Consider the following 111236-nt stretch of genomic DNA (forward strand, 5'->3'; position numbering starts at 1 on the left):
GTTCTTGCTGTCAGATCAGCAGTTCGGCACGTTGACGGCCAACCCGCCCAAAGATGTTTCTTTGTATTTCTCGTGCATATCCTCGCCGGTCTGGCGCATCGTTTCAATGGCCGCGTCCAAAGGCATAAAGTGCTTGCCGTCGCCACGCAGGGCCAGCGAGGCCGCCGAGACGGCCTTAATCGCGCCCAATCCGTTACGCTCGATACACGGCACCTGCACAAGGCCCGCGACTGGATCGCAGGTCATGCCAAGGTGATGTTCCAACGCGATCTCGGCGGCATTTTCAACCTGCTCAGGCGTACCGCCCATCACGGCGCACATGCCTGCCGCAGCCATGGCTGACGCGCTGCCAACCTCGGCCTGACAGCCCGCTTCAGCGCCCGAGATCGAAGCGTTGAATTTGACCAGACCACCGATGGCGGCGGCGGTCAGCAGGAAATCCTCGATATGGCTTTCGGACGCGCCGGGCACGTGATCGAGGTAATAGCGCAGAACTGATGGCAGCACGCCTGCCGCGCCATTTGTGGGGGCGGTGACAACTTGCCCACCGGCTGCGTTTTCCTCGTTCACGGCCATGGCGTAGACGCTCATCCAGTCGTTGATCGTATGCGGGGCATTCAGGTTCATGCCGCGTTCCGCCAGCAGGGCATCGTGAATGCCTTTGGCGCGGCGGCGCACGCTGAGACCACCGGGCAGGATGCCATCCGTTTTTAGCCCACGCTCGATGCAGTCATTCATGACCTGCCAAAGACGCGCGGTGCCTTTGGCAAAGCTATCCGCGCAACCGCGCGCGATCTCATTTTCGCGCTTCATCTGAGCGATGCTTTTACCGTTGTCTTTGGCCATTTGCAGCATTTCGGCGGCGGATTTGAACGGGAAGGGCACAGGCGCACCTTCGTCAGTTGCCTTGCCTTCGGCCAATTCCTCTTCCGTAAGAACAAATCCTCCACCGATGGAGTAGTAGACCTGACGCAGGATGACATCGCCTTGTGCGTCAGTGGCCATCAGGATCATACCATTGGCATGACCGGGCAGATTGTTGTCGTAGTCGAAGATCAGATCGGCTTTGGGATCAAAGCTCAGCGTCGGCAGGCCTTCGGGTTTCACCGTATGGGATTCTGCGATAGCTGCCAGTGTGGCTTCGGCCTTGTCGTTGTCATAGGTGTCGGGCACAAACCCCGCGAGGCCCAGAATGGTTGCGCGGTCGGTGGCGTGGCCGACGCCGGTAAAGGCCAGCGAGCCGTGCAACGAGCCGCGCAGGCCCGAAAACTCGAACGGCGAGGCGCGCATCAGGTCAAGGAACCGTGCGGCGGCCACCATCGGACCCATGGTGTGGGAAGAAGATGGGCCGATGCCCACTTTGAACATATCGAAGACAGAGAGAAACATATCAGGTAGCTGAGCCTTCTGGAGGGTTGGCGTAGGTCGGCGAGGTGAAGGGAGTGACCCCCAGCCCCTCGGCGGCAATAGCTGCGCGGGTCGACGGGTTTGATTCTAGCTGCACCAGGATTTTTTGCAGATAAGGCGTGTCGGCGAGTTGATACCAGCTGCGGTCCGCCTTAGCGGGATAAAGCGCCATCCAGCGCATCATGCAGGCGACATATATCGTCAGGACTGAAGGGTGATCAGCACTGAACCAGTCGGGCGCTTTTTGGGCTTGAGCATCCAGCAGATTCAGGTGCTGCCGCAGCCGCGGGTGGATGCCGGAGCGTAGTGTATCGGCTTGATCTGCCGCGATGTATTTTTCGGCATAGAACAGGATTCGCAGATCGGCATGCAGGGTATTCGAGGCGAAGAACAGCCACTTCAGGAATGCCGCCCGATCAGGGCTGACCTGAGTCGGGGCTAATTGCCCATGCGTATCAGCCAGCCACAGCAGGATTGCGGCGGTCTCGAAGATCGGACCCTGGGGCGTCTCCAGCACCGGGATCAGCCCGTTCGGATTCATCGCCCGATACGCCGCACTATTCTGTGCATCACGGGCGCGATCGACCAGTATGGTCTCATAGGGCAGGCCCATCTCTTCCAGCGCCAGTCGGATCACCAGCGAGGCGTTGTCGGGGGCGTAGTGCAGGCGGTATGGCGATTCCATGGCGACTATCTAGGGGGTCTGGCGATCACAATAGAGGCTGATTGCGACGTTTCCTATCGGAAACGCGTATTTCAGCGACATGTTAGCACAGGTATGAAGTGTTTTGCCTCTCGCAGTTGCGCGGGGCATTCCGTATAAGTCTGGCAGTATTCTTGGGGGAAGCTGCCATGACCAGAGACTTGTCGCCCATCGACAAAGCGAAATACGTTGCTGCCTGTCGCGCCGCCGATCTTGTTCAGGACGGGATGCGTGTGGGATTGGGGACAGGCTCGACCGCCGCATGGTTGGTGCGCCGCCTGGGTGAACGGGTGCGCGATGAAGGGTTGAAAATCAAGGGCGTTCCGACCTCGACCGCGACGGCGCAATTGGCGCGGGAAGAAGGGATCGAGGTCGTCTCGCTGGATCAGGCCGGCTGGTTGGACCTGACGATCGACGGCGCGGATGAGTTCGATGGCGAGTTCAACCTGATCAAGGGCGGTGGTGCTGCGCTGTTGCAGGAAAAGATTGTGGCCACAGCCAGCGATCAGATGGTGGTGATCGCGGATGCAGGCAAAGAGGTCGAGACGCTGGGCGCATTCCCTTTGCCGGTCGAGGTGATCCCGTTCGGCTGGCAGACCACCCGCACCCTGATTGAAGAAGCGCTGGACACAATGGATGTGCTGGGCACCTCGGTCACTTTGCGCATGAACGGTGAGGCGCCCAAGGTTACAGATGAGGGCAATCACATTCTGGACCTGCATCTCAAGCGGATCGGCAATGCCCGCCAATTGGCACTGGTGATGAATCAGATCCCGGGTGTGGTCGAAAATGGGCTGTTCATTGATATCTGCGACAAGGTTGTCATTGGTTATGGCGATGGCCGGGTCGAATTGCGTGATATCAATGAGGGTACAGTCCTGACCGATATGCTGGGTGACGGTGGGGACAACCTGTTTTCCGATCTGGCGGACTAAAGATCAGGCAAGTAGCGCGATAAACTGCAGAAGAAAAATCACTATTTCCCGCGTCAGGGGTTGGCAGTTCAGGATTTGCGCCCAGATATCCAGTGAATTTTGGCCACGCAGAATAAAAGGAACTCGTACATGAGCTTTGACTATGATCTGTTCGTCATCGGAGGCGGCTCGGGCGGAGTTCGCGCGGCACGGGTGGCGGCGGGTGAAAACGGCGCCAAGGTGGCTCTGGCGGAAGAGGATCGTTACGGCGGAACCTGCGTGATCCGTGGCTGTGTACCCAAGAAGCTGATGGTTTTCGCTAGCGAGTTCGCGGATACGGTCGGGGACGCGCAGGCTTATGGCTGGGACATGCAGCCGGGTGCGTTCAACTGGAACACTTTCAAAGTTAAGCTGCACGCAGAGCTCGATCGGTTGGAAGGTATCTACCGCAATATCCTGAAGAACAATGGTGTCGAGAGTTTCGACCAGCGCGCCCATGTCGTTGATCCGCATACGGTGGAACTGGCTGATGGTACCCGCAAGACAGCCAAGCATATTCTTGTCGCAACCGGCGGTCGTCCGGTTGTACCCGAGTTCCCCGGATCTGATCTTGCGATCACCTCGAATGAGATTTTCCACCTGGAGGAACTGCCCGAATCCATGCTGATCGTTGGCGGTGGATATATCGCCTGTGAATTTGCCGGGATCATGAATGGGATGGGGGTCAAAACGACTCAGTTCTATCGCGGGGCGCAGATTCTGCGGGGCTTTGATGATGAGGCGCGCGGGCTGATCAGTGAAGAGATGTGCCAGAACGGCATCGATCTGCATCTGGGCACCAACGTGCTTGAGATGAAAAAGCAAGGCGACAAAATCTGGGTGAAGGCCACAAATGGCTCCGAGCAGCTGTTCGACGTTGTGATGTATGCCACGGGTCGCGCGCCGAATGCGGATGATCTGGGGCTTGAGGCTTTGGGCGTCGCGCGCGGTCGCAAGGGTGAGATCATCGTGGATGAGTACAGCCAGACAGGCGTTCCCTCGATATTTGCCATTGGTGATGTAACCGATCGGGTGAACCTGACCCCTGTGGCGATCCGCGAAGGCATGGCCTTTGTCGAAACCGTCTTCAAAGGCAACCCAACGCCCGTTGATCACGAACTGATCCCGACCGCGATCTTTACCCAGCCGGAAATGGGTACTGTGGGCCTCAGCGAGGAAGCGGCTGCGGAACAGGAACCGATTGAGGTTTATGCGACCTCATTCAAGCCCATGCAGAAGGCGTTTGCCGGAGGCACACAGCGCGTGCTGATGAAGCTGATCGTGTCGCAAGAGACGCGGAAAATCCTCGGCTGTCACATCGTTGCGCCAGGCGCGGGTGAGATGATCCAACTTGCCGGAATTGCCGTAAAGATGGGTGCCACCAAAGAAGATTTTGACCGTACGGTTGCAGTTCATCCGGTGATGGCCGAAGAACTGGTGACAATGCGGCAACCTGTGCGCACGGCTTGATTTGCAAGCGCGCGCACACACGTTACAAGGGAACCCGTGATCACACGGTCCAACACAAGGGAAAAGATACATATGGCGGGCAACAGCGGCGGCCCCTGGGGGGGCGGAGGCTCATCCGGAGGCGGAGGAAATCGGGGTAACAACGGGGATGGGCGCAAGCCCCCCGAAGGTGACGGCCCGCAGATCCCCGAGATCGATGAGCTGATGAAAAAGGGCCAGGAACAGCTACGCGTCCTGATGGGCGGTCGTGGCGGCGGTGGCCGTGGTACAAATGGTTCGGGCGGCGGCGGTGGACCCGCGTTTACTAAGGGAACCGTTGCGATCGGTCTGCTCGTCGCGGCTGGTCTTTGGGGTTTGGCGAGCTTCTATACCGTCAAACCGGAAGAACAATCCGTCGAACTGTTTCTGGGCGAATTCTCGGCTGTGGGAAATCCGGGCCTGAATTTTGCCCCGTGGCCGTTTGTAACCGCCGAGGTCATTCCGGTGACCCGCGAACAGAACGAAGACATGGGCGGTGCCCGTGGCAGCGACGATGGTCTGATGCTGACCGGCGACGAGAATGTGGTCGATATCGACTATCAGGTTGTCTGGAACATCAATGACCCGGCGAAATTCCTGTTCAACCTGCGTGATCCGCGCCAGACAATCCGCGCCGTGTCTGAATCGGCGATGCGTGAGATTATTGCGCAGAGCGAACTTGCGCCGATCCTGAACCGGGATCGCGGTATCATTGCTGATCGCCTGCAGGAGCTGATCCAAGAGACAATGGACAGCTACGATTCGGGTGTGAACATCGTTCGTGTGAACTTTGACAAGGCTGACCCACCGCAGGACGTGATTGCCGCGTTCCGCGACGTTCAGGCCGCCGCGCAGGAGCGTGACAGGTTGCAGAACGTCGCTGACGCCTATGCCAACCGCGTTCTCGCTGAGGCGCGTGGTGAAGCCGCGCAGGTACTGGAAGAGGCTGAAGCTTATCGTGCCCAGCAGATCAACGGTGCACAGGGTGAAGCCAGCCGCTTTAGCGCGGTTTTGGAGGAATATTCCAAAGCACCTGATGTGACCCGCAAACGTCTGTATCTGGAACGCATGGAGCAGGTGCTGGGTGATGTGGACAAGATCATTCTGGATGAAAACTCGACAGGATCGGGGCAGGGCGTTGTGCCTTATCTGCCGCTCAACGAGTTGCGCCGTAACCCTGCAGGGGAGAGCAACTGATGCGTAAGACAACGTTTATTCTGCCGATCATCTTTCTTGCGATAGTCGGTGTTCTGTCCTCGATCTTCATCGTGGACGAGCGTGAGCGCGCTCTGGTTCTGCAATTTGGTCGCGTTGTTGCGGTTAAGGAAGATCCGGGGCTGGCATTCAAAATCCCGCTGATTCAGGAAGTGGTACGGTATGACGACCGTATCCTGTCGATTGACGTTCAGCCGCTGGAAGTGACGCCTCTGGACGATCGTCGTCTGGTGGTCGATGCCTTCGCACGCTACCGGATTTCTGATCTGGAACAGTTCCGTCAGGCCGTTGGTGTCGGCGGTATCCCGGTTGCCGAGGATCGTCTGGACCGCATTCTGCGCGCCGAAACCCGCGAAGTACTGGGTTCGGTTTCGTCCCGTGACATCCTCAGCTCGGATCGTGCCGCACTGATGCTGCGTATCCGCAACAGCGCGATTGCACAGGCACGTGCGCTGGGCGTGAACGTAATCGACGTGCGTCTGAAGGCGACCGATCTGCCGCAGGCCAACCTTGAGGCGACGTTTGACCGGATGAAGGCAGAACGTGAACGTGAAGCGACCGACGAACGCGCCCGCGGTAACGAAGCCGCGCAGCGTGTGCGCGCGCAGGCCGACCGGACCGTGGTTGAACTGGTTTCCGACGCCAACCGTGAGGCCGAGATCATTCGCGGTGAGGCCGATGCCGAACGCAACGCGATCTTCGCCGAAGCCTATGGTGCCGATCCGGAGTTCTTTGAATTCTACCGTTCGCTGACCGCCTATGAGAATGCCCTGCAAGGCAGCAACAGCTCGTTGATCCTGAGCCCGGACTCGGAGTTCTTCAACTACCTTGCTTCTCCGACCGGGCGTCGGGCACCGGCAGCTGCGGCCGCTGAGTGATGGGCATGATCCTTCTGGCCTTCGGGCTGGTACTGATTGTCGAGGGGCTGGCCTATGCGCTGGCCCCTTCGCTTATAGAACGCATGCTTGAGGCGCTGCGCGCGTTGCCGGAACAGGCGCGGCGGCTGGTCGGGCTGCTTTGTGTGGTCAGTGGGCTGGTGCTGCTGTGGGGCGCATATCAGGTCGGTTTTTGATGCGATGGTTTCACGCACCGGTGATTTCCCCGCGATCCCGAGTTGCGGGCCGGGACAAACTGACTACATTGGTTGCAAAGAAGGGCATCCGGGTGATGCCAACAGAGAATTAGTCAACAAGGAGACCCCAAGTGCAGGCTAAGGCGCGCAGTGTGTCCGTCCGACGGGACGATTTTGTTATGAAGATGCGGCTGATGTGGCTGACCTTAGTGGGGGTGCTGCTGGTTTTGGCTCAATCGGTGTCCGCGCAGGCGCGGGGTGATAGCCTGGCGCCGCTGGCTGAACAGATTAGCCCTGCGGTGGTCAATATCACCACGTCGACGCTGATCGAAGGCCAGACTGGCCCGCAAGGGATCGTGCCTGAGGGCTCACCATTCGAAGACTTTTTCCGAGAGTTTCAGGATCGCAATGGCGGGGACAATGAAAATCGTCCACGTCGCAGCAATGCGCTGGGCTCGGGCTTCGTGATCTCGGAAGACGGCTATATCGTCACCAACAATCACGTGATTGCCGAAGCCGATGAGATATTGGTCGAGTTTTTTCCCGGTGATGGCCAGCCCGCGAAAGATTTGGTTGCCAAGGTAATCGGCCGGGACGAAAAGACCGACATCGCGCTGCTGAAAGTCGAGGCGGAAGGGCCGCTGAAATACGTGCAGTTCGGTGACAGCGACATTGCCCGCGTGGGCGATTGGGTGATCGCGATGGGGAACCCGCTGGGGCAGGGCTTTTCGGTGTCAGCAGGGATTATCTCGGCCCGGAATCGGGCGCTGAGCGGGTCATATGATGACTACATCCAGACAGATGCTGCGATCAACCGGGGCAACTCGGGTGGGCCGCTGTTCAACATGAATGGCGAGGTGATCGGCGTAAATACGGCGATCCTGTCGCCCAATGGCGGCTCGATCGGGATTGGTTTCTCGATGGCTTCGAACGTGGTGATCAAGGTCGTTGATCAACTGCGTGAGTTCGGGGAGACCCGTCGTGGTTGGCTGGGCGTGCGCATTCAGGACGTGACCGAGGATATGGCCGAGGCGATGGGGCTGGACAAACCCGGAGGTGCGTTGATCAGCGATGTACCGGACGGCCCGGCAAAAGAAGCGGGCCTGCTGGCCGGAGACGTGATCATCAGCTTTGATGGTGTCGAGGTCGAGGATACACGCGGTCTTGTGCGGCAGGTGGGAGAGACCACCGTTGGCAAATCTGTGCGTGTGGTCGTGCACCGTGATGGAGGCACCCAGACCGTGCTGGTGACGCTGGGCCGCCGCGAAGACGCCGAACGTGCCGAGAACGGCGAAGAGCCGGAAGCCGAAACGCCGACTGAGGAAGACAAGGATATTCTTGGCCTGACCATCGCTCCGCTGGGGGATAGCCAGCGCGAGGAATTGGGTCTGGATGCCGATGCCGAAGGATTGTTGGTGACCAATGTTGATGAATCCTCGGAAGCCTTTGAAAAGGGTCTGCGCGCCGGTGATCTTATCACTGAGGCGGGGCAGCAGAAGGTGACTTCGATCACTGATCTGGAGACGCGGATGGATGAGGCGCGTGAAGCAGGACGCAAATCTCTGTTGCTGCTGGTGCGGCGGGGCGGGGAACCCCGGTTCGTAGCGCTGAGCCTAGAATAATAAACTCAGCGAACAGATCCGAAATTAGAAGGTCGGGATATTTTCCCGGCCTTTTTCATACTTCGTTAAGAAAAAAGCCATATGCCGGGGAAGGCATATGGCTCTGTACAGGGAGAGGTCGGTGGACAGATATCGGGGATGATAAAACCGACCTCCTACGGTAACGGGATTGACCTTAGGGCAATCTTAAAGCTGCGTATGTGAAGCGGATCACATCTGTGCCGAAAATTTAGATTAAATCGGATTCGGCCAGTTGCCGCAGCGCGTCAAAGTCGTGGATCTGCAGCCCGCCGCGCGAAGCTTCGACGACATTGTCGCGTTTCCATGTCGAAATGGTCTTTGACACTGCCTCACGCGTCGCACCGACAAATTCGGCCAATTCGCTTTGCGAAAGCGTGATACGTGCCGTTGGGCTGTCCTGTTGTCCTGCCAGGTGCAAAAGCTTGCGCGCCAGTCGGATCGGCATCGGCAGGAATACCTGCTCGTTCAATTGAGCGCCCATATAACGCATGCGAAGACCGGCCAAGCGGATCAGATCCACCGCAAGGTCAGGATGTTCCCGGATCTGCGCCATCATGTCTTTCTGGCGAACGCGCAGGACTTTGGAGGGCTCAGCTGCTGTTACGGTTGCGGTGCGGGGACCGCTATCGAACAACGCGATTTCCCCGAACACCTCACCTGGGCGCATCATGCTGAGAGACAGCTTGCGCCCGCTCGACGCAAGAAATGACACTTCGAGCGCACCGGAAAGAATGGCATAGAGCGCATCGCCTTCATCGTCCTGCTCGAACAGGACATCGCCCCGATCTAATGTGACTTCGGTGGCCTGGGCTGCCAACATGGTGCGCAGCTCTTCAGAGGCTTCGGACAGGAATCCACTGTTGGGAAATGCCATCATTCGGGCGCTGATCTCCGAGGTTGAGTGGTGCGGGTGGTGACCCAACTTTTCACAGCTTCAAGCTTAAGCCAAGAAATTTTGTTAGCTTGTTACGCTTGGGCAAGAACAGTTATTGCTTGTCGGGATCATCCATATAGCTTTGCAGCAGGTGGAACTGCATCATCAGAAACGCCATCAAGGCAATGGGAAAGCCGAAGGTTTCGATCTTGACCCATAGGTCCGTTGACATCGTGCGCCAGACCAATTCATTGGCTGCGGCCAGTACAGCGAAACAGGCACACAGACGCCGGGTGAGGATCATCCAGCCCTCGTGCTGCATGGGTAGCATCTCGTCCAGAACATATGCCAGGTAGGATTTCCCCTGCAAAAGCCCGATCCCGAGGATGGCGGAAAAGAAGCCATAGACCAGCGTTGTTTTCATCTTGAAAAACCGCTCATCATTGAACCACGCGGTGAGGCCGCCGAAGAAAATCACCATGAATGCGGTGAAAATCTGCATACGGCTGAGTTTGCCCGTCAGGTACCAGAGGATGCCCATGGCAGCCAGCATCAGCGGCACGAACAGGATGGTGGCGACGATGAACCCAGAATACTCGGTGCCGCCGATCACGAAATTGTCATCACGCAGGCGCAGGTAGATGAAGAAGAAGGCCAGTGGGGGGCCAAGTTCCAGTACCTGTTTGAGGAATGGGTTGATGTCTTTTTTCTCTGCCATGATTCCAACCTGCTGCTTACCCGCCCATTTCAACTATTACTGCGCCGAGTGCAATCAATGCCATCAACGCAATGCGTCTGGGGCCGACAGTTTCTTTCAGCACCAGCCAGCCGATGAGTGCTGCGAAAACGGTGGAGGTTTCACGCAGGACCGCCGCCTCTCCGACCTTGTCCAGTCGCGTGGCGAGCATGATGGCACCGAAGGACATCGGCGCGATGATGCCGCCCGCGAACCCGCGAAGCATCAGAGGTCCGAACGCAGGGCGGTGGATCATTGCGCGGTATCTGAGCGCAGCATAGATCGGCATCGCGGCCCCGTCGATCATGAAGAACCACGCAAGGAAGGTGAACGGGTCGGCCGTAGCGCGGATACCGTAGGCATCATAGGTCGTATAGAGCGCCACGAAGAGGCCCGTGACGACCGCCAGCACAAGCGCGATTTGCAGCGTATCTCGATTAGTCTCAAGGTAGCGCAGGTTATAGGCGGCAAGGCCGAAGATACCCGCAAGAAGCGTCGCGACTCCAAGCCATTGGATGGCCGAGAAGGTTTCACCGAACAAAAGATAGGCTCCGATCACGGTGAAGAGCGGGCCAGTACCGCGCACGACCGGATAGACAACGGTATAGGAGCCTTTGGTGTAGGCCATCGCCTGCAGCACTTTATAGCCGATATGGATCAGCCAGACGACGCCAAAGATCGGCCACATGTAAGGTTCGGGCCATGGCACGATGAAGAAGGCGAATGGCATCGCCATAAGGCAGTAGCAGGCATCGATCGCCCCGCGCGACATCCACGGGTCGTGGCGGCCTTTTTGCAGTGCACCGAAAACCGCATGCAGGAAGGCCGCCATCAGCGCGAGCGCGAGGGCGAGTTGGTGGCCTGCTTCGGTGCCTTCGAGGGAGATCAGCCAGTCGCTCAAATCGGGGCTTTCGCTTGGGCGGAGAGAGTGGGGGGCTGTCTGCCCCCCACGCCCCCCGAAGGTATTTTCGGCCAGATGAAGGGGCGGATCAGGATTGTAAGCCCGTCAGGGCGGCGGCGAATTCTTCGGGATCAAACGGGGCGAGGTCGTCGATTTGCTCACCGACACCAATGGCGTGGATCGGAAGGCCGAACTTGTCGGCGAGGGCGACCAGCACGCCGCCTTTGGCTGTGCCGTCCAGTTTGGTCATCACGAGGCCCGAGACATCGGCCAGTTTGCGGAAGGTTTCGACCTGACTGAGGGCGTTTTGCCCGGTGGTGGCGTCCAGCACCAGCAGAGTGTTGTGCGGTGCGGTGTCGTCAACCTTGCGGATGACGCGGACGATTTTGGCCAGCTCTTCCATCAGGTCGGCGCGGTTTTGCAGGCGGCCTGCGGTGTCGATCATCAGAAGGTCAGCACCTTCGTTCTGGGCCTTGGTCAGTGCATCGAAGGCGAGCGAGGCAGGGTCGGACCCTTCGGGTGCCGTCAGTACGGGCACGCCTGCGCGGTCACCCCAGACCTGCAGCTGTTCGACGGCGGCGGCGCGGAATGTGTCTCCGGCGGCGATGACGACTTTCTTGCCGGCGGCTTTGAACTGGCTGGCTAGCTTACCGATTGTCGTAGTTTTGCCCGAACCGTTGACGCCAACAACCAGCACCACTTGCGGGCGTTTGGGGTAGATCGGCATTGGTTTGGCCACGGGTTCCATCACGCGGGCAACCTCCTGCGCCAGCAGCTGTTTGATTTCCTGGGTCGAGAGTTTGCGGCCAAAGCGGCCCTCGGCCATGTTGGACGTAACGCGCAAGGCGGTGTCGACGCCCATATCCGAGGCGATCAGAAGCTCTTCGAGTTGCTCCAGCATGTCGTCATCCAGCGTGCGGCGGACAACGGTCTTGGATTCATTTCGGCCGAACAGGCGACCCATCAAACCCTTGGATTCTGGAACCTCTGGGGGTGGAGGCGCCGGTGTGGGATCAGCCGGGATCGGAGCGGGAGGCTCGACCGGTTGGGGCGCGGGCGTGGGTTCCGGCACTTCGGGAACCGGTTGCGGTTCGGGCTCAGGTTCGGGGATCACCGGATCAGGATTTGGGGTTTCCTCGCCGCCATCCTCGACGATTGCATCCAGCCCCTCTTCGAGGCGCGATGAGGATTTGAACAGCTTGTCCTTGAGCTTTGAGAAAAACGCCATTTTTGATCTCCGCAGGTGTTCCCCTCACCTAATGTGGAATGAAGGCAGTTGCAAAGGGTCAGGTGAAGGCGATCAGAAACCCGGCTTGGGCCGCCCAGTAAAGCGGCCAGACCAGATAGGGCGTAAGCTTCAGGGCCGGGTGATTGTCAGGTAACAGGAACTTTTCAGTCGCAAGCGCCAGGTCCGAGGCGATGAAGGCCATTGCGGCGGGAAGGGCCCAGCGTAAGGCTCCAGTTTCGGGAAGGGCAAGAACGGTGATGCCCATGCCCAGGATGATTGGAATATAGGCGAGGACGGGGATCTTGAGGTCTCCGGCGCGGGGGGCGAGCAGCGTGGCCATAACGATGCCCAGGATGATCAGGGACCAGAAGATCGCGGGGTGGTCGAAGATCAGTTCAGGGTTGCTGCTGGGGCTCGTCAAAAACAAGGCGATATAGGCCAAATGCCCCGCAGCAAATGCACCGATGCCTGCCATGAATGTGCTGTCGGTTTCGCGTGACAAAAGGGCATCGCCTATCGCGCAGAAGGTAAGGGCGAGGATCAGGAGCCATGGCGCGCTTGCCAGTATGGCGACGCCTGCCAGCAGCACGACCGATGCTGTTTTCAGCATGCTACGCAGGGTGCCGGCCGGGCGCGCGGTAAGTGGCAGGTAGGCCAGCGCGCAGGCCGCCGCAATCCAGAAAAGAAGTGTCGTCATGGTGCGTCCCCGATGTTTTTGAGTCAATCATCGCCATGATCTCGGCGGTGCATCAAGGCGTGACGTGGAGTTATCTTGCCGATCGTCGCAATGTGGAAAGGTTGAATGGCACTTGTGGGCTGCTTCTGACACAGTGTGGCCATGATCCGAACTTGCTTGATTCTACTGACCCTTGCCTCACAGCCCGTTGCGGCGCAGTCGCCTCTGACAGGGCCTGAGTTTGATGCGTATACGCGTGGAAAAACCTTGTATTACGGGTTCGACGGGCAGGCCTACGGAGTCGAACGGTATCTGCCAGACCGCCGAGTCATCTGGTCATTTCTGGATGGCAATTGCATGAACGGAGTCTGGTACGAGCAGGAAGATCAGATCTGTTTCATCTATGAGGATCAACTGGCGCCGCAATGCTGGGTTTTCTGGCAATCCGGGGGCGGATTGATCGCGCAATTCGAGGGCGATCCGACAGCGACCGAGTTGTACGAGGCCGAGGATATTGGCGAAGAGATGTTGTGCTACGGACCGGATGTCGGGGTCTGAAATGGTCGCAGGTCTTCATAGTCCAGCATGACGTGATGTTGAAACGCGGGCCTTTCGGTTAGCCGTTCATAGTATCGACGCAAATGCGGTAACGGTGCGCGGACGATGTCGATATCGTAGTAGCGGTAAAGAACGTGGCCGAACTGTATATCCGCCAGTGTAAAATGCTCACCCGCAAGGAACGTGTTTTGGTCCAGCTCCTTGTCTGCGATTGCCAGTTTGATTTCCAAATCGCTGACAGCCCGACGGATCGCTGTTTGATCCTGCTGTTCAACGGGTGTTCGCACAATTTGCCAGAACACCGGAACGGTAAACGCCATCGCCACGTTGAGTTTCGCCCATTCGGCCCATTTGTCGATCGTGGCGCGCCGGGTAGGATCTGAAGGCCAGAATGCCTGATCGCCATATTGGGTGGCCAGATATCGCAGGATGGCGCCGGTTTCCCAAAGCGGTGGGTTGTCGCCATCTTGCAGGACGGGGATGGATTTGTTTGGGTTCAGTGCCCGAAACGCTGCAGAGTCCAGCTCGCCGAAGCGATGGCCAAGATCGTGACGCTGGTATTCTAGGCCAAGCTCACCCACGCACCACATTAGGGCCTGAACGTTTGAGGATGTTTTACGGCCCCAGATCGTCAACATCGGTCAGAACAACGATCCCTGATCAGGAGGTGCCTGTTTGGATTTCTTGGGTGGCGCCTTGCCCGCAGCCCCGGTGCTGAGGCGACCGTCAGCGAATTCGATCTCAAGAACAGCGTGACCGGAGGCTTGAGCTTTGGTTGTGATGACCTCTCCTTCGGCGCGCACCACGGCGTAGCCACGCCCAAGCGTCGCTTTGTAGCTCAGCGTTTCGCGCAGGCGGTCGGTGGCCTCCATCTGCTGGCGCAGGCGGTCCAGCCGGGTGGATTGTGCGGCATTCAAACGCTCGTACAGGCGATTCAGAGCGTCGCGGCGTGTTTCCAGCTCGCGCTGGATCGGGCGCAGTGACAGGCGTGAGGACAGGTTGCGCCAGCGATCGCGGCGGGTTTCGACAAAGCTGCGCAGGGTCGAGGGGCGCAGGCGGGCCGCACTGTCCAGCAGTTTGACGCGGCGGTTCTGAACACCCCGGATCAGCGCGTTGGGCAGGCGTTCCGAGATTTGGTCGAGCCTTTGGCGCGGGCTTTCCAGCAGTGTATCGGGGCGGGGCAGGGCTCGGGACAGGTCGCGCAGACGCTGGCTGCGGCGTTGCACGGCATCCGTGGAGGCGCGCGACAGGCGGGCCCCTTGTTCGTTGGTCCAAGCCAGCAGTTCCATGCGGACCGGTACGGCAAGTTCGGCAGCGGCGGTTGGCGTAGGCGCGCGGCGGTCCGAGACATAGTCGATCAGGGTGGTGTCCGTCTCGTGCCCGACGGCCGAGATCAGCGGGATTTCTGAGGCTGCAGTCGCGCGCGCGACGCTTTCTTCGTTGAAGCCCCAGAGGTCTTCTATGGACCCACCGCCGCGCGCGACGATAATCAGGTCGGGTCGCGGGAGGGCCCCGCCCGGTGTGAGTTGATTGAAGCCTTCGATGGCGCGGGTCACTTCGGGGGCACAGTTTGCCCCCTGAACCGCGACGGGCCAGATCAGTACTTTGCGCGGGAACCGATCACGCAGCCGATGCAAGATGTCTCGGATCACCGCACCGGAGGGCGAAGTGACAACGCCGATGATCTGCGGCAAGTAGGGCAGGGGTTTCTTGCGTTCAGCCGCAAACAAGCCTTCGGATTCGAGCTGCTTTTTGCGCTTTTCCAGCAATGCCATCAGCGCGCCTTGCCCGGCGACGGCGACTTCATCGACATTCAGGTTGTATTTCGACTGGGCCCCAAAAGCTGTCAGGCGCCCGGTGACGACAACCTCGAGGCCTTCTTCGGGAACAACTGAAAGACCAGAAATCTGCCCTTTCCAAGTTGTGCAGGCCAGCACGTTCCGGTCGTCCTTTATGTCGTAATACAGATGACCCGAACGGGCCTTGAACACGCGGCCCACTTCTCCACGCACACGGATTCGGCCAAAGGTGCCCTCGAGCGTGCGCTTCACCTCGCCTGAGATGTCCGAGACAGTGTATTCGGGGGTGTTCTGACCCGGAATCGGGTCATCTAGCAGGTCGGACATTTCAGCGCCTTGTGTCAAATCTCTGCGCAGCTTAGAACGCCGCGCAGGCAAGGCCAAGCAGATCGGAGCGTTTCATGAATATCCTCATTCTCGGCAGCGGTGGACGCGAGCACAGTCTGGCTTGGGCGGTGATGCAAAACCCCAAATGTGATCGCCTGATTGTGGCGCCGGGGAATGCCGGGATCGCCCAGATCGCAGAGTGCGCGGCGGTGGACATTGAGAATGGCGGTGCTGTGGTCAACTTTGCCGAGGAAAACGCGATTGATTTCGTGATCGTTGGCCCCGAAGCGCCTTTGGCCGCAGGGGTCGCTGACCGGCTGCGCGAAGCGGGTGTGCTGGTTTTCGGGCCCTCGGCAGAAGCGGCGCGGTTGGAGGCCTCAAAAAGTTTCACCAAGGAAATCTGTGACGCATCCGGCGCGCCGACGGCGGCTTATGCCCGGTTCGCCGAGGCTGAGCCCGCCAAGGAATACATCCGTGCGCAGGGTACCCCGATCGTGGTCAAGGCCGATGGGCTGGCTGCCGGGAAGGGCGTGATCGTTGCGATGGACGAGCAAACCGCCCTGGACGCGATTGACGATATGTTCGGCGGAGCCTTTGGTGGCGCGGGGGCCGAAGTGGTGATCGAGGAGTTCATGGAGGGCGAGGAGGCGTCTCTGTTCGTGCTCTGTGACGGAGAGGATATCCTGTCGATCGGCACAGCGCAGGATCACAAGCGCGTCGGCGAGGGCGATACCGGGCTGAACACAGGGGGTATGGGCGCCTATTCTCCGGCCCCGGTGCTGAGCGCCGAGATCGAGGCCCTTGCGATGGATCAGATCGTGCGCCCGACGGTGGCCGAGATGAAGCGGCGCGGGACACCGTTTCAGGGTGTGCTCTACGCCGGTTTGATGATCAAGGATGGTCAGCCCAGGTTGGTGGAGTACAACGTGCGGTTCGGAGATCCCGAATGTCAGGTACTGATGATGCGCCTTGGCGCTCAGGCCATGGACCTGATGCACGCGGCGGCCGAGGGTCGCTTGGCTGAGACGCGGGTGAACTGGGCCGACGATCACGCCATCACGGTCGTGATGGCGGCAAAGGGGTATCCTGGTTCTTATGAAAAAGGCACTGTGATCAACGGCCTGGGCGATCTGGTCGAGGATAGTAGCAACATGGTATTCCACGCGGGGACAAAAGCGGCTGATGGAAAGGTTCAGGCTTCGGGCGGACGCGTTCTGAATGTGACTGCGCGTGGGGAAACGCTGAAAGACGCACGCGACCGGGCGTATGACATGGTTGAAGGTGTTGATTGGCCTGAAGGGTTCTTCCGTCGCGACATCGGCTGGCGCGCGCTTTAACTCAGTAGTCGGGCTGCGCCCGTCTTGAATATTTGTGAGCGAGGGGCCAGCCCCTCGCGCTCCCCAAGAGATTTATGGCCAGATGAAGGGCGGATCAGCACTTTAGTGCGTTGGACAGATCTGTGAGACTGTTGAGTGGTCCGTGGTCTTTTTGTCGCCAGCCCTTGCTGTACGAGACGCCTATGATCCGCGACCAGTCGGCGCTGGCGAGGATCAGCTCTGGGTGCGTTTCGCATTGGCGCAGGCCGCCTGAAATGAAATCTTCTCCGATCCTGTGATTGGTAAGGCCAGGGATTGTGGCGATTTCAATGAGTTCACCGTCTTTGTAACGCCAGATGCGCAGAGTTTTGGCAAGGTGTGGGCGGTCGACATAGGCGATCTCCACATGTCCATCACCGTCCAGATCGGCGGCACCGATGGGGGCGAGCCAGCGGTTGCGCGTGCCGATATAGGGGGTGGCGGCGATTTTTTGACCATTGACGTCATAGATCGCCAGTTGAGCACCCGTATGCTGCTGGGTCTCTACAACGATGACTTCGGGCAACCCGTCCTGATCGATATCGGCCAGGCGTGGGGCAAGATCTTCGAATACGCGGTCTTCAGGCAGACGTATTGTAACGGTCGAGCGTTTGGAGCTATCGACTTTTCGCCGCACCGCCGAGGAAAGACTTGTACCGACGCCGATTTCCAAAGCACCGTATTCGATGGCGTCGCCAAGCACCCCATGGGCGTAGCGTGTTGTTGGTTCCGTGAAGCGAGCAGATACTTTGGTTTCGCCGCTGGCTGCGGGCATATTCCCCGTTAGCCAAATGCAAACCATCAGAACAGCGCCGCGCGCCCGATGGTGCCAAAGGCGGTTGGGCTGGCGCGGCGCATCAGAGTGCATCAGATCTGCTTTTCGGGCATCTGCACAACCAGACCATCAAGCGCGTCGGTGACCTTGATCTGGCAGGTCAGGCGCGAGCGGGCCGGGTCGGGTTCATAGGCGAAGTCAAGCATGTCTTCTTCCATGTCGTCCTTGGCGGGGATTCTCTCGACCCAGTCAGGATGAATATAGACGTGGCAGGTCGAGCAGGCGCAGGCGCCGCCGCAATCGGCCTCGATGCCGGGAATGTTGTTGTCACGGGCCCCTTCCATGACTGTCAGTCCGTTGGCGACCTCGACTGTATGTTCGGTACCGCCATGCTCGACATAGGTGATCTTTGCCATTGCGTGCGTCTTCCTTTTGCGATGTTCGAGAGCTTTCTTAGTGAAGGGAATTAGGTGATTCCAGTGGCAATTGCGACTCTGGATGCCGTGTTTGGAGTTTTGCGGCTTTGGTAAGGCTAAGTTTGCGTGCCTGGCGACGCGATTGCAGGGAAACACTGAGAAAACGAATTTGCCTGATGAGTGCTACCAGCGCCCGGACGCGCCCCCGCCACCAGATCGACCGCCGCCGAAACCGCCCCCGCCAGAGCTTTGGGAAACCTGAGGGATATAGTAGCTGGTTTCTTCAGCGTAATCGCATTTTAAGCATTCGATCCGGCGAATACCCGAACCGGCCCTCGTTGTACTTGCGGAGAGCGTGATGCGTCGCCTCTGGCGCAGACTGCGGTTCCCACATTTTGGGCAGGTTCGAAGTCGTACCAGACCATCACTTATGAAATTGCGGCCTTTGAGCATCATAATCATCATGGCAAAGAGGCCAAATATCCAGAGACCTAGATCATCATTTGTTTTCTTGGCGGGCGCGGCCTCGCCAGTGCGAAAAGGCTGTATGATCTGATCTATGATAGCCGTAGTGCCGGCCTTGATCCCGATTGCATAATTGTTTGCTTTGAAGGCCGGGAGGAATTGCGTGTCAACAATGCGTTCCGCGGCGTGATCCCAGTCGCGCCCATAGGCGGCGCCAAGCTCGACTCGCATAGCCCGGTCATCCCGTAAGACCATCACAAGCACACCATCGTTTCGAGAAGCGTCGCCGATCCCCCAGTGGTCAAAAAGCCCGGTGGCAAACTGTTCGAGCGTCAGACCGTCGGCATAGTCGCCTTGAGTGCGCAGTGTCAGGATGGTCATTTCGACCCCTGTCTCGCGTTTGAGCCCATCTAGTTGCTCAGCAAGTGCCTCCTCGTCCAACGGGCTGAGCAAATTGGCAAAGTCGTTGACGGTCGTGCTTTGATAGTCGGGATAAGTTTGCCCAAATGCAGTATTGGCCCAAATCATTAATAAGACGAAAACAATTCTCATGGCTACCCGCGTGTTTTTCGGAAGCGTATCACCGAGCGACACAATAGCAACCGGGATATGGCCCGACCCTGGAAGGTTGTGTGTCAAATGCCGATGATGGTTTTCGGTAACGATTACCGCCTGAACAATACCCCCTGCGACTGCCGGTCCCGATGATCCCCGCGCAGTTCTGCATGTAAGGCTCGGCCTGCCTGCACGCTGGGTCGGGCGCTCATCATGTCCAGCCAACGGGTGAAATGCGGTTTGTCCTCAAGCACCTGTTGCTGGCCTTCCCATAGGCTGGCCCAGCCCCAGATCGACATGTCGGCGATGGAGTAGAAATCGCCGGCGACGTATTCGTTTTCGGCCAGCCTGCGGTCGAGCACGCCGTAGAGACGCCCGACCTCACTGCGATAGCGGTCTTTCGGATAGGGATGGTCTTGTGGCGGGTCCAGATGTGGGGCGTATTTAAGGAAGTGATGCGCTTGGCCGGCCATCGGGCCTACGCCGCCCATTTGCCACATCAGCCATTCCTCGACTGCGATCCTGTCACGTTCGGTATTGCCGTAGAACCGCCCGGTCTTGCGGGCGAGGTACATCAGGATCGCGCCGCTTTCGAAGACCGAAACAGGCGCGCCGTCAGGGCCGTCCGGGTCGACGATGGCGGGCATACGGTTGTTAGGCGAGATCTTTAGAAACTCGGGATCGAACTGGTCGCCCTTGCCGATGTTGATCAGGTGGGTTTTGTAGGGCAGCTCCATCTCTTCCAGAGCGATGGACACTTTCCAGCCGTTGGGCGTGGGCCAGAAATAGAGTTCAATCATGGGGCCTCCTTGAGTTTGTGTGATCATGAAGCTTTCTGCACAAACGGCAAGAGCGCGCCCGGCCGTGTTACGAAAGCGTGACCGGTGATCAGTCGGGCTTGACGTGTTCCGGGGCGGGGCGTAAACGCATCTTCATTCATGTGGCGATTTGTTACCGGATTGCGGGCCACGTTAAACAACACCGCTAAAAGGTCAGGATGAAAGACCCCTTTCGCTTGGCCGCGTCTGGGGTTTTTTGTTTGCCTCCAATGCGGGGCTGAAAGGAATGAGATGAGCGAGAGCTGGAACAAACGCACCCAAGCCGTCCATGGCGGCATCCGTCGCAGTCAGTACAATGAGGTTTCTGAGTCGATCTTTCTGACGCAGGGGTTTGTCTACGATAACGCCGAGCAGGCCGAGGCCCGGTTTATCGAAAGCGGCCCGGATGAGTTCATCTATGCCCGTTATGGCAACCCCACCGTGTCGATGTTCGAGCAGCGTATCGCAGCTTTGGAAGGCGGCGAGGATGCGTTTGCCACCGCTTCAGGTATGGCCGCTGTGAACGGTGCGCTGACTTCGATGCTGCAGGCGGGCGACCATGTGGTTTCAGCCAAGGCGCTTTTTGGGTCCTGTCTGTATATCCTCGAAAACATCCTGACGCGTTATGGCGTTGAGGTGACCTTTGTAGACGGCACCGATCTGGACGCGTGGGAGGCCGCGATCCGGCCTGACACCAAGGCAGTGTTTTTTGAATCCATGTCGAACCCGACGCTTGAAGTGATCGACATCACGTCCGTGTCTAAGCTGGCCCATGCGGTGGGTGCGGTTGTAATCGTGGACAACGTGTTCTCGACACCCGTGTTCTCGCGCGCGATCGAACAGGGAGCCGACGTGGTGGTCTATTCGGCGACCAAGCATATTGACGGGCAGGGCCGGGCGCTGGGCGGCGTGATCATCGGCACCAAGGAATTCATCCGTGGCACGGTCGAGCCTTACATGAAGCACACCGGCGGTGCGCTTAGCCCGTTCAGCGCTTGGATCATGGTCAAAGGTCTTGAAACTATGGCCCTGCGTGTGAATGCGCAAGCTGACAGCGCACAGAAGATTGCAGAAGCTTTGGAAGGGCATTCGGCGCTGGAGCGGACGCTGTATCCCGGGCTGAGAACCCATGCGCAAAACGCGTTGGTGCAAGAGCAGCTGGGCGGCAAGGGCGGTACGGTTCTATCGCTGGACATCAAGGGCGGCAAAGCGGCGGCGTTTGCTTTCCTGAATGCGCTGACGATCCCTGTGATCTCGAATAATTTAGGCGATGCCAAGTCGATCGCAACCCACCCGGCCACCACAACGCACCAGCGTCTGAGCGACGAACAACGCGATGAGTTGGGTATCACGCCGGGCCTGATCCGCCTTTCGGTGGGGCTGGAAGATGCCGATGATCTGCTCGCGGATATCGAACGCGCTTTGGCCGCCTCGCAGAGCTAGGACAGCGCCTATGACCCATGATCAGGCGGGTGTGATCCGCCTGATCGGGCGCTTTTGGTTGAAAAGTGACGGTTTTTTCCATCTAATTTCGATCCGGGATGATATTTGGCGCGTATCGTTCCGGACTGGTAATTAAACCTCGGTGGTATATAACCGTCGGCCTAGCAAGGGATCCGTGCCAATGAACATTCATCCGCGCGACATCAACGAGACACCCGATCACGATCAGGTCGCAGCAGCGCTCAAGGTGCTGCGCGAATGGGCGAAATCAGCCTCGGCGGCCGAGATCAGTCAACTGGACCCGGCCATTGCGCAGCTTGTCCCGGGGCTGTTGCCGTCAAACTATCCAGCCCTGTCGCGCGAATATCCCCAAGGGTTCGAGGCGGATGCAGCCTACAAGGCCACATTGCCGGATCTGCAAAACGGTCCGTCCAGCCTGATCCGGGGTTCGATGCAGCAGATCCAGCATGTCGGCATCTCGAATTTCCGTCTGCCGATCCGGTTCCATCGCAAAAGTGGTGCCGAGCTGACACTTGAGACCTCGGTCACCGGGTCTGTCAGCCTTGAGGCCGAGAAGAAGGGCATCAACATGTCTCGGATCATGCGGTCCTTCTACAAGCACGCCGAGCGCACCTTTAGTTTTGAGGTGATGGAGGCAGCGCTGAACGACTATCTGACTGATCTGGATAGTTTGGATGCGCGCATACAGATGCGGTTTTCCTATCCCGATCGGATTGAGAGCCTGCGTTCGGGCTTGTCCGGATACCAGTATTACGACATCGCGCTGGAACTGGTTGATCAAGGCGGAGAACGTCTGAAGATTATGCATCTGGACTATGTCTATTCGTCCACATGCCCCTGTTCATTGGAACTGAGCGAACACGCGCGCGCAACCCGCGGGCAGTTGGCGACGCCGCATTCCCAGCGCTCGGTGGCGCGGATTTCGGTGGTTATCGATTGCAACGCCGATTGCCTGTGGTTCGAAGATCTGATCGCGCTGTGCCGCCGCGCGGTTCCAACCGAAACTCAGGTGATGGTCAAGCGCGAAGATGAACAGGCCTTTGCCGAACTGAACGCGGCCAATCCCATATTCGTGGAAGATGCCGCGCGTCTGTTCTGCGCCGAGCTGCAGGCCGATCATCATGTCGGCGATTTCCGTGTGATCGCCAGCCATCAGGAAAGCCTGCACAGCCATGATGCGGTCTCGATTCTGACCGAAGGTCCAACCTTCGAATCCGCGAGCCTGGACCCGCGTTTGTTCACGACGCTGTTTCATGTGGGCTGATTGACCCTGCGGAAGCTGCTGGAAAAACAGTCAAAAATCCTGCATGGGCGCTTTTTTGCCGCATTGCAGCAAGAAATGCTGCATCTGCACCTTGAATTGCGCTAGATTGTCCCCGAGTGCAGCTGCTGCGCATCCGTAAAAACCGGGACGCGCAGCCCGAAAGGAAACCGGGACGTGCAACGCCTTGGACCGCCAACCTGCAAATCCGCCCGGACGATTGGGGCGGGCGGGGTCCTTTACTCATCTACCCGCTGCCTCGGTTTTATCAGGAGAGACATGCAATGAATCCGATTACTCAACCGCTTGAGTTTCAGGCAGCGGCCATCCGGATGGCCGGTTACGCAATGGCCAGTCAGATGGAGATCATGCAGATCATGACGCGCGCGGCCTTTGATCTGCCGATGGTACCTCTGCACGGACTGAAGACAGCCGAGGCACCCGCACCGGTTGCCCGCAAAGCGGCGACCCTAGCAACGCGAAAGCCAGCAAGACCGGCTGCAAAAGCCAAGGTTGCAGCAAAGCCTAAAGCCGCGCCGAAACCCAAAGCGGCACCAAAGCCAAAGGCGGCGGCTAAGCCTGCGGCGGCACCAGCGCCGAAAACGGCGGCTCCTAAGGTTGCGGCCGCTGCACCCAAGGCGGCCCCGGACGCCAAAACGGCTGTGAAAGCAGCACCGGCGAAGGCCAACGTATCTGCGAAATCCGCCTCGAAAGCGGCCAAGCCAGTATCAACGGCGGCCAAGCCGGTTGCGGAGTTCAAATCTTCAGCACAAGCCAAGGCACAACCGGCAGCCGCAGCGCCGAAAGCATCAGCAAACACGGCAAAAGCGGCGCCCAAGGCACCTGCGGCAGCTAAGCCCGCTCCAGCCAAGCCCGCTCCGGCAAAAGCTGCGCCTCAGGCCAAAGCGGCTTCGAAACCTGCCGCTGCAAAACCTGCGACGAAGAAACCCGCAGCTGCGTCGGCTGAGCAGGCCAAACCAGCACCGCGTCGTGCACGCGCCCCGTCGAAGCCACCCGCGATGCCGGGCGTTGAGATAAAATCCGACAGTTAACACGGATCATCTGCTTGACACCGTCGGGCTGGCGCGCCAACGCTGCCCGTCATGATGGATCTTCGCCCGGTCGGATATGTGATTGGCCTGCTGGTCGCCATTCTAGGGGCGACCATGCTGCTGCCCATGCTTGTCGACATGATCGAGGGGCGGGGCGAGTGGCATGTTTTCTTTGAAAGCGCGGTCATCACACTGCTGACCGGCAGTGTTCTTGCGATGAGTTGTTCCAACGGGGTGGGCGAAGGTCTGACCATCCGTCAGACCTTTTTGCTGACCTCGGGTGTCTGGGTGGCGTTGCCGGTTTTTGGCGCAATTCCGTTTCTGTTCGGCGAAACTGAACTGCGTTTCGTCGATGCCTATTTCGAGGCGATGTCGGGGCTGACCACCACAGGTTCAACCGTGATCTCGGGGCTCGACGAATTGCCACAGGGCTTGTTGCTCTGGCGGGGCGTTTTGCAATGGTTGGGGGGCATCGGAATCATCGTCGTGGCGATGGTGTTCCTACCCGAGCTGCGCGTTGGTGGGATGCAGATCTTCCGCTCGGAAGGGTTTGAAACCATGGGGAAAATTCTGCCCCGCGCGCAAGAGATCGCCGGGCAGATTTCCTTGATCTACGTATTTCTGACGGTGGTCTGCGCATTGGTCTATGCCGGTTTCGGCATGAGCTTTTTTGACGCCGTCGTACATGCCATGACCACAATCGCGACGGGCGGGTTTTCAAACTATGACAGTTCTTTCGCCCGGTTTTCGGGACCTCTGGAATATGCCGCTGCCATCTTCATGATCCTCGCGGCGCTGCCATTTGTGCGGTATGTGCAATTGGCCAATGGTCACACAAGCTCGTTGTGGAAAGACAGCCAGATTCGGGCGTTTCTGGCAACCATCGTGGTTCTGGTTGTGATCATGTCGATCTTCCTGACTTCGGTCTTTCCGCACCATTGGGAGCGGGCATTCCGCGAGTCGCTGTTCAACATCACATCGATCATTTCGGGCACCGGGTACGCGAGTGTCGACTATATGGGCTGGGGCAGTTTCCCGGTCATGTTGTTCTTCCTGATCGGATTGATTGGCGGTTGCGCGGGGTCCACCGCGTGTTCGATCAAGGTGTTCCGCTATCAATTGCTGTTTGCGTCGATTAAAACCCAGCTCAGCCGAATTCGTTCGCCGCATGGTGTGTTCGTGCCGCGCTATGATGGACGACCGATCAGTCGCGACGTGCTGACCTCGGTCATGAGTTTCTTCATGTTCTTTGCACTATCGATGGGGGTTCTGTCGTGGGCGCTGGCCCTGACTGGGTTGGACTTTATCACCTCGGTATCGGGGGCCGCGACGGCACTGGCTAATGTGGGGCCGGGACTGGGGGAACAGATCGGGCCAGCAGGCAACTTTGCGGGGCTGAATGACGGTGCCAAGTGGCTGCTGACGATTGGGATGCTGGTCGGACGCCTTGAACTGCTGGCTGTCTACGCAATCTTTACCGTTCAATTCTGGAGAGGCTAATGAAACGACCCCTTGGGGCGCAAATCTCGCACATGCTTAAGGATCGTGGCGTTGACGTGATCTTTGGCATACCGGGCGTGCATAATCAGGAAATGTATCGCGGTATCGAAGAGGCCGGGATCACGCATGTTCTGGCCCGGCACGAGCAGGGGGCCGGTTTCATGGCCGATGGATATGCCCGCGCGTCTGGCAAGCCGGGGGTGGCCTATGTGATCACCGGACCGGGCCTGTGCAACATCATGACGCCGATGGGGCAGGCTTATTCGGATTCGGTGCCGATGCTGGTGTTGTCTTCTTGCCTCGAAGAGACACAAGCACTGCGTGGCCAATTGCATCAGATGAAGGATCAACGCGCTGCGGCCGAGACAGTTACAGACTGGTCCTGTCAGGCGAACGATGCCAAGGCTGCCTATGGTCTGATCGAGCGCGCCTTCGAAGAGTTTGAGCTGTCGCGCCCGCGACCGAAACACATTCAGGTACCCATCGCGCAATTGGAGGCCGAGGCAGCGCCTGCACCTTTTCCAAACCAAACTGCCTTGCGCAACCAGACTGTTCCACCGGATGTGGCACCGGTTCTGTCGCTGCTGAATATCGCGCAGCGGCCTTTGTTCATATTAGGCGGCGGGTGCCGGTCTAACCTTTGGCGACAGATCCTGACCCAGTTGGGGGCGGCGTGCTTCACGACGTATGCCGGTCGCGGGCTGGCCGGGTCCGATTATCCGCTGGATTTCGGATCGATGCTGCCACGACCGGGCAGCGCCAAAGTAATTGCCTCGGCTGATCTTGTCGTTGTTGTCGGTGCTGAACTGGGCGAGGTTGATCTGTGGCGCCATGATCTGGGCCACAACGCAACTATGGTGCGTGTTGATCTGGACCCGCAAGTGCTGTCAGACCACCATCGTGCGGCTGTCAAACTGCAGGCAGATGGTGAGAGTTTTGCGCATGCGCTGTGGGCAGTGTCCGATCAGGTAAAACCAGCCGCTGGTTGGTCTGCGGACGAGGTGCGCGAGGCGCGCGCGCGCTGGCGGGCCGAGGTAGATGCCGAGCGCCCGGGCATTGTCCCCGTGGTCGATGCACTCAGGGCGGCCATGCCCTTGGATACGATGATTTATTCGGACATGACCCAATTCGCGTATGTCGCGAAAGAAGTCTGGGACATGGGCTTTCCTTATCATTGGCACCACCCGACTGGATTTGGCACGCTGGGGTACGCCCTGCCAGCCGGGATCGGTGGTGCAGTAGCACGGCGGGGCAAACCCACAGCGGTCATCGCGGGTGACTATGGTTTTCACTACACAATGCAAGAGCTTGGGGTTGCTGTCGAACTCGGCCTGCCGCTACCCATCATTCTGTGGGACAATGGTAAACTCAAAGAGATTGAAGAGAGCATGGTGCGCGGACAGATCGCGCCTAATGCGGTGATCGCGCGAAACCCGGATTTCTGCAAACTGGCCGAGGCGTTCGGGGCGCTGTCAGCTGCACCGAAGACGCTGGATGAGATGCAGGCCGCAGTGCGCGCCGCCTTTCAGGCCGAGGTTCCCACATTGATACGGGTCACACCGGATATCCTGTAAACCTATGAAAAAAGGCGTGCACCTTCGTGCAGCGCCTTTTCCCTGAACCTGATTGTTCAGTCCCAGCAGTGCACCAGAACGGTCATTCCGTTGGCTCTGCGGCTCAGTTCGTTGGGTGAAATCTGGGCTGAGCCTTGCGCGGGCTGACCTGAGATGCCCGCCTTGGTCAGAACCTCGGTCAGACGTGCCACATTCGCCGCAAGGCTGACCGAGTCGGGCAGGGTACGCCCATCGGAAGGGGCAGGTAGCAACATGCCAACAACGCTGCCGCTATCGTCAAAAACAGGTCCTCCCGCGTCGCCGGGCTGGGCGGACAGTGCAAGGCGTTTGACGCCATCTTCTCCATTCAGGCCGCGGATATCAGCGATTTCGCCAAAGGTCAGAGTAGGGGCACCCAACGCGCCTTCGTAAGAAAAGCCCGAAACAGCGACCTGAGACTGAATACGCGGAACGCCCGCGCGGAACTCGGCAACACTGATCGGGGCAAGGGTCTGGCTAGGACGCAGCACAGCGACACCAAGGTCGGCATCCTGCCAAGCCAGCTGAACCTCTTGGTCACCGTCCAGCGTGATGCGGGTGCAGCTTTCAGCGGCCTCGGTGACCGTCAGAACCGTACCATCAGCGTCGGCGAAGAAGCCCGATCGCGATAGCCGCGGTTTGCGGATTTGCAGTCCTGACATCAAATCGATGCGCTGGTCAGCATCCGCTCCGGCACCGGCATCTAGTACGGCATCGGTCGTGGCAAAGCTTGCGCGCATCGCGGCTAGAACTCGGGCGCGGCGAGCCTCATCCCCGGCAGGCCAGACCAGCGTGAAACCTTTGATCTTGCCGTCTTTCAGAGCTGCTTGCGTGAACGAGGTCATGCCATTTCCGCGCCCTTCAATCGTGAAGCTGTTGCCGCGCAGACTGCGCTCACCGTCCAGAGGAACGATTTCAAGCGACTGCATCACTTGATAAAGCGCCCGCAGGGTTGCGGCAGAGCCTTCCTGCGAGATCAGCAGCGCCTTGGCGTCCAGATCAGAAGTGGGGTTGAAATGGGCAAAGGGTGCCTCGTAACGGTCAAAGCCCAAGACGCCCATTGGCATATCCAGTTCGATTCCGGCTTGCGGGTCGGAATAGCGTGCCATCCCGACGCTGATCAGTGGAGCGTTGTAGTCATCCATCAGGGTTTTGCGCTGCAACGTGGTCAGAACGCCAGTCGCGTCGAACCCGTTGGAACGTTGCCAATCGCCCATCGAGCGGCGGGTGCCCTGACCAAAGGCTCCGTCAATTGTTGAATTGTAGAACCCGGCTGCCTGCAACGCGGTTTGCAGGTCTCTGCGCTCTTGCGCGGTCAAAAGGCGTTCGCCCTGCAGAGCCTGCGAACGGGTTTCATCTGCGTCCTGCAGGGTAAGACCGGCCAAGGGCTGCTCTGGTTGCGGCTCGGGCTGGATCGGGGCGGTGACGACGCCGCGGTTCAGGATGTTGGCACCGATGGGCCAGAACTGTTGCCCCAGCGCGCTGGAGAAGGCGATGAAACTGTCCGATGGGATCTGACGCTCGGCCCTGTAAACGCGCAGCACCTGTTCGGCGTCGTCGCGTAAATAGGGCCCGATAACAATGGCATACCAGCCGGAATTCAGCCGAAACCCGTTCACATCGGGCAGCGCGTTCGCATAGACCTGCGCCCGTTCCTGCGCCTCGCGCAGCGATGGCTGCGCCTCGATCTGAACAAAGACGCCCGCATCTTGCTGGGCAAAAGCGGCGCGCAGGCCGAAGAGGATAAAGAATGTAATAACCGTAAATACGCGTGTCATTGTCTGCCCGTGTTCTGCAGTGTTTTCACTTTGGCGCAGATTACGCGGAATCGCGGTCCGATTGCCATGCCCGGAATACGGGGAATTCTGTGTGTGGCCGCTCAGCGACAGAGTGGCCGATTGGCCCGTTGACGCCCTTGGATGCCTTGCATAGGAAGGGCCGAACCCACCGGAACCGGGCGCTTGGGCGTCCAAGGGAATTGTCATGACCGAACCCAATAGCGCACCACGTTCATTTCAAGAGATTATCCTAAGGCTTCAGTCCTATTGGGCGTCGAAAGGTTGTGCGATCCTACAGCCCTATGACATGGAGGTCGGCGCAGGTACGTTCCATCCAGCAACCACGTTGCGGGCTTTGGGGTCCAAGGCTTGGGCAGCGGCCTACGTTCAGCCCTCGCGTCGCCCGACAGACGGACGTTATGGCGAAAACCCGAACCGGTTGCAGCATTACTATCAGTATCAGGTTCTGATCAAACCCAGCCCGCCTGATTTGCAGGAACTGTATCTGGGCAGCCTCGAGGCCATCGGCATCGACATGGATCTGCACGACATCCGCTTTGTCGAGGATGACTGGGAAAGCCCCACTCTGGGTGCGTGGGGTCTGGGATGGGAGGTCTGGTGTGACGGCATGGAAGTCAGCCAGTTCACCTATTTCCAGCAGGTCGGCGGCCATGACTGTGCGCCGGTTTCCGGTGAGCTGACCTATGGTCTGGAACGTCTGGCCATGTATGTGCTGGGCATCGACCATGTGATGGACATGCCCTTCAACGATCCTCAGTCGCCCAGCCCGCTGACCTATGGCGACATCTTCAAGCAGACCGAAGAGGAATACGCCCGCTGGAACTTCGATATTGCCAATACCGAGGTCCTGCTGCGTCATTTCGAAGAGGCTGAAACCGAATGCGCGACCATTCTGGCGCAGGAACATGACGACCCGAAGACGGGCAAGCGCATCATCATGGCGCATCCCGCATATGATCAGTGCATCAAGGCCAGCCACATCTTCAACTTGCTGGACGCCCGCGGGGTGATTTCGGTTACCGAAAGACAGGCCTATATCGGCCGCGTTCGCGCATTGGCCAAGCAATGCGCCGATGCGTTCGTGCAGACCGAGGCTGCCGGGTTCGAAGTTTGATGCAGCGCCTAGGCCAGTCCGGGCAACAACGCCTTCAGGCCGTCTGCGATCATGCTGATAGCGATAGCCGCAAGGATCATGCCCATGAAGCGGCTCATTATCACTCGGGCATTGTCCGACAGCCGCTTAGCCAACGCCGATGCGTTCCAGAACGTGATCAAAAGCAAGGCCACCACGAACAGAAATACACCTGCATAGACAACGGCTTCGACCGGGGTTTTGATGTGGTGCGCATAAAGGATCAGTGTTGTGATTGTTCCGGGGCCGACCAGAATGGGAAAAGCCAAGGGATAGAACGCAACGGTCTCGGGCGCGGGATAGGATTTCTTTTCTCCGTCGGTTCCGTGATGCGAGCTGCTCTCGTTCCCGTTCAGCATGTTCAGGCCGATCATCAGTACAACAAGGCCACCGGCGACGCGCAGGTCATCGACGCTGATGCCAAAGAGCCCAAGCGCTTGACTGCCGATCGCAGCGAAGGCGCCACCGAGGATCGTGCAATAAAGCGCAGTCTTCACAGCCACTTTGCGTTGATCCGAAATGGGCAGGTCTTGCGTAACACTCAGGAACACAGGCAAGTTGGTAATCGGATTCATGATTGCAAAAAGCGCGCCAAAGAATCCGACGGCAAGAGTGGTTTCCATGCGAGTAGCCTCGTTTCTGACCGTACTGCTTGGGAACCTGTCTTATTTTCTATGAACTTGAAAGAGGTGGCGTAAACGATGACTGGAAAATTGGTTGCGCTAATCCTTCTGATTTCTGGAGTTCTGGCCGGTGCTGGCATGTATTACCTGCAGGTTTATGGGTTCTATTATGAGGTAGAACCGCGCCCGGGCCAGGATGTGGTCCTGCTGGCGCAAGGGGCGGAAGCGCCCGAAGCCATCGCCTATACTGGGTTTAAGGCCATTGACGCCGACAGTTCTCCGATCCGGTATCGGGCCTGTTTCGAAACCGAGTTGAGGCCGGATCAAATGGTGGATTTTACCCCTGTCGAGAACCCCGAGCCATTGACCGCGCCAGGGTGGTTTGACTGCTACGACGCAGTTGCGCTGGCCGACGTATTGAAATCGGGTCAAGCACAGGCTTTCTTGGGCACCAAGAACATCCATTATGGTGTCGACCGGATCGTTGCCATTACACAGGATGGTAAAGGCTACGTCTGGCATGCGCTGAACAATTGCGGTGAAAAGGCCTATGACGGCACGGTTGTGGGCGAGGAGTGCCCACCCAGGCCCGAGGGCTGATGCAGATGGGGATGGTCGTTGAGATACCGGAGTTCCTGACAGCAACGCTGGGCTTTGCGGTCTATCTGCTGGGGGCAGAGATCAACGCCCGTGTCGCACAATTGCGCAGCTTCAACATCCCCGAGCCGGTAACCGGGGGCCTTCTTGCCTCGCTCGTGGTATTGGCGCTGTATCTTGGTTTCGGCATTGAGCTATCCTTTGGCTTGACCGCACGAGACTTTCTATTGGTTCTGTTCTTTGCCGGGATTGGTCTAAATGCCCGTCTGTCCGATTTGATTGCGGGCGGCAAGCCTTTGCTTTTGCTTCTGATTTTGACGCTTCTGACCATCGTTGCGCAAAACGTGATCGGCGCTGCGGGGGCCGCGATGTTCGGTTATCCGGCGCAAGCCGGGGTGCTGTTCGGGTCTGCTGCGCTGATCGGGGGGCACGGAACCGCGATCGCCTGGGCCCCCGAAGTTGCGGGCGCCACCGGTTTGAGTGGCGCAACCGAGTTGGGGGTGGCCGTGGCCACATTGGGTCTCGTGCTGGCCGCATTGGTCGGGGGGCCGATTGCGCGGCTGCTGATCGAGGGGCGCAATCTCAGCCCCGAACGCCCCGGGGAAGAGCATACGGTGGGCCTGCCCAATGAGGTCGACCAGAAATCCGAGATTGATCATCTGACAATCATGCGGGTGCTGCTGTATCTCAACCTCGCGATCATTTCAGGCGCGATCCTGAGCGAAGCAATCAGCGCCGCAGGGCTGAAACTGCCGTTGTTTGTGCCCTGCCTTATCATGGGGATCGTGATTGCCAATCTCCGCGCCATGTTCGCGCCGAATGCCAAGCCGGTCTCACGCACGCCCTCGCTGGCGCTGATCTCGGAATTCGCGCTTGGTGCATTTCTGGCGATGTCGCTGATGAGCCTTCAACTGTGGACCATCGCCGAACTGGGCCTTGCGATTGCGGTGATCATGACCGCCCAGACCCTGTTTGCCGTGGTGTTCGTGATCTGGGTTCTGTTTCCGTTGATGGGATCGAATTACCGCGCCGCCGTTCTGGCCGCCGGGTTCGGGGGGTTCGCTCTGGGTGCTACCCCCACAGCTATCGCAAATATGACCGCCGTAACCAAGCGATATGGCCCGTCGCCTATTGCCTTTATCGTACTGCCCCTTGTATCCGCATTCTTTGTGGACATCGCCAATGCCATCGTCATCCAGACGATTGTAAATTTCTAAGGACCGAAAATGCCCGACCTGCTGATCGAACTGTTTTCCGAGGAAATCCCCGCGCGCATGCAGACTCGCGCCGGTGAAGACCTGAAAAAGCGGATCACCGATGGTCTGGTCGAAGGCGGTCTGACCTATGCCTCTGCCGCTGCACTGACGACGCCGCGTCGCCTGACGCTGGCGGTTGAAGGCCTGCTGGCGGAAAGCCCGACAATCCGCGAAGAACGCAAAGGCCCAAAGGTCGGCGCGCCTGACAAAGCCATCGAAGGCTTTCTACGCGGCGCGGGACTGACCCGAGACCAGTTGGAAGAGCGCGACACGCCCAAAGGCGCAGTGTATTTCGCCACCATTGAAAAGGCGGGTCGTCCAGCAGCTGAAATCATCGCCGAGGTCTTAGAAGCTACCATTCGAAACTTCCCCTGGCCCAAATCCATGCGCTGGGGGGCTGGATCGATGCGGTGGGTACGGCCCTTGCACTCGATCCTGTGCATCCTGACCGATGAAGCAGGCGCGCAGGTCGTACCGCTTGCGATCGAAGGGATCACGTCCGGTGATACGACTGAGGGCCATCGTTTCATGGCCCCGAACCGGTTTACGGTGACCTCGTTCGAGGATTATGCCGCCAAGCTGAAACGCGCCTTCGTGGTGCTGTCGCCCGAAGAGCGCGCCGAACATATCTGGAACGATGCCCAGAACATGGCCTTCGCCGCCGGTCTGGAAGTCGTCGACGACAAGGGGCTGCTGGCCGAGGTTGCTGGTCTGGTTGAATGGCCCGTTGTGCTGATGGGGCAGATCGACGAGGAGTTTCTTGAGCTGCCGCCCGAGGTACTGCAGACCTCGATGAAAGAGCATCAGAAGTTCTTTTCTGTGAAGAACCCCAAGACGGGGTGGATCGAGCGCTTCATTACCGTCGCCAATCGCGAGACCGCCGATAACGGCGCGACCATTTTGGCGGGGAACCAGAAGGTTTTGTCTGCCCGTCTGGCCGATGCGAAATTCTTCTGGGAGAACGACCTGCGCGTTGCCAAGTCAGACATCGCCCAATGGACCCGTGCGTTGGAGAATGTGACTTTCCACAACAAGCTGGGCACTCAGGCGGAACGCATCGACCGCATTGCCGCGCTGGCCCGAGAACTGGCCCCTGTGGTCGGGGCGGATGCGGATCAGGCCGAGAAAGCCGCGCGTTTGGCCAAGGCTGATCTGAACTCCGAAATGGTCTATGAATTCCCTGAACTTCAAGGGCTTATGGGGCGGTATTACATCGAAGCGGCAGGCGAGGATGCCGCAGTGGCCGCCGTTGCGCAGGAACATTACTCGCCGTTGGGGCCGTCGGATGATGTTCCGACCGCACCGTTGTCTGTGACAGTGGCGCTAGCCGACAAGCTGGACACGCTGACCGGGTTCTGGGCGATCGATGAGAAACCCACGGGTTCGAAAGATCCGTTTGCTTTGCGTCGTGCGGCGTTAGGGGTAATTCGACTAATCGTGAATAATGATCTGCGTCTTCGGTTGGACCGTTTTTTCGATAGTCAACTGGTTCGATCAGAACGCGCTATCAATGAGGCTTTGCCCGAAGCGAATGTCCGCGATCTCCTGGAAGAAATCGCAAAACATGGTGTCTTTGGTGCTTCATTCCAGACTGTCAAAGAAAAGCTTGAAGGATCGCCCGCAGCAGCATTTCTTGAGCTTGAGAAAAAGGTTCCTGACGCGTCTGACGATCTTCTTTCTTTCTTCCACGACCGCCTCAAAGTCTTCCTCCGAGACGAGGGCATCCGCCATGATGTCATCGACGCTTGTATCGCGATGGAGGGGAATGACGACCTCAACCTGCTGGTCAAACGCGCCCGCGCTCTGAATGCGGTGATTGCGACCGAGGATGGAGAGAACCTCGTGCAGGGGTTCAAGCGTGCGAACAACATCCTGTCTCAGGCGGAAGAGAAGGATGGAGTCGAATACTCTTACGGCGCGGATGTGAAGTTTGCTGAAACTGACAGCGAAAAGGCACTGTTTGCAGCGCTTGACGCGGCAGAGGCCAAGATCGATCCCGCGCTGAAGGCCGAGGATTTCCCGACAGCGATGGCGGCAATGGCCGAACTGCGCGGGCCGGTGGATGCGTTCTTTGAGGACGTGCAGGTCAATACCGATAATGACATTCTGCGCCGCAACCGTCTGAACCTGCTGAGCCAGATCCGCAAGGTCTGCTCTAGCGTTGCTGATCTGACCCGTATCGAGGGATAACGCCCTTGCGCCAAGGGCGCAGGGGCTTATGCTGCGGTGAAACCAAAAGGTGCCGCAGTGCAGAATAATCCGCATACCACGCTTATCACTCCAAAAGCGCCCGTTGCCGCCAATACCCATGGTGGCCGGGCAAAGTGCCTGCAACGACTGGTCCGGCTGGACATGCCGGTGCCGCGGACCGTGGCCCTTTCTTTTGACGCGGTGCAGCGAATTGCCAAGGGCGACATTCCCGACATCGCGGCCATTCTGGAACAGTTCGACGCCGAGTCATTGCTGTGTGTACGGCCCAGTTCGGAAGATCCTGACTGGGGTGGACCGGGGGCGGTGCTGAATATCGGCATGAACGATGCCCGGTATCTGGACCGGTCTGCGGAAATGGGGGCGGATGCGGCGGCGGCGCTATATCTGCGGTTTGTGCAGAGCTATGCGCTCCATATTGCCCGTCTGGACCCTGACGTATTCGATACCATCGATGCGGATGGGCGCGAAGGGTTGAGCTTGTCCCTACGGGCGTATGAAGATGAAACCGACGAGGCCTTTCCGCAAGATCGAGGAGAGCAACTGATTGGTGTTCTGCGCTCGATGGCGCGTGCCTGGGATGGCACGTCGGCCCGGCTGCTGCGGCAGGCCAAGGGCGCGCCGGCGGATGCAGGTTTGGGGCTGGTGATCCAAGAGATGATCCCGGGTGTCGGGCAGGGCGAATGCGGCTCGGGCGTTTTGCAACTGATTGACCCGGCGACGGGTATGCCCCAGATCACAGGTCGCTATCTAAGCCAGAGTCAGGGGCGCGATGCTCTGGGCGAAGGTGTCGCTGCGTTATATCTGGAAAAGGACGAGCGTGGCCAATCGCTGGAGGATGTGGCGCCCGAGGCTTTTGCCGATCTCAAGGCCCACGCTGCGTTAATGCGCGAGAAGCTGCGCGAAGAGATGCAGGTCGAATTCGTGGTGCAGAACGGCAAAGTGCATATTCTTGACGGTGTACGGGTTCCGCGTGGTTCACGGGCCGGAATGCGGATCGCAGTGCGCTTGGCCGAAGACGGGATCATTCCGCCGCAAGAGGCCGTGATGCGGATCGACCCGCATTCGCTGAATGAACTTCTGCACCGGCAGGTCCATCCTGAGGCCGAGCGTGATGTGCTGACCACAGCCATCGCGGCCAGCCCCGGTGCAGCGACCGGTCGAATTGTCTTTACGGCTGCCGAAGCGCAGGCCAGCGCCGCGCGGGGGGAGCCCTGTATTCTTGTGCGCCGTGAAACCTCGCCCGAAGATGTGCGCGGAATGCATGCCGCAGTAGCTGTTCTGACCGAAAAGGGCGGGATCACCAGCCATGCGGCGGTGATTGGCCGTGGTCTGGGTCTGCCGTGTATTGTCGGCGCGTCCGAAATGCGGTTTCAGACCAAGAAAAAGCTGCTAAGCGCACCAGATGGGCGTGTGTTCAAGACAGGCGATATTCTGACCATCGATGGGACTTCGGGTCAGGTTCTGGCCGGACAACCCGAGATGCTTGAAGCGGCGCTGGATGATTGCTTTCAGACCCTGATGAGCTGGGCCGATGCCGAGAGGGACATCGCTATCCGCGCCAACGCTGATACACCCGCTGACGCGCAAACTGCGCGAAACTTCAAAGCAGAAGGGATCGGGTTGTGCCGAACGGAACACATGTTCTTCGATCCTGGCCGCCTGACCGTTATGCGCGAAATGATCTTTGCGCAGACCCCGTCGGGACGTGCCGCTGTGCTGGAACGGTTGCTGCCGATGCAACGGCAGGATTTTGTGCAGTTGTTCCGGATTATGGAGGGGCAGCCGGTCTGCATCCGCCTGTTCGATCCGCCCTTGCACGAGTTTCTACCCACTACGCGCACCGGTCAGCGCGAGCTGGCTGAGGCGCTGGATTTGCCGATCTCGGATGTCGAACGTCGGGTCGAGGCGATGAGCGAATACAACCCGATGCTGGGATTGCGCGGGGTTCGTCTGGGTGTCACCGTGCCGGAAATCTACGACATGCAGGCACGCGCGATCTTCGAGGCGACGGTTGAGGCCAGCAAAGAAGGTGCCCCTGTCGTACCCGAGGTCATGATCCCGCTGGTCTCGGCCAAGCGCGAGGTTGAACTGGTCAAAACACGCATCGATACTGTAGCGGCCGAGGTTGCCTCGGAGCAGGGGCAGGAATTCGACTATCGATTGGGAGTGATGGTGGAAACGCCTCGGGCCTGTCTGCGCGCGAATGAGATTGCGCCACATTCCGCTTTCCTAAGCTTTGGAACAAACGACCTGACCCAGATGACCTACGGATTGTCGCGCGATGATGCGGGGCGGTTCATGTCGGCATATGTCCGCCAAGGCGTGTTTGGCGAAGATCCATTTCACGTTCTGGATGCAGATGGGGTAGGTGAATTGCTGAAGCTGGGGGCCGAGCGCGGGCGCCAAGCCCAACCAGACGTTACGCTTTCTGTCTGTGGCGAACATGGTGGTAACCCCGAATCAATCGCAATCTGCAGGTCACTTGGATTCGACTATGTGTCCTGTTCTCCTTTCCGGGTTCCTGTCGCTCGGCTGTCTGCCGCTCAACTGGCGATTTCGTCCAAACTTGGGGGTTGACTAACTGTCTCCTACCTAGAAATAGTGGCGTAAGAAACGTTCCGCTGTCGATAATAATTGGCGGCGTGAGCGGTTTTTCTCTTGCATTTTTTTCAGAACTGGACGTCTCGCTTCGTCTGGGGTATTAGCCTCGTCGCGCCCGCCGGGGGAGGGTATGGCGCGTTTGTGCCTGTGCGAGGTTATCTGATGAGACGCTACATAGTGGCTGTTGCCGTGGGGGCCGCAGCCTTGCTACCGAGTTTGTCCTTTGCCGATAGGCAAGGCGATACAAAATCTGTTGAGTTGGTAACACGTAACGAGTTGCCAGCACAAAGCTTCCGCGATTACCTGAAACTGTTTAAGCCGCGTAAGGCGCCGGAAAAAGTCGAAATCTCCTACACCAAAGCCTGGCTGGACCAGCAGCCAAAGGCGACCGGAGATGAAAATTTCCGTTGTCTTGCCGAAGCGCTGTATTTCGAGGCTCGCGGTGAAAGCGTACGCGGTCAGTTTGCAGTGGCCGAGGTTATCCTGAACCGTGTTGAAAGCGGTCGCTTTCCGGATTCACTGTGCGGTGTGATAAAGCAAGGAACGGGCAAGAAATATCAGTGCCAGTTCACCTACACCTGTGACGGGCAGAAAGAGATTATCAACGAAAAACGCGCTTATGATCGCGTTTCGAAAGTCGCCCGTGCCGCAATCGATGGTGTAGCTGAAGAGATGACCGCAGGTGCCACGCACTACCACACCAAGGCAGTGCGCCCGTCCTGGTCCCGCGTCTATAAAGAAACGGCGCGTATTGGCGTGCATATCTTCTACAAGCACAATTATCGCACGGCCAGCAACTGATTGACGCACCAGCGCTGGAAGGGTGCTGGCAACAGGCGTTTTACCAACTATGTTGCGAGCCAGGAGGCTCGTAATGACCATAACACGCCGACAGTTTCTGCAATCGACCCTGGCCTTGTCGATGATACCACGCGTGGCGATGGCATCTGCCACCGAACTGGTGGCACAGACTTCCCTCCAGCAGATCGCGCCCCAGGGATATCCGGAAACTCCGGTCTGGAGTTATGGCGGCGGTGTTCCGGGCGCGGAAATCCGTGTTCCGCAGGGGGCTCGGGTACGCCGCAAGCTTGTAAACATGCTGCCGCAACCAACGACCGTTCACTGGCATGGCATCCGGATCGACAATGCGATGGATGGAGTGCCCGGCCTGACGCAGGAAGTTGTGCAGCCAGATTCCAACTTTGAATATGATTTCGTGGTGCCGGATGCGGGAACCTATTGGTATCATGCGCACAACCAATCGATGGAGCAGGTCGCGCGTGGGCTTTATGGCCCTTTGATCGTCGAAGAAGCCAGCGGACCCGATGTTGATCAGGACCTGACCTTAATGCTGGACGATTGGCGCCTTGACACCGAGAGCGCAAAGATATCCAGCGATTTCGACAATGCTCATGATCTGAGCCATGCGGGTCGGCTGGGCAACATTGTAACGGTGAACGGAGAGTTTGATCCTTCTTATCCTGTGCAGGCGTCTGAACGATTGCGATTGCGGGTGATCAATGCCGCGAATGCCCGGGTATTCGACGTAGCGCTCGACGGGCTTGCCGGCTGGATCGTTGCGCTTGACGGTATGCCGCTTGAGGTTCCATTGCGAGTTGAGAGCAGTTTTCCTTTGGCGCCTGCGCAGCGGGTTGACTTGATCGTTGATGTCTCAGCGGAATTCGGCCAGACGGCAAGTATTGTGAGTGTAGAACGGGATGGAGCTTACGGACTCGTCAAATTTGATGTGTTCGGAGTAGCATCGCGTATTGCTGATGCAAAAGTTAGACCGTTGCCAGCAAACCGAATGCCCGAAATTAAACTGCAGAATACACCTCTGCATCGTATGACGATGCAGGGGGGTGCAATGCGCTGGCTGGAGAGTGCCAAATTGGACGATTCCGAGCTGTCGGGGCGCGAGTTGGCTCAGCTTGGACGATTCTGGGCTTTGAACGGATATGCAGAGCGGCCAGATGATCCGTTTCTGGATGCGCGATTGGGATCAGTTCATCGGATTGAATTCGCAAATGAAACGGCGTTTCCACATGCGATGCATCTGCATGGACACCATTTTCGCATTATCCTGCAGGACGGTACACTAGGGCCGTGGCGCGACACTGTTCTAGTCGAGCGAGGGCAGGTGCGGCAGGTAGCGTTGGTAGCTGACAATCCGGGCAACTGGCTGTTGCATTGTCACATGCTTGGCCATGCGGCATCGGGTATGATGAGCTGGTTCCGGGTCACGTAACGCCGCATTCCGTAGCTGGAAAGGCGTTTGCTGCGATGCTATACGCCCGCGAAACGCCTAAAGTGGGCTGACCATCAGTCCACCGAGCCCGAAAAGGTCCGCCGCATGAGCTCTGAAATCCGTCTTGCCTTTGCGCACCCGTCCGAACGGTCCGAGGCTACCGCCGCGCGCGGTGCGCTGGACCGTATTTCGCTGCGCGATCACATCGTTGAGGTCGAGATCGGGGCGTTTCAGGCCGAACGCGGTACCACGCAACGGATCTGCTTTAACATCGTGGTCGAGGTGCGCCCGCTGACAGACCCCATCGATGATGACGTGGATCGTATTCTGTCTTACGACCGTGTAACCGAAGCGATTGCGTTCGAGCTGGCTGCTGAACGGCTGAATTTGCTGGAGACACTGGCAGATCGCGTGGCGGAGCGCATTCTGCTTGAGCCTCAGGCTGTAAGAGCCTTTGTTCGCATTGAAAAACTGGATCGTGGACCTGGCGCGCTTGGCGTTGAGATCGTGCGCGGCAAGGATGCGGTACATCATGATGTGACCGAAGAAGAGCGGCCACATCCACGGTTGGTCTTTCTGTCGAATGCAGCGATTTCATCAGGTAATCTCACCGGCTGGATCGACCAACTTGAGAATCGCCAGCGCCCGCTGATCCTGTGTGTTGGGGCGTCTGATCTGGATGTGCCGCAGACGGGTCACGCAATGACCCAGCGCCGTATAGATCTGTTGGCAATTGAACAGAACGCCTGGGTTCTGGCTGCGCGCGATCACCGTTGCGTGGTCGTTTCAACCCGGACCGAGCTGGATTGGGCGATGAAAAACGGCCAGATCTGTGTTTGGGCACCCTCCAAAATTGTTCTGGATGCGGTCGATGGCCCCTCAGCCGCGCCGTCTGACGCGGTGGCGCTGGCTGCTTGGTTCGCGGCAACCTTTGAAGCCAGCGAGATGCTGGTTATTGGCGGAGACCTGCCCGAAGCCCCCAAAACGCCATTGCGCGCAGTTCCGGTGGAGCAGGCGCAACTGTGACCGTCTATTACCGCCCATTGGTCCAGCATGGGAGCACGCGCGTCGACGGGGCGGTGCCACTTGCAGGGCAGGTGCTGTGGTTCTCACAGGCCGAGCGGATTGAGCGCGGGCAAAGCACCCAGATCGTCGACGCCGTTGAAATCCCAAAGGAACAGCTGGATCGTCTGACCTGCGCGCGTCCAGCGATTGCCGGGCTTGATATGGCACGAACGCAGATCATGGGCATTCTGAATGCCACGCCGGATAGCTTCTCGGATGGGGGGCTGTATAACTCGGTCGAGGCCGCTCGGACCGCTGCCGCCGGCATGGTAGCGTTTGGTGCAAGTATTCTGGACATTGGCGGCGAATCCACGCGCCCGGGCGCTGATTTTGTGCCTGAAGACGAAGAGATTGCCCGCACACGCCCTTTGATTGAGGCAATTCGGGGCGAGACGGATGTGTTGATCTCGATCGATACTCGCAAGGCCGGTGTTGCCAAGGCGGCTCATCTGGCAGGTGCGGGACTGATCAACGATGTGTCGGGATTTACCTTCGATCCTAAACTTGCACCATTTTGCGCGCAGATTGAGGCTCCGGTTTGTGTGATGCATATGCAGGGTGATCCGACCACGATGCAGGATGACCCGCACTATGACAATGTTCTGCTGGATGTTTACGATTTCCTTGAGGGGCAAATCGCGCATCTTGAAGGACTGGGGCTCAGCCGCGATTTGATTGTCATCGATCCGGGCATCGGGTTTGGCAAGAATCTGGACCACAACCTGACGCTTCTGCGCAATCTTAGCCTGTTTCACGGGCTGGGCTGTCCAATCCTTCTGGGCGTTTCGCGCAAGGGATTTATTGGTCAGATCGGCAAAGAGCCGCGCAAGGATGCCCGCGCGCCGGGGTCAATCGCGGTTGCTCTGGCGGGAATATCACAGGGCGTGCAGATTGTACGGGTACATGACGTGGCCGAGACGGCTCAGGCCTTGCGTCTATGGGCCGCCGTCCGGTAATCCGGGCAAAAGGAATTTTCAGGAGACCGACTTATGCGCAAGCTGTTTGGAACCGACGGGGTGCGGGGCACCGCCAACAGGCACCCTATGACGGCGGAAATGGCTTTGCGGATTGGCGCGGCTGTGGGGCGGTATTTCCGCCGCGATGCCTCAGGCGTACATCGCGTTGTCATTGGCAAGGATACGCGGCTGTCGGGCTATATGCTGGAAAATGCGCTGACGGCAGGTTTGACCTCGACCGGTATGAACGTGCTTCTGCTGGGGCCGGTGCCGACTCCTGCGGTAGGGTTGATGACGCGCTCGATGCGCGCGGATCTGGGCGTGATGATCTCGGCCAGTCACAATCCGGCGATCGACAATGGAATTAAATTCTTTGGGCCGGACGGGTTCAAGCTTTCCGATCAGGCCGAGATTGAGATCGAGCGGCTGATCGAAGAAGGCGTAAGCCCCGCACAGGCGCAGAATATTGGTCGTGCGCGTCGGGTCGATGATGCGCGGTTCCGTTATGGCGAGCGTGTGAAATCATCGCTGCCGCGCAATCTGCGCTTGGATGGGCTGAAGGTCGTGATCGACTGCGCCAACGGTGCCGCGCACCGTACTGCGCCGGAAGTTCTTTGGGAGTTGGGAGCAGATGTGATCCCGGTCGGCATCGCGCCGAACGGCAAGAACATCAACCTCGGATGTGGCTCAACCCAGCCTTGTGTTGCGGCCGAAACCGTGGTTTCACATGGCGCCGATGTAGGTATATGTCTGGATGGGGATGCCGACCGCGTCGTTGTGATCGACGAAACTGGCGCTGTCGCCGATGGGGATCAGTTGATGGCTCTGTTGGCGACCGCGTGGTCCCGCGCGGATCAGCTGAAAGGCGGCGCCTTGGTGGCCACTGTGATGTCGAACCTCGGGTTGGAGCGGCACCTGGCCGGGCAGGGGCTGCGTCTGGAGAGGACTGCCGTTGGCGACCGCTATGTGGTTGAACGGATGCGCGAGGGTGGTTTCAATCTTGGTGGCGAACAGTCAGGTCACATCGTGATGAGCGATTATGCCACAACCGGCGACGGTCTGATGGCGGGGCTGCATTTTCTGGCAGAGATGGTGCAATCCGGCAAGAAAGCCTCGGACCTATCGCGCCAGTTTGAGACGGTGCCGCAATTGCTGAAGAATGTGCGCTTTAGCGCGGGGCAGGCCCCGCTGGAAGCGGCCAGCGTCAAAAGCGCGATTTCCGAGGCCGAGGCGCGTCTGAATGGGCAGGGGCGTTTGCTGATCCGCAAATCGGGCACGGAACCTCTGATCCGGGTGATGGCGGAATGCGAGGATGCTGCACTGCTGACCCAAGTGGTCGATGGGATCGTATCCGAGGTTGAGGCGGCGACGGGCTAACGCCCCAGCAGCATTTTCTGCAGAGTGAACCACTGGCTGATTGCCAGCCCGGTCAGGATCATGGCAAGCGCGATATAGAACCGCAGCGGCAGGGCTTCGGATAGAATCCAGGCCCCGAACACCATCGACCAAACGGGCACCTGATAGTTCACCAGCGTCAGAAAGACGGACCCGGCGCTGCGGGTGATGGATACTCGCAGCAGGGTGGCGAAGGCCGTGGGGACAAGGCCCAGAACGATCAGGGCCAGACTGGGGCGCGTTCCCTGCCACGAGGGCAGCCCCTCGGTTAGCAGCATGATAGGTATCAATAGTACTGCGCCAACCAGCAGCGTCAGGGCTGCCAGAGCCATCGGTTCAATCGGCGGGCAGCGGCGGGTCAGGATCGACGAGCTGGCGTAGCACAAGGCTGCCGTGACGCAGGCCATTTGCGCCAGTGGCTGCGTACCCTGACCCAATTGCGCCAGACCGGGCCCGATCAACACAAGCGCGCCCGAGAAACCAAGGCAGACGCCGACCAGACGCCGCAGGTTCATAGGCTCATCCGAAAAGAAATGTGCCAACGGCAAAACCATCAGCGGAATCGCCGCCATCGACAGACCTGCAAAGGCCGAGGGGACAAATTGTTGCCCCCAGCTTAGCAGCATGAAGGGAACCGCTGTCGACAGAATGCCGATGAAGAAAATTGAACTCAGCAGGGCGGGTGTCAAACTCGGAATACGTCGTCCGGTAAGGCGCATCAGCACCAGCAGCATAACGGCACCCAATGTGGTGCGCGACGTCGCTACGGTGACCGGTCCATAGCCTTCCAGAGCCATGGCAACCACCATGAATGTCCCGCCCCAGATGAGGCCTAGCGTAAAAACACCGCTCCAATCTTGTTTTGTCGGTTGTTGAACCATTCCATCCACTTATCCCGCGAATCTGACGGTGTCACGCGCTGATATTGACATTAGGTAAGTTATAACTTACCGTAAGTTATGGCTTACGAAGAAGTGCTTTCGGCTTTAGGGGATTCGACCCGTCGTCAGGTTTTTGAGGCGGTGGCCAAGCGCCCCAGGGCGGTTGGTGATCTGGCTGCGGATTTGCCCGTAAGCCGCCCGGCGGTCTCGCAACATTTGAAGGTCTTGTCCGAAGCCGGGCTTGTCGTTTGCCGGGCCGAGGGAACGCGCCGCATCTATGCCACGCGACCCGAGGGGCTGGCAGAACTGCGCGCCTGGCTCGAGCAATACTGGTCGGACGTGTTGGAGAGTTTCGCCGCCGAGGTAAACGAAGGACGAGATGCATGATCGAACCAATCATCAAGACCATTGTTGTGAACGCAACGCCCGAGCGCGCCTTTGACATTTTTGTAAATCGCATCGCCAATTGGTGGCCATTGGATGGGCACGCTGTCTCAGCGGCGCAAGGCAAGCCTGCGCTGGCAGTTGTGATCGAACCTCATGTCGGCGGTGCGGTTTATGAGACCATGTTCGATGACACCCGCGCTGATTGGGGCAAGGTGTTGATCTTCGAACAGGGGGCTCGCTTGGCCTTCAGCTGGCACCCCGGCACCAACACCGACCGCCCCACGCGGGTTGAGGTCCGGTTCGCAGCCCACGGGGCCGGGCAGACCACGGTCACTCTGACCCATTCGGGCTGGGAAGTCTGGGCATCTGAGGCGTCGGACAAACGCACCGGTTACGACAGTGGCTGGGATTATGTTCTGGGTGAATGCTACGCAAATGCTGTCACCAAATGAAAAGGGCGGCCACCGGGGCCGCCCTTTCGCTGACATTTGTCAGACTTAGTTCTTTTCTTTGTCGACCATTTTACCAGCCGAGATCCAGGGCATCATGGCGCGCAGTTTTGCACCGGTTTCCTCGATCATGTGCTCATCGTTCGCACGGCGCGACGCTTTGATGGTCGGTTGGCCTACAGCGTTCTCCAGCATGAAGTCACGGACGAATTTACCCTGCTGGATGTCGTTCAGAACCTCTTTCATACGCGCTTTGGTCTCGTCGTATTTCAAAATACGCGGGCCGGTGACGTACTGGCCATATTCAGCCGTGTTCGAGATCGAATAATCCATGTTGGCGATGCCGCCTTCATAGATCAGGTCAACGATCAGCTTCACTTCGTGCAGACACTCGAAATATGCCATCTCGGGCGCGTAGCCGGCCTCAACCAGCGTTTCAAAGCCGCAGCGGATCAGTTCAACCAAACCGCCGCACAGAACAGCCTGCTCACCGAACAGGTCGGTTTCGCATTCCTCGCGGAAGTTGGTTTCGATGATGCCCGAACGGCCGCCACCGATGGCCGAGCAGTATGACAGGCCGATTTCCAGCGCTTTGCCGGTCGCGTCGTTGTCGACCGCGACGAGGCAAGGAACGCCGCCGCCTTTGGTGTATTCGCCGCGCACGGTGTGGCCGGGGCCTTTGGGGGCCATCATGATAACGTCCACGCCTTCTTTCGGCTCGATCAGGCCAAAATGGACGTTCAGGCCGTGGGCGAACGCGATGGCCGCACCTGGCTTGATGTTGTCGTGCACGTATTTCTTGTACGTCTCAGCTTGCAGTTCGTCAGGCATGGTGAACATAATAACGTCGCACCAGGCTGCGGCTTCGGCGATGCCCATCACCTGCAGGCCTTCACCTTCGGCTTTCTTGGCCGAGGGCGACCCTTCGCGCAGGGCGATAACAAGGTTCTTGGCGCCCGAGTCGCGCAGGTTCAGCGCGTGGGCGTGACCTTGGCTGCCATAGCCCAGAATCGCCACTTTTTTATCTTTGATCAGGTTGATGTCGCAGTCGCGATCGTAATAAACGCGCATTTCGCCGGTCCTTTCAGTTTCGATTGATGTGCTTCTATCTTGCGTGATTGCTATTGGCGATAGGGTTTGGATTGAGTATTTGACAAATAGATGAAGAATAATTCTTCTATTGAGCAAAATGTGAAAAAATCATGCTTGATGATGTTGATCGACGTATACTGCGCCACTTCCAGGCCGAGCCAAGCCTGACAACGGCAGAATTGGCTGAGCGATGCCGCATCACTTCGGGCGTCTGCTGGCGCCGGATCGAAAAGATGCAAGCGGCAGGAGTGATCGAGGGGCAGGAAGCCGTTATCGACTGGGCCGCCTTGGGTTATGCGGTCGAGGTCTCTTTGCGGATAACGCTGGACAAGACGCAGGCACGGGCGTTCGACGAATTCACGGCGGCGGCGCGGAACGTGGCCGAGGTGATCGAGATCCAGACCTTCCTTGGCCGGGTGGATGTGCGCCTATCGGTGTTGGCGCGAGATATGGCGCATTATCAACAGGTCTATCGCGATCGCATTCTGACCCTACCGCATATCGCCGATATCGAAGCCCTTATGCATATCGCCCGAGTCAAACGGGATGAGGTGTTGCCGGTATGATCGAACTGGATGAGATCGACCGCAGAATTCTGCGCGCGCTGGTGCAGGACGCGACCCAAAGCGCGGGGGCTCTGGGGCGCCGCTTTGGCTTATCGCAGCCTGCGACCTGGCGGCGTATTCGTCGACTGGAAGAAGCAGGCGTGATCAAGGGGCGGCGGCTGCGTCTGAATGCCGAGGCCCTGGGTTTTGGAGTGACCGTCTTTCTCGGCGTGAAACTTGCGCGAAAAGGGCAGGTCAGCCTTGAAGATTTTGAACGTGCCGTCAGCGCCATTCCCGAGGTGCAGACGGTTGAGCATGTGCTGGGTCTTTATGATTATCGCTTGCGCGTTGTGGCGCGGGATCTGGCAGACTTCGAACGGGTTCTGCGCCGAAGGGTGATGACCTTACCAGGGGCCGGAGAGGTCGAAGCCAATGTACTGCTGAGCGAAGAACGCCTGCCCGGGCCGATCGGTTAGTATTTAGTGCGGATGCGGAACCCCGGATGATGGGTCATGCGGGCGAAAGTCATCGGTTGCCCGTCCTTCCACGTGGTCCGTTCCAGCTGAATCATCGAAGTGCCAGTGGTCGTGCCCATGAAATCAGCTAGACGATTGTCCGCCGAGATCGCGCAAAAGGCGATTTCAGCTTCGGTGAACGGGGCAGCATTCAACAACCATTCGTGTGGGCCACTTTTGTTGAGGTCGGCTTGCTCGACCTCGGGCACGGCTTCGATATTGATCCAGCGTTCTTCAAGCTGGAAGGGGCGGTTGTCTGCATAGTGCATGCAGATCACGTGCAGAACGCGCGCGTCCGGTTCGACATTCAGTTGCGAGGTCAGCCAGCCGGGGCTGTAGACCACGTTCCGTTCCACCAGAGCATAGCGATAGGCTGAGTTTTGGTTCTCAACCGCTTGTCTCGCAAGTGAAATTTCAAGCTTGGCTTGTTTGCGTGGTTCTTTCTTGACCCGCGTTCCGCTTTTGCGCTTGCGCTCGACAAAGCCCTGTTCGGCGAGCTCCCTCAGCGCCCGGTTCACTGTGGCGCGGGCACAATTGAACTCTTCCGCTAATTGGGTCTCGGTGGGTAAAAGCGAGCCCTGAGGCCATATGCGGGATTCAATCCGCCGCTTTACCTCGTCTCGAACGACTTGAAAACTAATCCGCTTTTGCGCAGTCACGAGTAAAATTATCCGTTCTTGTTCAAAGTGTGTGTATCTGTTCAGAAACACGCTAGGGTGTAAAGGGGACCTGACTCTGGTTGGCGTCATTTCTGCTAATTGTGGCATGTAAAAACTCAAAATGAAATTTTTGGCTGTGGGTTACTTTGGGTCAACTTCAGGCCGCGTTTGACGCTTTACCGAGCGCGCAAGACAAGGCAGAACAAAAAGGACCCAATAGAAAGGATGCGTCATGCCGGCACTACTGAATACTGTTGACCCGGGCGGGCTGGAGGAGTTCTCGGTGGTTTTTACCGACCGTTCTCTGAACCATATGTCTGCAAGTTTTCAGCAAGTCATGCGCGATATTTCGGCAATGCTGCGTGAAGTTTACAATGCTGAAGGCGTTGCGGTCATTCCTGGCGGAGGTACCTATGGGATGGAAGCTGTCGCGCGACAGTTTGCGCGGGGAGCTGATGTGCTTGTCGTACGCAATGGGTGGTTTTCATATCGGTGGAGCCAGATCATCGAGTCAGGCGATCTGACATCGTCGACCACCGTTCTCAAAGCGCGCGAAACCGGCAATTCCAGCCCGTCACCTTTTGCTCCGGCCCCGATTGATGAAGTTGTGGCGACAATCCATGAGAAACGACCGGGTATTGTCTTCGCGCCGCATGTTGAGACCTCGGCCGGAGTGATTCTGCCTGATAATTATGTGTCAGCGATGGCCGCTGCTGCGCATGAGGTGGGGGCGTTGATGGTGCTGGACTGCATCGCCTCGGGCTGTGCCTGGGTCGATATGAAGGCCACCGGAGTGGATGTGCTGATCTCGGCTCCGCAGAAGGGGTGGAGCGCAACGCCATGCGCCGGTCTTGTCATGCTATCCGAACGCGCCGAGGCACGACTGGCCGAGACCTCATCCGATAGCTTCGCGATAGATTTGAAGAAGTGGCGCCAGATCATGCAGGCCTACGAGAATGGCGGGCATGCCTATCACGCCACCATGCCCACGGATTCTCTGCTTTCCTTCCGCGACACAATGGCCGAGACGCGCGCGTACGGCTTCGAAAAGCTGCGCGCGGCGCAATGGGCGCTGGGTGATGGCGTCCGGGCCTATCTTAGGGACAAGGGCGTCATGTCGGTTGCTGCCGAAGGGTTCGGCGCGCCCGGTGTGGTGGTCAGCTATACAGCAGACCCCGAAGTGCAGAACGGCAAGAAGTTCGCGGCCCTGGGCATGCAGATTGCAGCGGGCGTGCCGCTGCAATGTGACGAACCCGAAGGGTTCAGCACCTTCCGTCTCGGCCTGTTTGGCTTGGACAAGCTGTATGATGTTGACGACACGATTGCGCGCCTGAAACGGGTTCTGGATCAGGTGCTGTAATAGCGTGGCGGGCAGAAGCCCGCCCTACGGTTCAGCGGACGCCGAGGCCCATTTGCATTAGCGTCTTACGCACGGGTGGTAAGGAATAGAGCGCATTCAGGCCCATCGCTCGTGCGTCGCGCAGCGGACGCGCTTCGATCATCGAGGCGCGGTTCAGCAGGTCGATGCCTTTGACGCGCAGTTCGATCTCGGTATGGCGGGCCTTGTGATAGGAATCCAGCATCTGCGCATCGCCTAAGCCCTCGGGCCGGGCTTGCGTCAATTCCAGCAAGCAGCGCAGATCGCCCAACGACATGTTCAGCCCCTGCGCACCAATAGGTGGCACCACATGCGCGGACTCGGCCATCAGCGCGATGCGTTCGCCCGACAACCGTTCCGCCGACTGGCTGATGATCGGCCAGATCGTCCGGCGTGAGGCCAATTTCAGCGGTCCGAACAGCCCGCAAGAGCGTTCGGTCATCGCGGCTTCGAACATGTCGGATTCAAGGTTTAGCAGTTCAACGGCACGTGGCCCACGCTCCATCCAGACAATGGCCGAGGACGGTTGGCCTTGCCAATCGGGCAAGGGGACCAATGTGAAAGGCCCGCCCGAGCGGTGAATCTCGGTCGAGACATTTTCGTGCGGGATGGGATGGGTGACGGCGAAGGCGAGGGCCTTTTGGCCGTAGCGCGTGGTATGAACATTGATCCCGGCAGCTTCGCGCATTGGTGAACTGCGCCCGTCGGCGGCGATTACCAGTTTGCAGCGGATGCGGGTGCCGTCGCTCAGGCCGACCCGCGCCTCATTGGTGCGGGTGAACAGGCTGACCGTACCGGTGCCGGGGCGGAAATCGACATTCGGCAGTTCGGCCAGTCGCGCCACCATCTCGCGGCGCAGCAGCCAGTTGGGCAGGTTCCATCCGAATGGCTGGTCCGAGATATCGGCGGCGTTGAAATCACGCACGACGCGCGGTTCGGGCACATCGCCACCCGCATCCACGATGCGCATGATCTGCAGGGGCGCGGCGTGGGCATCCAGCTTGGCCCAAAGCCCGCATTGTTCCAACAGACCGTGGGCAGGCTGCAAAAAAGCGGTGGTACGCAGATCCGATCCGTCCACGTCCCGCTCGGTGATCGGAGGGGTGGGATCGACGCAGACTACGTCGAACCCGGCAGCGCCAAAGGCGGCGGCGGCGGTCAATCCGGCGATTCCGCCGCCGGAAATCAGGATGTCACAGCTGTCAGTCATGAGTATGTCTCCGTTGCCGCAGACACTAGTGCTGTTGCGCAGTGGGCGCCAAGTGACATCCTGTCTCGTGCTTTATCCCCGAGAGATCAAAATCAGGACAAGGAACATCGTCGGCACCAGCATCAGGGCAGGAATGTAAAGACCCGGCAGGCCGAACAGAAGGATGGAACAGCCCCACATGCTGACCAGCGCCGCGGCTGTATAATAAAGGTCTTCAGCTTCGGCATTGGCCGCGTCCCGGGCCATCCAGCCAAACACGGGAATTGCAAACAAAAGGCGCTGCCAAAGAGGCAGGCGCTGAGGCATCTCAAGCGCGGTCATTGGGGTCTCCGATTCTGTTCGTCGCTGAGCTGCATATGGGGTCAATTCTGCAACTGCGAAACGAACAGATCGTCGCAGTGTGACAGCCTATCGCAGGCGACCCAGAAACCCGGTCAGATCATCGGTGTGATGGTGAATATGGTCAGCCTGGTGCGGGTCAGGCGCGACGTGCACGGTACGCATTCCCATCTCGTGCGGGGCGGCCAGATTGCGTGGATCATCTTCGAACATGGCGGCTTTCGCGGTATCGATTCCATCCTGCGCAAAGATCGCCTCGAACGCGGTTTTTTGCGGCTTGGGGCGATAGCCTGCGTGTTCTACGCCATAGATCGCGTCGAACAGCCCATTCAGACCGCGTGCCGCCAGAACGCGCTCGGCATAAGGTGCAGATCCATTGGTATAGACAATGCGTCGGCCGGGCAAAGCGCGGATATGTTCCGCCAGCGCAACATCGGGTTCCATATGGCTCATGTCCACCTGATGCACGGCGTGCAGATAGGGAACGGGGTCTAGATCGTGCTCTGCCATCAGGCCCGCGAGTGTCGTGCCGTATTCGCGCCAGTAATGTGAACGCAACCGGTCGGCCTCGGGGCGGTCGACGCCGATAGCTTGCACGACGTAATCCGTCATCAGCACTTCGATCTGATCGAATAGGCGCATATGCGGCGGGTAAAGCGTGTTGTCTAGATCGAACACCCATTGGGTGACATGGGAAAAGGCAGGTTTGACCATGCTTTGGGTTTAGGGCGATGGGCTGCGGTTTTCAATGCCGCACTTGATCGGGGGGGCGTGTGGCGGCTAGACAGGTCCGAACGAGGAGACAATTCAGCCGATGCCCCAATCCAAACAGTCCAATACGGACGCCTATAGCCTTATTCTCGAAGCGATAGACGTCGGTGTCTACAAGCCTGGTGATCGGCTGGTGGAAAGCGAACTGGCCGAGCGGTTTGGCGTTTCGCGTACTCCGATCCGCGAGGCGCTGCAGCGGCTGGAAACGCAGTCGTTGCTGGAACGGGACGGGCGGTCGTTGATCGTGGCCTCATTGGATCACAACCAGATGGCCGAGCTTTATGTTGTCCGGCGTGAATTGGAAGGGCTGGCCGCACGTCTGGCCGCAAAACACGCAACCGAAGAGGAAATTCGGGTCCTTCAGGAAATGGTGGTGGCCGATAATGAGTTGATCGGAGATCCTGTTGCGCTGTCGCGGGCCAACCGGAGATTTCACGAACAGATTCACCTGGCTTCGCATAACCGCTATCTGGTGCAGCAGCTTGATCTGGTGCATCGGACCATGGCCTTGATGGCGACCACATCGCTGGCCGCAGAAGGGCGTGGCGAGATTGCGCAGAGCGAGCACAAAGGCATCGTGGACGCGATTGCGGCGCGAGACGAGGACGCGGCGGCTAAGGCGTTGCAGGATCACATTTCGGTCGCCTTCATGACGCGGCTGAAACAGGATGCGATCCGGCGCGAGAAATAGCGGCCTCACGTTCCTCGACCGCATGGCCGTGCTGGGTCTTGTCCCAGAAGAACGGATTGACCGCCAGTTCCCACAGGCCTTTGTAGGCCGCCAACACGCCCAGCGGATAGTAAAGCACCATGGTCGGCACCCAGGGTAGCAGGAACCTGCGTTTGCCTGCGATGACACCGCAGATACCCACCAATAGGTTGGCGGCTTCGGCGACGAGAAACAGAACCACGCAGGCAGTCAATAAACCGGGTGCCAGGATTGGTTGATACAGGTGGGGCAGCCCGAAAAAGATGGGCCAGAACGCCCACAGAAGCGGGGCCAGAAGGAATTGACCCAGTGTTCCCAGAAAAAAGGCCTGTAAGCCCAAAAAGCGCAGCAACCCCAGATCGCGCAGCAATTGGCGTGGTGTGCGCATATGCACCAGATAGGTGACCATGAACCCCTTCAGCCAACGCGAACGCTGTTTGACCCATGGCCAGGCGCGAAAGTTCGCCTCTTCATAGGTCGTGGTGCTGACGATCTCGGTCCGATATCCGGCACGGCTTAGGCGGACACCCAGATCGGCATCTTCGGTGACATTATGGGCATCCCAACCGCCCAGTTCGACCAGCTTGTCACGGCGAAAAAAGAAGGTTGTGCCGCCCAGCGGAACGACCAGACCAATTCGCGCGATGCCTTTCAGGACGACGCGAAACCAGCCGCTGTATTCGATGCTAAAACAGCGCGACCGCCAATTGGTGCGCGGATTGTAGTAGTCTAGAATACCTTGCAGGCACACCACTTCCTTTGGGGCGTTCGCGAAATGGCGGACAACGGTTTCAATCTGATCGGGTTGCGGCGCGTCTTCGGCATCCCAAACGCCCAAAATCTCTCCACGGCAGAAATCCAGCGCATAGTTCATCGCACGGGGCTTGGTGGTCAGGTCACCCCGATCCGGCACAACAATGGCGCGCATCCAGGTTGGCAGTTCTATTTGCCTGAGCGCCTCATTGGTTACGTCATCCCGCTCTTCCAGCACCAAAATGACATCCAGCAACGCTTTGGGATAGGTCAGGCGGCGCAGCCGGGCGATCAGGTCGTCGGCAATCTCGCGTTCCTTATATAGCGGCACAAGGATCGAGACGCGGGGTAGGCGAAGTGACTCAGAGGTCTTTGTTGTTGGCTCAGATTTTTCTCGCCATAGATAAGCAATGAGCCCCGAGAGCCTGAGAGACAAGAACAGTCCCAGGGTCAGCAGTGCAAAGCCTAAAAGAAGGCCGAGGCCAACTATCGGGAAACAAACACAGAGTGCCGCGAACAGGATAAATCCAATGATCGGCCCACGGCGCGTCTGGGCCGACCAATTCCTGCAGCTTTGCCGCGCCTCAACGCGAGTTTCTGCAGCTTGTGCCAGCGGTTGAGCATATTGACGGGCGATGGCGGCATCGATCTGCTCGGGTCCTGCCAGAACCGGGATCATCGTGTAACGGTGGCCTTTCAATGCGTCTGCCACTGCGTCGAATGTATCTGGCCTGGCTGTAGCGATCAGCAGGATTGGCCCCACACGCATCCAGGGCAGTACATTGTGCTCCAACCAAAACTCGACCGGTTCGAGCAAGCAGAGGTCTGCGGCAGGTGGTACCTGCGCAAGATCAGCGATCTGAAGGCCGGTTTGGTCAGACAGCGCCGAGAGAACCTGCGCACGGCTGGCCCATCCTTCACTGACCAGTATTTCCCCCAATGGCGCCTTCTGGAATACTTGCATCCGCAGGGCGCGCGCCAACTGGTCGGATGTGATGATGCCTTGTTCGACGAGACATGTGCCGAGCGGTTTGCGCGAATGCGGCCCGGGCACAGGCTGCGCCAGTGTCTGACGCTGGAGATTCAATTCGACCATAACGAAACCCTGCCGCATGTAACATCCGGCAGGGTTGCTTAGTCAGGGTTAACACACGGTTAACGCTGTTGAATTCGCCTTTAAGCTTGTGCTTTTTGATCCGCCATCGCCGCGGCAAAGCGTTCGAACAGGTAGAAACTGTCCTGCGGGCCGGGTGACGCTTCTGGATGATGCTGCACCGAATAAACCGGGCGGCCCGTCATGCGGATACCGCAGTTCGAGCCGTCAAACAGAGAGCGATGCGTTTCGACTACGCCATCGGGCAGTGTTTCCGCGTCCACGGCGAAGCCGTGGTTCATCGAGGTGATCTCGACCTTACCGGTTTCCATATCCTTGACCGGATGATTGGCACCATGGTGGCCGTGGTTCATCTTGATCGTCTGCCCGCCAAGCGCCAGTGCCAGCATCTGATGGCCTAGGCAGATGCCAAAGACGGGCAGATCTGTTGTATCCAGCACTTCCTTGATCATGGGAACTGCATATTCGCCGGTAGCCGCGGGATCGCCGGGTCCGTTTGACAGGAACACTCCGTCCGGCTTGTGTGCCAGCACCTCCGCAGCCGTTGCGGTGGCGGGCAATACGGTTACGTCGCAACCCGCCGAGGCGAGGCAGCGCAAGATGTTGCGCTTGGCACCATAGTCGATCGCGACCACCTTGTGCATCGGAGCTTCCTGACGCTGGTAGCCATCGGGCCAAGCCCAACGCATCTCATCCCAGCGATAGCTTTGGGCGCAGGTGACTTCTTTGGCCAGATCCATCCCTTCGAGACCCGCAAAACTACGCGCCGCAGCAATCAGGGCTTCGATATCGAAGTTTCCCTCGGGATCATGAGCCAGCGCCACGTGCGGTGCGCCTTGCTGACGGATCGCCCGGGTCAGGCGGCGGGTATCGACGCCGCCGATTGCGATGCGACCACGGCGGGCCAGCCAGCTTTTTAGCTCTTCTGTCGCGCGCCAATTCGACGGCTCGGTCGGGTCCCATTTAACGACCATCCCGGCTGCCACCGGGTCGCCGGTTTCGTCATCTTCGGGATTCACACCAACATTGCCGATATGCGGGAAAGTGAAGGTCACGATCTGGCCCGCATAAGAAGGATCGGTCATGATCTCTTGATAGCCCGTCATGGCGGTGTTGAAACACAACTCGGCCTCGGTTTGACCGGTTGCGCCGAAGCCCACACCGTAAAACAGGGTTCCATCGGCCAACGCCAGACATGCGGTGGGCTTGGACGGGGCGTTCTGGGCCATGGCGCGACTCTCCTGTAAGGTAAACGGGCGCATAACTAAGTTGGTTATACGCTAGGGTCAAGTCTGTTCAAATTTTGGGCTATTGTTAAAAATCAATGAGTTACAATTAATGTCCACTGTTGTACCAACCTTTTTGTTTCGATATGGTCAGGGTTCCTTTGCCATGGGGATGGACAGACCATATGGATATGCGATCACGGGTGAACTCTGCCCTGAAGCAAGCTATGAAAGACAAAGCCGCCGAGCGTCTTTCGACACTGCGCCTGATCAATGCGGCGATCAAGGATCGTGATATTGCTTCGCGCGCCTCTGACAATGAAGAGACCAAAGGCTGCGGCGATGCCGAAGTGCTTGAAATTCTGGGTAAAATGACCAAGCAGCGCAAGGAAAGCGCACGCGCCTACGAAGAGGGCGGACGCCTTGATTTGGCCGAGCGGGAACTGCGCGAGGTTGAGGTGATTGAGGAATTCCTGCCCAAACAGCTGGACGACGACGAGGTTAGCAAGGCCATTCAGACCGCCATCACGTCTACTGGGGCGGGCTCAATCCGCGATATGGGCAAGGTGATGGGCGAGTTGAAGTCGCGCTATACCGGTCAGATGGATTTCGGCAAAGTAGGACCGATGGTCAAAGATCATCTTTGCGCTAACTCGAACGGCGCTTAGTCACGTCGATTTGCGCAGTTTCTGACTCAGATCATCAAACAGCGCGATCCGCTCGTCCTCGGACAGGAACGCGCCGATCTCAACTTCGCGCCCATCGCCGATCAGCGTTACGTAATGGGGTACCGGACCACCGCTGGTGTGCATTTCAGGACGGGCCCAATAGCGGTTGCAGGTCCATTCCTGATCGCCCTTGTCTGGGTGGTGGTGCACAAGGTGGGCTTGCGTCTGGCCTAAGGTCAGAACCTCGAACACGCTGCGCGCGCGATAATTTGTCTGGATTGCCAACCAGAGGCCCAGAACCGTCAGCAGTAGGAACGGCAGCAGACCCCACAGGACGATCGAACCCAACATCGCCAGCAGCGGGATCAGTCCGAACAGGAACACCGACAAGATGACGGTCATTGCACCACGTGGTGGCAAGGAGTTGTGCGGCCAAAGCCGCAGTTCCTGTTCAGCGTCCGAGTTTTCTGTCCATTGATAAGGCATGGCGAGAACCTAGCTCAGACCGGCGCAATGTCGAAGCAAAAATCAGTCAGACAACGTGGCCGACGCGGACCCATGACAGGGCATCGTCAAGCCGGTCATCACCCCAGAACACTTCGTCGCGGACAACAAAGCTGGGTGCGCCGAAAACCCCCAGTTTGATGGCCTTGTTTGTCTCGTCCTCCAAGGCTGCAACAGCGTCCGGGCTGCGGGCACGGGCAAGCATCAGGCGTGGATCTTGTTGGCACCGAAGCAGGGCTTCGGAAATGGCGCTTTCGCTACCGGCTTCAATCCCGTCCTCGAACCAGATCCGATAAAGATTTTGCGTGAACCCGGCGCCCCAGCCGTCCTGCATGCCCAGCAAAGCCACCTGATTTGCCAGCGCCAGGTCAGAAATTGGATAGGGGGCGGGAAGTTTGGCGTGGATGTGATATTTCGCAGCGCGCCGCTCAATATCGCGCCACATATAGGCCGACTTCACCGGTTTGCCAGCGAAGGGAATATTTTGCTGTTCCGACATCACCGTGCGCACGTTGAAGGGGCGCCAGGTTACTGTCGCATCGTTTTCTTCGCACCAGCCATCCAGGCGCGTGATGGTCAGAAAACTGTAAGTGCTGCCGATTGAATACCAAAAGTCGATCTCGGGCATAGCAAGGCTCCTGTCAAAAGGGGCTTTGCCAACCAGAATACCGCAAAACGGAGGTTTTTTCGATCTTTGCCCAATTTAAGTGGTCAAAGTAGCGCTTTATCGATGGGTTCTGTCGGCTGAGGGGCAGTGCCGCAGGAAGTCATCTGGCGCAGGTCGATTTCGATCATGCGGCAGATGGACGAGATCGGAACATCGGTTACGTCGCCTTCGAACGGGTCCTCCATCGAGGCGCTGACCCGTTCAGTCACGAAGAAAATCCAGCAAACCAACGCTCCGATCGGAGCAAAGACTGCCCAGTCAAGCAGAACGGATTTTGTTACCGAGTAGCCCATCCCAGCGGTGATCGAGCGTTGGTCATTCAACGCCAGCGGTAACATGAAGATAAAAATATAGCTGAAGATTCGCCCGACCTCGGCGACCTGCCGTGGGAAAGGGGTATTCTTGATACGTTCGCTTTGGCCTTGCGCGTCTGCAAACCGTGCTAGCCGGTTCATCAGCGCCACATGCCAATAGGGGTCGATCTTGCCGGATTGCGCCAGTGATGAAAGCCGCTCACCCTGAAGAAACAACAGGTACGCGGCACGGTTGGATTTCCCTTCGAGCAGAGGCATATCAGCCGCCAGTTGGGTATCGCGCCAGCATTCGGGTTCCTGATGCAGCGCGATTTTGTCCACGACAGGTTTGTGTCCGAACATCCACGGGCGGCGGGCACGTCCATGCGTTGCGGGCTGGCGCAGTTGAAAGGCCAGCATGTTTAGCCAAGCGATATGACGCTCCAGCAACTCGCGGCGCATCTCGGGCGCAAGCGGCGTGCCGTCAGCCTGAACCAGATTGCTGATCGTATTGCCCCAATCGCGACTGGCGTTGACGATGTCCCCCCAAATCCTGCGGGCCTCGACCCAGCGGCCATAGGCCGAGGTGTTCTTGAAACCCAGAAAAAATGCCACTGCCAAACCCAGCATCGTGACCGGTGGGCTGGAGTTCGAGATCAACTCAAGCGGAGTTACTTCATCTACTAGTTCAAGCAGGAGTATCCAGGCCATGACGATGCAAATGAACCCGGCAGAGCCTTTGACCAGTTGCCGAAGTGTGATGCCGTGATGGAGAATCATGTGGCGCGCACCCGTCTTAGATTATGCTGTTTTCGCAAATACTAGCGGCCTGATCTTTGGTGCGTCTACGTGTTGGGTGCAGCAAGTTGCGGACTGGGGGCATAAAAAACACAAAGCCCCGCACGGGGCGGGGCTTTGCTGAGTTTGGTTTGGATGGCGGGATTAGTGCGCGTGGCCCTTGTCCCAGTCTTCCTGCTTGGGCAGCTGCTCGAACGTGTGTTCAGGCGGCGGCGTGGGCAGGGTCCATTCCAACGTATCCGCGTATTCGTTCCACGGGTTCGGGCGTGTCTCTTTCGCACCACGCAGCAGGGCGTAGATCACGATGCCGAAGAACAGCAGGAACGAGGCGAACGAGATGAACGCACCAATCGACGAAACGAAGTTCCACTGAGCAAACGCTTCAGGGTAGTCGATATAGCGGCGTGGCATGCCCTGACGGCCCAGGAAGTGCTGCGGGAAGAAGGTCAGGTTGGCGCCGATGAAGAACAGCCAGAAGTGAACCTTGCCCCAGAACTCGGAATACTGACGGCCCGTCATCTTCGAGAAGTAGAAGTACACGCCAGCGAAGATCGCAAAGACGGCACCCAAGCTCATCACGTAGTGGAAGTGCGCAACGACGTAGTAGGTGTCGTGATAGGCACGGTCCACGCCGGCCTGCGACAGCACAACGCCGGTCACACCACCAACGGTGAACAGGAACAGGAAGCCGAAGGCGAACAGCATCGGGGTTTTGAACTCGATCGAGCCGCCCCACATGGTCGCGATCCACGAGAAGACCTTAACGCCGGTCGGAACCGCGATGACCATCGTGGCCAGCATGAAGTAGGCCTGCTGGCGCAGCGACATGCCAACGGTGTACATGTGGTGCGCCCATACGACGAAGCCCAGCACACCGATCGCGATGATCGCCCAGACCATCGGCAGGTAGCCGAAGATTGGTTTGCGCGCGAAGGTCGCGATCACGTGGCTGATGATGCCAAAGCCGGGCAGGATCACAATGTACACTTCCGGGTGGCCAAAGAACCAAAGGATGTGCTGATACAGGATCGGATCGCCGCCACCGGCCGGATCAAAGAAGGTGAAGCCGAAGTTGCGGTCCATCAGCAGCATGGTGATCGCGCCTGCCAGAACCGGCAGCGACAGCAGAATCAGCCACGAAGTGACGAAGATCGACCAGCTGAACAGAGGCACCTTGAACAGTGTCATGCCCGGGGCACGCATATTCAGGAAGGTGGTGATCATGTTGATCGCGCCGAGGATCGAGGAGGCGCCCGATACGTGCACGGCGAAGATCGCAAGGTCCATGGACATGCCGCCTTCGGTCGTCGACAGCGGTGGATACAGAACCCAGCCAACACCTGAACCAAGCTGGTCATTACCACCGGGGCTGAGCAGCGAGGCGACGCCCAGCGAGGTGCCAGCGACATACAGCCAGAAGGACAGGTTGTTCATCCGCGGGAACGCCATGTCCGGCGCGCCGATCTGCAACGGCATGAAATAGTTGCCAAAACCGCCGAACAGGGCAGGGATGACCACGAAGAACATCATCAGAACACCGTGATAGGTGATCATTACGTTCCAGAGGTGACCGTTGGGGGTACATGGATCGGCCATGAAACCTTCGAGGCACATATACTGAACACCGGGGTGCATCAGTTCGAGCCGCATATAGACAGTCATCAGAACCGAGATCAGACCGGCAAGGGCCGAAAAGACCAGGTAGAGAATCCCGATGTCTTTGTGGTTGGTCGACATGAACCAGCGGGTGAAAAAGCCGCGCTGATCTTCATGCTCGTGACCATGAATGGCTGCGTCTGCCATTAGGTGCCTCCTGTTGCAACTGTACCGCGCAGTCGGACCTCTCCAACGCGCGGGATTCCTGCTGGTTTTAGATTGCGAAGGGGCGACCTTCAATGGTCGAGTTTGATCTGGATCAAGATTAATTGTCGCGGGCAGACTGTGCTGCGCGATAATCTGACCTCGGATGCGAGGGATTTGGGGATTCAGTCCGCGATTACAAGTGGTGACGGGGAAACCCGCTTGACCCGCATCAAGCGGCGGCTCAGAACAACGGGTAAATCCAACACCGGAGGCCTGTAATGACCGCTTATGATCCCGAAAATGTCTTTGCCAAGATCCTGCGCGGAGAAATCCCGTCAAACCGTGTGTATGAAGACGACGACACCGTCGCGCTGATGGATATCATGCCCCGGGCGGACGGGCATTTGTTGGTGATCCCCAAAACCCCCTGTCGCAACATGCTGGATGCAACGCCCGAGCAACTGGCAGCGGTGATGGCGACGGTACAGAAGATGGCTCACGCTGTGAAAGAAGCGTTTGGCGCAGATGGCGTCACCGTTCAACAATTCAATGAGGCCGCAGGCGGGCAAGAGGTATTTCACCTGCATGTGCATGTATTGCCGCGCCACGAGGGCGTCTCGATACGCCCACCCGGTAAAATGGGCGATTTTGACCTGATTGCTCAACACGCCGACAAGATCCGCGCGGCAATGACCTGATCCACCTTCGAAGCGAGCTGTCGCAGGCGACGTGATCACCAAACGCATGGAGCACGACACTTGCGTAATCGCGCTGCCCGTCGCAGACCTGAGGAATACGGATCAGTCTTGTTCCATTCATTTCATGCGTGCGATCCGGACCCGTAAATCATCAGGTTGCTGTCCGGCGATTTCATTAGCCCGGTTCAAGTTTTTCCATTTGCACTTTCGAGTGTGAGCAAAGCCTCTAATTAGGCCAGCGGGTGGCCAGATCTTGGCCATGACGTACGCATTGCAACCGCCGCAGCGCGGTTTCGTCATAGCGGCGCCGATTACCCGCAATAGGTTCGAACGGCGGTAGAAGTCCAGAACCGGATCGTAGGTGCTTTGAATCCAGTGCGAAATGATGGAGCCCCGATTGCATTCATTTTCGAAAACACCCCCTTGAACCTCTAGTCACTAGAGGAATTATGTAGCATGGTGATTCAGAAAATAGGACACACTAAAATGGCTCATCAGCATTCCCACAAAGGGCACAGCCACGCGCATGTTGATCCGCAGGCCGGCGATGCGCGCGTTGCCTGGGCCATCGCGGTCAATATGTTCTTGACGCTGGCACAGATTGTGGGCGGGGTTATTTCAGGGTCGCTCGCCTTGATTGCGGACGCCTTGCACAACCTATCAGATGCGATTGCGCTGGTCATCGCATTCTTTGCCCGCAAGATCGCTCGTCGACCCGCAAACGCGCGTATGAGTTTCGGGTATGGCCGGGCCGAGGTTGTAGCGGCGCTGGTTAACTACACAACGCTGATCGTTCTGTCAGTCTACCTGCTGTACGAAGGCGTAATGCGGTTTGTCGAGCCCGAGCCGGTTAATGGCTGGATCGTTGTCTGGATCGCTGGGATCGCATTGGTCGTCGACCTTGTCACCGCTATGCTGACCTATTCCATGTCCAAGGACAGCATGAATATTCGTGCGGCATTCCTGCACAATGTGGCCGATGCATTGGGGTCCGTCGCCGTGATTGTCGCAGGTACCGCTGTAATTGTCTTCAACTGGACTTGGGTCGACCCAGCGGTCACCATCATGATCTCACTTTACATCCTTTGGCACGTCAAATCCGAGATCGGTGAAACCATACGCGTTCTGATGTTGGGCGCGCCAACAGAATTGGATCCGGAAGAGGTCGCCACAGCCATTGAAGGCGTATCGGGCGTGGCAGGAGTTCACCACATCCATCTGTGGAGCATGCAGGAGCGTGAGCCCGCGCTGTCGGCGCATCTGGTCATCAAACCCGACGCACAAGATAGTGCCGAGGATATCCGGGTGATGGTCAAGCAGGTTCTGCAGAACAAGTTTGGGCTTGGTCATGTTACGCTTGAAATCGAAGCCAGCGGGCACGCTTGCGTCGGATCAACCCGATTTGGGCATCAACAGATTTAGGGGCCTAAAACGAGAATTGCCGTTCCGATATGGGGTCGGAACGGCAGACTCGTAACCAAACACTTTCACGGATTTCGCAGGGCAGCCCTGAGATCACCGGTTAACACACCACTCACTCATGAACGGTCATTACATACTATGTGGTCAGATGGCGTTTGTAAGGAGAGGATGTGAAGAATCCCTGAATTTGAGGCGAATTGAGACCATTCAAAGGAATTTTCTGAATGATTTTCGAAACAGAGTGCCCCAAATACTAGCATTGTCTTTTGCGTATTCTGGCCAGATCTGTCCGAATACGTGGAATCACCTATAAACTAGGCGCCTTCGGTGGCGAAGACCTCATCAAAGGTCTTTTTTAGCGCAACATCGACGTCATCCATGGTCACCGGCAACCCAAGATCGACCAGTGAGGTCACCCCGTGTTCCTGAATTCCGCAGGGCACGATACCGGTGAAATGTGACAGGTCCGGCTCGACATTGATTGAGATGCCGTGAAAGCTGATCCATTTCCGCAGGCGGATGCCGATGGCCGCGATCTTGTCCTCGGCTGGCTGGCCGGTGATCGTCAGCGGCTTGTCTTGCCGTTGCACCCAGACGCCCACGCGGCCGTCGCGGATCTCACCGGTGACATTGAACTCGGCCAAAGCCGCAATCACCCATGCCTCAAGCTGCTGCACAAAGCGGCGCACATCATGACCGCGTTTGCCCACATCAAGCATGACGTAAACAACGCGCTGACCGGGGCCGTGATAGGTGTACTGTCCACCGCGCTTGCTTTCATAGACCGGAAAGCGATCCGGATCGGTCAGATCTTCTCGCTTGGCAGAAGTCCCAGCGGTATAAAGCGGCGGGTGTTCCAACAGCCAAATGCATTCGTCCGCCTCACCCGCTGCAATCGCGGCAACGCGCGCCTCCATGAAGGCAGTGGCCTCGTCGTAGTCGATTAGCCCGTCGGTAGTCTTCCATTCCATGCTCATTCCTTAGACCGTCTGCGGGGCAGGGGGAAGGGGTCAGGCGGCCTCGGCCAGGCAGCGTTGCAGGACCTGCGCATAAGTGTCCGTGCCCTGTGCGCCGGTCAGCAGATATTTCCCTCCAAACACCATCGAAGGCACGCCCGAGATGCCTCGGCTGGTCCAGAAATCTTGTTTTTCACGCACCGGTTGGGCATGCGCACCTGATTCAAGTGCGGTTCGCGCCGCCTCCGGGTCGAGTCCGGCCGCCTCGACCGCGCCCATCAACACTTCGACGTCAGAGACATCCTGTTGCTTGGTGAAATAGGTTTCGAACAGGGTCAGTTTCAGCGGATGCTGACGCCCCTGTGTTTCCGCCCAGTCAAGCAGTTGATGCGCGGCAAAGGTGTTCACGATTCTGCTGTCATCAGTGAAATTGAAGGTGAACCCAAGTTCAGTACCCAACGCAGTCAACCGCTCGCGCGCCTGCTGGCTTTGTTCGGGCGTCGAGCCATATTTCTTGGCAATATGCTCCCTCAGATTCTGTCCCTCTGGCCCCATGTTGGGGTTCAGTTCGAACGGATGCCAGCGCAATCGGGCCAGCACATTCTCTTGCTTCAGTGCGGCATCGAGTTGACGAAAGCCGACAATACACCACGGACAGACCACATCCGAGACGACATCAATCTGCACTGTAGGGCGGGGATCGGGCGAGGGCATGGCTGCTCCAGATTGCATTGTATCGCGGTTAGATATGGCTAAAGCACGTGATTTCAATCGGCTGTGTTTTTGCCTCTTCACATCGCGCGGCTCAGCGTCTATACGCCCCTCTACCAAGTCATTGGCAGTGCGGTCGTGGCGGAATTGGTAGACGCGCAGCGTTGAGGTCGCTGTGGGGTAACACCCGTGGAAGTTCGAGTCTTCTCGACCGCACCAACATCCTGAGATCTTTACCCGAAATTGTCAGGTGAGACGGGCGCCCTGTTGGTTGAAGCGATAGGTTCGATCATGAGCGTAGCCGAAATGGACGGATTCACCAGCGTTGACCTGATGCTGGCCGAACAGGCGCGCGGTGATCTGGTGATCTTGCATCATCGCGATCACGTTTGTGTCTCCGCCCAGATGCTCAACATGGGTCACGTTTGCGGTCAGGGGGCCTTCGTCGGATAAGTACAAGTCCTCTGGGCGGATGCCCAATGTTGTGTCCGCGCTGTCGCCGATTACGCTGGCGGGGAAGAAATTCATCGACGGAGCGCCAAGGAAACCCGCGACGAACTGGTTGGCGGGGTTATTATATAGCTCCATCGGGCTGCCAACCTGTTCAACGCGCCCGTCGCGCAGGACGACGATCTTGTCAGCGAGTGTCATCGCCTCGGTCTGGTCGTGAGTGACGTAGATCATCGATGCATCGAGCTGCTGATGCAGGTTGGCGATTTCCAGTCGCGTATTCATACGCAGGGCGGCGTCCAAATTGGACAAGGGCTCGTCGAACAAGAACAGTTTGGGTTCGCGTACAATGGCGCGGCCGATCGCGACGCGTTGGCGCTGGCCGCCTGACAGTTCTGAGGGGTAACGGTCGATATAGGGCTCAAGGTTCAGCATCTTGCTGGCCTTGGCGACGCGTTCTTCGATGACCTGCTTGCTCTGTCCTTCCTGTTTCAGTGCCAGCGACATGTTCTTGCGCACATTCAGGTGGGGATAGAGCGCGTAGCTTTGGAACACCATGGCGATGCCGCGTTTGGAGGGTGGGGTGAGGTTCATTAGCTCTCCACCAATGCGCACTTCGCCTGAGGTCACGTCCTCCAGCCCCGCGATCACGCGTAGCAGGGTGGACTTGCCGCAGCCGGAGGGGCCGACGAAGACGACGAATTCTCCGTCTTCGACTTCGATGTTAATATCTTTCAGTACCTCGACAGTGCCGAAGGACTTGTTCACGTTTGTCAGCGTCAGGGCGGTCATGTGCGTGCCTCTTTCAGCGAAATGGGTTGGCCAGTGCGGATGCTTTCATCGGCAGCTAGACAGATGGCCAGCGATTGCACGGCGTCGTTCATATGGCGGGTCAGGTCGATGTCCTCGGCGATGGCGCGCAGCATATAGGCTTGTTCGGCATCGCAGAGCTGCTGATGGCCGGGCTCATCGGGCATGTCGATTGTCTGGTCGCCATCGGGGCGATGGACCAGAAGGCCGCCAACCTTGGTGTGTCCGTCGATATCGGCGGATGCGCCCTTGTTTCCATCGGTGATCGAGACCGAGCCGTTGGGCGACACGATGTCTTTCACGAAGAACGCGGTTTCGGACATCATCGGGCCCCAACCGGCCTCATACCAGCCGACCGAGCCATCCTCGAAGACCACCTGAAACTGGCCGTAGTTGTACATGTCTTCGGCGATCTCATCGCTTAGGCGCAGGCCCATGCCGTGGACTCGCACGGGGTCGGAGTCAGTGATCTGACACATCACGTCGACATAATGCACACCGCAATCGACGATGGGCGAGGTGGTCTGCATCAGAGCTTTGTGTGTTTCCCACTCGGCCCCGCTGCTTTGTTGGTTGAGATTCAGTCGGAAGACGTAAGGCCCGCCAAGGTCGCGCGCCTCGGAAATAAGGCGCATCCATGAAGGGTGATGGCGCAGGATGTAGCCGATGACCAGTTTGCGTTTGGTTTCAATGGCTTTCGCGACGACTCGTTTGGCATCTGCCACAGTGGTCGCTAGCGGCTTTTCGACAAATACATGCGCCCCGGCCTCCATCGCCGCGCAGGCGAAATCGGCGTGGCTGTCGGAGTAGGTCGCCACGACCACCAGATCGGGCTTGGTCTCGGCCAGAGCGGTGTGAAACTCAGAATAGGCTGGATAGCCTGTCAGGCCAGGATGATCCACGCGGCCAGACCGGTTCACCAGCCCCACGACTTCAGCGTCCGGGTGGTTGTGGTGGGCCAAAGCGTGGCTCAGCCCCATATTGCCGAGGCCAGCGATCAGAACTTTGGTCATTTGACAGCTCCTGAAGTGATGCCGCGGATCAGTTGGCGCGAGAAGATGACATAGAGCACCAGCACCGGCAGGATCGCCATGCTGAGCGCCGACAGAACCGCGTTCCAGTCGGTGACGAATTGGCCGATAAAGACCTGGCTGCCCAGCGTCAGTGTTTTGGTTTCCTCGGCCGGGGCAAGGATCAGCGGGAACCAGAGGTCGTTCCAGATGGGGATCATGTTGAACACGGCCACGGTCGCCATGGCGGGGCGGACCAGCGGTAGGACCAATCGGAAGAATATGGTGTATTCGGACAGCCCATCGACGCGGCCTGCGTTCTTCAGATCGTCCGAGACTTGCCGCATGAATTCAGACAGGATGAACACCGCCAGCGGCAGACCTTGCGCGGTATAGACTAGGATCAGGGCCCAAAGGGTGTTCACCAAACCGGTTGCCACCATCATCTCAAGTATCGCCACGGTGCCGATGCGGATCGGGATCATAATCCCAAGCGCCAGATAGAGGCCCATCAGAGTGTTGCCCTTGAATTTGTATTCGCTCAGGGCAAAGGCGGCCATGGCGCCGAACAGCAGAACGAAGGCCAGCGACACCACGGTCACGATCAGCGAGTTTTGGAAATAAAGAAAGAAATCCCCTTGTTTCATAACCGTCTGGTAACCGATGAGAGAAAAGCTTTCGGCATCGGGCATGGCGAGCGGCTCGCGGAAGATCGAGCGTCGGGTTTTGAAGCTGTTGATGATGATCACGAAGACCGGGAACAGGGCGATCAGGGTATAGAGGATCAGCGCCCCGTGCATGGCAGCCGTGTTCAGCGGGTTATGGCGTGCTTTGTTCATGCGTTCACCCTCACAGCTGATACCGGCGCATCCGGGTCTGGATGCCGAAGAGGTAGATGCAGACACCCACAAGGATGATCGCGAACATGGCGCCTGCGATAGCGGAGCCCATATGCGGGTCGCCCAGTTGCAGTTGGAAGCCAAAGAAGGTGCGGTACATGAAGGTGCCTAGGATATCGGTTGAGAAATCCGGCCCTGCCAGCGCACCTTGCGAGACGTAGATCAGGTCGAACGCGTTGAAATTGCCGACGAATGTCAGGATCGAGATGATGCCAATCGAGGGAATGATCAAAGGCAGCTTGATCTTCCAGAACGCCGAAGCACCGGTGATGCCGTCTATTTCTCCGGCTTCAAGGATCTCTTCAGGGATCGACAGCAGGGCGGCGTAGATCAACATCATCGGGATGCCGACGAATTGCCAGACCGAGACAAGTGCCAGTGTTGTCAGCGCGTATTCTTCCTTGCCCAGCCATGGTGCAAACAGCGACTTCAGACCAATGGCGTCCAGCATTGAAGGTGCGATGCCCCAAAGCGGGGACAATATCAGCTTCCACGCGAAACCGACGATCACAAAGCTCAGAATGGTCGGAATGAAGATCGCGGACCGATAGAGCGCGGCAAACCGCAAGCGTGGATGCGACAGAAGCGCGGCCAAAGCGATGCCGATGGGGTTCTGAACCAGCATGTGGATCAGGAAGAACCAGAAGTTGTTGCCCAAAGCGTTCCAGAATTGCTCGGACCAGATCGGATCGAAGAACAGGGTGCGGAAATTCTGCAAGCCCACGTAGATACGTGTCTGATCAACCTCGGTGAACAGCGCGAGGCGCAGTGTGTTGAACAAGGGGAAGATCATCACTGCCGTGTAGACCATCACCGCAGGGGCGAGGAAAACGGCAATGTGCCAGCGTATGCGGCGGGTCTGCATGGGAATCTCCGGGGAAAAAGGTCCGGACGCGACGCGGTAGCCGCGTCCGGTGTGAGTGGCTTAGTTGTTACTGATGCGGTGCGTACCAGCTGGCCAGACCGTCTTGCAGTTGCTGACCCAGTGCTTCGGGTGTCTCGGCACCCTTGATGGCTGCAACGGATGCACCCCAAGTCTCGTTTTCGAGGTTCGGTGTGCCGCGCGACAGGATTTGGTAGGTCGAGCGGATTGTGCTTTCGCACTCATCCCGCCAACCGACGATTTCCTTGGCCAGTGGATCTTCCAGCTCGACCGGAGTGCTGGACAGCGGGAAGAAACCAGGTAGGGCGTTACCGAAGATGCTGGCGAATTCCGGGCTTGCGACCCAAGCCAGGAAGGTGCGCGCAGCTTCTTGGTTTTCGCTCGCCGCGTTCATGCCTATGCCGATATCGGTGTGGTCCGAAATATAGCAGGTATCGCCCGCGTTCTGGACCGGTGGCTTAAAGGCGCCCATTTCGAAATCGGCCTGCGTGTTGAAGCCTGAGATTTCCCAGCTGCCTGCTGGATAGACCGCTGCACGACCCAGCGTGAACAGGTTCTGGCTGTCGGGATAGGTTTGCGCTTCATACCCGTCGCCGAGATAGTCGGCCCACTTGGCCAGTGTCGCATACGGGGCGACCCACTGGGGGTCGGTCAGCTTCTGCTCGCCCTTGATCAGCGCCTGACGGCCTTCTTCACCTTTCCAGTAGTTCGGGCCGATATTGTTATAGCCCATCGTTGCGGCTTCCCACTGGTCATTGGTGCCCATCGCCATCGGGATATAGGTACCGTCTTCCTTGATCTTATCGAGGGCGGCAAAGAACTCAGCTTCGGTAGTTGGAACTTCGATGCCCAACTCATTGAACGCATCTTTGTTGTAGATGAAGCCGTGAATCACTGACGCCATCGGGACGCAGAAACTGGCCGAACCGTCATCGGTTTGCCACGCAGATTTGGCCACGTCCGAGAAGTTTCCCATGGCCTCAAGATCAGACAGATCGGTCAGGTGCCCCGACTCGTATAGCGCAAGCGAGGCATCAAACGGACGGCAGGTAATCAGATCGCCAGCCGAACCGGCCTCGAGCTTCGAGTTCAAGACAGCGTTGTATTCTGCCGGTGCTGAGGGCGAGAAGATCACTTTGATGCCGGGATTCTCGGCCTCGAACGCCGGAATGATCTTTTCCTGCCACAACGCCAGATCGTCGTTTCGCCAACTTTCGATGGTCAAAGTGGCCTCTTGCGCATAGGCGCTTGTGACCAGCGCCGTGCTCATCAAGGCAAGGCTCAGAACTTTGCGTGTCATTTGATATCTCCCAGGTTGATGGTTTCTTGGTTTTGTTTCATCCGCTCCAGCGCAGGGCGGAGGTGATCGTCGGTGTTGCTTAGCATTGCTTGCGCCGCGTCCAGGGACCCTGCGCCTACAGCCAAAAGGGCCGCGCATTTGAGGTTGCCCTCTGCCGCAGTCAACGCCTTTGTAGCCTGAGCGGAGGAAACGCCGGTCAACTGACAGACGATCCCGTTGGCTCGGGCGCGTAGCTTGTCATTGTCAGCACGCAAATTGATCATCATGCCGTCCTGAATATGCCCCAGCTCCATCGCCATCAGCGTCGAAAGCATGTTCAGTGCTATTTTCTGCGCTGTACCAGCGCCCATGCGGGTAGAGCCCGAGATCAGTTCAGGTGGTGTGGAAAGCAGGATTGGATGGTCAGAAAGCTGCAACAGTTCGGTGCCCCCGTTATTGGCAATGCCGATAACTGTGGCGCCTCTGTCCCGCGCGATCCGCGCTGCTGCGGTTGTGTACGGTGTGGTTCCGCTGGCCGAGACGGTGATCAAGGTGTCTTTGGCAGAAAGATCGACCAGGTCTCGGGCAAGGCTGTCGGTGGCATCTTCGACATCTCCCGGCATCTCTACCCCTGAGGGCAATCCACCTGCCATGTTGATGCGAATCTGGCGGGCTGGTATCGAAAAAGTTCCCCCCAGTTCCAGCGCATCCGAGGCGGCCATCAAGCCTGAAGAGCCTGCCGCCAAATAGCGCAAAACCCCGCCCGATCGGATGGATTGCGCCATAGCTTTTGCGCCTGCGCAGAGGGTGGGCAGCGAGGAAAGCGGGGCAGCGGCAGCGTCGGCTTGCGAGCGGGCCAGCAGCTCGGCCACTTCAGTCAGCGGTCGGGCGTCAAGTCCGATCGCGTCTTGATGTAGCTGTTCGGTAACTGGCTTGGTCACGTGATTCTCCCCCGAGATTTTGAATATCATACCTTTTAGATACCATTAGTCTACCATTTTATTTTTCGCCCACTATTTTCAAGATTTAGACGACTATTACTGCATTATTGCGTAATTTGGTCTTCAAAATTAGAAATAGGTATTATAAAGGTATCTCCATGAGTCGCCCTTCTGATACCATTGTGCTGGCCGCTGATGGCGGTGGAACACGCTGCCGTCTTGCTGTTTCAGACGGCTCTGCGGTTCAGTGTGTCGAGGTTGGTGCGGCAAATGTATCAACCGATTTTGACGCAGCCTGCGCTGAGTTGATGCACGGAATTGCTGCTTTGGCCCGACGTGCCGGACTAGAGGCAACTCAAATCGCTCGTGCGCCAGCCTACTTGGGGCTGGCCGGTATCACGGGGGGCGCGCTGGCTGATCGGCTGGCAGAAAAGCTGCCATTTGACCATGTTCTGATTGAAGATGACAGGCCCGCCGCATTACGTGGTGCGTTGGGTTCGAAAGACGGTTTCGTAGCGCATTGCGGAACGGGTTCTTTTCTGGCGGTCCAGAATGGGGATCGCAGGTCATTTGCCGGGGGCTGGGGACCTGTTCTCGGGGATCAGGCCTCGGCGCAATGGGTTGGGCGGCGGGCTTTGGCCTTTACGCTTGACTTTGTGGACGCTCTGAAGCCTGCGTCTGAATTGGCGGACAGCCTGTTGTCGCGTTTTGATGGCGCTGCTGGGATTGTCAGGACCGCCTCCAAGATGTCGCCTACCGAGTTCGGAGCGCTGGCGCCTGTTGTCACGCAACACGCAAAGCAAGGAGATGCGCTTGCGCTGTCGATCATGGAGGATAGTGCACAATATCTGACAGATCAGATGTTGGCGATGGGCTGGATGCCCGGCCTTTCGATCTGCCTGACCGGCGGCATCGGCCCGCAATATGCGGAATTTCTGCCTGCGCCAATGCAACAGGAATTGGCCGACCCGCTGGGCGATCCGTTGACCGGTGCCATCGCGTTGGCGCACGCCTTTCAAAAGGAGACCCGACATGAGCGTTGCTGACTTCCTGCGGCCCGAGGGTTGGCTGGGTCAGACCGCCGGTCCCCGATACGTACAGCTGCGGCAGCGGCTGGAGCAGGGGATTGAAGAGGGTATTCTGGCCCCGAACAGTTCACTCCCGCCCGAGCGCGAGATTGCCGAACTGACGGACCTGTCGCGGGTGACGGTCCGCAAGGCGATTCAGGAACTTGTGCGCAAAGGCGCGATTGAACAGCGGCAAGGCTCGGGATCATTCGTGCGTCAAGCGGTTGCGCGGGTTGAGCAGTCGCTGTCGCATTTGACCTCGTTTACCGAAGACATGGAGAGGCGCGGTTTTGAAACGACTTCAACCTGGTTGGAGCGCGGTATATTCCTGCCGTCGCCTGATGAGATGCTGGCGCTGGGTCTGTCGGCCAGCGATCAGGTCGCGCGCATTCATCGACTGCGCGCGGCTGGTGGGCGGCCAATGGCGCTGGAACGCGCGGCGTTGCCGCTGGATATCCTACCCAACCCGACCGAGGTTACCGGATCGCTCTATGCGTTCCTCGAACACTCGGGCAATCGTCCGGTGCGCGCGATCCAGAAAATCTCAGCCATCAATCTCGAAGCGACCGAGGCCGGTTTGCTGGACGTTGCCGAAGGTACGGCAGGGCTGCGCATTCAGCGGACCTCATACCTAGAAAGCGGGCGCGTTGCTGAACTTACCCGATCCATCTATCACGGCGATGCCTACGATTTCGTGGCAGAGCTGCGTCTGTCAACCTGAAAGGCAGGGCACATGTCCAGCGAAACAACTCAAATGCGGCAGGAAATCAATGAGATACCTTTTGCCGTTGATCGGCTTCTCACTGATGGTGCCACGGCGATTACAAAGACCGCAAGCGCGATCCGCGCGCACGATCCCGGCTTCCTGATTTCGGTTGCGCGAGGTTCGTCGGACCATGCCTGCAGCTATCTGAAATACGCTTCGGAACTGCTGCTGGGCCTGCCCATGGCCTCGGTTGGGCCGAGCGTGAAATCGATCTACGGGGTCGATATGCGATGCCCCGGTGCGCTGTGTATTTCGGTATCCCAATCGGGTCAAAGCCCCGACATCGTACAGCTGACGAAGTCCCTGACAGAAGGCGGCGCGTATTCGGTGGCGATCACGAACGATACCACGTCTGCACTGGCCCAGAACGCCACCTCGGCTCTGCCCATCCTTGCAGGCCCCGAGCTTAGCGTGGCTGCCACCAAGACCTTCGTAACCTCTCTGGTCGCCGGGCTTTGGTTGCTGGCCGAGGTCAAGGGCGACGATACCTTGCTGGCTGCAATTCACAAATTGCCGGAAGATTTATCGCGGGCGATCACCTGCGATTGGAGCGCGGTGGTCGAGGCAGTCGATGGCCAATCCCTGTTCACTTTGGGACGTGGGATGTCCTGGGCAATTTCGAATGAGGCGGCGCTGAAATTCAAGGAAACCTGCCAGATTCATGCGGAAAGCTATTCCTCGGCCGAAGTTCTGCATGGCCCGGTTTCGATCGTGGATCAGGGCTTTCCGGTGATTGCGTTCTCGTCCGGAGACGCGGCTGAGGCCAACATCGCCGAAGTCGCCGATGCGCTCGCAGCCAAGGGCGCAAAAGTCTTCGCAACGACCAATCAGGTGTCTGATGCCGTGAGGCTACCACATGTCCGCACCACGCACTGGATGACAGATCCGGTAGCCTCAATCGCTTCGTTCTACGGTATGGTCGAAACTGTGGCCACGCGCCGGGGCATCAATCCCGATGCACCGCGTCACCTGCGGAAAGTGACGGAGACGGTATGACCGATGCGACGATCACCTTCGCGGGCGGGCTTATCTTTGATGGCAAAACCCTGAAGGACGGCCACGCCGCCCGTTTCGTCGGCGGGCTGCTCGACAGTATTTTGCCCGAAGCCGAGTTGCCTTCGGATGAGATGGTTCAGGATCTGTCGGGCGATATTTTAAGCCCCGGCTATGTAGATTTGCAGGTGAATGGCGGCGGAGGCGTCATGTTCAACGACGATCCATCGGTCGAGACATTACAGCGTATTGCGGCGGCTCATCGCAAGCTTGGCGCGACGTCGATCCTTCCGACGCTAATCACGGACACGCCCGAAAAGACAACGGCTGCCATTTCTGCTGCTTCTCTTGCCATTCAGCGCGGAGTTCAGGGGATTGTCGGCTTGCATCTTGAGGGGCCGCATCTCTCGGTGCGACGCAAGGGCGCGCATGACGGCGGGCTGATCCGCCGGATGCAGGACGCTGATCTTGCACAGCTGATAGAAGCGGCAGGGGCGTTGCCTGCATTGATGGTCACGCTTGCGCCGGAAAGTGTCACGATTGCTCAGGTCGAAACGCTCAGCAAGGCGGGGGTCATCGTGTCGTTGGGGCACAGTGATGCCGAGTTTCAAACCTGCGTGGCTTACGCACAGGCGGGCGCGCACTGCGCCACCCATTTGTTTAACGCGATGAGTCAGTTGGGCAACCGCGAACCGGGGCTGGTTGGCGCAGTCTTGTCCAGCGGTGCGATGTCTGCCGGATTGATAGCGGATGCAATCCATGTTCACCCGCAGACGATGCGCGCCGCCTTTGCAGCTAAACAGGGGCCGGGGCATCTGTTTCTGGTGAGCGACGCGATGGCCGTTGCTGGAACGGATCTGCAGGAATTCAAGCTGGAAGGGCGTGTCATCCAACGTGAAAACAGCAGGCTGACCTTACCGGATGGAACCCTGGCCGGGGCCGATCTGAACCTGACCACCGCGCTGCGCGTGTTGACAACGGATGTCGGCGTTTCACTGACGGACGCCTTGGCAGCGGCCACACGCATTCCGGCGGATATCATTTCCCAGCGCTCAATCGCGCGCCTGAACTTGATATCGCAGGCCATTCGCATTTCTCCGGACTTGTCGCAGGCCCGTCCGGCGGTTGCTTAACCTCGCATTGCAACAAATTGCAAAACACCGCGTTTTTCGCATCTCGCCTCAACTGTAGCGGTTGTGTAAGACCTTAGGCGAACGTGGTTTGGGAATGTCTGTATGTATCAGATAATTGGAATAGTTGGCAGGGCATTGACCACCCGGATCGCGCAATGATCCAAACGCGTGGCGTTTTCATTGGTCAGCGTACGGATTGTTTGGGCGCGCGCCTGCTGATGATCCTGACCTGTATCCGTCTGGCCGAAGACTTTGGGACAGACTACCGGGTGAACTGGTTCCCGCAAGGCGCCGATGCGCCGGAGTTGGATCATCCCGAGGAGTTATTCACCAAAGACTGGATGGATGCGCATTTCCTTGATCAGGCAGAGTTCGACGCGATAAGCGCGACCGCTCTGCCAATTTGGGCCTTCCAGAACGATCCATCGCCCGAGCGGCTGATCGACCATTTGGCGTCTGGCCGTTCGGTTCTGGTCGAAGAAGCGAGCGAGATATTGGCCTTCCCGTGGGAAGAGATCGAAACCATCCGTCCCCGCTATCGCGATTTCATACATAGCGTAGGATTTGTGGATGAGGTTCGTCAGATCATGTATCGCGCGGATCAGAAGCTCTCGGGGCAGGGGGTTTCGGCTTACCACATTCGGCGCGGAGAAATCCTGAACGGATTACCATGGAAGCATTCAATCTGGCCCGCCAAGATCGAACCTGACGAGTTTTACGAGGCCCATCTGGAGAAATCCAAAGGCCAGACGGTGATCATGTTTTCGGATCAGCCAGAGGTGATAGACCGTTTCAAGCAACGGTTTCCGGAGCTCATGCAGATGTCGGATATCGCTGATCTGTCGGCTCTGACCCGGACGCAGCGGGACTTTCTGGAGCTTTTTGCGATGTCACGGGCGGATCAGGTGATCGCGCCACACATATCTGGCTTTTCAATGGCTGCAGCCCGGATTTCGGGGCAGCAGCGTAAAGTGTTCCGCGATGTATTGTCCAAGGATGAGATGCAGGCGGCCAATGCGCGGTTCATCGAACGGGTTGCGAAGGGGCCATCGGCCTTTCTGAATCCCTCAGAGGCGGCGCATATCTATTCAAAGGCGGTGCAACATCTGTCAGCGCAGGATCGCTGCGAAGAGGCGTATGATAATGCGAAACCTATTCTGGACGCCGGGGCCGACAACGCCTTTATGCCACTTCTGCAATCCCTGAACTGTTTTTACCTGTCGAAGTGGCAGGAAAGCGAGGCACATGCCAAAGAGGGATTGCAGAACCCGCATCTCTGGCCCGAAGACTATACTGTTTTGTGCGCGTTGCGCGGCGCTGTTCTTGGCATGCAGGGCAAGCGCGGTGCGGCGACGCTGCACTTTGCTAAAGCGTTCTGGTCCAAACCCTTACGGCCGGATGTTGTGGTGCTGGGGTCCAGAATGCTCTACCGCGCCCAACTTGCGCTTAGGCTAATGCCGCCTGTGGATTGGTCGTTGCAGAAGGTCGTTCGGCAACGCCGGTTTGCACCGTTCAATAACCTGTATCTGGTTCAGCGTAAGGTTGTCGTCAGGCGTCCTTGCAACTTCGATTTCATACTCTTGGATTGGGCCGAGTTGGCGCTGGATCAACGCGCAAGTCGTATCTTTGATCACCAACAAAGATTGGAAGCGCTTTCTACCTCACTCGATGAGATTCACGACGTACCAGCAGACGACCCGCGATTGTTGGGCGCGAGGGTGATACTACAGAGGCATCTGGGGGAATTGTCGGGGGCCCACGCCATTGATAAAACCCGCCAGATCGTAGCTGAAGTGCCGGAAAGTGCCTTGTACCAAAAGCGGCTGTCCGAACTTTACGAAGCAGAAGGCGATACCGTAGCTGCGCATCGAGCGATGTCAGAGGCGCTAGCTTGTGACCCGGAAAGCCCGTTTCTCATGTTCGCCATGGGTCGCTTGTTTGAGCGGACGGGCAAGATCGGGCAGGGCGAGAAGCTTATTCTGAAAGCTGCCGATCTTGATGACGTGACCGTCGTTATTCAGGGCATGGCGGGCCAGATACACATGCGGCGCGGGAACAAGAACAAGGCAAGCCCCTATCTTGAGAAAGCGCGCGACCTGTATCCGCCCCACAAGCGGTTTACCAATCAACTGAATCGACTTTCGGGTCAGGCGTAAACTAGTTCAGCGTAACCTCTTGGCGCAGGTTTCCGGTCGTCTTGTCGAAGATCAGAATCCGATTGTCCTCGGTCACGACCGCATACCAGTTGTTGCCGATGGTCAACGCTTGCGCTTTTGCGCCGTCCGGAAGTTCGATCTGGTCGGGCAGCTTCGGAGTGCGGTCCGATAGGCGGATGACAATCAGGGCGAATGTCACTAGAACCCCGCCAATCATTACCGCGGTCAACAGCATGACCATCCGCCGCAGCAGTCGAAGCTGCGGTGTTTCCTGCGGTTCCTGAGGTTCGGAAGGGACAGTCATGGGCACCCGCCTGATAGAGTTTCATATCGCGGCCGCTCCGCCGCCCCGCCTTGATAAGGCGCTTGCGCGGGATGTGCCAGCGGAAGAGAACCTGTCGCGCACCCGGCTGGCCCGACTGATCAATGAGGGTGCCGTCACCGTTGATGGCGTCGCCGTAGAAGACCCCAAAGCTAAGATAACCGAAGGCGCGCAGATTGGGATCACCGTGGCCGAAGCCGAAGATAGTCATATCGGCGCTGAGGATATCCCACTTGAAGTCGTCTATGAGGACGACGATCTGATCGTGATCAACAAACCAGCAGGGATGGTCGTGCATCCGGCGCCGGGCTCGCCGAATGGTACGCTAGTCAATGCGCTGCTGCATCATTGCGGGGATGATCTCTCGGGTGTTGGGGGCGTCAAGCGCCCGGGCATCGTGCACCGGATCGACAAGGAAACCAGCGGGTTGCTGGTTGTGGCGAAATCGGATGCGGCGCATCACGGGCTGGCTGCCCAGTTCGAGGCGCATAGCGTCGAGCGCTACTATCGCGCTATCTGCTATGGTGTGCCGGATGCCAATGACCCTCGGTTGCGTGGGATCAAGGGTGTTAGCTTTGAGCCGGGCAACATCATGCGTCTGACGACACAGCTGGCACGGCACAAGACCGATCGACAAAAGCAGGCTGTGCTGTTTCACGGTGGGCGCCATGCGGTAACGCGCGCACGGATTGTCGAGGTTTTTGGAACGCCGGGCAGCCTCTCTCTGATCGAATGCTGGCTTGAGACGGGCCGAACGCATCAAATCCGTGTCCATATGGCCCATGCCGGCCACGGGCTTGTCGGAGACCCGGTTTACGGCGGAAAGCGCAAACTGGCTGCGCGGTCATTCACGCCTGAGGCCGCCGAGGCGGTGCAGGCTTTCCCCCGCCAAGCTCTGCACGCAGCAGTGTTAGGCTTCGAACACCCGGTTTCGGGCCAGGCATTACGTTTTGAAGCACCGCTGCCGCAGGATATGGCGGACCTGCTGGAAAATCTCAGAAAACCACTGAAATAAACTGCAAAGGCTTGTGAAAAAGGCCTTTTCAGCTTTCCTTTACATAGGGTTAATCTCAGACTGTTAACAGATCCTCTTGAATGTATCGGGTCTGGTACCCATATCCCATGTTAAGGGCTTAAACATTTGTCCAAGGGGCAGAAATAAATGGCAAATTACTCAAATCTTCCAGCGCCGACACCCGAGGGTGGGCTGAACCGCTATATGCAGGAGATTCGCAAGTTTCCTCTGCTGGAGCCAGAGGAAGAATATATGCTGGCCAAGCGCTGGGTCGAGGAACAGGATACCGAGGCCGCGCATAAAATGGTCACGTCTCATCTGCGCTTGGCGGCCAAGATCGCCATGGGATATCGCGGCTATGGCTTGCCGCAGGCCGAGGTGATTTCCGAAGCCAATGTGGGCCTGATGCAGGCGGTCAAGAAATTTGACCCCGAAAAAGGCTTCCGGCTGGCGACCTATGCCATGTGGTGGATCCGCGCTTCGATCCAGGAATACGTCCTTCGGTCGTGGTCGATGGTGAAACTGGGTACAACATCGGCGCAGAAAAAGCTGTTCTTCAACCTGCGTAAAGCAAAGGCACGCATTGGCGCGCTGGAAGAAGGTGATCTGCGTCCTGAAAACGTGGCCAAGATTGCAGAAGACCTCGGAGTGACCGAGGAAGAAGTGATCAGCATGAACCGTCGGATGTCCGGTGGCGATGCTTCGCTGAACGCGACCGTGGGGTCCGAAGGCGAAGGCACCATGCAGTGGCAGGATTGGCTGGAAGATGAAGATGCCGATCAGGCTGGTGACTACGAGGCGCGCGATGAATTGGAAGCCCGGCGCGAATTGCTCGCTGCTGCGCTGGATGTTCTGAACGATCGCGAGAAAGACATCCTGACTCAGCGCCGTCTGATGGACCAGGCTGTTACGCTAGAAGAGCTGAGCACGCAGTACAATGTCAGCCGTGAACGTATTCGTCAGATCGAAGTGCGCGCGTTCGAGAAGCTGCAAAAGAAGATGCGAGAGCTTGCGCGCGAAAAAGGTATGCTGGGTTCAAACTGACCCCAGGCTGATATCAGCCCGCCATATGAGCGGGCTGATTTTTTTAGTTATGCGAAAATGAAATCGGACTCGGACAGGTGGCTTGCCCAGATGCCTGATAGATAGATGCTGTCTCCGTCGTCCAACTCGATCTTGGTCCCGAAGAGCTTTCCGTCGATATCGTCTTCGATGTCCTCAAAGCTGGTGATGCCATCGTATTCGGACAGGTCGATCTTGTCCTTGCCGACGCGGAAATCGACAATCCAGTCGTGACCGTCGCCTTCATCGAACACAAACGTGTCCTTACCGCGCCCACCAAAGAGTTTGTCATTGCCTTCGCCGCCGTCGATGATGTCTTTCCCACGACCTCCGAAGATTTTGTCATGGCCTTCATCGCCACGCAGAATATCCTTTCCGCGCCCCCCGAAGATTATGTCGTTCCCGGCACCGCCAAGCGCCACATCATTGCCCGAGCCGGTGTTGATCACGTCATTGCCACCATCACCGTGAACAAAGTCTTTGCCGCGTCCGGTAAAGATGAATTCATCGCTGCTGTCACCCAGGATAAAGTCCGTGTTCTTTTTGCCCAGAATGCCCGACACCGAGACGGGTAGAAGTACGCCGTCAAGTACGTGAATGATACCGTTTGACGCATCCACGTCGAACGCGATCAAGCCGGGATCGTCGATGCCCGGATCGGCATCGCCCAGGCTGGGAGGATCGCTTTCAAGGTTCAGTTCGACTGACGACCCAAGCAGAGTTTGGATTTCAGCCCCGTCGCCTAGACCGACCACTGTGGTGCTGTCGAACTCACCATCGACCACGTGATACTTCAAAATGTTGGTTAGCAAAGGGATAGGGTCTCCGCCGCCAAGCAGGGTGAGCGCCTTGATGATGTGGCCCAATGCTCCAGCCTCGTCATCCCCTTTATACCCAAGCGTTTGTGCCAGAGTAATAAAGGCAGCGTCATTTGGGGCAAAGACGGTCAGTTCTGCCTCAGGATTGTCCAGCGTTTCCGCCAGCCCGGCTGCAATCACCGCTTCGCGGAGAATGTCGAAATCCTGATTGTCGCTGTCGAACGTTCCGGGATCACCGCTTTTTAGCACTGTTCCTGTAATCGTATGTGTTGCTGGCATTTCAGTAAGCCTCCCACCCTGTTTGCCGTTGCTCCGGATGTTGCCAGAGCGCCATCCGAGCATGATTCAGTCGATGTTTGAGCTACGGCGGCAGTAACAGACTGGATCAACAAAACTGATTTGCGAGGGCAGGTTTGACGCCGATCGATTTTAGATTATCGATATAAAGTATAAGGTTATCGGGATTTTTTAATCTCATCAAAAAATTACCGAGGCGTATGATTTTCAAATAGATAGAGAAAGGACTGACTTATTGGCAGGTGGTTGATAGACAGATCAGGAACTGAATTACATTGAGCTCGCCCTGGGCGGGTTACATCAATTTTTAGGGGGCGCGCATGCATAAACCGGTCAATTGGGGTGTTCTGGGTGCAGCCAGATTCGCACGACAACACATGGCGCCCGCCATCCATGCGGCAGAGGGCGCGCGGCTGGCGGGGTTGGCGACCTCGGATCCGGCCAAGGCCGAGCCCTTTGCCAGATATTGCCCTGATCTGAATGTCTACAACAGCTATGAGGCATTGCTAGCCGATCCTGAGATTGAGGCGGTGTACATCCCGCTGCCAAACCATCTTCATGTCGAATGGAGCCTGAAGGCGCTGGATGCGGGCAAGCATGTGCTGTGCGAAAAGCCGATGACCATGCGGGCCGATGAGTTTGACGCGCTGATCGCAAAGAGGGACCAGACGGGTTTGCTGGCTGCCGAAGCATATATGATCGTACATCACCCTCAGTGGCATCTGACCCGTAAACTGATCGCGGACGGAGCGATCGGCCGGCTGGTCCATGTCACCGGGGCGTTCAGCTATGACAACCGGGCGGACACGGGCAACATCCGCAACCGTGCGGAAACCGGTGGGGGCGGGCTGCGTGACATCGGGGTGTATGTTATCGGCAGCGCTCGGTTTGCGACTGGGCAAGAGCCGGTCTCGGTCAGCGGTGCGATCCGGTGGGAAAATGACGTGGATGTTTTCACCGAAATACGCGCGCAGTTTCCCGAATTTACCTATTCCGCCTACGTCTCTACACGCATGCATCCACATCAGGAAATGGTGTTTCACGGAGAAGGTGGCATGATCCGTCTAACCGCTCCGTTCAATGCCCGTGTGTTCGGCGAGGCGCGAGTTGAACTGCACCGACCGGGCCTTGAAGTTCTGGTGCCCCGGTTTCCTGCGGACAACCACTATCAATTGCAGGTCGAAGCGTTCTGCCGATCGGTTCGCGAAGGGGTTGAATATCCCTGTTCATTGGAATTCGTGAGGGGCACACAAGAGGTTATCGATCAGGTCTTTGACGCCGCCGTTTCGCTCTAGCTTGCCACCCCTGTGGTGTCTCGCGTATCCTGTCCCGACCGGATCAGGAGGGCTAAATGGCGGGCGGCTGGGCGCGCGATGGCGCGGTGAGTGAACAGATCGAAGCGTCGATTTCAGATGAACTGGCGCGGATGCAGGCGCAAAAGCGACCTGTGGGCGAAAGCCTGACACATTGTGCTGAATGCGAAGAACCGATCCCCGAAAAACGCCGCCTTGCTCTGCCCGGCGTAAAGCTGTGCCTGGATTGCCAGCAAGAGCGTGACAGCAGCTTCAAATCTCGCGGCGGGATCAATCGGCGGGGTTCGAAAGACAGTCAGTTGAAATAACGCGAGGAGCACCCGGTGAAGGATCAGCCGCAGAGATCAGTACTGCAAAACGGGTTGGTTCTTGGGTTCCTAGCCGCGTTTTTATGGGGCACGCACAGCGTTATCGTGCGGTACCTGACCAGTGATCTCGGCGGGTTGCAGATTGCCGTATCACGCCTGTTCATCGCTGCGTTTGCGATTTACTGCATGCTGCGGGTGATGGGCGCACGGGTTTCAATCCAGTACAGGGATTGGAACTTCCGGCTGGCGGTGTTGTCGACGGTGGTGAACTATATCCTGTTCCACATAGGTTTGGAACATACAGGTGCTGCTAATGCGATGGTGCTTGAGAATACCGCGCCGTTTTTTGTGTTGATATTCCTGTATTTCTTCGCGGATACCACCGTTGGCCGGACTGATGTATTGGCAACCCTGCTGGCGATCCTCGGTGTGTTTCTGACCGTCTATCGGGATTTTCAAGGCGGGGGAGAACCCCTGCTGGGCGATCTGATGGAAATCGGGGCGGGACTTAGCTGGGCGGTGTTCCTGATTTCCAGCAGCCGCGCGATGCAGTCATCGGAGACCACTGCCGAAAGGTTGAACTTCCTGTTTGGCATCTTTTTGTGTTCGGGCGTTTTGCTGGTGCCACTGGCGGCTTTTTCTATTCAGATGCCGACCGCAAACGACGTGATCTTCTTGATCCTTCTGGGCGTTTTACCCACCGCGCTTGCCTATTATCTTTGGTACGAGGCCGCCGCCCGCGTGTCGACATTGACGGCGACGTTGCTATTCGCCGCCTCGGTTGTGTTTACCTTTGTCAACTCGGCACTGTTTCTGGGCGCAACGATCACACCGCTTTCGATTGTTGGCGCGGTATTGATTGTCACGGCCATTTTCGTGACGACGATGAAATCAGCCAAAGAGAAATGAGGCAGCCATACAGGCTGCCTTTCAACTTTAGCTTTCCATCGCTTCCAGTTCGTCAATAAATCCCGAGATCATCGACAGGCCTTTGTCCCAGAACTCAGGGTCGCTGGCGTCCAGTCCGAACGGGGCCAGAAGCTCTTTATGGTGCTTGGAGCCACCGGCGCGCAGCATCTCGAAATACTTTTCCTCGAACCCGTCCGCACCGCTTTCGTAAACCGAATAGAGCGCGTTCACCAAGCCGTCGCCAAACGCATAGGCATAGACGTAGAACGGTGAGTGGACGAAGTGCGGGATATAGGCCCAGAAGGTCTCGTACCCGTCCATGAATTCGAATGCGGGGCCAAGGCTTTCAGCCTGAACGCTCATCCAAAGGGCGTTGATGTCGTCTGGTGTCAGCTCGCCCTCACGACGGGCGGCGTGCAGTTTGCATTCGAAGTCGTAGAAGGCGATCTGGCGAACGACTGTGTTGATCATGTCCTCGACCTTACCGGCCAGAAGCACCTTGCGCTGCTCCGCTGTCTCGGCCTGATCCAGCATTTTGCGGAAGGTCAGCATTTCACCAAAGACCGAAGCAGTTTCGGCCAAGGTCAGCGGGGTCGATGAAAGCATCTCGCCCTGATCGGCGGCCAATACCTGATGCACCCCGTGGCCCAATTCATGCGCCAAGGTCATCACATCGCGCGGTTTGCCCAGATAGTTGAGCATCACGTAGGGATGAACTTCGGTCACGGTGGGATGCGCAAAGGCGCCAGGCGCTTTGCCGGGCTTCACGGCCGCATCGATCCAACCCTTCGAGAAGAAGGGAGCTGCGATCTCACCCATCCGAGGATCAAACGCGTTATAGGCGTCCATCACCGTCTTCTCGGCCTCGGACCAATCGACGATGCGGGTGTCCTCCATCGGCAACGGAGCATTACGGTCCCACACTTGCATCACGTCCAGACCAAGCCATTTGCGTTTCAGTTCGTAGTAACGATGGCTTAGCTTGGGGTAGGCGGCCACAACCGCCTCGCGCAGGGCTTCGACCACTTCGGGCTCGACATCGTTCGACAGGTGACGACCGGTCTGGGCAGATGGCATTTTGCGCCAGCGATCAACGATCTCTTTTTCTTTGGCCTGCGTGTTATGAACGCGCGCGAAGGTTTTGATGTTGCTTTGGAAAACGTTGGCGAGTTCGCGCGCTGCGGCTTCACGCTTGGCGCGATCCTGCTCGGTCAGCAGGTTCAGCGTACCTTCGATGTTCAGCTCTTCACCATCGACGGTGAAGGTCAGGCCCGCGATTGTTTCGTCGAATAGGCGTTCCCACGCGTCGCCGACAACGCCGAGGTCGTGCAGGAATTTTTCCAACTCATCAGACAGTTGATAGGGTTTCATCGCGCGAATGCGACGGAACACGGGCTCGTATCGCGCCAGATCGGCATTGGCGGCAAAATGAGCAGCCAGCGCGTCATCGTCGATGCGATTCAGTTCCAGCGTGAAGAACACCAGAGGCGTGGTGAAGACGGTGATCTTCTCCTGCATGTCAGACAGGAACTTGGCGCGATCCGCGTCGGTGGTCAGTTGGTAATAGCGCAATCCGGCAAAGGACATGATCCGCCCGGCGATGGCGTTGATCTTTTCGTTGCGCAGCACGCAGGTCAGTAGTCCAGCTGCGTCCAATTCGGCCAGCTTACCCTCATAATCTGCGGCAAAGGACGCACATTCGCCCTCCAACCAGTCCAGATCGCGGGCCAGTTCGGGTGCATCTTCCGAGGCATAGAGGTCCGTCAGATCCCATTCCGGCAAATTGCCCAGATCATCGGCACCGCCGCCTGCATTTGCATCACGGACGGGAAAGGGAAGGTCGCGCATGGAACACCTCGAATAAACTGCGTTGGCAAACATTTAGGCGCGGCGTGTCCGGATCACAAGCAAGCTGTCTGGTCAAACCTTAATGACAGGGCTCGGGTTTTGGTTTCGCTGCGGCTGCCGCGAAATGTGCAGCAAGTTGATCAAAGACCGGCCCGCGCACCTCGGGTGCCTCCATCAGAACTTCGTGTTCGCCGTTGGGAATCTCGACCAGAGTACCGCTAGGCCAGTTGGCCATACGTGCCCGAATGGCCTTGCGGTCCACGATCTGTTCATGGCTACCCAAGAAGGTCAGGGCAGGGATCTCGGGCGCGGCCTGTTCCACCAGCCAGGTGCATTCATCCAGCGCCTCGCGCAGCCAGATGGTAGACGGTGCGCCCAAAGCAAGTTCAGGGTGTGCGGCCAACTGATCCTGCATCATTCGGTACATCGCCGGATCGCGTGTCAGCACGTTTCCTTCGAAGGGCTGTGAGGCCACATAGCTCTCTAGCGTGGTGGTGGGCGGGGTTTTCTCGCCCAAGCCCAAGCGTGGCCCCCAATAGGCAGTTAGCTGGCTGAGTGGCTTCATGATTGGTGTAAAGAAAATCCCCCACATCGGGCCCGTAAAGGCGCAGGCCGCAAAATCAGCCCCCTCCAAAACGGCGCGAAGCCCGATAGCTCCGCCCATGGAATGGCCTATGACGTACCAGGGCTTGGGCAACTCCAGTTGTTCGGCCAGTTTCAGTATTGAGCGAACGTCGTGCTGGTAATCGGTGAATTGTTCGACATGACCGATCCGCGGATCATCCAGCAGGCGATCTGCAAGCCCTTGCCCGCGCCAATCGACCGCGAGACTTGCAAAGCCCCGGTTCACAAATTCCTTGGCGGTATCACCATATTTTTCGATGTATTCCGTGCGACCGGGGAAAAGCATCACCGTGCCGTGCGCATCGCCGTCGGGCAGCCAATGTGCCACGCGGATACGTTTGCCATCTTCGGTGATCAGCCAATGCGCCGCACCATCGGCAGGGCCGCCGGCCACGTCTTCGAATAAGGGGGCCGGCGAAAACTCCATCAGGCCAGCACCGAGGCGAGTTTCATGGCAATACCCATGTCTCCGTCAACGCTCAGCTTGCCGGACATGAACGCACCGGTTGGGTTCAGGTCACCGCTGAGGATCTGTTCAAAGGTGTCCGCATCGGCGCTGAGGGTCACATCAGCATCTTCGTCGCTTACCCGCGCACCGCTTGCATCCAGAATGATAGAACCCAGATCGGCAATGGCAAATTTGGCTGACGCATCGAAATCGCCGCCCGACAGTTTCTCATTCAATGCCGCCGCGGCTTTTTCCAGAATATCGCTCATGGTCTTCCTCATATTGTTCATGCGCCGTGAATGGACATCCCCGGTCGCTACGCTACACTGACCATTGTTATGGGTATTGCAATCACCAATCTCAAACGTACCGTCGCGGCACTTGCCGTCATAGTCACGTTTTCCACCAGTTGCATCGCGCAGCAGGCGGATTCGCGGGACGAGGCATCACTGTTGCAGCAACTGGCGCAATCGACGCCCGAACAGGCCATCGGATTGGATCGGCAATTGCAGGCGCTGTGGTCACAATCAGGTTCGGCTTCGGCGGATTTGCTGTTGGAACGCGGACGCGAAGCGCTGGATGACGGGGATGTCGAGGCCGCGCTTGATCATTTGACGGCGCTTACCGATCACGCACCCGAATTTGCCGAGGGTTGGCATGTGCGCGCTTCGGTTTTCTTCGGCATTGACAAGTTTGGCATGGCTGCGGCGGATCTTGAACAGGCATTGACGCTGAATCCGAACAACTACGACGCTATCTACGGCCTTGGCCTCATCTTTGAGATCGTGGGTAAGCCAGAACAAGCACTTGAGGCCTATTCACGTGCGCTGTCTATACATCCCCATCATGAAGAAGTAACCAATGCCGTGAATCGGCTGAAGCCTCAGGTTGAAGGCAAGGCGCTGTAAGTCTCAGGGCGCAGGGGGCAAAGGTGAGCGGGTCATCCCGGGTAGTGGCCGTACTTGGCCCGACGAACACAGGTAAAACTCACTACGCGATTGAACGTATGCTGGGGTACCGGACCGGTGTCATCGGTCTGCCGCTGCGGCTGCTCGCGCGCGAAGTCTATGACAAGATTGTCGCTATTCGCGGTCCGTCTGTGGTGGCGCTGGTGACAGGCGAGGAACGGATCGTACCGCCGCGCACCCAATACTGGGTCTGTACAGTTGAGGCGATGCCAGAAGGCATGGGCACTGATTTTGTGGCGATTGACGAAATTCAGCTTTGCGTGGACCCCGAACGCGGCCATGTCTTTACTGACCGCCTGTTGCGGTCGCGCGGCACCAATGAAACGCTATTCCTCGGCTCTGACACCATGCGCGGCCCCATCGCGGCCCTTGTGCCAGAAGCGCAGTTCATCCGGCGTGAACGGATGTCTCAGCTGGTCTATTCCGGTACGAAAAAGATCAGCCGAATGCCTGCGCGCAGTGCGATCGTCGGATTCTCGGTCGATAATGTCTATGCCATCGCCGAGCTGCTTCGTCGCCAAAAGGGCGGGGCGGCGGTCGTCATGGGGGCGCTCAGCCCTCGCACGCGGAATGCGCAGGTTGACCTCTATCAGAACGGTGAGGTTGATTATCTGGTGGCTACGGATGCCATCGGTATGGGGTTGAACCTGGATGTGAACCATGTGGCGTTCTCATCTCTGACCAAGTTTGATGGCCGCCGAATGCGGCCTCTGGCCCCCAACGAGTTGGCCCAGATCGCAGGACGGGCCGGGCGCGGAATGTCGGATGGCACGTTTGGTGTGACGGGAGAGGCTCCGCCGCTGGATGAGGGCGTAGCCCAAGCCATTATGGACAGCCGGTTCACGCCTATGAAAAAGTTGAATTGGCGGAATGCCGCTTTACGGTTCGGCTCAATCGACGCACTAATCGACTCGCTTGAGGTCAGCCCAGACAATGAGCACCTGATCAAAGCGCGGCCAGCTGACGATCTGAACGTCCTGAAATCTCTGTCCCAAGTCACCGAAGTTGTTGCCCGTGCCAGCGATGGACCGTCGATCCGTTTGCTATGGGATGTGTGCAGAATCCCCGATTTTCGCGGCATCAGCCATGCCGAACATGCCAGCCTGCTTGAGGTGATCTATGGCCATCTGCATGAGCGCGGAAGTATCCCCGATGATTTCATGGCGCGGCAAATCCGCCGTATCGACCAAACCCATGGCGACATTGATGCATTGTCCAAAAGGTTGGCATATATTCGCACTTGGACATATGTTGCGCAACGAAACGGTTGGGTGCGTGACGAATCCCATTGGCGCGAGGAAACGCGCACTGTAGAAGACAGGCTGTCGGACGCTCTTCACGACCGTTTGACTCAGCGATTTGTGGACCGGCGCACGTCAGTGTTGCTGCGCCGGCTCAAACAGAAGGAGGCCCTTTTGGCCGAAGTAAATGATAAGGGTGAAGTGACCGTCGAAGGCGAATTCGTCGGTCGTCTGGAAGGGTTCCGGTTTACCCCGGACAAAAGCGCGCAGGGGACTGAAGCGAAAGCCTTGAAGTCAGCCTCTCTGCAAGCACTCGCGCCGCAATTCCATCTGCGTGCCGATCGCTTCTACAATGCGCCCGATACCGAAATTGATTTCACCGATCAGGGTGGCCTGATGTGGGGCGAGTATGCCGTGGGCAAACTTGTTGCCGGTGCCGAGCCTCTCAAGCCTGTGGTCGAGGTTTTTGTCGATGAGGCCGCCGGGCCGGACGTGGAACAGAAGGTTCAGCGCCGCCTGCAGCATTTCATCGACCGCAAAGTGGCAGCCCTGTTCGAGCCGCTGCTGAACCTGTCGCGGGATGAGGAGCTGAGCGGTCTGGCCAAAGGTTTTGCCTTCCGCATGGTCGAGGCGCTGGGCGTTCTGCCGCGCGCGCAGGTCGCGCAAGAGGTCAAGGATCTGGATCAGGATGCCCGTGGTGCACTGCGTAAACATGGCATCCGGTTCGGTCAATTCACCATCTTCATGCCGCTGCTGCTGAAACCCGCGCCAACGCGCCTGCGTCTGGTACTTTGGGCATTGTCCGGTGGCTTGCAGGAGTTCCCCGAAGCACCACCTCCGGGTCTGGTTACCGTTCCGGTCGCCAAGGGCGCGCCGCAGGGCTATGACACCATGTGCGGCTACCGCGATGCGGGCGAACGCTCAATCCGGATCGATATGCTGGAACGGCTGGCCGACATGCTGCGGTCCGAGGATAGCCGCGGTGGGTTCGAAGCCAAACCCGACATGTTGTCGATTACCGGCATGACCTTGGAACAGTTTGCAGACCTGATGCAGGGACTGGGTTACAAGGCCGAACGCGGCGAACGTGAGAAGGCCAAACCGGTCCCCACGGAGCAGCCTGTGGCGGAAGCTGAGGAACAACCCGTCGTCGATGAGACACCGACCGCAAATGCCGAAGCGGATGACGTCGGTATAACCGCCGAGACGGCAGCCGAAGCCTCCGAAAGCACCGAGGCGGCAGCAGAGGCTACGGCCACTGAGAAATCAGCAGAGTCCAAATCGGATGAGCCCGAAATTGAGGTGTTCTACACCTTCACTTGGGGGCGCCAACGTCAGCAAAACCGTGGTCCGCGTCGCGAGCAGGGGCAGGGCAAGGGCAAGCCGCGTGGTAAACCTCAGGGCAAGCCGCATAGCAAGAAGGGGGGCAAGCCTCAGGGCGCCAAGACCTTCTCGTCACGGCCACCCAAAAAGGAAAAGGCAATCGATCCCGATAACCCATTTGCGGCAGCGTTGATGGGTCTGAAGGATGGCAACTGATCCGCGATGGCCGAGGCCAAGCTGCGGATCGACAAATGGTTGTGGCAGGCGCGGTTCTTCAAGACCCGTAGCCTGGCCGCCAAACAGGTCAGCGGCGGCCATGTGCGTCTGAACGGAAATCGGGTACTGAAACCGGCGCAAGCCGTGGCACCCGGAGATGTCCTGACCTTTCCGCAGGGGCGTATTGTTCGGGTTGTACGTATCGAAGCGCTTGGCGTGCGTCGCGGCCCAGCCCCCGAGGCGCAAGCTTTGTACTTTGATATGACCGAAAAGCAGGACGTATCGCCCAAGAATCCTGCGTTTGAGGGAAAAGGTCGTCCAACCAAGAAAGAAAGACGCGCGCTTGATCTTTCTCGCATCCCAAAGGGGTGATCTGACCTTGAAGCGGCGGTCAGACTGGATTAGCTAGTCGCCAAAGCGCAAACGGGAAATCCAACATGACCTACGTTGTCACCGAAAACTGCATTGGCTGCAAATACACCGACTGTGTCGAGGTTTGTCCGGTGGATTGTTTCTACGAAGGTGAAAACACATTGGTCATTCACCCCGACGAATGCATTGACTGCGGTGTCTGCGAGCCCGAATGCCCCGCCGACGCCATCCGCCCCGACACCGAGCCGGGGATGGAGCAGTGGGTCGAGTTCAACCGGAAATACTCGGAAATGTGGCCGGTGATCGTGACCAAAAAAGACCCCTTGCCCGAGGCCGAGGAACGCGACGGCGAAGAAGGCAAGATGGAGAAATATTTCTCGGAAGCCCCAGGCGAGGGCGGTTGACCGATTCGGCAGCCGGTTACCGTTCATTTGGCATCAATCTGTGCATTAATTAGTTGAGGTAGAAAGGGAATTTCCCATTTACCTTGGCGCGGTCTTTTGAGTGTCGCAAATTTGTGATATACTAGGGACCGAATGATGACTGTGATTGGGATGTGCTCCGTAAGTATGCTCGCTTTGGAGTTCTGAATTTATGACAAATAAGCCGCCTGACGGGGCCATGCAGGGCCTCGGCTGTGGCGCTTTTGTCGTCTCATATCCCGATCAGAAATGAAGGATGAATATGAATGTCGAAATCGAAAAAGCTTGAGTTCCGCCCGAACGATTATGTCGTCTACCCGGCTCATGGCGTAGGTCAGATCGTGTCAATCGAAGAGCAGGAAGTTGCAGGCTTCTCGCTTGAGCTGTTCGTGATTTCTTTTGAAAAAGACAAGATGACCCTGCGGGTGCCAACCAACAAGGTCACCGAATCCGGTCTTCGGTCGCTCAGCTCACCGGATGTGATCAGCCAGGCAATGAAGACGCTGAAGGGCAAAGCCAAGGTCAAGCGTGCCATGTGGTCGCGCCGGGCGCAGGAATACGAGCAAAAGATCAACTCGGGCGACTTGATCTCGATCGCCGAAGTGGTCCGCGACCTGCACCGCACCGACGACCAGCGCGAGCAGAGTTATTCCGAGCGTCAGCTGTACGAAGCCGCGCTGGAACGTCTGACACGCGAAGTGGCCGCAGTTTCTGGCGCCGATGAGATTTCGGCTGCCAAACAGGTCGATGAGGTTCTGACCTCACGCGCAGCCTGATCGCGTTCAAGCCAATTTAAGGGTCGTCCTGATATCCGGGGCGGCCCTTTTTCGTGACTAGGCGCTTGGTCTTGTGGTGTGTGTCGGGTATTTTTCTGTAACTGCAGGAAGATACGGGGACATGATGAAGCAAACTGTCAAGTTTCTCTACATCAGCCACGAGCCGATCTCGGTCTGGTTTCGCTATGGGCTGATCCTGTTCGATATCGCCTCGATCATCTTTTTTGTCTCCACGGCGAATATCCCGCACGGGCCTGGGCTGACGGCGGCAAGTTTGGGTGTCGGGCTGATCATCCTAATGGATTTCTCCGCGCGGATGTGGATTTCCAAAGACCGCTGGAAACTGCTGCGCCAGATTTACACGATGGCAGACATCGTTGTGATCGTGTCGCTGCTGCTTGACCCGTTCCTGACCGGCAATCTCGCGTTCCTTCGGATATTGCGCGCGTTGCGGCTGATCCATTCCTATCATCTGCTGCGGGATTTGCGCCGAGATAGTCCTTTCTTTCGAACCCACGAGGACGCGGTGATTGCGGCGATCAATCTGATGGTCTTTGTTTTTGCAACCTCGACTGCAGTACTGGTCTTTTTCGTCCCCGAAGATGCGCAGACCCCCTATATCGACGCGCTTTATTTCACTATGGCGACCCTGACGACAACGGGGTTCGGAGATATCACGCTGGGCACACCAGCGGGAAAGCTGTTTTCCGTTTTCATCATGGTTGTTGGCGTGGCGTTGTTTGTCCGTCTGGCGCAGGCAATCTTCATGCCGCAGAAAGTGCGCTACAAATGCCCAAGCTGCGGCCTGTTCCGGCACGATCCGGATGCTGTGCATTGCAAACACTGTGGCGCGACGCTGCGCATTGAAACCGGTGGGGCGTCTTAGATTGAGGCTGTCAGCGCCAGGAGGAAGGTGATTTCCGAGGTCTGCTGCGTGGCCCCCAGAATATCACCGGTTTGGCCACCGATCTTGGTCTTGGCGATGCGAGCGACAAAAGCCGCTGCAAGCAGGGCGCAGAGCATCGGCGTGATGGCTGATCCACCCAGCAGCAATAGCGACAGGACGATAGCCAGCACGATACCGGCCAGCACCGCAGACAAGGGGGGCGCACCAACCGAATGGCTCAGCCCCGATTTGCGAGCGTTGGGTAGCGCGCGCATCAGCACGGGCATCATGGCGCGTGAGAACAGGCAGGCGGCCAATATGCCCGTCAACAGACCCGCACCGATCAGTGCCATAACAGCAGCAATTCGAAGCAGTTGGCCCAGCAACAGGGCCAGTACGCCGTAAGTGCCGATATGGCTGTCCTTCATGATCTCCAGTCGACGTTCGGTTGTGAAGCCGCCCCAAAGCCCGTCGGCCGTATCGGCTAGCCCGTCTTCGTGCATCGCTCCGGTTGCGATGATCAACGTGGCGACCAGCAGGGCGGCGGTGGCAAGGGTTGGCAGCTGCGCCCAGATTGCAATCCAGGCGACGCCGCAAGCCAGCGCCCCCACAACAAGCCCGGCAAGGGGATAGGCCCAAGCCGCACGCGACTGGCGGGTGAACGCTTGATCGGGCAGGCGCGGTAGGGGCAGGCGCGTCAAAAGGACCAGAGCCAGCGGGATATCCCACAGGGAAAACGGGGCGGTGTCGTTTTTGGTCACTCCCAGGCCTTTCCGGGTCTTGTTGCTTTGCCAGCATTGGTTAAACACACACAACCACTCTGATGCAACGAGGCTTTCCATGCTGCCCGAACTCAATGACCTGAACAGTTTCCGAAATGCGCTGACCGGCGCACCCGGTCCGGACACCGCTGCCAAGCAGGGCGCGGAAGAGCGCAACGGTCAACTAACCAAACCGCCCGGCGCGTTGGGGCGGCTTGAGGATCTGGCGATCTGGTATGCAGGTTGGCGCGGGGATGCGCGGCCTCGGATCGATGCGCCGCAGGTCATCGTGTTTGCTGGCAACCATGGCGTAACTGCTCAAGGTGTCTCGGCGTTCCCGCCCGAAGTGACGGTGCAGATGGTCATGAATTTCGAACATGGCGGCGCGGCGATCAACCAGTTGGCAAAGGCTGCGGGCGCGAAGATGGACGTGCACGCGCTGGAGCTGGACCGTCCGACCGCAGATTTTACCCAAACCCCCGCGATGAGCGAAGAGGAATTTCTAAGCGCACTGCGCACAGGATGGCAGGCGGTTGATCCGCAGGCCGATCTGCTGGTTGTTGGAGAGATGGGGATCGGAAATACCACGCCGGCTGCCGCCATCGCTTGCGCGCTATTTGGCGGGGATGCCGCCGACTGGACCGGGCGCGGGACCGGTGTGGATGATGCCGGACTGGCGAACAAAACCCGGGTTGTTGCGGAAGGCGTCGCTCTGCATGGTCAGGGCGATGGACTTCATATTCTAAGGTGTCTCGGCGGACGCGAGATTGCGGCTATGGCTGGCGCGATAGCCGCCGCGCGCGTATTGCGGATACCGGTTATTCTGGATGGATTCATCTGCACCGCAGCTGCAGCCTGTCTGGCGCAGATTTCGGAAACAGCGCTTGATCACACCATCGCGGGCCACCAAAGCGCCGAGGGCGCACATGCCGCGATGCTAGACAAGCTGGGCAAAGAGCCGTTGCTGAGCCTCGGTTTGCGCTTGGGCGAGGGCTCGGGCGGGGCGTTGGCGATCAACATTTTGAAAAGCGCGGTTGCTTGCCATTCCGGCATGGCGACATTCGCTGAAGCAGGTGTGTCGGACGGTTAAGCCGACTTCTTGGCGTGTTCCTCGGCCAGTTCCAGCAGCGCGGTTTCCAGATCTTTTTCCAGTTGCCGCGCACGCTCGATGTATTTTTTGTTTTCGGCTGTCGGCATGCCGGGGATCCACAGTTCTGCAAGCTCGCGCACCGATCCCCGGTCGTGGTGATAGAAGGTCTGTTCGGCCTGTGCGGCCTCGTATTCACTGAGGCCAATGTTCTCCAAAACATAGCGGCCCGCGCGTAGCGATCCGTCGAACATCTCGCGGACAATGTCGTTGGCCCCGGCCTGATACAGTTCATAGACATGGTTGCGGTCGCGGGCGCGGGCGATGATGTGCAGATCGGGCCGCTGGCGGCGGGCATATCCGACGAGACGTGTGACCTGTTTGTAGTCATCCATGGCCGCGACAAGGACCGCTGCCTTTTCGATTCCAGCAGCGCGCAGCAATTCGGGGCGAGTGGGGTCGCCAAGGAAGCCTTTGACACCGAACCGTCGCATCAGCTGGATCGTTTCGATATCGTGGTCCAGAACAACTGTTTTAAACCCGCTTGCCTGTACCAGCCGGTTGACGATCTGCCCAAAGCGACCGATCCCGGCGATGATGACAGGGCCTTTTTCGTCGATCTGATCGGGTTCAACCTGCGGATTGCTCTCGCCGAGAAAGCGCGAAAGTACGTCGTAGACGATAAACAGAAGCGGTGTGATCAACATGGTCAGCGCAATGATCATCAACAGTTTTTGCGACAAACCCGGTGGAATCACGTTCTGCTGCGTAGAAAACGCCAACAAGACAAAGCCGAATTCGCCGGCCTGGGCCAAACCCAGCGTGAACAGCCAGTGATCGCGCCCGCGCAGCTTGAAGGCGCGCCCGACGATGAACAGGATGATCCCCTTGGCCAGTATGACCAGCAAGGCCAAACCGATCAGGTCAAACGGGTCGGCGAAGAAATACCCGATATCGATCCCAGCGCCCACGGTGATGAAGAACAGGCCCAGCAACAGCCCCTTGAACGGCTCAAGGTCGCTTTCCATTTCGTGTCGGAACTCCGAACTGGCCAGAACCACTCCGGCGAGAAACGCGCCAAGAGCGGGCGACAGGCCCACAAGGGTCATCAGGAACGAGATGCCGACCACGATCATTAGCGCCAGTGCCGTATACATCTCGCGCAGGTGGGTGGCGTGGATGAAACGGAACAGTGGGCGGGTCAGGTAGATGCCGGCCAATACGACAAACGCGACGGCGCCAATGGTGACAAGCGTAACGGCCCAGCCGGGCAGTCCTTCGACCAGCGAGAGTTTGGCGTGATAGTCCGCGTCTTTGGCTATGCCTACGCCACGGCTGATGGAGCCGTCATCTTCGATATGGATACTTGCGGGCAGGGCAAGCAGCGGCAGAAAAGCTAGGATCGGGATTACGGCAATGTCCTGCGTCAGCAGGACCGAGAAGGTTGCTCGACCTCCGTTGGTTTGCATCAGGCCCTTTTCGGACAGGGTCTGCAGCACGATTGCCGTGGAAGAAAGTGACAAGGTTAATCCAACCGCCAGCGCCACCGACCATTGATGACCAGCATAAAACGCCACAGCTGCGATTGCTGCGGTCGACAGGCCGACCTGCAGCCCGCCCAAGCCTAACAATTTGTCCCGCATATCCCACAAGGCACGCGGCTCAAGCTCGAGCCCGATCAGGAACAGCATCATCACGACGCCGAATTCGGCCACATGCTGCAGGCTTTCCGTCTCGGCCCCGACAAGGCCCAAAATGGGACCAATCGCGATGCCTGCGGCCAGATAACCCAGCACCGATCCCAGACCCAGACGGGCGGAAAGCGGCACTGCGATCACCGCAGCTGCCAGATAGATCGATGCCTGATAAAGGAACTCGTTCATTATTGTCCTCTTAAATCCGCTCAGGTCGGGAGCGGCGCGTCGCGTTTCAATTGGTCCATTACGATCTGGCTTTGCACCCGTGCAACTGCAGGATGCGGCAGGATCACTTCGTGAAGCAAGGTATTGAGTGCGGATAAGTCGTCACAATAGACATGAAGCAGGTAATCTGCCTCACCTGTCATCGTCCAGGCGCTGGTGATCTCGGGGCGGGTGTTGACCATGCGGGCGAAGCCTGCGGATTGTTCGGGGCCATGAGTGCCCAGATGCACCTGAATGAACCCCTGAACCTGTAGCCCCAGCCTCAGCGGGTCCAGTCGTGCGGTGTACCCAGTGATATAACCCTCGGCCTCAAGGCGCTGTCGGCGACGGCCCGCCTGACTGGCGGATAGATTCAGCACATCACCCAATTGCTGCGACGTCAGATGCGCGTCGCGCTGCAAAGCTGCGAGTATTCCGATATCAATCCGATCCAGCACGTGCGGCGTTTCCTCAAGATTTGCGATCAATATGCGGAAAGTACGCATCTAAACTTAGTTTATACGAAAACAATGCGCAGAAACAGCACTCATTAAGGCGTATTTTTGAATCAGCAAAGAAATTCCTGTTTTCCGAGGAGACGCGCCATGGGTCCTTTCCCGCATAACGCCCCGAAATCTGTCATCAGCGAAGAAAACCCAGCCGGTACCGACGGGTTTGAGTTTGTTGAATTCGCACACCCCGAGCCGCAAGAGTTGCGAGACCTGTTTGCGCGAATGGGCTTCGACTATGTCGGCTATCACCGCAACACCCCCAAGGTCGAGCTTTGGCAACAGGGTGATGTAACCTACATTCTGAACGCGGATCCTGATAGTTTTGCAGCCAAATTCGTGGCCGAGCACGGCCCCTGCGCCCCTGCCATGGGCTGGCGCGTTGTTGATGCTCAGAAGGCTTATGAGCACGCGATCGCCAAAGGGGCTGAGCCCTATGATGGCGCAGACAAGACCATGAACGTTCCGGCGATCAAGGGCATTGGTGGTTCGCTGATCTACTTCATCGATCAGTATTATGACACCTCGCCCTACAACGAGGAATTTGAATGGCTGGAGCAGTCAAAACCGCGCGGCGATGGGTTCTACTATCTCGATCACCTGACCCACAACGTGTTCAAGGGCAACATGGACAAGTGGTTCGAATTCTATGGCGACCTGTTCAACTTCCGTGAAATCCGCTTTTTCGACATTCAAGGTAAGTTCACCGGGCTTTACAGTCGCGCGCTGACTTCACCTTGTGGTCGCATCCGCATTCCGATCAATGAAGATCGTGGAGAGACCGGACAGATCGTCTCCTACCTGAAGAAGTACAACGGCGAAGGCATCCAGCATATCGCGGTGGGCAGCGACGACATCTACGCCTCGACCGATGCCATTGCCGAGAAGGGTCTGAAGTTCATGCCCGGTCCGAACGAGGCCTATTATGACATGTCTTACGACCGTGTGTCCGGCCATGATGAGCCCAAGCATCGGATGATGAAGCACGGCATTCTGATCGACGGCGAAGGCGTTGTTGATGGCGGTGAGACCAAGATTCTGCTGCAGATCTTTTCGAAAACAGTCATTGGCCCGATCTTCTTTGAGTTCATTCAGCGTAAAGGGGATGACGGGTTTGGTGAGGGCAATTTCAAAGCCCTGTTTGAATCGATCGAACGCGAGCAGATTGAGTCGGGTGAAATCTCGGCAGCTTAAACATGAATCAATGAAATCAACCGAGCGCCGTGTCTGACCGACATGGCGCTTTTTCTTTACCCGCGCGGCATCTTGAGCGTGATGTTCTTGCCGCGCTTCTGATAGCGCAACTCGCTGTCGCCGATAGCGATGACATTACCTCCGTCGATGCGATCGCCCACCTTCAGCTTTTTGTAGCGTCCGCTGGGCAGGCGGACCAAAGCACGGCGGTTTGCAGGGGTGCCGTACACGCCGATTAGGTTCAACTTGCGCAGGTTAATCGCGTTGTCGATGGTTGCTTGTCGCGCAACTGACGCGGAAGACGGGATTTTGGGGTTGACCGTTCTGGGCTGGAACGAACCAACTTCATCGGCATTACTGGCCACATTTGCGGTCGAGGCCAGCGCTGCACTCCCAGAACTAGGTTGCCGTGTCGCGCGCGCCGTGATGCTGGCAGGCCTGATTTTTGGACGGGGTACCCGTACAACAGCCAGCGCAGTCGGGGTTTCATCGACCTGCGGAGGGGTTTGCAGAGACTCGGGCCGCAGCTTAGGCCGGACCGAGGCCAGCTCTTGCCGGGATCGACCGCCAAGTTGCTGGCGTTCGAATTGATCCACCAGATTTTCCGGGCGTGGCCGTGGGCGAAACGCCGCGAGTCTCTCATCGACCTCTTCTATGACAACGGGTTCTGTTTCGAACCTGGTTGGGGGTTCGGGGGGCACGGATGCGGGACGACCCAGATAAACCATCACACCGGCCGGGTTCAGCGTGCCTTCGGCACTTGGCGTCACAAGTCCGCGTTCATCCAGGTTGAACCGCTGCCCCGCTTGGCCTGGCAAAGAGATCGACTCAAAAGACGCATCTGTGTCGAGGCTGGCAAGTTCGGGTAGTGCGACGGAATCGGTCGACAGGTCCGAGCGATCGACCGATGTGAGATATTGATTATCCACGCCAGCCCCAGGCGCTGGCTCCAGGCCTGAAGGTTCAACGGGGGCGGTGCCGGTAAACTCACGAAACTCGGTTCTGCTCTCTGGCAGATCAGCGATGTCTTCGACCGGCTCCGGTTCAATCTTCAGTGCTTCGAGAATGGCCTCGTCCGTGGGGGTGAGCACCGGTTCTTCCTCTGCCACTTCAGGTTCTTGTGGGAGGCTTGCGATCTCGGTTTCCTGAGGTTCGGGTTGTGCCTGCGGTTCTGCAGTTGCAGTTTCTGGCTCTGGCTGCAGCTCGGGCTCTAACGGTTCGGCCACTTCGACAATTTCGGGGTCAGAGCTGTTGTAAGACCAGACACCCAGCAACATTCCAACCACAACCGACGCTGCGATCGCAGGAATTGCAAAGCGTTTCAGATCCGTTCCTGTCTTGGCAGACGAGGGCAGTGCTTTGGTAGCAGGCTCAAATGCAGGGGGGGCTGCATCTTCAGCGATGGCGTGAACCGGTATGTCCGGCGTATCAACGGGTTTGGGGGCCGCAATCACTGCGTCCTCATCCACAATGATCGGCAGTTCCAGAAATGGCGCGTCCAGAGCATCGTTGCCGGTTGCGCTGACCCAGAATGCCTCGGGGATAAAGCCATGATCGGTGGCAAATGCGCTGGCTTCGTCCAGCGTTTGCTGGGCCACAGCGGCAACCGGGGTCTCAGTCCCCACGTCGCCCGCGACATAGGCCAGCTCTGATAGCTCATAGGGCGTGGCTGCGGCCAACGTATCCTTGACCTTTTTCGCCGCTACATCGGTGTCCAAACCATCGGTGTCGACAACCAAGCGGCGCACCTGATCGGATGGAATCACAAGCTTGCAACTCAGGTCATTTTCCAGCGCGAATCCCTGATCCCGAAGGGCCTGCATCTGGTCCGCGAAATCCGACGCATCTAACGGAACGGTTCCAATGCAGTACCAGTCTCCATCCGACTGATGATGCAAGGAAATGCCGTTTTCAGAAAATGACAGCGCAAAGGCGGGTTTCATAATCGCGATGAACCATAATTGTCGGCTTTTATGCAAACGCTTAGATGTCTGCCCGCCGAGATTAGAGCAGGAACTCGCCGAGGGAAAGAAAAAGGCACGTTTCCCCCTTGCCGTGTACGGGCCCGACCACCCATCTTGAGAGCAAGCATCAAGGAGGGATCATCTTGAAGACACTTGCTTTTTTGGCCGCCATGGCCGCTGCCACCGCGACTCTGCCCGCCCATGCGGAAGAACGTCGCATCTCGGTCAGCGGGACCGGTACGGCTCTGGTTGCACCCGATATGGCAACGATAACACTGGGCGTGACCAATCAGGATGCGCAGGCATCGGTAGCGATGCAGGCGACCTCGGATGCGGTGACGCAGATCCTCAAACGACTGGACGAAATGGGATTGGAGGCGCGCGATGTTCAGACGCGCGATCTTTCGCTTTCACCGGTCTGGTCGGGGCGCAGCAATTCCAGCAATGAGCCACCCAAGATCACTGGGTTCACCGCGTCCAACCGCGTTTCGGTTCGCGTGCGGGATCTGGATAATCTGGGCCAGATCATGGATGCGGTCATCAAGGATGGTGCGAATGATTTCGGCGGTCTGAGCTTTGGCGTGCAAGAGCCCAAACCGCTTGAGGCTGAAGCACGGGCCAAAGCTGTGGCAGATGCGACCGAGAAGGCGCAGCAACTAGCGCAGGCGTCCGGGGTTACGCTGGGTCCCATCCTATCGATCAACGACCACGGCGGAGGTGTTCGCCCGATGGCTCAGATGCGCGAGATGGCGATGTCGGACGCCGGTGGCGTGCCGGTCGCAGGCGGAGAGATTTCCGTTTCGGTCAATATCGCGATGGAGTTCGAAATCGCGGAGTAAGCTACGATCCAACGCGGGCTTGCAGCGGTTGGCGCTGCTGGCCCGATGCATCGAAATTCCCCGGCGCAAGCCAGTTCTCGAATGCCGCGCGAATGCGCGGCCACTCGCTGTCGATAATCGAAAACCACGCCGTATCCCGGTTGCGTCCTTTGTAATGTGTCGCCTGCCGGAAGACGCCCTCGAACGTGAAACCCAAACGTTCAGCTGCGCGTTTTGATGGCGCGTTCAGGGCGTCGCATTTCCATTCATAGCGGCGATAACCAAGCTCATCGAACACACGGCGCATCATCAGATACATAACCTCGGTCGATTGCGGTTTGCGCTGGAGCAGGGGAGAGAAGTGGATATGGCCTACCTCGATTGAACCCGCTGCTGGTTCGACCCGAAGGTATGAGGCCATCCCCACGGGTACCTCATCCGCGTCGAGCACTGTATGAAACATCGGGTCCGCATCCACGCAGTTTGACTGCGCCCATGCGGTGAAATCAGCCTCAGAGTCGAACGGGCCGTAGGGCAGATAAGTCCAATTGTGGCCGTCCGTATCGTTGGCAAACGCCCGGTACAAGCCGGGCGCGTGCCTGTTTACATCCAGTGGCACAACGGAACAGAACCGGCCCTGCATCGGTGTGTAAGGCGGGGTGGGGCGAGGAAACTCGCCCGCGACCGGCAAGCCGATGGGTTGACCCAGTTTATTTGTGTTGTGCCCGGTCATCGGATCAGGCGCTGGCTTTGGACAGAGCCTGATCGAGATCAGCGATCAGATCGTCTGCATCCTCGATCCCGATGGACACGCGCACCACTCCAGGGCCTGCGCCTGCAGCTTCCTGCTGCTCGGGCGTCAACTGACGGTGTGTGGTCGAGGCCGAGTGGATGATCAGCGACCGTGCGTCGCCAAGGTTGGCCACGTGGCTGAAGATCTCAAGCGCGTTCACCAGCTTTACGCAGGCGTCATAGCCGCCCTTGACCGCAAAGGTGAACAGGGCGCCCGCGCCGCGCGGGTAGTGCTTTTTTACCCTGTCGCTATAAGGCGAGGATGGCAGGCCAGCATATGTCACGTAATCCACACGGTCGTCTGCCTCGAGCCACGCTGCTATTTTCTGCGCGTTTTCGACATGGCGCTCCATCCGTAGCGATAGCGTTTCTATCCCCATCAGTGTGTAATGCGCCGCCTGAGGGTTCATCGTCATGCCCAGATCGCGTAGACCGATCGCGATGCCGTGGAATGTAAAGGCGAGCGGGCCGAAGGTCTCGTGGAATTTCAGGCCGTGATAGGCGGATTCGGGTTCGCTGAGCGAGGGGAACTTGTCATTCGCCGACCAGTCGAACTTGCCCGAATCCACGATGCAGCCGCCGGTCACGGTGCCGTTGCCGGTCAGGTACTTGGTGGTCGAGTGAACGACCAGAGTCGCGCCGTGTTCAATCGGGCGGCACAGGTAGGGCGTGGCCGAGGTGTTGTCGACGATCAGCGGAATGCCTGCTGCGTCCGCCACATCCGCCAGCGCACGGATATCGGTGACATAACCGCCCGGGTTGGCGATGGATTCGCAGAACACCGCGCGGGTGTTTTCGTCGATAGCGTCCTTGACGGCGTCCAGATCATCGGTGTCGACAAACTTGGCCGACCAGCCAAAGCGTTTGATCGTCTGGCTGAACTGCGTGACCGTGCCGCCGTACAGACGGGTCGAAGCCACCACGTTGCAGCCCGGTCCCATCAGCGGGAACAGCGCCATGATCTGCGCCGCGTGACCCGAGGAACAGCACACCGCGCCAACGCCGCCCTCAAGCGTCGCCACACGTTCCTGCAGCACCGCAACAGTCGGGTTGGTCAGGCGGGAATAGATGAACCCCACTTCCTGCAGATTGAACAGCGCGGCGGCGTGGTCAGCGTCGCGGAAGACATAAGCGGTGGTCTGGTAGATCGGTGTCTGGCGCGCGCCTGTGGCAGGGTCGGGGCGGGCCCCGGCGTGAATTTGCAGCGTGTCAAAACCGTAGGTGGGTCCGTCAGACATCGAGGAAATCTCCTGTTGGAATGTGTGTTGCTGAATCTCTAGGACATTGGCTCGCCCGGCACAATGTCCGCGTCACCGTAGCCAAAGCCCCTTGGACTTGATCGTTTTGCGAATGACCTGTTCGCGTGCGGGCAGGTTGTTTCGGTCGAACAATGCCCGGATCTTCGCACCCTTGCGCTGTATCACCAGCTTCTTCAGTGGATCATAGCCTTTGAGCACTTTTTTGATCTTGTTCGGGGCCACGACAGTTTCCAATACCTCGACCACATGATCACTTTCGCGGGCGTAGAGCATCGGGAACAGGCGATAGTGGCAGCTGACCGACCCATCCAGCAGGCCCTCGGGCAGGGCATCCCGTCCGCCACCGAAGGAATGGATGACCAGCGGCAAGGCGATCTGATCCAGCCACGGGTTCAGAACTTGCCCGGTCAGTTCGGGGATTTCCTCGTCGCGAATGGCGCGGGCATAGCCCATAAACCGCTCACCAAATTGGCGGGGGCATTTGTAGAAGAAATGACCGGCGTTAAAATACAGGTAGCGCCGCCAATAACCCTCGGGCTGGCTGGGATCGAGAGAGCTTTCGAAATCCAGCCCGAACCGGTCATATAGTGCGCGCCAGATACCGTCATATCCTGGGCCGTAGAGCGTGGGTTTGGGCCATGTTCCCTCGACCCGAAGTGAGGCGCCGGGCTGTTTGAAATCGAACGGGACGTCGGAAATTTCGCCGGTGATCAGAGTGTCGGAGTCGAAGAAGACAAAGGGCTCACCCTCTGGCATCGCCAGCAAAGCTTCGATCTTGTTGCCATTGGGATAGCTCGAGCCAAAAGCATGAGACTCAAAAGGCAGAATCTCGGCACCCAGATGCTGCAGGGCTTCAAGAACTTCGGCATCCTGAATGCTGGGGTTCTGAGGCCAAAGAGGGCCGGGCTGTGGTACCCCCACGAACAGCCGACCTTTGAACCCTGGTGAGCTGTGGCGCAGCGAGGCGGCGAACAAAAGCGCCTCGTATTGCAGCCGGTTGTTTTGCCCGATGATGAGGATGTTAAATGTCGCCGGGCTTGCCTGCATCGTGTCGCGCTTTCTGATCGGGCCGGTATTCGGCCGCCGCCTCAACCGGAAGTACAACAAGCTGTGAAGGGCGTCAAAACCCCAAACATGACCGGTTTGCAAATCCGGCTCGTGCTCCCATCTAATGTGACAGCAACGCAGGAGGATTGCATATGCGGGTCAATGCAGATTTCACACAGCGGGTCGCCGTTCACTTTGATCAGACCGAATGGGTCGCGTCACCGGCTGCTGGCGTCGAACGCAAGATGCTGGACCGCATTGGCGAGGAAGTGGCGCGTGCCACAACCATCGTGCGCTTTGCCCCCGGCAGCGCGTTTTCGTCGCATACTCATGACGGGGGTGAGGAATATCTGGTGCTGGACGGAGTGTTCCAGGATGAAACCGGAGATTTCCCTGTCGGCAGCTATGTACGCAATCCCCCGACGTCCTCCCATACACCCTCGGCCAGCGAAGGCGCGACTATTCTGGTCAAATTGCATCAGTTCGACCCCGATGACCGCACCGAGGTTCGGCGCTCGATCAACGGGGGCGGAGATATCGATTTGTTCAAGGATGTGCATGAGGATGTCCAGGTGCAAACCTGGGGCGCGGGCGAACAAATTGAATTGGACGCCGATAAGGGGTTTGAGGTCTTTGTTATCGAAGGTGGCTTTGCCGAGGCGGGCGAAGAATTTGGCACTTGGGACTGGTTGCGCTTGCCGCCTGGATCACGCTTTGCTGCTGTAGCAGGTGAGGGCGGAGCCCGTGTTTGGATCAAATCCGGCCACCTGGGTGGGATGGTCTGAGCCACCGCTGCCAACAAAATAGGCAATTTCTGACTGAATCCGGGCCATTCCGCCCGGATTTTTCATTTTTTGACCATTTGGCAAATTTTACCAATTGATAAAAAATCAGATTGTGGCAAGCTAGGGTCCATAACAAACATATCTACAGGGAGTAGAGTGATGGCACAGGGCCAGATGGCACCCGGGATCGTCTCCGGGCGGCTTTCCAGCGATGAGCTGACCTCGAATTTCACCGATCTGCATCCGCCACTGGCCCCGCACGAGGCCGCTGTGGCCGCCGATCGATGCTATTTCTGCTATGACGCGCCATGTGTGACGGCCTGTCCTACGGATATCGATATTCCGTTGTTCATTCGCCAGATTCAGGCCGGGCAACCGCAGGCGGCAGGGCAGACCATTCTGGAGCAGAACATTCTGGGCGGCATGTGTGCCCGGGTTTGTCCGACCGAAACTTTGTGTGAAGAGGCTTGCGTGCGTGAGACGGCCGAAGGCAAGCCGGTCGAGATCGGACGCCTGCAGCGTTATGCAACCGATGATGTGATGGCCTCGGGTGCGCATCCGTTCGAGCGCGCCGCATCAACCGGCAAGACAATTGCCGTAGTTGGGGCAGGGCCCGCCGGTCTGGCCTGTGCGCATCGTCTGGCGATGCAGGGGCACGATGTGGTGATCCACGAAGGCAAGCCCAAGCCAGGCGGTCTGAACGAATACGGGATTGCGGCGTATAAATCTACCAATGATTTTGCACAGGCCGAGGTCGATTGGCTGCTTAAAATAGGCGGGATCGCGATCGAGACCGGTTCGATTCTGGGAGAGACGATTTCTCTGGAAGGGTTGCAGGAGAACTATGACGCTGTTTTCCTGTCAATCGGACTTGCGGGGGTGAACGCACTGCGGGCTGATGGGGTCGATAAAGACGGGGTGCGCCCGGCGGTCGACTTTATCTCGGATGTGCGACAGGCCAGCGATCTGGTTGATCTACCTGTGGGTCGCAATGTCGTTGTGATTGGCGGTGGTATGACTGCCGTAGATGCGGCAGTGAAATCGAAACTGCTAGGCGCTGAGCACGTCACCATCGCCTATCGCCGAGGTCGCGACGCGATGGGTGCCAGCCGGTACGAACAGGATTTGGCGGCGTCGCATGGTGTTCGGATTCTCTGCAATGTTCAGCCGGTGGCCATTCACGGAAATGGTGCCGCAGCAGAGATCGAATTGGAGTATACTGCGAGCCATGATGGTCGACTGACCGGAACGGGTGAAACTGTCCGTGTGCCGGCCGATCAGGTTCTTAAGGCCATCGGTCAGACGCTTGACGGTGCGCCGGAAGGCCTAACGCTGGATGGCAATAAGATTGCCGTGACCGGGGCGGGACGCACTTCAATGGCCGGTGTGTGGGCTGGCGGAGACTGTGCGGCAGGAGGCGAAGACCTGACCGTGACCGCCGTAGCCGAAGGTCGCGATGCCGCGATGGATATCCACGCTGCTCTGAGCGCGTGAAACTCAAAGACAAAGATGCAGAACTGCATCAGGGAGGCCGGATAAATGGCTGATTTAACATCAAACTTTCTTGGAATATCAAGCCCGAACCCGTATTGGCTGGCCTCCGCGCCACCGACGGATAAGGAGTACAATGTTCGCCGCGCCTTCGAGGCCGGATGGGGCGGCGTAGTGTGGAAGACCTTGGGGGCCGAGGGGCCTCCGGTCGTGAATGTGAACGGCCCACGCTATGGCGCGATTTATGGCGCGGACCGCCGGTTGTTGGGACTCAACAACATCGAACTGATCACAGATCGACCGCTTGAGGTGAACCTTGAGGAAATGGCCCGCGTAAAGGCGGATTATCCAGATCGCGCCCTGATCGCCTCGATCATGGTGCCCTGTGAGGAGGCTGCTTGGAAGGCCATTCTGCCGCGTGTGGCTGAAACCGGTGCGGACGGGATCGAGCTGAATTTTGGCTGTCCGCACGGGATGAGCGAGCGGGGTATGGGGTCTGCCGTCGGGCAGGTGCCGGAATACATCGAAATGGTGACCCGTTGGTGCAAACAGTATTACGACCGCCCAGTTATCGTGAAGCTAACGCCGAACATTACGGATATCCGCAAACCTGCGGCGGCGGCGAAGAATGGGGGCGCGGATGCGGTATCGCTGATCAATACGATCAACTCGATCACCAGTGTCAATCTGGACACGTTCAGCCCCGAACCCTCGATTGACGGTAAAGGCAGCCATGGTGGCTACTGCGGACCGGCGGTGAAACCAATCGCGTTGTCGATGGTGTCCGAGATTGCGCGGGCCAAAGCCACGCATGGGCTACCGATCTCAGGCATCGGCGGCGTCACCACTTGGCGCGATGCAGCAGAGTTTATCTCGCTGGGTTGCGGCAATGTTCAGGTCTGCACTGCAGCGATGACCTATGGGTTCAAAATCATCGATGAATTGACGGCTGGCCTGTCGGAATGGATGGATGAGAAAGGCTATGCCAATATCGACGAAGTGATCGGACGCGCAGTGCCCAATGTGACGGATTGGCAATATCTGAACCTCAACTACATCGCCAAAGCGAAGATCGATCAGGATCAGTGCATCAAATGCGGTCGCTGTTTTGCAGCCTGTGAAGATACCAGCCATCAGGCGATTTCGATGTCGGCGGATCGGGTGTTCGAGGTTATCGACGAGGAATGCGTGGCCTGCAATCTTTGCGTGGATGTGTGCCCTATAGAGGGGTGTATTTCCATGGAGCCGATGGCCGCCGGAGCGGTTGATCCGCGCACAGGCAAGGTCGTTGATCCTGAATATGCCAATTGGACGACACACCCCAACAACCCCATGGCGAAAGCGGCGGAGTAGTCAGAGATTTTTCGTCGAAAAATCTTGGCGGAGAAAATTCGACGAATTTACTCAGAACAGAATGTCGATGGGTCCGTTGTGGCAGATGATGACATATTGATTGGCGGTGCGGATCAAATGGTATCCGCGCCGTTTCACTTCTGCCTGAAAAGCCGCGTGACCAACCTCCCGTTCGACCCAAGCAACTGAGCGTCGCACAACAGCTCCCGTTCGAGCAGATCGGGACGAGAAAAGCTGGGTGATCCAAGGCTCGGGATCTGAGCGATACGTCATCATGCTCCGAGCTTTTCTCAATAGGGTTAAGTGTCTCTTAAGGTGTAAGCAGTTTTCGATAGAGCGTTTCCACGAACGGAACCGCGCCTTCGAATGGGTCTTCTTCCCCAAGAATTGCCCGGACTTGAACATCGAAATCCGCATAATGCTGTGTCAGTGCCCAGATCGAGAAAATCAGATGATAGGGATGGACTCGTGCAATTTTGCCCTGAGCCATCCAGCTTGTCAGAATCGTGGTTTTTTCATCGACCAGTTTTTTGAGATCGCTGGACAAAGCTTCATGAATGCGCGGCGCGCCCTGAACAAGCTCATTGGCAAAGAGGCGGCTCTCGCGCGGCAGGTCGCGGCTCATCTCAAGCTTGCGTTGGATATAAGACAGTATTTCTTCCAGCGGGTCGCCATCCTCATTCAACGCGTGCAGGGGAGCGAGCCAGACTTCAAGCAGACCCGACAACAGGGCTGTATGGATCGCTTCTTTCGATGGAAAATAATAGAGCAGGTTGGGCTTGCTCAGCCCCGCCTCAGCTGCAATTTGGTCGACGGTTGCGCCGCGAAAACCGTGGGCTGAGAACACATTCAAGGCCGCCTCGAGAATCGCTGCTCGGTTCTTTTGCTGAATCCGGGTTGGGGCGCGGTCTTTGGGCATGTTCACCTGTTGTCCTTTTTTCGGCCAGTTGGGCGTCAATTATGTCGAAAATTCCGGCAGGCCACTGCAATTTCTTGACTGATGTCGAACCCGTGATAGCGTGAGTTTGACCAGATGGTCAAATCAAGACACCAAAAGCGAGCCAAATCGCAAGCAACAGGGAAGAACATGATGGCAGCTCCGGCGCAGAATCTCAGGATCAATGGCGACAGGTTATGGGACAGCCTGATGGAGATGGCCAAGATCGGCCCAGGCGTCGCGGGTGGCAACAACCGTCAGACGCTAACGGACGAGGACGCCGAAGGGCGCGCGCTGTTTCAGAAATGGTGCGAGGATGCCGGTTGCTCGATGGGGCTGGACCAGATGGGCAATATGTTTGCCCGACGAGAGGGAGCGGACCCCGAGGCTCTGCCGGTTTATGTAGGGTCGCATTTGGATACGCAGCCCACTGGTGGCAAGTATGATGGCGTTCTTGGCGTGCTTGGTGGGCTGGAGATCATTCGCACGCTGAATGACCTAGGCATCAAGACCAAGCACCCTATTGTGGCCACCAATTGGACCAACGAAGAAGGGACGCGATATGCCCCGGCGATGTTGTCTTCGGGGGTGTTTGCCGGAATGCACACTCAGGACTGGGCTTATGCACGTGAGGATGCCGAAGGAAAGAAGTTCGGGGATGAACTGAACCGCATCGGTTGGCGCGGCGATGAAGAGGTTGGCGCGCGCAAGATGCACGCTTTCTTTGAGTTGCACATTGAACAGGGCCCGATTCTGGAAGCTGAAGGTAAGGATATTGGCGTTGTAACCCATGGTCAGGGTTTGAGCTGGACCCAGGTTACCGTGACCGGCAAGGATGCGCATACTGGGTCTACACCGATGCCGATGCGCAAGAATGCCGGGCTGGCGATGGCGCGTATTCTTGAGAAAGTGGACGAGATTGCATGGTCGCATGCACCTCATGCCGTGGGTGCGGCGGGGCATATCGATGTCTATCCGAACTCACGCAATGTGATCCCTGGAAAGGCAGCGTTCACGGTCGATTTTCGCTCGCCCGAGTTGGACGTGATCACTGATATGGAGAACCGTCTGCGGGTCGCAGCTGAAGATATCGTCGAAGAGATGGGGTTGCAGATCGAATTCGAGAAAGTGGGCGGTTTTGATCCGGTGAAGTTTGATGAGGGTTGCGTGGCGGCTGTGCGCGATGCGGCTGAGCGGTTAGGGTATTCGCATACGGACATCATCTCGGGGGCAGGGCATGACGCCTGCTGGATCAATCGAGTAGCGCCAACCGCGATGGTGATGTGCCCATGCGTTGATGGGTTGAGCCATAATGAAGCTGAGGAGATCAGCAAGGATTGGGCTGCAGCCGGGGCGGATGTTCTACTGCATGCGGTCGTCGAGACGGCTGGGATCGTGGAATAGGGGGCTCTGCCCCCGTCGCCCGTTGGGCGGCTCCCCCGGGGTATTTTTAGCCAGATGAAGCAAGCGGCGTAGACCGCATCAGGGAGTTTAACATGAGCACTGTAATCAAGAACGGAACCGTTGTGACCGCTGATCTGACCTATAAGGCGGATGTAAAGGTCGAAGGTAGTGTGATTACTGAGATTGGGCCGGACCTGCGAGGTGATAAGGAACTTGATGCATCGGGCTGTTATGTCATGCCCGGAGGGATCGACCCGCACACGCATCTGGAAATGCCGTTTATGGGAACCTATTCCAGCGATGATTTCGAAAGCGGCACGCGCGCAGCGCTGGCAGGTGGGACCACGATGGTTGTGGATTTCGCGTTGCCTAATCCGGGCGAAAGCCTGTTGGACGCCCTGAAGCGTTGGGACAACAAGTCTACGCGCGCGAACTGTGATTATTCGTTCCATATGGCGGTGACCTGGTGGGGCGAGCAGGTGTTTGACGACATCAAAACCGTCATCGAGACGCGTGGCATCAATACGTTCAAGCATTTCATGGCCTATAAAGGCGCGCTGATGGTGAACGACGATGAGCTGTTTGCTTCGTTCAAGCGTCTGGCCGAGTTGGGTGGCACCGCGATGGTTCATGCCGAGAATGGCGATGTGGTTGCAGAGCTGAGTGCGAAGCTATTGGCAGAAGGTAATACCGGGCCAGAGGCGCATGCCTACTCCCGCCCGCCTCAGGTTGAGGGTGAGGCCACGAACCGCGCGATCATGATTGCCGACATGGCGGGAGTACCACTTTATGTGGTGCATACATCCTGTGAGGAGGCCCATGAGGCCATTCGGCGCGCCAAGATGCAGGGCAAGCGGGTATGGGGAGAGCCTTTGATCCAACATTTGACCTTGGATGAAGGCGAATATTTCCACCACGATTGGGAGCACGCGGCGCGGCGAGTCATGAGCCCTCCGTTCCGGAACAAACAGCATCAGGATAGCTTGTGGAACGGTTTGCAGTCAGGAACGCTGAGCGTCGTAGCAACGGACCATTGTGCCTTTACCACCGAGCAGAAACGATATGGCGTGGGTGATTTCACCAAAATACCGAACGGGACCGGAGGGCTGGAGGATCGGATGCCGATGCTTTGGACACATGGGGTGAATACAGGTAGGTTGACACCGAATGAGTTCGTGGCTGTTACTTCAACTAACATCGCCAAGATATTGAATTGTTATCCGAAAAAAGGTGCGGTTCTCGTGGGCGCGGATGCTGATCTGGTGGTTTGGGATCCGGATAAGGCCAAGGTGATCTCGGCCGATACGCAGCAGTCGTCGATCGATTACAACGTGTTCGAAGGCAAGGAAGTGCGCGGGTTGCCCCGGTTCACGCTGACCCGCGGTGCGGTGGCCGTACATGATGGCGAGATTCAGACTCAGGAAGGGCACGGGAAGTTCGTGGCACGTGAGGCCAATACCCATGTGAACAAGGCGCTGAGCACCTGGAAAGAGTTGACAGCGCCCCGGCCTGTTGAGCGGACAGGTATACCGGCAACGGGTGTATAAACCCCTTGGGTCGCCTTTCCGGCGACCCGGGTCTGAGCTTCTTCAAGGCAATGGAATGAACACAGAAAATACTACTCAGCCCGTTATTGAGGCAAGGCAGCTGGATCTTACATTTCAGACGAATGATGGGCCTATTCACGCGCTGAAAGATGTGAACTTGTCGATTGGCAAGGGGGAGTTCGTTAGTTTTATCGGCCCCTCGGGCTGCGGCAAGACGACGTTCCTGCGCTGTATCGCAGCGCTGGAAACACCGACCGGCGGGACCCTGACCGTGAATGGCATGACGCCTGACGAAGCACGGCGAAAGCGCGCTTATGGGTATGTGTTTCAGGCGGCCGGGCTCTACCCGTGGCGGACCATTGCAAAGAACATCAAGCTGCCGCTTGAGATCATGGGCTATTCCTCTACCGAGCAGGAGGATCGCGTTAGAAAGGTTCTGGAACTTGTTGATCTTGATGGATTTGGCGGTAAGTTCCCCTGGCAGCTCTCGGGCGGGATGCAACAGCGGGCCAGTATTGCGCGGGCCTTGGCATTTGATGCGGATATTCTGCTGATGGACGAACCGTTCGGTGCGCTGGATGAGATTGTGCGCGACCATCTGAACGAACAGCTTCTGGCATTATGGGCGCGCACCGAGAAGACCATCGGTTTCGTAACACATTCGATCCCCGAAGCCGTGTATCTCAGCACCAAGATCGTGGTGATGAGCCCTCGGCCTGGCCGGATCACGGATGTGATCGATAGCCCTCTGCCGAAAGAGCGGCCTTTGGATATCCGTGACACGCCCGAGTTTATCGAGGTCGCCCACCGCGTGCGAGAAGGATTGCGAGCGGGTCATGGGGATGATGTGTGATGGCGGATAAAGGCATCAGACGGGCATCCCGCGAAGATGTGGGGGATTGCGCGCGCATCATCGCGACCTGGGCCGCCCAGGCCGATTGGATACCCGAGGAATTGCCAGAAGAAAAGCTGGCGGATCTGATCCTTGAGGCGTTTCCGAACAGGGACATCTGGATCGCAGGTGATCCGATTGATTGCTATATGTCTGTCGATCCGGTCGAACATAAGGTTGGTGCGCTGTATTGTTTGCGCACTGGACAGGGCATCGGCAAGCAATTGCTGGATAAGGCGAAGGAGGGGCGCGACCATCTTTGGCTGACCACACATGTGCCAAATGTCGACGCGCAACGGTTTTATCGGCGCGAGGGCTTTGTTGAGACGGGAAGAGAGCCTCCGGTGCCACCTGACACGGTGCCTGTCATTCGGATGGAGTGGCACGCATGAAGCAGATCATTGCAGTCCTCACCGTGATCGCCGCCATTGTCGTTGTCTGGTACGCGGCCTGTATTCCTATGAATATCAAAGGGGTTCTGACCGAACAGGAGCGCGCGGGTGCTGAAGTCCAACCACCTTCAGCCAAGGATCGCCGTGACATGGGTGAGATCGGTCTGGCCTTGAACAACGCGTTTGCAATCCCAGCCACATGGGCGCAGGACCGCCCGCGGCTGCCTGCACCGCATCAAGTTGGGATTGAGTTGTGGGAAACCACGATTGAGAAAAAAATCACC

108 protein-coding genes, 1 tRNA gene and 1 riboswitch (1 of these 110 cut by a window edge) are annotated in these 111236 nt (G+C 58.0%); of the genes, 60 read left to right on the forward strand and 49 right to left on the reverse strand.

Annotated features, from left to right (window positions below):
- Window positions 1-15 precede the first annotated feature (15 nt).
- Together ACR0L9_RS15850 and ACR0L9_RS15855 are read right to left on the reverse strand one after the other, a co-directional pair.
- Window positions 16-1389 carry an L-serine ammonia-lyase gene (locus tag ACR0L9_RS15850; protein ID WP_480896067.1) on the reverse strand — a complete coding sequence of 458 codons (1374 nt, stop codon included), beginning with the start codon at window positions 1387-1389 and terminating at the stop codon, window positions 16-18.
- 1 nt (window position 1390) lies between these two features.
- On the reverse strand, window positions 1391-2092 hold the full coding sequence (locus ACR0L9_RS15855) for a glutathione S-transferase family protein (RefSeq protein ID WP_480896068.1): 702 nt from the start codon (window positions 2090-2092) through the stop codon (window positions 1391-1393).
- 167 nt (window positions 2093-2259) lie between these two features.
- Here ACR0L9_RS15855 and rpiA point away from each other — a divergent pair, with 167 nt between their 5' ends.
- From rpiA to ACR0L9_RS15885, 6 genes are all read left to right on the forward strand, one after another.
- Complete coding sequence (rpiA, locus tag ACR0L9_RS15860; RefSeq protein WP_170645840.1) at window positions 2260-3045, forward strand: ribose-5-phosphate isomerase RpiA; 786 nt, start codon at window positions 2260-2262, stop codon at window positions 3043-3045.
- 129 nt (window positions 3046-3174) lie between these two features.
- Window positions 3175-4533 carry a glutathione-disulfide reductase gene (gor, locus tag ACR0L9_RS15865; RefSeq protein ID WP_170393558.1) on the forward strand — a complete coding sequence of 453 codons (1359 nt, stop codon included), beginning with the start codon at window positions 3175-3177 and terminating at the stop codon, window positions 4531-4533.
- 72 nt (window positions 4534-4605) lie between these two features.
- The gene (gene hflK / locus ACR0L9_RS15870; protein WP_170393723.1) at window positions 4606-5748 is read left to right on the forward strand and encodes an FtsH protease activity modulator HflK; all 1143 of its coding nucleotides are present in this window, start codon (window positions 4606-4608) and stop codon (window positions 5746-5748) included.
- Window positions 5748-6644, forward strand: coding sequence for a protease modulator HflC (hflC, locus tag ACR0L9_RS15875; RefSeq protein ID WP_170393556.1), 897 nt, complete (start codon window positions 5748-5750; stop codon window positions 6642-6644). The genes hflK and hflC overlap by 1 nt, the downstream gene beginning before the upstream one ends.
- Window positions 6644-6838 (forward strand): DUF2065 domain-containing protein, encoded by a 195-nt coding sequence (locus tag ACR0L9_RS15880; RefSeq protein WP_170393554.1) that lies wholly within the window; start codon window positions 6644-6646, stop codon window positions 6836-6838. Before hflC ends, ACR0L9_RS15880 begins: the two co-directional genes overlap by 1 nt.
- A 179-nt stretch (window positions 6839-7017) precedes the next feature.
- Entirely contained in the window at window positions 7018-8460 is a 1443-nt protein-coding gene (locus ACR0L9_RS15885; RefSeq protein WP_480503421.1) for a Do family serine endopeptidase, read from the forward strand.
- Between the two features lie 229 nt (window positions 8461-8689).
- Here the strand turns inward: ACR0L9_RS15885 and ACR0L9_RS15890 are convergent, their stop codons facing one another.
- The 5 genes from ACR0L9_RS15890 to ACR0L9_RS15910 all read right to left on the reverse strand — a co-directional run bounded on the left by ACR0L9_RS15890 (window position 8690) and on the right by ACR0L9_RS15910 (window position 12917).
- On the reverse strand, window positions 8690-9358 hold the full coding sequence (locus ACR0L9_RS15890; protein WP_170393550.1) for a Crp/Fnr family transcriptional regulator: 669 nt from the start codon (window positions 9356-9358) through the stop codon (window positions 8690-8692).
- A gap of 109 nt (window positions 9359-9467) precedes the next feature.
- Window positions 9468-10073: an inner membrane-spanning protein YciB gene (locus tag ACR0L9_RS15895; RefSeq protein WP_480896069.1), complete on the reverse strand. Its 606-nt coding sequence runs from the start codon at window positions 10071-10073 to the stop codon at window positions 9468-9470.
- Between the two features lie 16 nt (window positions 10074-10089).
- Entirely contained in the window at window positions 10090-10992 is a 903-nt protein-coding gene (locus ACR0L9_RS15900; protein ID WP_480896070.1) for an EamA family transporter, read from the reverse strand.
- An 88-nt stretch (window positions 10993-11080) separates the two neighbouring features.
- Window positions 11081-12220: a signal recognition particle-docking protein FtsY gene (gene ftsY, locus ACR0L9_RS15905; RefSeq protein WP_170404941.1), complete on the reverse strand. Its 1140-nt coding sequence runs from the start codon at window positions 12218-12220 to the stop codon at window positions 11081-11083.
- Window positions 12221-12278: 58 nt separating this feature from the next.
- The gene (locus ACR0L9_RS15910; protein WP_480896072.1) at window positions 12279-12917 is read right to left on the reverse strand and encodes a lysoplasmalogenase family protein; all 639 of its coding nucleotides are present in this window, start codon (window positions 12915-12917) and stop codon (window positions 12279-12281) included.
- Between the two features lie 141 nt (window positions 12918-13058).
- Here ACR0L9_RS15910 and ACR0L9_RS15915 point away from each other — a divergent pair, with 141 nt between their 5' ends.
- Window positions 13059-13454 (forward strand): hypothetical protein, encoded by a 396-nt coding sequence (locus tag ACR0L9_RS15915; RefSeq protein ID WP_480753698.1) that lies wholly within the window; start codon window positions 13059-13061, stop codon window positions 13452-13454.
- On the opposite strand, the gene ACR0L9_RS15920 is transcribed toward ACR0L9_RS15915, so the two are convergent.
- Together ACR0L9_RS15920 and xseA are read right to left on the reverse strand one after the other, a co-directional pair.
- Window positions 13430-14092, reverse strand: a complete 663-nt coding sequence (locus tag ACR0L9_RS15920) for a glutathione S-transferase family protein (protein ID WP_480896073.1) — start codon at window positions 14090-14092, stop codon at window positions 13430-13432. The genes ACR0L9_RS15915 and ACR0L9_RS15920 overlap by 25 nt on opposite strands.
- Window positions 14093-14095: 3 nt before the next feature.
- Window positions 14096-15580: an exodeoxyribonuclease VII large subunit gene (gene xseA / locus ACR0L9_RS15925; protein ID WP_480896074.1), complete on the reverse strand. Its 1485-nt coding sequence runs from the start codon at window positions 15578-15580 to the stop codon at window positions 14096-14098.
- Between the two features lie 74 nt (window positions 15581-15654).
- Between xseA and purD the strand changes: the two genes are divergently transcribed.
- Window positions 15655-16917 (forward strand): phosphoribosylamine--glycine ligase, encoded by a 1263-nt coding sequence (gene purD, locus ACR0L9_RS15930; RefSeq protein WP_480896076.1) that lies wholly within the window; start codon window positions 15655-15657, stop codon window positions 16915-16917.
- Between the two features lie 94 nt (window positions 16918-17011).
- Here the strand turns inward: purD and ACR0L9_RS15935 are convergent, their stop codons facing one another.
- The 4 genes from ACR0L9_RS15935 to ACR0L9_RS15950 form a co-directional block, all read right to left on the reverse strand.
- Window positions 17012-17710 (reverse strand): FG-GAP repeat domain-containing protein, encoded by a 699-nt coding sequence (locus ACR0L9_RS15935; protein WP_480896078.1) that lies wholly within the window; start codon window positions 17708-17710, stop codon window positions 17012-17014.
- A 92-nt stretch (window positions 17711-17802) separates the two neighbouring features.
- Window positions 17803-18126, reverse strand: coding sequence for a 2Fe-2S iron-sulfur cluster-binding protein (locus tag ACR0L9_RS15940; protein WP_170393530.1), 324 nt, complete (start codon window positions 18124-18126; stop codon window positions 17803-17805).
- Between the two features lie 183 nt (window positions 18127-18309).
- Entirely contained in the window at window positions 18310-19143 is an 834-nt protein-coding gene (locus tag ACR0L9_RS15945) for a TPM domain-containing protein (protein ID WP_480896079.1), read from the reverse strand.
- 113 nt (window positions 19144-19256) lie between these two features.
- Window positions 19257-19946: a glutathione S-transferase N-terminal domain-containing protein gene (locus tag ACR0L9_RS15950; protein WP_170421069.1), complete on the reverse strand. Its 690-nt coding sequence runs from the start codon at window positions 19944-19946 to the stop codon at window positions 19257-19259.
- A 130-nt stretch (window positions 19947-20076) separates the two neighbouring features.
- Window positions 20077-20154: riboswitch (SAM riboswitch) on the forward strand.
- 62 nt (window positions 20155-20216) lie between these two features.
- On the opposite strand from ACR0L9_RS15950, the gene metZ reads away from it, so the two are divergent.
- The 5 genes from metZ to ACR0L9_RS15975 all read left to right on the forward strand — a co-directional run bounded on the left by metZ (window position 20217) and on the right by ACR0L9_RS15975 (window position 26815).
- Window positions 20217-21407, forward strand: coding sequence for an O-succinylhomoserine sulfhydrylase (gene metZ / locus ACR0L9_RS15955; protein WP_480561763.1), 1191 nt, complete (start codon window positions 20217-20219; stop codon window positions 21405-21407).
- 181 nt (window positions 21408-21588) lie between these two features.
- Entirely contained in the window at window positions 21589-22692 is a 1104-nt protein-coding gene (gene folE2, locus ACR0L9_RS15960) for a GTP cyclohydrolase FolE2 (protein ID WP_480896081.1), read from the forward strand.
- Window positions 22693-22973: 281 nt separating this feature from the next.
- Window positions 22974-23741, forward strand: coding sequence for a hypothetical protein (locus ACR0L9_RS15965; RefSeq protein WP_170610128.1), 768 nt, complete (start codon window positions 22974-22976; stop codon window positions 23739-23741).
- Between the two features lie 51 nt (window positions 23742-23792).
- On the forward strand, window positions 23793-25241 hold the full coding sequence (locus ACR0L9_RS15970; RefSeq protein ID WP_480896082.1) for a TrkH family potassium uptake protein: 1449 nt from the start codon (window positions 23793-23795) through the stop codon (window positions 25239-25241).
- On the forward strand, window positions 25241-26815 hold the full coding sequence (locus ACR0L9_RS15975) for a thiamine pyrophosphate-binding protein (RefSeq protein WP_170510601.1): 1575 nt from the start codon (window positions 25241-25243) through the stop codon (window positions 26813-26815). The genes ACR0L9_RS15970 and ACR0L9_RS15975 overlap by 1 nt, the downstream gene beginning before the upstream one ends.
- Before the next feature lie 56 nt (window positions 26816-26871).
- On the opposite strand, the gene ACR0L9_RS15980 is transcribed toward ACR0L9_RS15975, so the two are convergent.
- A complete protein-coding gene (locus ACR0L9_RS15980) occupies window positions 26872-28611 on the reverse strand; it encodes a serine protease (RefSeq protein ID WP_480866789.1) in 1740 nt (579 codons plus the stop codon).
- 205 nt (window positions 28612-28816) lie between these two features.
- On the opposite strand from ACR0L9_RS15980, the gene ACR0L9_RS15985 reads away from it, so the two are divergent.
- Window positions 28817-29746, forward strand: coding sequence for a glycine--tRNA ligase subunit alpha (locus tag ACR0L9_RS15985; protein ID WP_170404985.1), 930 nt, complete (start codon window positions 28817-28819; stop codon window positions 29744-29746).
- A gap of 8 nt (window positions 29747-29754) precedes the next feature.
- Here ACR0L9_RS15985 and ACR0L9_RS15990 read toward each other — a convergent pair whose 3' ends face one another.
- Window positions 29755-30387 carry a MarC family protein gene (locus ACR0L9_RS15990; RefSeq protein ID WP_170404988.1) on the reverse strand — a complete coding sequence of 211 codons (633 nt, stop codon included), beginning with the start codon at window positions 30385-30387 and terminating at the stop codon, window positions 29755-29757.
- A 78-nt stretch (window positions 30388-30465) separates the two neighbouring features.
- Between ACR0L9_RS15990 and ACR0L9_RS15995 the strand changes: the two genes are divergently transcribed.
- From ACR0L9_RS15995 to glmM, 9 genes are all read left to right on the forward strand, one after another.
- Window positions 30466-30987 (forward strand): DUF6446 family protein, encoded by a 522-nt coding sequence (locus ACR0L9_RS15995; protein WP_170465487.1) that lies wholly within the window; start codon window positions 30466-30468, stop codon window positions 30985-30987.
- A 5-nt stretch (window positions 30988-30992) separates the two neighbouring features.
- Window positions 30993-32201, forward strand: a complete 1209-nt coding sequence (gene gltS, locus ACR0L9_RS16000; protein WP_170596125.1) for a sodium/glutamate symporter — start codon at window positions 30993-30995, stop codon at window positions 32199-32201.
- 9 nt (window positions 32202-32210) lie between these two features.
- A complete protein-coding gene (gene glyS, locus ACR0L9_RS16005; RefSeq protein WP_480896084.1) occupies window positions 32211-34430 on the forward strand; it encodes a glycine--tRNA ligase subunit beta in 2220 nt (739 codons plus the stop codon).
- A gap of 36 nt (window positions 34431-34466) precedes the next feature.
- Window positions 34467-37028, forward strand: coding sequence for a pyruvate, phosphate dikinase (locus tag ACR0L9_RS16010; RefSeq protein WP_170563328.1), 2562 nt, complete (start codon window positions 34467-34469; stop codon window positions 37026-37028).
- Window positions 37029-37214: 186 nt separating this feature from the next.
- A complete protein-coding gene (locus ACR0L9_RS16015) occupies window positions 37215-37853 on the forward strand; it encodes a cell wall hydrolase (RefSeq protein WP_170393504.1) in 639 nt (212 codons plus the stop codon).
- Window positions 37854-37926: 73 nt separating this feature from the next.
- Window positions 37927-39300: a multicopper oxidase family protein gene (locus tag ACR0L9_RS16020; RefSeq protein ID WP_480896086.1), complete on the forward strand. Its 1374-nt coding sequence runs from the start codon at window positions 37927-37929 to the stop codon at window positions 39298-39300.
- 105 nt (window positions 39301-39405) lie between these two features.
- The gene (locus ACR0L9_RS16025; RefSeq protein WP_170393501.1) at window positions 39406-40326 is read left to right on the forward strand and encodes a dihydroneopterin aldolase; all 921 of its coding nucleotides are present in this window, start codon (window positions 39406-39408) and stop codon (window positions 40324-40326) included.
- Window positions 40323-41321, forward strand: a complete 999-nt coding sequence (folP, locus tag ACR0L9_RS16030; RefSeq protein WP_480896087.1) for a dihydropteroate synthase — start codon at window positions 40323-40325, stop codon at window positions 41319-41321. Before ACR0L9_RS16025 ends, folP begins: the two co-directional genes overlap by 4 nt.
- A 33-nt stretch (window positions 41322-41354) precedes the next feature.
- Window positions 41355-42698, forward strand: coding sequence for a phosphoglucosamine mutase (gene glmM / locus ACR0L9_RS16035; protein ID WP_170510580.1), 1344 nt, complete (start codon window positions 41355-41357; stop codon window positions 42696-42698).
- Here glmM and ACR0L9_RS16040 read toward each other — a convergent pair.
- A complete protein-coding gene (locus ACR0L9_RS16040; protein WP_170405007.1) occupies window positions 42695-43597 on the reverse strand; it encodes a DMT family transporter in 903 nt (300 codons plus the stop codon). The two genes, glmM and ACR0L9_RS16040, sit on opposite strands and share 4 nt — an antisense overlap.
- A gap of 78 nt (window positions 43598-43675) precedes the next feature.
- On the opposite strand from ACR0L9_RS16040, the gene ACR0L9_RS16045 reads away from it, so the two are divergent.
- Window positions 43676-43984, forward strand: a complete 309-nt coding sequence (locus ACR0L9_RS16045) for an ArsR/SmtB family transcription factor (RefSeq protein ID WP_480896088.1) — start codon at window positions 43676-43678, stop codon at window positions 43982-43984.
- The gene (locus ACR0L9_RS16050) at window positions 43981-44436 is read left to right on the forward strand and encodes an SRPBCC domain-containing protein (protein ID WP_480896090.1); all 456 of its coding nucleotides are present in this window, start codon (window positions 43981-43983) and stop codon (window positions 44434-44436) included. The genes ACR0L9_RS16045 and ACR0L9_RS16050 overlap by 4 nt, the downstream gene beginning before the upstream one ends.
- A gap of 45 nt (window positions 44437-44481) precedes the next feature.
- Here ACR0L9_RS16050 and ilvC read toward each other — a convergent pair whose 3' ends face one another.
- Window positions 44482-45504: a ketol-acid reductoisomerase gene (gene ilvC / locus ACR0L9_RS16055; protein ID WP_480896091.1), complete on the reverse strand. Its 1023-nt coding sequence runs from the start codon at window positions 45502-45504 to the stop codon at window positions 44482-44484.
- 131 nt (window positions 45505-45635) lie between these two features.
- Here ilvC and ACR0L9_RS16060 point away from each other — a divergent pair, with 131 nt between their 5' ends.
- Both ACR0L9_RS16060 and ACR0L9_RS16065 read left to right on the forward strand, forming a co-directional pair.
- Window positions 45636-46091, forward strand: a complete 456-nt coding sequence (locus ACR0L9_RS16060; RefSeq protein WP_170393487.1) for an Lrp/AsnC family transcriptional regulator — start codon at window positions 45636-45638, stop codon at window positions 46089-46091.
- Window positions 46088-46546, forward strand: coding sequence for an Lrp/AsnC family transcriptional regulator (locus ACR0L9_RS16065; protein ID WP_170393485.1), 459 nt, complete (start codon window positions 46088-46090; stop codon window positions 46544-46546). The genes ACR0L9_RS16060 and ACR0L9_RS16065 overlap by 4 nt, the downstream gene beginning before the upstream one ends.
- On the opposite strand, the gene ACR0L9_RS16070 is transcribed toward ACR0L9_RS16065, so the two are convergent.
- Window positions 46543-47244: a GntR family transcriptional regulator gene (locus ACR0L9_RS16070; protein WP_170393483.1), complete on the reverse strand. Its 702-nt coding sequence runs from the start codon at window positions 47242-47244 to the stop codon at window positions 46543-46545. The genes ACR0L9_RS16065 and ACR0L9_RS16070 overlap by 4 nt on opposite strands.
- 232 nt (window positions 47245-47476) lie before the next feature.
- Here ACR0L9_RS16070 and ACR0L9_RS16075 point away from each other — a divergent pair, with 232 nt between their 5' ends.
- Window positions 47477-48604, forward strand: coding sequence for an aminotransferase class V-fold PLP-dependent enzyme (locus ACR0L9_RS16075; protein WP_480896092.1), 1128 nt, complete (start codon window positions 47477-47479; stop codon window positions 48602-48604).
- A 31-nt stretch (window positions 48605-48635) separates the two neighbouring features.
- On the opposite strand, the gene ACR0L9_RS16080 is transcribed toward ACR0L9_RS16075, so the two are convergent.
- From ACR0L9_RS16080 to ACR0L9_RS16090, 3 genes are all read right to left on the reverse strand, one after another.
- Window positions 48636-49832, reverse strand: coding sequence for a UbiH/UbiF family hydroxylase (locus ACR0L9_RS16080; RefSeq protein WP_480896094.1), 1197 nt, complete (start codon window positions 49830-49832; stop codon window positions 48636-48638).
- A gap of 72 nt (window positions 49833-49904) precedes the next feature.
- On the reverse strand, window positions 49905-50153 hold the full coding sequence (locus ACR0L9_RS16085; protein ID WP_170405023.1) for a hypothetical protein: 249 nt from the start codon (window positions 50151-50153) through the stop codon (window positions 49905-49907).
- Window positions 50154-50240: 87 nt separating this feature from the next.
- Window positions 50241-50885: a pyrimidine 5'-nucleotidase gene (locus ACR0L9_RS16090; protein ID WP_480896095.1), complete on the reverse strand. Its 645-nt coding sequence runs from the start codon at window positions 50883-50885 to the stop codon at window positions 50241-50243.
- A 100-nt stretch (window positions 50886-50985) separates the two neighbouring features.
- Here ACR0L9_RS16090 and ACR0L9_RS16095 point away from each other — a divergent pair, with 100 nt between their 5' ends.
- On the forward strand, window positions 50986-51633 hold the full coding sequence (locus ACR0L9_RS16095) for a GntR family transcriptional regulator (RefSeq protein WP_170662202.1): 648 nt from the start codon (window positions 50986-50988) through the stop codon (window positions 51631-51633).
- Here ACR0L9_RS16095 and ACR0L9_RS16100 read toward each other — a convergent pair.
- Window positions 51590-53518: a glycosyltransferase family 2 protein gene (locus tag ACR0L9_RS16100; protein ID WP_480896097.1), complete on the reverse strand. Its 1929-nt coding sequence runs from the start codon at window positions 53516-53518 to the stop codon at window positions 51590-51592. The genes ACR0L9_RS16095 and ACR0L9_RS16100 overlap by 44 nt on opposite strands.
- Window positions 53519-53580: 62 nt before the next feature.
- Window positions 53581-54747 carry a glutamine-hydrolyzing carbamoyl-phosphate synthase small subunit gene (gene carA / locus ACR0L9_RS16105; protein ID WP_170393471.1) on the reverse strand — a complete coding sequence of 389 codons (1167 nt, stop codon included), beginning with the start codon at window positions 54745-54747 and terminating at the stop codon, window positions 53581-53583.
- 182 nt (window positions 54748-54929) lie between these two features.
- Between carA and ACR0L9_RS16110 the strand changes: the two genes are divergently transcribed.
- Window positions 54930-55412 (forward strand): GatB/YqeY domain-containing protein, encoded by a 483-nt coding sequence (locus ACR0L9_RS16110; RefSeq protein WP_170393469.1) that lies wholly within the window; start codon window positions 54930-54932, stop codon window positions 55410-55412.
- Here the strand turns inward: ACR0L9_RS16110 and ACR0L9_RS16115 are convergent, their stop codons facing one another.
- The 4 genes from ACR0L9_RS16115 to ctaD form a co-directional block, all read right to left on the reverse strand.
- Complete coding sequence (locus tag ACR0L9_RS16115) at window positions 55413-55898, reverse strand: DUF2244 domain-containing protein (protein WP_170510555.1); 486 nt, start codon at window positions 55896-55898, stop codon at window positions 55413-55415.
- A 46-nt stretch (window positions 55899-55944) separates the two neighbouring features.
- Complete coding sequence (locus tag ACR0L9_RS16120) at window positions 55945-56544, reverse strand: 2-hydroxychromene-2-carboxylate isomerase (RefSeq protein ID WP_170393465.1); 600 nt, start codon at window positions 56542-56544, stop codon at window positions 55945-55947.
- Window positions 56545-56627: 83 nt separating this feature from the next.
- Window positions 56628-57587, reverse strand: a complete 960-nt coding sequence (locus tag ACR0L9_RS16125) for a bestrophin family protein (RefSeq protein ID WP_480536962.1) — start codon at window positions 57585-57587, stop codon at window positions 56628-56630.
- 231 nt (window positions 57588-57818) lie between these two features.
- Window positions 57819-59477, reverse strand: coding sequence for a cytochrome c oxidase subunit I (ctaD, locus tag ACR0L9_RS16130; RefSeq protein WP_170393460.1), 1659 nt, complete (start codon window positions 59475-59477; stop codon window positions 57819-57821).
- Between the two features lie 278 nt (window positions 59478-59755).
- On the opposite strand from ctaD, the gene ACR0L9_RS16135 reads away from it, so the two are divergent.
- A complete protein-coding gene (locus tag ACR0L9_RS16135) occupies window positions 59756-60175 on the forward strand; it encodes an HIT family protein (RefSeq protein ID WP_480896098.1) in 420 nt (139 codons plus the stop codon).
- A 486-nt stretch (window positions 60176-60661) separates the two neighbouring features.
- On the forward strand, window positions 60662-61597 hold the full coding sequence (locus ACR0L9_RS16140) for a cation diffusion facilitator family transporter (RefSeq protein WP_170393456.1): 936 nt from the start codon (window positions 60662-60664) through the stop codon (window positions 61595-61597).
- A gap of 314 nt (window positions 61598-61911) precedes the next feature.
- On the opposite strand, the gene lipB is transcribed toward ACR0L9_RS16140, so the two are convergent.
- Together lipB and ACR0L9_RS16150 are read right to left on the reverse strand one after the other, a co-directional pair.
- Complete coding sequence (gene lipB / locus ACR0L9_RS16145) at window positions 61912-62568, reverse strand: lipoyl(octanoyl) transferase LipB (RefSeq protein ID WP_170393453.1); 657 nt, start codon at window positions 62566-62568, stop codon at window positions 61912-61914.
- A 39-nt stretch (window positions 62569-62607) separates the two neighbouring features.
- The gene (locus ACR0L9_RS16150) at window positions 62608-63267 is read right to left on the reverse strand and encodes a DsbA family oxidoreductase (RefSeq protein WP_480896100.1); all 660 of its coding nucleotides are present in this window, start codon (window positions 63265-63267) and stop codon (window positions 62608-62610) included.
- 129 nt (window positions 63268-63396) lie between these two features.
- Between ACR0L9_RS16150 and ACR0L9_RS16155 the strand changes: the two genes are divergently transcribed.
- Window positions 63397-63483, forward strand: a tRNA-Leu gene (locus ACR0L9_RS16155).
- Between the two features lie 27 nt (window positions 63484-63510).
- Here the strand turns inward: ACR0L9_RS16155 and ACR0L9_RS16160 are convergent.
- The 6 genes from ACR0L9_RS16160 to ACR0L9_RS16185 form a co-directional block, all read right to left on the reverse strand.
- Window positions 63511-64506: an ABC transporter ATP-binding protein gene (locus ACR0L9_RS16160; protein ID WP_480866750.1), complete on the reverse strand. Its 996-nt coding sequence runs from the start codon at window positions 64504-64506 to the stop codon at window positions 63511-63513.
- The gene (locus tag ACR0L9_RS16165; RefSeq protein ID WP_480896101.1) at window positions 64503-65537 is read right to left on the reverse strand and encodes a Gfo/Idh/MocA family protein; all 1035 of its coding nucleotides are present in this window, start codon (window positions 65535-65537) and stop codon (window positions 64503-64505) included. The genes ACR0L9_RS16160 and ACR0L9_RS16165 overlap by 4 nt, the downstream gene beginning before the upstream one ends.
- Window positions 65534-66373: a carbohydrate ABC transporter permease gene (locus tag ACR0L9_RS16170; protein WP_170421113.1), complete on the reverse strand. Its 840-nt coding sequence runs from the start codon at window positions 66371-66373 to the stop codon at window positions 65534-65536. Before ACR0L9_RS16170 ends, ACR0L9_RS16165 begins: the two co-directional genes overlap by 4 nt.
- 10 nt (window positions 66374-66383) lie before the next feature.
- Entirely contained in the window at window positions 66384-67298 is a 915-nt protein-coding gene (locus tag ACR0L9_RS16175) for a carbohydrate ABC transporter permease (protein WP_170610190.1), read from the reverse strand.
- A 67-nt stretch (window positions 67299-67365) separates the two neighbouring features.
- Window positions 67366-68616, reverse strand: a complete 1251-nt coding sequence (locus ACR0L9_RS16180) for an ABC transporter substrate-binding protein (protein ID WP_170393441.1) — start codon at window positions 68614-68616, stop codon at window positions 67366-67368.
- Complete coding sequence (locus ACR0L9_RS16185; protein ID WP_480896103.1) at window positions 68613-69536, reverse strand: N-acetylmuramic acid 6-phosphate etherase; 924 nt, start codon at window positions 69534-69536, stop codon at window positions 68613-68615. The genes ACR0L9_RS16180 and ACR0L9_RS16185 overlap by 4 nt, the downstream gene beginning before the upstream one ends.
- Window positions 69537-69694: 158 nt before the next feature.
- Here ACR0L9_RS16185 and ACR0L9_RS16190 point away from each other — a divergent pair, with 158 nt between their 5' ends.
- The 5 genes from ACR0L9_RS16190 to ACR0L9_RS16210 all read left to right on the forward strand — a co-directional run bounded on the left by ACR0L9_RS16190 (window position 69695) and on the right by ACR0L9_RS16210 (window position 75651).
- Window positions 69695-70582 (forward strand): glucosamine kinase nucleotide-binding domain-containing protein, encoded by an 888-nt coding sequence (locus tag ACR0L9_RS16190; protein WP_480896104.1) that lies wholly within the window; start codon window positions 69695-69697, stop codon window positions 70580-70582.
- Window positions 70569-71324 (forward strand): GntR family transcriptional regulator, encoded by a 756-nt coding sequence (locus ACR0L9_RS16195; protein WP_170393434.1) that lies wholly within the window; start codon window positions 70569-70571, stop codon window positions 71322-71324. Before ACR0L9_RS16190 ends, ACR0L9_RS16195 begins: the two co-directional genes overlap by 14 nt.
- Window positions 71325-71336: 12 nt before the next feature.
- The gene (locus tag ACR0L9_RS16200) at window positions 71337-72365 is read left to right on the forward strand and encodes an SIS domain-containing protein (protein ID WP_170421120.1); all 1029 of its coding nucleotides are present in this window, start codon (window positions 71337-71339) and stop codon (window positions 72363-72365) included.
- On the forward strand, window positions 72362-73495 hold the full coding sequence (nagA, locus tag ACR0L9_RS16205) for an N-acetylglucosamine-6-phosphate deacetylase (RefSeq protein WP_480896105.1): 1134 nt from the start codon (window positions 72362-72364) through the stop codon (window positions 73493-73495). The genes ACR0L9_RS16200 and nagA overlap by 4 nt, the downstream gene beginning before the upstream one ends.
- Window positions 73496-73650: 155 nt before the next feature.
- Window positions 73651-75651: a tetratricopeptide repeat protein gene (locus tag ACR0L9_RS16210; RefSeq protein ID WP_480896107.1), complete on the forward strand. Its 2001-nt coding sequence runs from the start codon at window positions 73651-73653 to the stop codon at window positions 75649-75651.
- A gap of 1 nt (window position 75652) precedes the next feature.
- Here the strand turns inward: ACR0L9_RS16210 and ACR0L9_RS16215 are convergent, their stop codons facing one another.
- Window positions 75653-75955 carry a DUF6476 family protein gene (locus ACR0L9_RS16215; RefSeq protein WP_170421127.1) on the reverse strand — a complete coding sequence of 101 codons (303 nt, stop codon included), beginning with the start codon at window positions 75953-75955 and terminating at the stop codon, window positions 75653-75655.
- On the opposite strand from ACR0L9_RS16215, the gene ACR0L9_RS16220 reads away from it, so the two are divergent.
- Window positions 75954-76988: an RluA family pseudouridine synthase gene (locus tag ACR0L9_RS16220; protein WP_480896108.1), complete on the forward strand. Its 1035-nt coding sequence runs from the start codon at window positions 75954-75956 to the stop codon at window positions 76986-76988. The genes ACR0L9_RS16215 and ACR0L9_RS16220 overlap by 2 nt on opposite strands.
- 147 nt (window positions 76989-77135) lie before the next feature.
- Entirely contained in the window at window positions 77136-78032 is an 897-nt protein-coding gene (gene rpoH / locus ACR0L9_RS16225) for an RNA polymerase sigma factor RpoH (RefSeq protein WP_170393423.1), read from the forward strand.
- 47 nt (window positions 78033-78079) lie between these two features.
- Here the strand turns inward: rpoH and ACR0L9_RS16230 are convergent, their stop codons facing one another.
- On the reverse strand, window positions 78080-79147 hold the full coding sequence (locus ACR0L9_RS16230) for a fasciclin domain-containing protein (protein WP_170563206.1): 1068 nt from the start codon (window positions 79145-79147) through the stop codon (window positions 78080-78082).
- A 338-nt stretch (window positions 79148-79485) separates the two neighbouring features.
- On the opposite strand from ACR0L9_RS16230, the gene ACR0L9_RS16235 reads away from it, so the two are divergent.
- Genes ACR0L9_RS16235 through ACR0L9_RS16245 form a run of 3 tightly spaced genes read left to right on the forward strand, consistent with a single transcriptional unit; the run spans window position 79486 to window position 81695 of the window.
- A complete protein-coding gene (locus ACR0L9_RS16235; RefSeq protein WP_170510509.1) occupies window positions 79486-80460 on the forward strand; it encodes a Gfo/Idh/MocA family protein in 975 nt (324 codons plus the stop codon).
- 56 nt (window positions 80461-80516) lie between these two features.
- Complete coding sequence (locus tag ACR0L9_RS16240) at window positions 80517-80786, forward strand: DksA/TraR family C4-type zinc finger protein (protein ID WP_170393417.1); 270 nt, start codon at window positions 80517-80519, stop codon at window positions 80784-80786.
- Between the two features lie 15 nt (window positions 80787-80801).
- Window positions 80802-81695 carry a DMT family transporter gene (locus tag ACR0L9_RS16245; protein WP_170393415.1) on the forward strand — a complete coding sequence of 298 codons (894 nt, stop codon included), beginning with the start codon at window positions 80802-80804 and terminating at the stop codon, window positions 81693-81695.
- A gap of 27 nt (window positions 81696-81722) precedes the next feature.
- On the opposite strand, the gene ACR0L9_RS16250 is transcribed toward ACR0L9_RS16245, so the two are convergent.
- From ACR0L9_RS16250 to ACR0L9_RS16260, 3 genes are all read right to left on the reverse strand, one after another.
- Complete coding sequence (locus ACR0L9_RS16250; protein WP_480896110.1) at window positions 81723-83543, reverse strand: M3 family oligoendopeptidase; 1821 nt, start codon at window positions 83541-83543, stop codon at window positions 81723-81725.
- Between the two features lie 79 nt (window positions 83544-83622).
- A complete protein-coding gene (locus ACR0L9_RS16255; protein WP_170405086.1) occupies window positions 83623-84594 on the reverse strand; it encodes an alpha/beta hydrolase in 972 nt (323 codons plus the stop codon).
- The gene (locus ACR0L9_RS16260) at window positions 84594-84884 is read right to left on the reverse strand and encodes an SCP2 sterol-binding domain-containing protein (protein WP_170393409.1); all 291 of its coding nucleotides are present in this window, start codon (window positions 84882-84884) and stop codon (window positions 84594-84596) included. The genes ACR0L9_RS16255 and ACR0L9_RS16260 overlap by 1 nt, the downstream gene beginning before the upstream one ends.
- A 30-nt stretch (window positions 84885-84914) precedes the next feature.
- On the opposite strand from ACR0L9_RS16260, the gene ACR0L9_RS16265 reads away from it, so the two are divergent.
- From ACR0L9_RS16265 to ACR0L9_RS16290, 6 genes are all read left to right on the forward strand, one after another.
- Complete coding sequence (locus tag ACR0L9_RS16265) at window positions 84915-85523, forward strand: tetratricopeptide repeat protein (protein WP_480896111.1); 609 nt, start codon at window positions 84915-84917, stop codon at window positions 85521-85523.
- Window positions 85524-85546: 23 nt separating this feature from the next.
- Window positions 85547-88363 (forward strand): helicase-related protein, encoded by a 2817-nt coding sequence (locus tag ACR0L9_RS16270; RefSeq protein WP_480896112.1) that lies wholly within the window; start codon window positions 85547-85549, stop codon window positions 88361-88363.
- A gap of 6 nt (window positions 88364-88369) precedes the next feature.
- Complete coding sequence (locus ACR0L9_RS16275) at window positions 88370-88735, forward strand: RNA-binding S4 domain-containing protein (RefSeq protein WP_170393403.1); 366 nt, start codon at window positions 88370-88372, stop codon at window positions 88733-88735.
- A gap of 65 nt (window positions 88736-88800) precedes the next feature.
- A complete protein-coding gene (gene fdxA / locus ACR0L9_RS16280) occupies window positions 88801-89139 on the forward strand; it encodes a ferredoxin FdxA (RefSeq protein ID WP_010439399.1) in 339 nt (112 codons plus the stop codon).
- Window positions 89140-89423: 284 nt separating this feature from the next.
- Entirely contained in the window at window positions 89424-89933 is a 510-nt protein-coding gene (locus tag ACR0L9_RS16285) for a CarD family transcriptional regulator (RefSeq protein WP_010439402.1), read from the forward strand.
- A gap of 124 nt (window positions 89934-90057) precedes the next feature.
- Complete coding sequence (locus ACR0L9_RS16290; RefSeq protein WP_170393718.1) at window positions 90058-90819, forward strand: ion channel; 762 nt, start codon at window positions 90058-90060, stop codon at window positions 90817-90819.
- Here ACR0L9_RS16290 and cobS read toward each other — a convergent pair.
- Window positions 90816-91580 (reverse strand): adenosylcobinamide-GDP ribazoletransferase, encoded by a 765-nt coding sequence (cobS, locus tag ACR0L9_RS16295; RefSeq protein ID WP_480896114.1) that lies wholly within the window; start codon window positions 91578-91580, stop codon window positions 90816-90818. The genes ACR0L9_RS16290 and cobS overlap by 4 nt on opposite strands.
- Before the next feature lie 79 nt (window positions 91581-91659).
- Between cobS and cobT the strand changes: the two genes are divergently transcribed.
- On the forward strand, window positions 91660-92670 hold the full coding sequence (gene cobT, locus ACR0L9_RS16300; RefSeq protein ID WP_480896115.1) for a nicotinate-nucleotide--dimethylbenzimidazole phosphoribosyltransferase: 1011 nt from the start codon (window positions 91660-91662) through the stop codon (window positions 92668-92670).
- On the opposite strand, the gene ACR0L9_RS16305 is transcribed toward cobT, so the two are convergent.
- Window positions 92667-94550, reverse strand: coding sequence for a monovalent cation:proton antiporter-2 (CPA2) family protein (locus tag ACR0L9_RS16305; RefSeq protein ID WP_170393396.1), 1884 nt, complete (start codon window positions 94548-94550; stop codon window positions 92667-92669). The two genes, cobT and ACR0L9_RS16305, sit on opposite strands and share 4 nt — an antisense overlap.
- A gap of 20 nt (window positions 94551-94570) precedes the next feature.
- The gene (locus ACR0L9_RS16310; RefSeq protein ID WP_370644441.1) at window positions 94571-95074 is read right to left on the reverse strand and encodes an Lrp/AsnC family transcriptional regulator; all 504 of its coding nucleotides are present in this window, start codon (window positions 95072-95074) and stop codon (window positions 94571-94573) included.
- Between the two features lie 99 nt (window positions 95075-95173).
- On the opposite strand from ACR0L9_RS16310, the gene hppD reads away from it, so the two are divergent.
- Entirely contained in the window at window positions 95174-96271 is a 1098-nt protein-coding gene (hppD, locus tag ACR0L9_RS16315; RefSeq protein ID WP_480584764.1) for a 4-hydroxyphenylpyruvate dioxygenase, read from the forward strand.
- Between the two features lie 56 nt (window positions 96272-96327).
- On the opposite strand, the gene ACR0L9_RS16320 is transcribed toward hppD, so the two are convergent.
- A complete protein-coding gene (locus tag ACR0L9_RS16320; RefSeq protein WP_480896117.1) occupies window positions 96328-98214 on the reverse strand; it encodes a hypothetical protein in 1887 nt (628 codons plus the stop codon).
- 164 nt (window positions 98215-98378) lie between these two features.
- Here ACR0L9_RS16320 and ACR0L9_RS16325 point away from each other — a divergent pair, with 164 nt between their 5' ends.
- Window positions 98379-99074, forward strand: coding sequence for an SIMPL domain-containing protein (locus ACR0L9_RS16325; protein ID WP_170405107.1), 696 nt, complete (start codon window positions 98379-98381; stop codon window positions 99072-99074).
- 1 nt (window position 99075) lies between these two features.
- Here the strand turns inward: ACR0L9_RS16325 and ACR0L9_RS16330 are convergent, their stop codons facing one another.
- The 3 genes from ACR0L9_RS16330 to ACR0L9_RS16340 all read right to left on the reverse strand — a co-directional run bounded on the left by ACR0L9_RS16330 (window position 99076) and on the right by ACR0L9_RS16340 (window position 102151).
- A complete protein-coding gene (locus ACR0L9_RS16330) occupies window positions 99076-99786 on the reverse strand; it encodes a GNAT family N-acetyltransferase (protein ID WP_480896118.1) in 711 nt (236 codons plus the stop codon).
- Between the two features lie 4 nt (window positions 99787-99790).
- Complete coding sequence (locus ACR0L9_RS16335; RefSeq protein ID WP_170393386.1) at window positions 99791-101083, reverse strand: O-acetylhomoserine aminocarboxypropyltransferase/cysteine synthase family protein; 1293 nt, start codon at window positions 101081-101083, stop codon at window positions 99791-99793.
- A gap of 72 nt (window positions 101084-101155) precedes the next feature.
- Window positions 101156-102151 carry a hypothetical protein gene (locus tag ACR0L9_RS16340; RefSeq protein ID WP_480896119.1) on the reverse strand — a complete coding sequence of 332 codons (996 nt, stop codon included), beginning with the start codon at window positions 102149-102151 and terminating at the stop codon, window positions 101156-101158.
- Between the two features lie 152 nt (window positions 102152-102303).
- On the opposite strand from ACR0L9_RS16340, the gene ACR0L9_RS16345 reads away from it, so the two are divergent.
- The 3 genes from ACR0L9_RS16345 (at window position 102304) to preA (ending at window position 105780) form a co-directional block, all read left to right on the forward strand.
- Complete coding sequence (locus tag ACR0L9_RS16345) at window positions 102304-102936, forward strand: cupin domain-containing protein (RefSeq protein ID WP_480896121.1); 633 nt, start codon at window positions 102304-102306, stop codon at window positions 102934-102936.
- 159 nt (window positions 102937-103095) lie between these two features.
- A complete protein-coding gene (locus tag ACR0L9_RS16350) occupies window positions 103096-104430 on the forward strand; it encodes an NAD(P)-dependent oxidoreductase (protein ID WP_170626035.1) in 1335 nt (444 codons plus the stop codon).
- 45 nt (window positions 104431-104475) lie between these two features.
- Window positions 104476-105780 carry an NAD-dependent dihydropyrimidine dehydrogenase subunit PreA gene (preA, locus tag ACR0L9_RS16355; RefSeq protein ID WP_480896123.1) on the forward strand — a complete coding sequence of 435 codons (1305 nt, stop codon included), beginning with the start codon at window positions 104476-104478 and terminating at the stop codon, window positions 105778-105780.
- Window positions 105781-105831: 51 nt separating this feature from the next.
- Here the strand turns inward: preA and ACR0L9_RS16360 are convergent, their stop codons facing one another.
- Both ACR0L9_RS16360 and ACR0L9_RS16365 read right to left on the reverse strand, forming a co-directional pair.
- Window positions 105832-106053, reverse strand: a complete 222-nt coding sequence (locus ACR0L9_RS16360; protein ID WP_480704565.1) for an N-(5'-phosphoribosyl)anthranilate isomerase — start codon at window positions 106051-106053, stop codon at window positions 105832-105834.
- Between the two features lie 37 nt (window positions 106054-106090).
- Window positions 106091-106699 carry a TetR family transcriptional regulator C-terminal domain-containing protein gene (locus ACR0L9_RS16365; protein WP_170393378.1) on the reverse strand — a complete coding sequence of 203 codons (609 nt, stop codon included), beginning with the start codon at window positions 106697-106699 and terminating at the stop codon, window positions 106091-106093.
- A 171-nt stretch (window positions 106700-106870) separates the two neighbouring features.
- Between ACR0L9_RS16365 and ACR0L9_RS16370 the strand changes: the two genes are divergently transcribed.
- The 5 genes from ACR0L9_RS16370 to ACR0L9_RS16390 form a co-directional block, all read left to right on the forward strand.
- Complete coding sequence (locus ACR0L9_RS16370; protein ID WP_223118282.1) at window positions 106871-108121, forward strand: Zn-dependent hydrolase; 1251 nt, start codon at window positions 106871-106873, stop codon at window positions 108119-108121.
- A 92-nt stretch (window positions 108122-108213) separates the two neighbouring features.
- The gene (hydA, locus tag ACR0L9_RS16375; protein ID WP_480896125.1) at window positions 108214-109668 is read left to right on the forward strand and encodes a dihydropyrimidinase; all 1455 of its coding nucleotides are present in this window, start codon (window positions 108214-108216) and stop codon (window positions 109666-109668) included.
- Window positions 109669-109723: 55 nt separating this feature from the next.
- Window positions 109724-110521, forward strand: a complete 798-nt coding sequence (locus ACR0L9_RS16380) for an ABC transporter ATP-binding protein (RefSeq protein ID WP_480896127.1) — start codon at window positions 109724-109726, stop codon at window positions 110519-110521.
- Window positions 110521-110952 (forward strand): GNAT family N-acetyltransferase, encoded by a 432-nt coding sequence (locus tag ACR0L9_RS16385; protein ID WP_480584784.1) that lies wholly within the window; start codon window positions 110521-110523, stop codon window positions 110950-110952. Before ACR0L9_RS16380 ends, ACR0L9_RS16385 begins: the two co-directional genes overlap by 1 nt.
- Window positions 110949-111236: the 5' portion of an ABC transporter permease gene (locus tag ACR0L9_RS16390; RefSeq protein ID WP_170626033.1), read on the forward strand. Its footprint extends 630 nt past the window's final position; only the first 288 of its 918 coding nucleotides appear in the window; its start codon is at window positions 110949-110951; its stop codon lies beyond the right edge, outside the window. Before ACR0L9_RS16385 ends, ACR0L9_RS16390 begins: the two co-directional genes overlap by 4 nt.

The sequence above is a fragment of the Ruegeria sp. I3 genome (assembly GCF_056532525.1).

What these genes read in the sequence shown, in the direction of transcription:
- ACR0L9_RS16365 (WP_170393378.1), bottom strand. Translation starts at nt 106,699, where the DNA reads ATGCCCAAAGACCGCGCCCCAACCCGGATTCAGCAAAAGAACCGAGCA.
- ACR0L9_RS16230 (WP_170563206.1), bottom strand. Translation starts at nt 79,147, where the DNA reads ATGCCAGCAACACATACGATTACAGGAACAGTGCTAAAAAGCGGTGAT.
- ACR0L9_RS16260 (WP_170393409.1), bottom strand. Translation starts at nt 84,884, where the DNA reads ATGAGCGATATTCTGGAAAAAGCCGCGGCGGCATTGAATGAGAAACTG.
- ACR0L9_RS16025 (WP_170393501.1), top strand. Translation starts at nt 39,406, where the DNA reads ATGAGCTCTGAAATCCGTCTTGCCTTTGCGCACCCGTCCGAACGGTCC.
- ACR0L9_RS16125 (WP_480536962.1), bottom strand. Translation starts at nt 57,587, where the DNA reads ATGGCCTGGATACTCCTGCTTGAACTAGTAGATGAAGTAACTCCGCTT.
- ACR0L9_RS15880 (WP_170393554.1), top strand. Translation starts at nt 6,644, where the DNA reads ATGGGCATGATCCTTCTGGCCTTCGGGCTGGTACTGATTGTCGAGGGG.
- ACR0L9_RS15885 (WP_480503421.1), top strand. Translation starts at nt 7,018, where the DNA reads ATGAAGATGCGGCTGATGTGGCTGACCTTAGTGGGGGTGCTGCTGGTT.
- ACR0L9_RS16170 (WP_170421113.1), bottom strand. Translation starts at nt 66,373, where the DNA reads ATGAACAAAGCACGCCATAACCCGCTGAACACGGCTGCCATGCACGGG.
- ACR0L9_RS16380 (WP_480896127.1), top strand. Translation starts at nt 109,724, where the DNA reads ATGAACACAGAAAATACTACTCAGCCCGTTATTGAGGCAAGGCAGCTG.
- ACR0L9_RS16080 (WP_480896094.1), bottom strand. Translation starts at nt 49,832, where the DNA reads ATGACTGACAGCTGTGACATCCTGATTTCCGGCGGCGGAATCGCCGGA.
- ftsY (WP_170404941.1), bottom strand. Translation starts at nt 12,220, where the DNA reads ATGGCGTTTTTCTCAAAGCTCAAGGACAAGCTGTTCAAATCCTCATCG.
- ACR0L9_RS16255 (WP_170405086.1), bottom strand. Translation starts at nt 84,594, where the DNA reads ATGGAGTTTTCGCCGGCCCCCTTATTCGAAGACGTGGCCGGCGGCCCT.
- ACR0L9_RS16235 (WP_170510509.1), top strand. Translation starts at nt 79,486, where the DNA reads ATGCATAAACCGGTCAATTGGGGTGTTCTGGGTGCAGCCAGATTCGCA.
- ACR0L9_RS15895 (WP_480896069.1), bottom strand. Translation starts at nt 10,073, where the DNA reads ATGGCAGAGAAAAAAGACATCAACCCATTCCTCAAACAGGTACTGGAA.
- ACR0L9_RS16200 (WP_170421120.1), top strand. Translation starts at nt 71,337, where the DNA reads ATGTCCAGCGAAACAACTCAAATGCGGCAGGAAATCAATGAGATACCT.
- ACR0L9_RS16320 (WP_480896117.1), bottom strand. Translation starts at nt 98,214, where the DNA reads ATGAAACCCGCCTTTGCGCTGTCATTTTCTGAAAACGGCATTTCCTTG.
- metZ (WP_480561763.1), top strand. Translation starts at nt 20,217, where the DNA reads ATGAGCGAGAGCTGGAACAAACGCACCCAAGCCGTCCATGGCGGCATC.
- ACR0L9_RS16285 (WP_010439402.1), top strand. Translation starts at nt 89,424, where the DNA reads ATGTCGAAATCGAAAAAGCTTGAGTTCCGCCCGAACGATTATGTCGTC.
- folE2 (WP_480896081.1), top strand. Translation starts at nt 21,589, where the DNA reads ATGAACATTCATCCGCGCGACATCAACGAGACACCCGATCACGATCAG.
- ACR0L9_RS15855 (WP_480896068.1), bottom strand. Translation starts at nt 2,092, where the DNA reads ATGGAATCGCCATACCGCCTGCACTACGCCCCCGACAACGCCTCGCTG.
- ACR0L9_RS16240 (WP_170393417.1), top strand. Translation starts at nt 80,517, where the DNA reads ATGGCGGGCGGCTGGGCGCGCGATGGCGCGGTGAGTGAACAGATCGAA.
- cobT (WP_480896115.1), top strand. Translation starts at nt 91,660, where the DNA reads ATGCTGCCCGAACTCAATGACCTGAACAGTTTCCGAAATGCGCTGACC.
- gltS (WP_170596125.1), top strand. Translation starts at nt 30,993, where the DNA reads ATGGGGATGGTCGTTGAGATACCGGAGTTCCTGACAGCAACGCTGGGC.
- ACR0L9_RS16180 (WP_170393441.1), bottom strand. Translation starts at nt 68,616, where the DNA reads ATGACACGCAAAGTTCTGAGCCTTGCCTTGATGAGCACGGCGCTGGTC.
- hflK (WP_170393723.1), top strand. Translation starts at nt 4,606, where the DNA reads ATGGCGGGCAACAGCGGCGGCCCCTGGGGGGGCGGAGGCTCATCCGGA.
- glyS (WP_480896084.1), top strand. Translation starts at nt 32,211, where the DNA reads ATGCCCGACCTGCTGATCGAACTGTTTTCCGAGGAAATCCCCGCGCGC.
- nagA (WP_480896105.1), top strand. Translation starts at nt 72,362, where the DNA reads ATGACCGATGCGACGATCACCTTCGCGGGCGGGCTTATCTTTGATGGC.
- ACR0L9_RS15915 (WP_480753698.1), top strand. Translation starts at nt 13,059, where the DNA reads ATGATCCGAACTTGCTTGATTCTACTGACCCTTGCCTCACAGCCCGTT.
- ACR0L9_RS16330 (WP_480896118.1), bottom strand. Translation starts at nt 99,786, where the DNA reads ATGACCGGGCACAACACAAATAAACTGGGTCAACCCATCGGCTTGCCG.
- ACR0L9_RS15995 (WP_170465487.1), top strand. Translation starts at nt 30,466, where the DNA reads ATGACTGGAAAATTGGTTGCGCTAATCCTTCTGATTTCTGGAGTTCTG.
- ACR0L9_RS16045 (WP_480896088.1), top strand. Translation starts at nt 43,676, where the DNA reads ATGGCTTACGAAGAAGTGCTTTCGGCTTTAGGGGATTCGACCCGTCGT.
- preA (WP_480896123.1), top strand. Translation starts at nt 104,476, where the DNA reads ATGGCTGATTTAACATCAAACTTTCTTGGAATATCAAGCCCGAACCCG.
- ACR0L9_RS16020 (WP_480896086.1), top strand. Translation starts at nt 37,927, where the DNA reads ATGACCATAACACGCCGACAGTTTCTGCAATCGACCCTGGCCTTGTCG.
- ACR0L9_RS15920 (WP_480896073.1), bottom strand. Translation starts at nt 14,092, where the DNA reads ATGTTGACGATCTGGGGCCGTAAAACATCCTCAAACGTTCAGGCCCTA.
- ACR0L9_RS16210 (WP_480896107.1), top strand. Translation starts at nt 73,651, where the DNA reads ATGATCCAAACGCGTGGCGTTTTCATTGGTCAGCGTACGGATTGTTTG.
- ACR0L9_RS15990 (WP_170404988.1), bottom strand. Translation starts at nt 30,387, where the DNA reads ATGGAAACCACTCTTGCCGTCGGATTCTTTGGCGCGCTTTTTGCAATC.
- ACR0L9_RS15890 (WP_170393550.1), bottom strand. Translation starts at nt 9,358, where the DNA reads ATGATGGCATTTCCCAACAGTGGATTCCTGTCCGAAGCCTCTGAAGAG.
- ACR0L9_RS16095 (WP_170662202.1), top strand. Translation starts at nt 50,986, where the DNA reads ATGCCCCAATCCAAACAGTCCAATACGGACGCCTATAGCCTTATTCTC.
- rpiA (WP_170645840.1), top strand. Translation starts at nt 2,260, where the DNA reads ATGACCAGAGACTTGTCGCCCATCGACAAAGCGAAATACGTTGCTGCC.
- ACR0L9_RS16085 (WP_170405023.1), bottom strand. Translation starts at nt 50,153, where the DNA reads ATGACCGCGCTTGAGATGCCTCAGCGCCTGCCTCTTTGGCAGCGCCTT.
- ACR0L9_RS15980 (WP_480866789.1), bottom strand. Translation starts at nt 28,611, where the DNA reads ATGACACGCGTATTTACGGTTATTACATTCTTTATCCTCTTCGGCCTG.
- ACR0L9_RS16250 (WP_480896110.1), bottom strand. Translation starts at nt 83,543, where the DNA reads ATGCGCGACCTTCCCTTTCCCGTCCGTGATGCAAATGCAGGCGGCGGT.
- ACR0L9_RS16100 (WP_480896097.1), bottom strand. Translation starts at nt 53,518, where the DNA reads ATGCGGCAGGGTTTCGTTATGGTCGAATTGAATCTCCAGCGTCAGACA.
- glmM (WP_170510580.1), top strand. Translation starts at nt 41,355, where the DNA reads ATGCGCAAGCTGTTTGGAACCGACGGGGTGCGGGGCACCGCCAACAGG.
- ACR0L9_RS16040 (WP_170405007.1), bottom strand. Translation starts at nt 43,597, where the DNA reads ATGGTTCAACAACCGACAAAACAAGATTGGAGCGGTGTTTTTACGCTA.
- ACR0L9_RS16335 (WP_170393386.1), bottom strand. Translation starts at nt 101,083, where the DNA reads ATGTCTGACGGACCCACCTACGGTTTTGACACGCTGCAAATTCACGCC.
- ACR0L9_RS16190 (WP_480896104.1), top strand. Translation starts at nt 69,695, where the DNA reads ATGAGTCGCCCTTCTGATACCATTGTGCTGGCCGCTGATGGCGGTGGA.
- ACR0L9_RS15945 (WP_480896079.1), bottom strand. Translation starts at nt 19,143, where the DNA reads ATGAGAATTGTTTTCGTCTTATTAATGATTTGGGCCAATACTGCATTT.
- ACR0L9_RS16135 (WP_480896098.1), top strand. Translation starts at nt 59,756, where the DNA reads ATGACCGCTTATGATCCCGAAAATGTCTTTGCCAAGATCCTGCGCGGA.
- ACR0L9_RS16350 (WP_170626035.1), top strand. Translation starts at nt 103,096, where the DNA reads ATGGCACAGGGCCAGATGGCACCCGGGATCGTCTCCGGGCGGCTTTCC.
- ACR0L9_RS16175 (WP_170610190.1), bottom strand. Translation starts at nt 67,298, where the DNA reads ATGCAGACCCGCCGCATACGCTGGCACATTGCCGTTTTCCTCGCCCCT.
- hflC (WP_170393556.1), top strand. Translation starts at nt 5,748, where the DNA reads ATGCGTAAGACAACGTTTATTCTGCCGATCATCTTTCTTGCGATAGTC.
- ACR0L9_RS16110 (WP_170393469.1), top strand. Translation starts at nt 54,930, where the DNA reads ATGGATATGCGATCACGGGTGAACTCTGCCCTGAAGCAAGCTATGAAA.
- xseA (WP_480896074.1), bottom strand. Translation starts at nt 15,580, where the DNA reads ATGTCCGACCTGCTAGATGACCCGATTCCGGGTCAGAACACCCCCGAA.
- ACR0L9_RS16220 (WP_480896108.1), top strand. Translation starts at nt 75,954, where the DNA reads ATGGGCACCCGCCTGATAGAGTTTCATATCGCGGCCGCTCCGCCGCCC.
- ACR0L9_RS16115 (WP_170510555.1), bottom strand. Translation starts at nt 55,898, where the DNA reads ATGCCTTATCAATGGACAGAAAACTCGGACGCTGAACAGGAACTGCGG.
- ACR0L9_RS16120 (WP_170393465.1), bottom strand. Translation starts at nt 56,544, where the DNA reads ATGCCCGAGATCGACTTTTGGTATTCAATCGGCAGCACTTACAGTTTT.
- ACR0L9_RS15975 (WP_170510601.1), top strand. Translation starts at nt 25,241, where the DNA reads ATGAAACGACCCCTTGGGGCGCAAATCTCGCACATGCTTAAGGATCGT.
- rpoH (WP_170393423.1), top strand. Translation starts at nt 77,136, where the DNA reads ATGGCAAATTACTCAAATCTTCCAGCGCCGACACCCGAGGGTGGGCTG.
- ACR0L9_RS15970 (WP_480896082.1), top strand. Translation starts at nt 23,793, where the DNA reads ATGATGGATCTTCGCCCGGTCGGATATGTGATTGGCCTGCTGGTCGCC.
- ACR0L9_RS16310 (WP_370644441.1), bottom strand. Translation starts at nt 95,074, where the DNA reads ATGCGTACTTTCCGCATATTGATCGCAAATCTTGAGGAAACGCCGCAC.
- ACR0L9_RS16265 (WP_480896111.1), top strand. Translation starts at nt 84,915, where the DNA reads ATGGACATCCCCGGTCGCTACGCTACACTGACCATTGTTATGGGTATT.
- ACR0L9_RS15935 (WP_480896078.1), bottom strand. Translation starts at nt 17,710, where the DNA reads ATGCCCGCAGCCAGCGGCGAAACCAAAGTATCTGCTCGCTTCACGGAA.
- ACR0L9_RS16075 (WP_480896092.1), top strand. Translation starts at nt 47,477, where the DNA reads ATGCCGGCACTACTGAATACTGTTGACCCGGGCGGGCTGGAGGAGTTC.
- gor (WP_170393558.1), top strand. Translation starts at nt 3,175, where the DNA reads ATGAGCTTTGACTATGATCTGTTCGTCATCGGAGGCGGCTCGGGCGGA.
- ACR0L9_RS16065 (WP_170393485.1), top strand. Translation starts at nt 46,088, where the DNA reads ATGATCGAACTGGATGAGATCGACCGCAGAATTCTGCGCGCGCTGGTG.
- ilvC (WP_480896091.1), bottom strand. Translation starts at nt 45,504, where the DNA reads ATGCGCGTTTATTACGATCGCGACTGCGACATCAACCTGATCAAAGAT.
- ACR0L9_RS16060 (WP_170393487.1), top strand. Translation starts at nt 45,636, where the DNA reads ATGCTTGATGATGTTGATCGACGTATACTGCGCCACTTCCAGGCCGAG.
- ACR0L9_RS16290 (WP_170393718.1), top strand. Translation starts at nt 90,058, where the DNA reads ATGAAGCAAACTGTCAAGTTTCTCTACATCAGCCACGAGCCGATCTCG.
- ACR0L9_RS16360 (WP_480704565.1), bottom strand. Translation starts at nt 106,053, where the DNA reads ATGACGTATCGCTCAGATCCCGAGCCTTGGATCACCCAGCTTTTCTCG.
- ACR0L9_RS16370 (WP_223118282.1), top strand. Translation starts at nt 106,871, where the DNA reads ATGGCAGCTCCGGCGCAGAATCTCAGGATCAATGGCGACAGGTTATGG.
- ACR0L9_RS15965 (WP_170610128.1), top strand. Translation starts at nt 22,974, where the DNA reads ATGAATCCGATTACTCAACCGCTTGAGTTTCAGGCAGCGGCCATCCGG.
- ctaD (WP_170393460.1), bottom strand. Translation starts at nt 59,477, where the DNA reads ATGGCAGACGCAGCCATTCATGGTCACGAGCATGAAGATCAGCGCGGC.
- ACR0L9_RS15985 (WP_170404985.1), top strand. Translation starts at nt 28,817, where the DNA reads ATGACCGAACCCAATAGCGCACCACGTTCATTTCAAGAGATTATCCTA.
- hydA (WP_480896125.1), top strand. Translation starts at nt 108,214, where the DNA reads ATGAGCACTGTAATCAAGAACGGAACCGTTGTGACCGCTGATCTGACC.
- ACR0L9_RS16275 (WP_170393403.1), top strand. Translation starts at nt 88,370, where the DNA reads ATGGCCGAGGCCAAGCTGCGGATCGACAAATGGTTGTGGCAGGCGCGG.
- ACR0L9_RS15850 (WP_480896067.1), bottom strand. Translation starts at nt 1,389, where the DNA reads ATGTTTCTCTCTGTCTTCGATATGTTCAAAGTGGGCATCGGCCCATCT.
- ACR0L9_RS16340 (WP_480896119.1), bottom strand. Translation starts at nt 102,151, where the DNA reads ATGCAGGCAAGCCCGGCGACATTTAACATCCTCATCATCGGGCAAAAC.
- ACR0L9_RS16140 (WP_170393456.1), top strand. Translation starts at nt 60,662, where the DNA reads ATGGCTCATCAGCATTCCCACAAAGGGCACAGCCACGCGCATGTTGAT.
- carA (WP_170393471.1), bottom strand. Translation starts at nt 54,747, where the DNA reads ATGGCCCAGAACGCCCCGTCCAAGCCCACCGCATGTCTGGCGTTGGCC.
- ACR0L9_RS16150 (WP_480896100.1), bottom strand. Translation starts at nt 63,267, where the DNA reads ATGCCCTCGCCCGATCCCCGCCCTACAGTGCAGATTGATGTCGTCTCG.
- ACR0L9_RS16305 (WP_170393396.1), bottom strand. Translation starts at nt 94,550, where the DNA reads ATGAACGAGTTCCTTTATCAGGCATCGATCTATCTGGCAGCTGCGGTG.
- ACR0L9_RS16050 (WP_480896090.1), top strand. Translation starts at nt 43,981, where the DNA reads ATGATCGAACCAATCATCAAGACCATTGTTGTGAACGCAACGCCCGAG.
- ACR0L9_RS16195 (WP_170393434.1), top strand. Translation starts at nt 70,569, where the DNA reads ATGAGCGTTGCTGACTTCCTGCGGCCCGAGGGTTGGCTGGGTCAGACC.
- ACR0L9_RS16160 (WP_480866750.1), bottom strand. Translation starts at nt 64,506, where the DNA reads ATGACCGCCCTGACGCTGACAAACGTGAACAAGTCCTTCGGCACTGTC.
- ACR0L9_RS16345 (WP_480896121.1), top strand. Translation starts at nt 102,304, where the DNA reads ATGCGGGTCAATGCAGATTTCACACAGCGGGTCGCCGTTCACTTTGAT.
- ACR0L9_RS16385 (WP_480584784.1), top strand. Translation starts at nt 110,521, where the DNA reads ATGGCGGATAAAGGCATCAGACGGGCATCCCGCGAAGATGTGGGGGAT.
- ACR0L9_RS16090 (WP_480896095.1), bottom strand. Translation starts at nt 50,885, where the DNA reads ATGGTCAAACCTGCCTTTTCCCATGTCACCCAATGGGTGTTCGATCTA.
- lipB (WP_170393453.1), bottom strand. Translation starts at nt 62,568, where the DNA reads ATGGAATGGAAGACTACCGACGGGCTAATCGACTACGACGAGGCCACT.
- purD (WP_480896076.1), top strand. Translation starts at nt 15,655, where the DNA reads ATGAATATCCTCATTCTCGGCAGCGGTGGACGCGAGCACAGTCTGGCT.
- ACR0L9_RS15950 (WP_170421069.1), bottom strand. Translation starts at nt 19,946, where the DNA reads ATGATTGAACTCTATTTCTGGCCCACGCCCAACGGCTGGAAAGTGTCC.
- ACR0L9_RS15910 (WP_480896072.1), bottom strand. Translation starts at nt 12,917, where the DNA reads ATGACGACACTTCTTTTCTGGATTGCGGCGGCCTGCGCGCTGGCCTAC.
- ACR0L9_RS16165 (WP_480896101.1), bottom strand. Translation starts at nt 65,537, where the DNA reads ATGACCAAAGTTCTGATCGCTGGCCTCGGCAATATGGGGCTGAGCCAC.
- fdxA (WP_010439399.1), top strand. Translation starts at nt 88,801, where the DNA reads ATGACCTACGTTGTCACCGAAAACTGCATTGGCTGCAAATACACCGAC.
- ACR0L9_RS16215 (WP_170421127.1), bottom strand. Translation starts at nt 75,955, where the DNA reads ATGACTGTCCCTTCCGAACCTCAGGAACCGCAGGAAACACCGCAGCTT.
- hppD (WP_480584764.1), top strand. Translation starts at nt 95,174, where the DNA reads ATGGGTCCTTTCCCGCATAACGCCCCGAAATCTGTCATCAGCGAAGAA.
- ACR0L9_RS15940 (WP_170393530.1), bottom strand. Translation starts at nt 18,126, where the DNA reads ATGGCAAAGATCACCTATGTCGAGCATGGCGGTACCGAACATACAGTC.
- ACR0L9_RS16015 (WP_170393504.1), top strand. Translation starts at nt 37,215, where the DNA reads ATGAGACGCTACATAGTGGCTGTTGCCGTGGGGGCCGCAGCCTTGCTA.